This is a genomic window from Neptunicella marina, from assembly GCF_014270035.1.
GTDB classification, from domain to species: Bacteria; Pseudomonadota; Gammaproteobacteria; order Enterobacterales; family Alteromonadaceae; genus Neptunicella; species Neptunicella marina.
The window spans coordinates 1-115343 of record NZ_JACNEP010000007.1; the positions used below are offsets into that span (position 1 = coordinate 1).

At 42.9% G+C, this 115343-nt stretch carries 113 protein-coding genes and 1 pseudogene (1 of these 114 running past the window's edge); 46 read left to right on the forward strand and 68 right to left on the reverse strand.

Annotated elements, in window-relative coordinates; all coding sequences use genetic code 11:
* The first annotated feature begins 640 nt into the window (after positions 1-640).
* The 7 genes from H8B19_RS09970 (at position 641) to H8B19_RS10000 (ending at position 6075) form a co-directional block, all read left to right on the forward strand.
* Positions 641-1417 (forward strand): FRG domain-containing protein, encoded by a 777-nt coding sequence (locus H8B19_RS09970; RefSeq protein WP_186506698.1) that lies wholly within the window; start codon positions 641-643, stop codon positions 1415-1417.
* A 502-nt stretch (positions 1418-1919) separates the two neighbouring features.
* Positions 1920-2414, forward strand: a complete 495-nt coding sequence (locus H8B19_RS09975; protein WP_186506699.1) for a hypothetical protein — start codon at positions 1920-1922, stop codon at positions 2412-2414.
* Positions 2415-2660: 246 nt separating this feature from the next.
* The gene (locus tag H8B19_RS09980) at positions 2661-3557 is read left to right on the forward strand and encodes an alpha/beta fold hydrolase (RefSeq protein ID WP_186506701.1); all 897 of its coding nucleotides are present in this window, start codon (positions 2661-2663) and stop codon (positions 3555-3557) included.
* A 2-nt stretch (positions 3558-3559) separates the two neighbouring features.
* Complete coding sequence (locus H8B19_RS09985) at positions 3560-4663, forward strand: RNA polymerase sigma factor (RefSeq protein WP_186506702.1); 1104 nt, start codon at positions 3560-3562, stop codon at positions 4661-4663.
* Positions 4664-4939: 276 nt separating this feature from the next.
* The gene (locus H8B19_RS09990) at positions 4940-5347 is read left to right on the forward strand and encodes a GNAT family N-acetyltransferase (protein WP_186506704.1); all 408 of its coding nucleotides are present in this window, start codon (positions 4940-4942) and stop codon (positions 5345-5347) included.
* 133 nt (positions 5348-5480) lie between these two features.
* Positions 5481-5885 (forward strand): hypothetical protein, encoded by a 405-nt coding sequence (locus tag H8B19_RS09995; RefSeq protein ID WP_186506705.1) that lies wholly within the window; start codon positions 5481-5483, stop codon positions 5883-5885.
* A complete protein-coding gene (locus H8B19_RS10000; RefSeq protein ID WP_186506707.1) occupies positions 5875-6075 on the forward strand; it encodes a hypothetical protein in 201 nt (66 codons plus the stop codon). The genes H8B19_RS09995 and H8B19_RS10000 overlap by 11 nt, the downstream gene beginning before the upstream one ends.
* Positions 6076-6806: 731 nt before the next feature.
* Here H8B19_RS10000 and H8B19_RS10005 read toward each other — a convergent pair.
* A complete protein-coding gene (locus H8B19_RS10005) occupies positions 6807-7217 on the reverse strand; it encodes a VOC family protein (protein WP_186506708.1) in 411 nt (136 codons plus the stop codon).
* A gap of 215 nt (positions 7218-7432) precedes the next feature.
* On the opposite strand from H8B19_RS10005, the gene H8B19_RS10010 reads away from it, so the two are divergent.
* Entirely contained in the window at positions 7433-7630 is a 198-nt protein-coding gene (locus H8B19_RS10010; protein WP_186506710.1) for a hypothetical protein, read from the forward strand.
* 89 nt (positions 7631-7719) lie between these two features.
* Here H8B19_RS10010 and arsB read toward each other — a convergent pair whose 3' ends face one another.
* The 4 genes from arsB to H8B19_RS10030 all read right to left on the reverse strand — a co-directional run bounded on the left by arsB (position 7720) and on the right by H8B19_RS10030 (position 10710).
* Positions 7720-8739 carry an ACR3 family arsenite efflux transporter gene (gene arsB, locus H8B19_RS10015; RefSeq protein WP_186506711.1) on the reverse strand — a complete coding sequence of 340 codons (1020 nt, stop codon included), beginning with the start codon at positions 8737-8739 and terminating at the stop codon, positions 7720-7722.
* A 17-nt stretch (positions 8740-8756) separates the two neighbouring features.
* Positions 8757-9230: an arsenate reductase ArsC gene (locus tag H8B19_RS10020; protein ID WP_186506713.1), complete on the reverse strand. Its 474-nt coding sequence runs from the start codon at positions 9228-9230 to the stop codon at positions 8757-8759.
* 1 nt (position 9231) lies between these two features.
* A complete protein-coding gene (locus H8B19_RS10025) occupies positions 9232-9564 on the reverse strand; it encodes a metalloregulator ArsR/SmtB family transcription factor (RefSeq protein ID WP_186506715.1) in 333 nt (110 codons plus the stop codon).
* 120 nt (positions 9565-9684) lie between these two features.
* Positions 9685-10710, reverse strand: coding sequence for a proline iminopeptidase-family hydrolase (locus H8B19_RS10030; RefSeq protein WP_186506717.1), 1026 nt, complete (start codon positions 10708-10710; stop codon positions 9685-9687).
* A gap of 214 nt (positions 10711-10924) precedes the next feature.
* On the opposite strand from H8B19_RS10030, the gene H8B19_RS10035 reads away from it, so the two are divergent.
* Positions 10925-11194 carry a barstar family protein gene (locus H8B19_RS10035; protein ID WP_186506718.1) on the forward strand — a complete coding sequence of 90 codons (270 nt, stop codon included), beginning with the start codon at positions 10925-10927 and terminating at the stop codon, positions 11192-11194.
* 65 nt (positions 11195-11259) lie between these two features.
* Here the strand turns inward: H8B19_RS10035 and H8B19_RS10040 are convergent, their stop codons facing one another.
* From H8B19_RS10040 to ppk1, 6 genes are all read right to left on the reverse strand, one after another.
* Positions 11260-13014 (reverse strand): sugar phosphorylase, encoded by a 1755-nt coding sequence (locus H8B19_RS10040; protein ID WP_186506720.1) that lies wholly within the window; start codon positions 13012-13014, stop codon positions 11260-11262.
* 2 nt (positions 13015-13016) lie between these two features.
* Positions 13017-14240, reverse strand: coding sequence for a glycosyltransferase family protein (locus H8B19_RS10045; RefSeq protein ID WP_186506722.1), 1224 nt, complete (start codon positions 14238-14240; stop codon positions 13017-13019).
* An 8-nt stretch (positions 14241-14248) separates the two neighbouring features.
* Complete coding sequence (locus tag H8B19_RS10050) at positions 14249-15073, reverse strand: HAD-IIB family hydrolase (protein WP_186506723.1); 825 nt, start codon at positions 15071-15073, stop codon at positions 14249-14251.
* Positions 15066-15947: a P-loop NTPase fold protein gene (locus H8B19_RS10055; protein ID WP_186506725.1), complete on the reverse strand. Its 882-nt coding sequence runs from the start codon at positions 15945-15947 to the stop codon at positions 15066-15068. The genes H8B19_RS10050 and H8B19_RS10055 overlap by 8 nt, the downstream gene beginning before the upstream one ends.
* A 120-nt stretch (positions 15948-16067) precedes the next feature.
* Positions 16068-17600, reverse strand: a complete 1533-nt coding sequence (gene ppx, locus H8B19_RS10060) for an exopolyphosphatase (RefSeq protein ID WP_186506726.1) — start codon at positions 17598-17600, stop codon at positions 16068-16070.
* Position 17601: 1 nt separating this feature from the next.
* Positions 17602-19674, reverse strand: coding sequence for a polyphosphate kinase 1 (gene ppk1 / locus H8B19_RS10065; protein ID WP_186506735.1), 2073 nt, complete (start codon positions 19672-19674; stop codon positions 17602-17604).
* 288 nt (positions 19675-19962) lie between these two features.
* On the opposite strand from ppk1, the gene H8B19_RS10070 reads away from it, so the two are divergent.
* Positions 19963-20919 carry a glycoside hydrolase family 43 protein gene (locus H8B19_RS10070; protein ID WP_186506737.1) on the forward strand — a complete coding sequence of 319 codons (957 nt, stop codon included), beginning with the start codon at positions 19963-19965 and terminating at the stop codon, positions 20917-20919.
* Between the two features lie 43 nt (positions 20920-20962).
* On the opposite strand, the gene H8B19_RS10075 is transcribed toward H8B19_RS10070, so the two are convergent.
* The 10 genes from H8B19_RS10075 to ndk all read right to left on the reverse strand — a co-directional run bounded on the left by H8B19_RS10075 (position 20963) and on the right by ndk (position 31876).
* Positions 20963-22090 carry a phosphoglycerate mutase family protein gene (locus H8B19_RS10075; RefSeq protein WP_186506739.1) on the reverse strand — a complete coding sequence of 376 codons (1128 nt, stop codon included), beginning with the start codon at positions 22088-22090 and terminating at the stop codon, positions 20963-20965.
* A 114-nt stretch (positions 22091-22204) separates the two neighbouring features.
* Positions 22205-23653, reverse strand: coding sequence for a ribosome biogenesis GTPase Der (gene der / locus H8B19_RS10080; protein ID WP_186506741.1), 1449 nt, complete (start codon positions 23651-23653; stop codon positions 22205-22207).
* A gap of 72 nt (positions 23654-23725) precedes the next feature.
* On the reverse strand, positions 23726-24949 hold the full coding sequence (gene bamB / locus H8B19_RS10085; protein ID WP_186506743.1) for an outer membrane protein assembly factor BamB: 1224 nt from the start codon (positions 24947-24949) through the stop codon (positions 23726-23728).
* A gap of 10 nt (positions 24950-24959) precedes the next feature.
* Entirely contained in the window at positions 24960-25583 is a 624-nt protein-coding gene (locus H8B19_RS10090) for a YfgM family protein (RefSeq protein WP_186506745.1), read from the reverse strand.
* 8 nt (positions 25584-25591) lie between these two features.
* Positions 25592-26866 carry a histidine--tRNA ligase gene (hisS, locus tag H8B19_RS10095; RefSeq protein WP_186506747.1) on the reverse strand — a complete coding sequence of 425 codons (1275 nt, stop codon included), beginning with the start codon at positions 26864-26866 and terminating at the stop codon, positions 25592-25594.
* Positions 26867-26924: 58 nt separating this feature from the next.
* Entirely contained in the window at positions 26925-28046 is a 1122-nt protein-coding gene (gene ispG, locus H8B19_RS10100; protein WP_186506749.1) for a flavodoxin-dependent (E)-4-hydroxy-3-methylbut-2-enyl-diphosphate synthase, read from the reverse strand.
* 2 nt (positions 28047-28048) lie between these two features.
* Entirely contained in the window at positions 28049-29077 is a 1029-nt protein-coding gene (rodZ, locus tag H8B19_RS10105; RefSeq protein ID WP_186506751.1) for a cytoskeleton protein RodZ, read from the reverse strand.
* A gap of 19 nt (positions 29078-29096) precedes the next feature.
* Positions 29097-30167, reverse strand: a complete 1071-nt coding sequence (gene pilW, locus H8B19_RS10110) for a type IV pilus biogenesis/stability protein PilW (RefSeq protein ID WP_186506753.1) — start codon at positions 30165-30167, stop codon at positions 29097-29099.
* Positions 30168-30191: 24 nt separating this feature from the next.
* Positions 30192-31316 (reverse strand): dual-specificity RNA methyltransferase RlmN, encoded by a 1125-nt coding sequence (rlmN, locus tag H8B19_RS10115; RefSeq protein ID WP_186506755.1) that lies wholly within the window; start codon positions 31314-31316, stop codon positions 30192-30194.
* A 128-nt stretch (positions 31317-31444) separates the two neighbouring features.
* Entirely contained in the window at positions 31445-31876 is a 432-nt protein-coding gene (gene ndk / locus H8B19_RS10120) for a nucleoside-diphosphate kinase (RefSeq protein ID WP_186506757.1), read from the reverse strand.
* A 220-nt stretch (positions 31877-32096) separates the two neighbouring features.
* On the opposite strand from ndk, the gene oxyR reads away from it, so the two are divergent.
* Both oxyR and H8B19_RS10130 read left to right on the forward strand, forming a co-directional pair.
* Positions 32097-33050: a DNA-binding transcriptional regulator OxyR gene (gene oxyR, locus H8B19_RS10125; RefSeq protein ID WP_186506759.1), complete on the forward strand. Its 954-nt coding sequence runs from the start codon at positions 32097-32099 to the stop codon at positions 33048-33050.
* A 97-nt stretch (positions 33051-33147) separates the two neighbouring features.
* Entirely contained in the window at positions 33148-34128 is a 981-nt protein-coding gene (locus H8B19_RS10130; protein ID WP_186506761.1) for an LLM class flavin-dependent oxidoreductase, read from the forward strand.
* 26 nt (positions 34129-34154) lie between these two features.
* Here H8B19_RS10130 and H8B19_RS10135 read toward each other — a convergent pair whose 3' ends face one another.
* A complete protein-coding gene (locus H8B19_RS10135) occupies positions 34155-35813 on the reverse strand; it encodes an FMN-binding glutamate synthase family protein (RefSeq protein WP_186506763.1) in 1659 nt (552 codons plus the stop codon).
* Between the two features lie 172 nt (positions 35814-35985).
* Between H8B19_RS10135 and H8B19_RS10140 the strand changes: the two genes are divergently transcribed.
* The 3 genes from H8B19_RS10140 (at position 35986) to cysG (ending at position 40518) form a co-directional block, all read left to right on the forward strand.
* A complete protein-coding gene (locus tag H8B19_RS10140) occupies positions 35986-36687 on the forward strand; it encodes a hypothetical protein (RefSeq protein ID WP_186506765.1) in 702 nt (233 codons plus the stop codon).
* Between the two features lie 570 nt (positions 36688-37257).
* A complete protein-coding gene (locus H8B19_RS10145) occupies positions 37258-38988 on the forward strand; it encodes a DEAD/DEAH box helicase (protein ID WP_186506767.1) in 1731 nt (576 codons plus the stop codon).
* A gap of 144 nt (positions 38989-39132) precedes the next feature.
* Entirely contained in the window at positions 39133-40518 is a 1386-nt protein-coding gene (gene cysG / locus H8B19_RS10150) for a siroheme synthase CysG (RefSeq protein ID WP_186506769.1), read from the forward strand.
* Here the strand turns inward: cysG and H8B19_RS10155 are convergent.
* Complete coding sequence (locus H8B19_RS10155; protein ID WP_186506771.1) at positions 40515-40916, reverse strand: thioesterase family protein; 402 nt, start codon at positions 40914-40916, stop codon at positions 40515-40517. The genes cysG and H8B19_RS10155 overlap by 4 nt on opposite strands.
* A gap of 183 nt (positions 40917-41099) precedes the next feature.
* Positions 41100-42596 carry an Hsp70 family protein gene (locus tag H8B19_RS10160; RefSeq protein WP_186506773.1) on the reverse strand — a complete coding sequence of 499 codons (1497 nt, stop codon included), beginning with the start codon at positions 42594-42596 and terminating at the stop codon, positions 41100-41102.
* A gap of 182 nt (positions 42597-42778) precedes the next feature.
* Here H8B19_RS10160 and H8B19_RS10165 point away from each other — a divergent pair, with 182 nt between their 5' ends.
* The gene (locus H8B19_RS10165; protein WP_186506775.1) at positions 42779-45160 is read left to right on the forward strand and encodes a zinc-dependent metalloprotease; all 2382 of its coding nucleotides are present in this window, start codon (positions 42779-42781) and stop codon (positions 45158-45160) included.
* Positions 45161-45199: 39 nt separating this feature from the next.
* Entirely contained in the window at positions 45200-46180 is a 981-nt protein-coding gene (locus H8B19_RS10170; RefSeq protein WP_186506777.1) for a hypothetical protein, read from the forward strand.
* Here H8B19_RS10170 and H8B19_RS19150 read toward each other — a convergent pair.
* From H8B19_RS19150 to H8B19_RS10195, 5 genes are all read right to left on the reverse strand, one after another.
* Positions 46170-47648 carry a methyl-accepting chemotaxis protein gene (locus tag H8B19_RS19150; protein ID WP_186506778.1) on the reverse strand — a complete coding sequence of 493 codons (1479 nt, stop codon included), beginning with the start codon at positions 47646-47648 and terminating at the stop codon, positions 46170-46172. The genes H8B19_RS10170 and H8B19_RS19150 overlap by 11 nt on opposite strands.
* Positions 47648-48190: a PAS domain-containing protein gene (locus tag H8B19_RS10180; protein WP_338401518.1), complete on the reverse strand. Its 543-nt coding sequence runs from the start codon at positions 48188-48190 to the stop codon at positions 47648-47650. The genes H8B19_RS19150 and H8B19_RS10180 overlap by 1 nt, the downstream gene beginning before the upstream one ends.
* A gap of 94 nt (positions 48191-48284) precedes the next feature.
* Positions 48285-49514 carry an RNA polymerase sigma factor gene (locus H8B19_RS10185; protein WP_186506780.1) on the reverse strand — a complete coding sequence of 410 codons (1230 nt, stop codon included), beginning with the start codon at positions 49512-49514 and terminating at the stop codon, positions 48285-48287.
* Positions 49507-49860, reverse strand: a complete 354-nt coding sequence (locus H8B19_RS10190; protein ID WP_186506782.1) for a YciI family protein — start codon at positions 49858-49860, stop codon at positions 49507-49509. Before H8B19_RS10190 ends, H8B19_RS10185 begins: the two co-directional genes overlap by 8 nt.
* A gap of 110 nt (positions 49861-49970) precedes the next feature.
* The gene (locus H8B19_RS10195; RefSeq protein ID WP_186506783.1) at positions 49971-51368 is read right to left on the reverse strand and encodes a PhoH family protein; all 1398 of its coding nucleotides are present in this window, start codon (positions 51366-51368) and stop codon (positions 49971-49973) included.
* Between the two features lie 313 nt (positions 51369-51681).
* Between H8B19_RS10195 and rapA the strand changes: the two genes are divergently transcribed.
* The 3 genes from rapA to H8B19_RS10210 all read left to right on the forward strand — a co-directional run bounded on the left by rapA (position 51682) and on the right by H8B19_RS10210 (position 56073).
* The gene (gene rapA, locus H8B19_RS10200; RefSeq protein ID WP_186506988.1) at positions 51682-54513 is read left to right on the forward strand and encodes an RNA polymerase-associated protein RapA; all 2832 of its coding nucleotides are present in this window, start codon (positions 51682-51684) and stop codon (positions 54511-54513) included.
* Positions 54510-55172 carry a bifunctional tRNA pseudouridine(32) synthase/23S rRNA pseudouridine(746) synthase RluA gene (gene rluA / locus H8B19_RS10205; protein WP_186506784.1) on the forward strand — a complete coding sequence of 221 codons (663 nt, stop codon included), beginning with the start codon at positions 54510-54512 and terminating at the stop codon, positions 55170-55172. Before rapA ends, rluA begins: the two co-directional genes overlap by 4 nt.
* 91 nt (positions 55173-55263) lie before the next feature.
* Positions 55264-56073: a DUF3530 family protein gene (locus H8B19_RS10210; protein WP_186506785.1), complete on the forward strand. Its 810-nt coding sequence runs from the start codon at positions 55264-55266 to the stop codon at positions 56071-56073.
* Positions 56074-56111: 38 nt separating this feature from the next.
* Here H8B19_RS10210 and H8B19_RS10215 read toward each other — a convergent pair whose 3' ends face one another.
* Positions 56112-56681 carry a TetR/AcrR family transcriptional regulator gene (locus H8B19_RS10215; RefSeq protein ID WP_186506786.1) on the reverse strand — a complete coding sequence of 190 codons (570 nt, stop codon included), beginning with the start codon at positions 56679-56681 and terminating at the stop codon, positions 56112-56114.
* A gap of 129 nt (positions 56682-56810) precedes the next feature.
* On the opposite strand from H8B19_RS10215, the gene H8B19_RS10220 reads away from it, so the two are divergent.
* Positions 56811-57359, forward strand: a complete 549-nt coding sequence (locus tag H8B19_RS10220; RefSeq protein WP_186506787.1) for a carboxymuconolactone decarboxylase family protein — start codon at positions 56811-56813, stop codon at positions 57357-57359.
* 347 nt (positions 57360-57706) lie between these two features.
* On the forward strand, positions 57707-57934 hold the full coding sequence (locus H8B19_RS10225) for a hypothetical protein (RefSeq protein ID WP_194362701.1): 228 nt from the start codon (positions 57707-57709) through the stop codon (positions 57932-57934).
* 47 nt (positions 57935-57981) lie between these two features.
* On the opposite strand, the pseudogene H8B19_RS10230 reads toward H8B19_RS10225, so the two are convergent.
* A pseudogene (locus H8B19_RS10230) lies at positions 57982-58281 on the reverse strand (thymidylate synthase); the annotation flags it as partial.
* Positions 58282-58680: 399 nt separating this feature from the next.
* Between H8B19_RS10230 and H8B19_RS10235 the strand changes: the two are divergent.
* On the forward strand, positions 58681-59679 hold the full coding sequence (locus H8B19_RS10235) for a competence protein CoiA family protein (RefSeq protein WP_186506789.1): 999 nt from the start codon (positions 58681-58683) through the stop codon (positions 59677-59679).
* A gap of 373 nt (positions 59680-60052) precedes the next feature.
* Here the strand turns inward: H8B19_RS10235 and H8B19_RS10240 are convergent, their stop codons facing one another.
* From H8B19_RS10240 to H8B19_RS10330, 19 genes are all read right to left on the reverse strand, one after another.
* Positions 60053-60313, reverse strand: coding sequence for a DUF5676 family membrane protein (locus H8B19_RS10240; protein WP_186506790.1), 261 nt, complete (start codon positions 60311-60313; stop codon positions 60053-60055).
* Between the two features lie 78 nt (positions 60314-60391).
* Positions 60392-60760, reverse strand: coding sequence for a cation transporter (locus H8B19_RS10245; protein WP_186506791.1), 369 nt, complete (start codon positions 60758-60760; stop codon positions 60392-60394).
* 17 nt (positions 60761-60777) lie between these two features.
* Positions 60778-61188, reverse strand: coding sequence for a hypothetical protein (locus tag H8B19_RS10250; RefSeq protein WP_186506792.1), 411 nt, complete (start codon positions 61186-61188; stop codon positions 60778-60780).
* Positions 61172-61837 (reverse strand): methyltransferase family protein, encoded by a 666-nt coding sequence (locus H8B19_RS10255; protein ID WP_186506793.1) that lies wholly within the window; start codon positions 61835-61837, stop codon positions 61172-61174. Before H8B19_RS10255 ends, H8B19_RS10250 begins: the two co-directional genes overlap by 17 nt.
* Positions 61830-62162: a DUF2933 domain-containing protein gene (locus H8B19_RS10260; protein ID WP_186506794.1), complete on the reverse strand. Its 333-nt coding sequence runs from the start codon at positions 62160-62162 to the stop codon at positions 61830-61832. Before H8B19_RS10260 ends, H8B19_RS10255 begins: the two co-directional genes overlap by 8 nt.
* Positions 62152-62505 carry a P-II family nitrogen regulator gene (locus tag H8B19_RS10265; RefSeq protein ID WP_186506795.1) on the reverse strand — a complete coding sequence of 118 codons (354 nt, stop codon included), beginning with the start codon at positions 62503-62505 and terminating at the stop codon, positions 62152-62154. Before H8B19_RS10265 ends, H8B19_RS10260 begins: the two co-directional genes overlap by 11 nt.
* An 8-nt stretch (positions 62506-62513) precedes the next feature.
* Positions 62514-62867, reverse strand: coding sequence for a cupredoxin domain-containing protein (locus H8B19_RS10270; protein ID WP_186506796.1), 354 nt, complete (start codon positions 62865-62867; stop codon positions 62514-62516).
* 11 nt (positions 62868-62878) lie between these two features.
* The gene (locus H8B19_RS10275) at positions 62879-65122 is read right to left on the reverse strand and encodes a heavy metal translocating P-type ATPase (protein ID WP_186506797.1); all 2244 of its coding nucleotides are present in this window, start codon (positions 65120-65122) and stop codon (positions 62879-62881) included.
* Positions 65123-65211: 89 nt separating this feature from the next.
* Positions 65212-65637, reverse strand: coding sequence for a MerR family transcriptional regulator (locus tag H8B19_RS10280; RefSeq protein ID WP_186506798.1), 426 nt, complete (start codon positions 65635-65637; stop codon positions 65212-65214).
* Positions 65638-65884: 247 nt separating this feature from the next.
* Positions 65885-66301 carry a hypothetical protein gene (locus H8B19_RS10285; RefSeq protein ID WP_186506799.1) on the reverse strand — a complete coding sequence of 139 codons (417 nt, stop codon included), beginning with the start codon at positions 66299-66301 and terminating at the stop codon, positions 65885-65887.
* 84 nt (positions 66302-66385) lie between these two features.
* Positions 66386-66850: a YybH family protein gene (locus H8B19_RS10290; RefSeq protein ID WP_186506800.1), complete on the reverse strand. Its 465-nt coding sequence runs from the start codon at positions 66848-66850 to the stop codon at positions 66386-66388.
* Positions 66851-66857: 7 nt separating this feature from the next.
* Positions 66858-67757 (reverse strand): copper resistance D family protein, encoded by a 900-nt coding sequence (locus H8B19_RS10295; RefSeq protein WP_186506801.1) that lies wholly within the window; start codon positions 67755-67757, stop codon positions 66858-66860.
* Positions 67758-67776: 19 nt separating this feature from the next.
* Positions 67777-68130, reverse strand: a complete 354-nt coding sequence (locus H8B19_RS10300) for a copper resistance CopC family protein (RefSeq protein ID WP_186506802.1) — start codon at positions 68128-68130, stop codon at positions 67777-67779.
* Between the two features lie 75 nt (positions 68131-68205).
* A complete protein-coding gene (locus H8B19_RS10305) occupies positions 68206-71346 on the reverse strand; it encodes an efflux RND transporter permease subunit (protein WP_186506803.1) in 3141 nt (1046 codons plus the stop codon).
* Between the two features lie 16 nt (positions 71347-71362).
* Positions 71363-73093, reverse strand: a complete 1731-nt coding sequence (locus H8B19_RS10310) for an efflux RND transporter periplasmic adaptor subunit (RefSeq protein WP_186506804.1) — start codon at positions 73091-73093, stop codon at positions 71363-71365.
* A complete protein-coding gene (locus tag H8B19_RS10315; protein WP_186506805.1) occupies positions 73093-74478 on the reverse strand; it encodes a TolC family protein in 1386 nt (461 codons plus the stop codon). The genes H8B19_RS10310 and H8B19_RS10315 overlap by 1 nt, the downstream gene beginning before the upstream one ends.
* A complete protein-coding gene (locus H8B19_RS10320) occupies positions 74475-74966 on the reverse strand; it encodes a DUF411 domain-containing protein (RefSeq protein ID WP_186506806.1) in 492 nt (163 codons plus the stop codon). Before H8B19_RS10320 ends, H8B19_RS10315 begins: the two co-directional genes overlap by 4 nt.
* Positions 74967-75071: 105 nt before the next feature.
* On the reverse strand, positions 75072-75452 hold the full coding sequence (locus H8B19_RS10325; protein ID WP_186506807.1) for a CopL family metal-binding regulatory protein: 381 nt from the start codon (positions 75450-75452) through the stop codon (positions 75072-75074).
* 355 nt (positions 75453-75807) lie between these two features.
* Positions 75808-76353, reverse strand: a complete 546-nt coding sequence (locus H8B19_RS10330) for a recombinase family protein (RefSeq protein ID WP_186506808.1) — start codon at positions 76351-76353, stop codon at positions 75808-75810.
* Between the two features lie 660 nt (positions 76354-77013).
* Here H8B19_RS10330 and H8B19_RS10335 point away from each other — a divergent pair.
* On the forward strand, positions 77014-77448 hold the full coding sequence (locus tag H8B19_RS10335; protein WP_186506809.1) for a hypothetical protein: 435 nt from the start codon (positions 77014-77016) through the stop codon (positions 77446-77448).
* A 93-nt stretch (positions 77449-77541) separates the two neighbouring features.
* Here the strand turns inward: H8B19_RS10335 and H8B19_RS10340 are convergent, their stop codons facing one another.
* A complete protein-coding gene (locus H8B19_RS10340; protein ID WP_186506810.1) occupies positions 77542-77733 on the reverse strand; it encodes a hypothetical protein in 192 nt (63 codons plus the stop codon).
* A gap of 236 nt (positions 77734-77969) precedes the next feature.
* Between H8B19_RS10340 and H8B19_RS10345 the strand changes: the two genes are divergently transcribed.
* The 5 genes from H8B19_RS10345 to H8B19_RS10365 all read left to right on the forward strand — a co-directional run bounded on the left by H8B19_RS10345 (position 77970) and on the right by H8B19_RS10365 (position 81961).
* Positions 77970-78344, forward strand: coding sequence for a hypothetical protein (locus H8B19_RS10345; protein WP_186506811.1), 375 nt, complete (start codon positions 77970-77972; stop codon positions 78342-78344).
* Between the two features lie 176 nt (positions 78345-78520).
* Positions 78521-79663 carry a hypothetical protein gene (locus H8B19_RS10350; protein ID WP_186506812.1) on the forward strand — a complete coding sequence of 381 codons (1143 nt, stop codon included), beginning with the start codon at positions 78521-78523 and terminating at the stop codon, positions 79661-79663.
* A gap of 121 nt (positions 79664-79784) precedes the next feature.
* A complete protein-coding gene (locus H8B19_RS10355; protein WP_186506813.1) occupies positions 79785-80120 on the forward strand; it encodes a hypothetical protein in 336 nt (111 codons plus the stop codon).
* Between the two features lie 8 nt (positions 80121-80128).
* Entirely contained in the window at positions 80129-81364 is a 1236-nt protein-coding gene (locus tag H8B19_RS10360) for a PfkB family carbohydrate kinase (protein ID WP_186506814.1), read from the forward strand.
* A 9-nt stretch (positions 81365-81373) separates the two neighbouring features.
* A complete protein-coding gene (locus H8B19_RS10365) occupies positions 81374-81961 on the forward strand; it encodes a 7-cyano-7-deazaguanine synthase (RefSeq protein WP_186506989.1) in 588 nt (195 codons plus the stop codon).
* 609 nt (positions 81962-82570) lie between these two features.
* Here H8B19_RS10365 and H8B19_RS10370 read toward each other — a convergent pair.
* The 15 genes from H8B19_RS10370 to rppH form a co-directional block, all read right to left on the reverse strand.
* Positions 82571-83422, reverse strand: coding sequence for an 8-oxoguanine DNA glycosylase (locus H8B19_RS10370; protein ID WP_186506815.1), 852 nt, complete (start codon positions 83420-83422; stop codon positions 82571-82573).
* Positions 83419-84093: a DNA adenine methylase gene (locus H8B19_RS10375; protein ID WP_186506816.1), complete on the reverse strand. Its 675-nt coding sequence runs from the start codon at positions 84091-84093 to the stop codon at positions 83419-83421. Before H8B19_RS10375 ends, H8B19_RS10370 begins: the two co-directional genes overlap by 4 nt.
* Before the next feature lie 824 nt (positions 84094-84917).
* Entirely contained in the window at positions 84918-86108 is a 1191-nt protein-coding gene (locus H8B19_RS10380) for a helix-turn-helix domain-containing protein (RefSeq protein WP_186506817.1), read from the reverse strand.
* A 35-nt stretch (positions 86109-86143) separates the two neighbouring features.
* Complete coding sequence (locus H8B19_RS10385; RefSeq protein WP_186506818.1) at positions 86144-86407, reverse strand: type II toxin-antitoxin system HigB family toxin; 264 nt, start codon at positions 86405-86407, stop codon at positions 86144-86146.
* Between the two features lie 222 nt (positions 86408-86629).
* Positions 86630-86959, reverse strand: coding sequence for a hypothetical protein (locus H8B19_RS10390; protein WP_186506819.1), 330 nt, complete (start codon positions 86957-86959; stop codon positions 86630-86632).
* A 24-nt stretch (positions 86960-86983) separates the two neighbouring features.
* Complete coding sequence (locus H8B19_RS10395) at positions 86984-87817, reverse strand: thymidylate synthase (protein WP_186506820.1); 834 nt, start codon at positions 87815-87817, stop codon at positions 86984-86986.
* Entirely contained in the window at positions 87814-88290 is a 477-nt protein-coding gene (locus tag H8B19_RS10400; RefSeq protein ID WP_186506821.1) for a hypothetical protein, read from the reverse strand. Before H8B19_RS10400 ends, H8B19_RS10395 begins: the two co-directional genes overlap by 4 nt.
* Positions 88287-90356 carry a site-specific integrase gene (locus H8B19_RS10405; protein WP_186506822.1) on the reverse strand — a complete coding sequence of 690 codons (2070 nt, stop codon included), beginning with the start codon at positions 90354-90356 and terminating at the stop codon, positions 88287-88289. The genes H8B19_RS10400 and H8B19_RS10405 overlap by 4 nt, the downstream gene beginning before the upstream one ends.
* Positions 90357-90358: 2 nt before the next feature.
* On the reverse strand, positions 90359-92698 hold the full coding sequence (locus tag H8B19_RS10410) for a site-specific integrase (protein ID WP_186506823.1): 2340 nt from the start codon (positions 92696-92698) through the stop codon (positions 90359-90361).
* 5 nt (positions 92699-92703) lie between these two features.
* A complete protein-coding gene (locus H8B19_RS10415; RefSeq protein ID WP_186506824.1) occupies positions 92704-93933 on the reverse strand; it encodes a tyrosine-type recombinase/integrase in 1230 nt (409 codons plus the stop codon).
* Between the two features lie 63 nt (positions 93934-93996).
* The gene (locus H8B19_RS10420) at positions 93997-94626 is read right to left on the reverse strand and encodes a thymidylate synthase (protein ID WP_277816402.1); all 630 of its coding nucleotides are present in this window, start codon (positions 94624-94626) and stop codon (positions 93997-93999) included.
* The gene (gene lgt / locus H8B19_RS10425) at positions 94623-95417 is read right to left on the reverse strand and encodes a prolipoprotein diacylglyceryl transferase (protein ID WP_186506825.1); all 795 of its coding nucleotides are present in this window, start codon (positions 95415-95417) and stop codon (positions 94623-94625) included. Before lgt ends, H8B19_RS10420 begins: the two co-directional genes overlap by 4 nt.
* A gap of 6 nt (positions 95418-95423) precedes the next feature.
* On the reverse strand, positions 95424-96224 hold the full coding sequence (locus H8B19_RS10430) for a sulfite exporter TauE/SafE family protein (RefSeq protein WP_186506826.1): 801 nt from the start codon (positions 96222-96224) through the stop codon (positions 95424-95426).
* Positions 96225-96281: 57 nt separating this feature from the next.
* On the reverse strand, positions 96282-98561 hold the full coding sequence (ptsP, locus tag H8B19_RS10435; protein ID WP_186506827.1) for a phosphoenolpyruvate--protein phosphotransferase: 2280 nt from the start codon (positions 98559-98561) through the stop codon (positions 96282-96284).
* On the reverse strand, positions 98555-99082 hold the full coding sequence (gene rppH / locus H8B19_RS10440) for an RNA pyrophosphohydrolase (RefSeq protein WP_186506828.1): 528 nt from the start codon (positions 99080-99082) through the stop codon (positions 98555-98557). The genes ptsP and rppH overlap by 7 nt, the downstream gene beginning before the upstream one ends.
* A 166-nt stretch (positions 99083-99248) precedes the next feature.
* On the opposite strand from rppH, the gene mutH reads away from it, so the two are divergent.
* Positions 99249-99935 carry a DNA mismatch repair endonuclease MutH gene (mutH, locus tag H8B19_RS10445; RefSeq protein WP_186506829.1) on the forward strand — a complete coding sequence of 229 codons (687 nt, stop codon included), beginning with the start codon at positions 99249-99251 and terminating at the stop codon, positions 99933-99935.
* A gap of 18 nt (positions 99936-99953) precedes the next feature.
* Complete coding sequence (locus H8B19_RS10450; RefSeq protein ID WP_186506830.1) at positions 99954-100175, forward strand: hypothetical protein; 222 nt, start codon at positions 99954-99956, stop codon at positions 100173-100175.
* Between the two features lie 10 nt (positions 100176-100185).
* Here H8B19_RS10450 and H8B19_RS10455 read toward each other — a convergent pair whose 3' ends face one another.
* Entirely contained in the window at positions 100186-101694 is a 1509-nt protein-coding gene (locus H8B19_RS10455) for a CYTH domain-containing protein (RefSeq protein ID WP_186506831.1), read from the reverse strand.
* Between the two features lie 270 nt (positions 101695-101964).
* On the opposite strand from H8B19_RS10455, the gene H8B19_RS10460 reads away from it, so the two are divergent.
* The 5 genes from H8B19_RS10460 to rpsT all read left to right on the forward strand — a co-directional run bounded on the left by H8B19_RS10460 (position 101965) and on the right by rpsT (position 106013).
* Positions 101965-102579: a TIGR04211 family SH3 domain-containing protein gene (locus H8B19_RS10460; RefSeq protein WP_186506832.1), complete on the forward strand. Its 615-nt coding sequence runs from the start codon at positions 101965-101967 to the stop codon at positions 102577-102579.
* Between the two features lie 88 nt (positions 102580-102667).
* Positions 102668-103309, forward strand: a complete 642-nt coding sequence (locus H8B19_RS10465; RefSeq protein WP_186506833.1) for a LysE family translocator — start codon at positions 102668-102670, stop codon at positions 103307-103309.
* Positions 103310-103357: 48 nt separating this feature from the next.
* The gene (locus H8B19_RS10470) at positions 103358-103861 is read left to right on the forward strand and encodes a TIGR03546 family protein (protein WP_186506834.1); all 504 of its coding nucleotides are present in this window, start codon (positions 103358-103360) and stop codon (positions 103859-103861) included.
* A gap of 1 nt (position 103862) precedes the next feature.
* The gene (locus H8B19_RS10475; RefSeq protein WP_186506835.1) at positions 103863-105617 is read left to right on the forward strand and encodes a TIGR03545 family protein; all 1755 of its coding nucleotides are present in this window, start codon (positions 103863-103865) and stop codon (positions 105615-105617) included.
* Positions 105618-105749: 132 nt separating this feature from the next.
* A complete protein-coding gene (gene rpsT / locus H8B19_RS10480; RefSeq protein ID WP_186506836.1) occupies positions 105750-106013 on the forward strand; it encodes a 30S ribosomal protein S20 in 264 nt (87 codons plus the stop codon).
* Positions 106014-106065: 52 nt separating this feature from the next.
* On the opposite strand, the gene H8B19_RS10485 is transcribed toward rpsT, so the two are convergent.
* Complete coding sequence (locus H8B19_RS10485; RefSeq protein WP_186506837.1) at positions 106066-106902, reverse strand: substrate-binding periplasmic protein; 837 nt, start codon at positions 106900-106902, stop codon at positions 106066-106068.
* A 222-nt stretch (positions 106903-107124) separates the two neighbouring features.
* On the opposite strand from H8B19_RS10485, the gene ftsB reads away from it, so the two are divergent.
* The 10 genes from ftsB to H8B19_RS10535 all read left to right on the forward strand — a co-directional run.
* Complete coding sequence (gene ftsB / locus H8B19_RS10490) at positions 107125-107409, forward strand: cell division protein FtsB (RefSeq protein WP_186506838.1); 285 nt, start codon at positions 107125-107127, stop codon at positions 107407-107409.
* Positions 107410-108099: a 2-C-methyl-D-erythritol 4-phosphate cytidylyltransferase gene (gene ispD, locus H8B19_RS10495; protein WP_186506839.1), complete on the forward strand. Its 690-nt coding sequence runs from the start codon at positions 107410-107412 to the stop codon at positions 108097-108099.
* A gap of 2 nt (positions 108100-108101) precedes the next feature.
* Positions 108102-108584, forward strand: a complete 483-nt coding sequence (gene ispF, locus H8B19_RS10500) for a 2-C-methyl-D-erythritol 2,4-cyclodiphosphate synthase (protein WP_186506990.1) — start codon at positions 108102-108104, stop codon at positions 108582-108584.
* Between the two features lies 1 nt (position 108585).
* Complete coding sequence (truD, locus tag H8B19_RS10505) at positions 108586-109659, forward strand: tRNA pseudouridine(13) synthase TruD (protein WP_186506840.1); 1074 nt, start codon at positions 108586-108588, stop codon at positions 109657-109659.
* On the forward strand, positions 109640-110386 hold the full coding sequence (surE, locus tag H8B19_RS10510) for a 5'/3'-nucleotidase SurE (protein ID WP_186506841.1): 747 nt from the start codon (positions 109640-109642) through the stop codon (positions 110384-110386). The genes truD and surE overlap by 20 nt, the downstream gene beginning before the upstream one ends.
* Positions 110387-110402: 16 nt before the next feature.
* Positions 110403-111053, forward strand: coding sequence for a protein-L-isoaspartate(D-aspartate) O-methyltransferase (locus H8B19_RS10515; protein ID WP_186506842.1), 651 nt, complete (start codon positions 110403-110405; stop codon positions 111051-111053).
* A complete protein-coding gene (locus H8B19_RS10520) occupies positions 111050-111631 on the forward strand; it encodes a YqaA family protein (RefSeq protein WP_186506843.1) in 582 nt (193 codons plus the stop codon). The genes H8B19_RS10515 and H8B19_RS10520 overlap by 4 nt, the downstream gene beginning before the upstream one ends.
* Positions 111631-112467 carry a peptidoglycan DD-metalloendopeptidase family protein gene (locus H8B19_RS10525; protein ID WP_338401519.1) on the forward strand — a complete coding sequence of 279 codons (837 nt, stop codon included), beginning with the start codon at positions 111631-111633 and terminating at the stop codon, positions 112465-112467. Before H8B19_RS10520 ends, H8B19_RS10525 begins: the two co-directional genes overlap by 1 nt.
* Before the next feature lie 64 nt (positions 112468-112531).
* Positions 112532-113515 (forward strand): RNA polymerase sigma factor RpoS, encoded by a 984-nt coding sequence (rpoS, locus tag H8B19_RS10530; RefSeq protein ID WP_186506844.1) that lies wholly within the window; start codon positions 112532-112534, stop codon positions 113513-113515.
* A gap of 369 nt (positions 113516-113884) precedes the next feature.
* Positions 113885-115343: the 5' end (the start) of a TonB-dependent receptor gene (locus tag H8B19_RS10535; RefSeq protein WP_186506845.1), read on the forward strand. It continues 1529 nt past the right edge of the window; only the first 1459 of its 2988 coding nucleotides appear in the window; the start codon lies at positions 113885-113887; its stop codon lies beyond the right edge, outside the window.

The following is a 115343-nucleotide window of genomic DNA, read 5'->3' on the forward strand; positions in this document are numbered from 1 at the left end:
CTTATCCAAGATGGGTAAAACCGAAAACAAATCGATATCCCCATAAAAAGAAAAATGCCAGTCAGCTTAACTGACTGGCATTAGCCGTTGGCTCCTTTTTTGAATTTCAAATATGCATCATCCCTGATGTTTTTCACGCCCAGTCCCGTGGGCGCGAGCCTATTTGGAAAGACCCAAATAGGCAAAAGGTCTTTCACTCCACTTACTTTTTTAACGGCAAACCGGACTTGTCTTTAATTCGAACCGGCCAAAGGCAACATCCATGTAAAGCGTTGGCCTTGGCAGAACCTCCTGTTCTGCCATTCGACAGCCAAATCCGTTTTGCCTAAAAGTCAGAGTCGCGGTTAAGTCAGCCGTTGGCTGACTGGTAAGAAAGTTATTTGGGGCAGTGTAATATTAAATTTTAATTTAAACGTCACTCCCAAAAGCAAAGCGAAGCTTGGTAAATGTCACTACAGTCAAATTCTAATAGCTTAAAGGTACCTCGCCCTCTTTTTTCCGTGTGATATTTACAACAAAGATATAACACCTTGTTTTAAATCATGTTTAGCGTTAGCTTGGAAAAACAAACAAAAACTAACAGGCAAGACACTCAGTATAAAAAACGTGCATTTTAGTTGTTACGTAAAAAGGAATTTAAGTGAAACTTGAAAGAACAGAAATTTTCGGATTAGTCAGAAGGCCCGCTAGTTTTAATGATCTACTAAATTTTATTACTAGTTGTGCTCCTCCCAATAGCAGCTTCATAACTAGAATGTGGAGAGGGCAAGGAGACATTAATTGGCCAGTCCACAGTTCTGGTTATAGAAGATGTATCCCAAATAGTGATTTGGAATTAGCGAGCTATGAAAAAAGGTTATTAGATGAAGCAACACATCAAGGTTATAGATTCGTTAATGGGAGAGAATTGCCAGATTTTGAGCTACTTGCCAGACTCCAACATCATGGAGCGGCAACTAGGTTGGTTGATGCAAGTAGGAATGCTCTTGTTGCTTTGTGGTTTTGTTGCAATAGTGAACCAAATAAAACAGGTGCTCTAATTGGAATCCATACCCATCATTTATGTGGATATGAAGGTCAATTAGAAATAAGGCCTTATCGCGAAATTATTGAAGATTTAAAAGAAAATGAAAATTTGTATACATGGGAGCCGCCAGCCGTAACTAAAAGGATTGCTTCGCAAAACTCACAGTTCTTATATAGCAAAGTGATACACGAAAAAACTGGAAATTTAGTCCTGCCAAAAGAAGAAGATGTGACAATTGTTATTTCAATTAGACCTAAATTAAAAGAAGAATGTTTAACCATACTTCAAGAAGCATTTGATATACGGCAACTAACGCTGTTTCCAGACATTGATGGTTTTTGTGCATCCAATTCTGTGAATAAGGCCAAATACTACAATAACAGGTGGTAATTTTAATAAATATGGACAGAGTAACATTAAGTTTCACTGTAAAAATCATTCCCATAAGCCGTAAAAAGCTTGGAAAAATAAACAAAAACTAACAGACAGGACACTCGTTATAGAAATGAGTATTTTGCATTCTATATAAATTGTTAAATTGCATTTATGAATTCGGACGGTTTCAGACTTTACGCGGGCGATAATGTTTCATCTCATGCTACTTTCGAATTAGCAAAAGAAGCAGCCAAAACATATATGCCCAGTGAAAAATATCTTCGGATAGAAATAATTGGTAGCGTCGCTATAGGTGATGCTGATTGGTGGGCTTATGAATATGATAATAACGAGTGGGTTCCATCTTGAGCTTTGTAGTTGTTTGCCATTTTACAAGTTGCTTAATTTCGTTACGGTCATAAACAGTATGGCCTCCACAATACAGCCTACGTTACACTGAGGCAGTCAATTATCAAAGCGTCAGTTGATTATGTTCAGATTAAGCGCATTAATATTTATGTTTTTCTCACTTCAAGCTTTATCTACTGAAGAGACCTTTAAATTAAATAGTTTACGTTTTCAGCACTTAATGAATACTTCTGATAAGTTTATTATTCCAACTGAAAAGTTTGAATTTACTCGGTCTGATGAGCATGGAGCTTTAAAAGGTGTGATCACCAGTGGCGTATCAAAAGAGTCAGCGTATTACTTAATTGACGTAGACGATAAACGTTATTCGGATACATTTATTAAACTTTCAAATCATTTAACTAATGTTCAGGCCTTTAAACAAAATGTATTAGACTTTTCGCCGTCTTTAGATATTGAATCAAAATTTGTTGTCGGAAAATTTGATTTCAATGGATATTCATACAACGGATTTATGATTGCTGGAAAAAATAAAAGAAACTCACATCAATATATCTATGAATTTTATTTCCTAATTGATGGGGATTTGTATTCGTTAACCTATTTTACGACCTACGGGTTTGACGATATATTCACCCAATGATTGGGGTCAGAGTAACATTAATTTTTAATTTAAAAGCCATTCCCCAATGCCAAGCAACCGCTTGGCTTTTTCTTTTCTACAACTCTGACTTTTAGCCAAAACAAGCTACCTCCAAATAACAAAGTGACTGTTACGCCCTTTTGCCCCCTGCTTTAAAACGATACAAAAATATTTTTCAATTTTCTGTCACAGATTTCATTGCTGCTGTTTCTTGGTTATGAACATTCAATAATCAGGAACGAAATAATGAACACTAAACAGGCTTTTTTAAAATTTTTCCACCTTACCGCTGTTACAGCAATCACCGGTATTTTTTCCATTTCAGTTATCGCTCAAAAGCCGCAGGACGTTATCCATGTCGAGAGTTATGGCAAAGGTGACCCGGTTATTTTAATTCCGGGTTTGATGTCTGACGGTTCGGTATGGCAGCAAACCATTGAACAGCTGCAAGATGATCATCAGGTGCTGGTGGTCAATGTCGCGGGTTTTGGTAAAACACCTAAAGTCGCTGGTACTAACCTGCACAAGGTTGAACAGGCGATTGTTGATTATGTTAATCAGCATCACATTAAACAACCAGTTGTGATTGGCCACAGCATGGGCGGATTTTTAAGTTTAGCGCTGGCGGTTAACCCGAATATCGAGGTAAAAAAAGCGATTTCGGTGGATGGCTTACCCTACATCGGTGCCATTTTCGCCCGTACTAATCAGGTGACAGTCGATATGATGCAACCTCAGGCTAAAGGTGCACTGGCATATTTTCAGAATATGGATCAGCAACAACTGGTAGCGCAAACCAGACAGGGTTTAGCCATTCAGGCAACCTCGCAACAGGCGCAGCAAAAGATATTAGATTTTGCCGCTGAGTCTGATCCTGTAACCGTTGGGCAAATCACTTACGATTTATTAATGCGCGATATTCGTCAGGAGCTGGTTGGTGACAAGACCCCTATTCTGATGCTGGGTGCATCTGGCGGCTTTGACACCGATGAACAGCATGCCGCGGTAGAAAGCTTATATCGAGGTCAACTTGCCAACAGCCCCAATGCTCAGGTACAAATGAATACTCACTCCCGCCATTTCATTATGTTTGATGATGCAAAATGGCTGGCCACACAAATCGCGCAATTTATCGGGGAATAATCATGAGTGTATTGATTGTAGAACAGGATGTTGTTGCCGCGATGAATGGCGATAGCTCAGCCTTTACTCGGCTGATTCAGGCCAGCAAAAATACCATTAGCAGCATCGCACTGGCGGTAGTCAAAGATTTGGATGCCAGTGAAGAAGTAGCACAGCAGGTATATATCCAGTGCTGGCAAAAGCTTAACACTTTGAATAACCCGGCCAGTTTTTTACCCTGGATACGCCAGGCCACACGCTACGCTGCGTTTAATTACCTGCGTGATAATAAAGTTGCTGATCGGGTTGGCGGTGACGATGCCGACTCGTTATTTGCGCGGTTTTGTAATGAGAGTGATGATGGTGAAACCAGTCTGAGCCGCTCGCAGCAGGCAGCTATTCTGGCCCGAATCGTCGACGATTTGCCAGAAGAAACCCGTGAAATAGTATTATTGTATTATCGTGAAGAGCAATCGAGCGCTCAGGTTGCCCGGTTGCTATCAATTACAGATGCAGCGGTGCGCCAGCAACTTAGCCGTGCCCGTCAAGCGCTGAGAACTAATTTATTAGATAAATATGGCAATATGATCCTGTCCACAGCACCAACGCTGGCAATAGGATCTGCACTTTTAGCCAGCACAACGATAAGCACGCCGGCACAGGCCGCCACAGGGGCGGTCGCAAAAGGTGGATTTTTGGGCGTGGTAAAATGGTTATTAAGCGGTGCTATGTTTGCGGCATTTGTTGGTGCCATAGCGGTTTATTTTAGTGCTGAAATCCCCATTCGCCGTATGCAAAGCAGCGAGCGCAAAGCCGAGCTCAGAAAACTACGTGGTCGCTCGGTTGTCGCTATATTGATTACAGGAGGGCTGTTGGCAGCGGCTTATGAATTAACTACAGGATGGATTGCGCCAATTGTGGCTTATGAAATTCTAATGGCGATAGTTTTTGTTCAAACCCGCAAAATGCAGGATATTATCGCCATTGAACAGTGCGAAAAACAAGTACAGGGTAAGTTAATTTTTGGTCTTTGTGCGGGACGTATAGGTTTGTACGCAGGCATTTTATTTGGCAATGTGGCACTCTTGTACGGTCTGTACGCCAGTGGCAGAGCGTTTTGGGGATAGAGAAGTAATTTTTGGAGTAAATTTTCAAAGCTCAGATAAAATTTAATATCTGTAGTACCAAAGCCAGGCGGCCGCTTGGCTTTTTTCTTTTCTGCAACTCTGACTTTCAACCAAGAACAGGGACGATTTAGCGATGTTCTGTAAAGAGCCAATATACGATTTTGCATTCAACTTGTTGTTACACAAGTTAAACCGTATCTTTTGCCACTGACTATTAATCCACTTTATTATCAACAATCAGTTCACTAAAAAACCATTCAGGGAACGAACAACGCCATGTATCAATTAAAACAACAACCACCCACAGTGGAACAATTTGCATCACTACGCGATGCCGTGGGTTGGACAAATCCAAAGGAATCGGTGCTGCAATCTAGCGTTGATAATTCTTTATTTTGGGTGTGTATTTTTGAACAGGAGACTCTTGTTGCCACCGGGCGGGTTATTGGTGATGGCGCGATGTATTTTTATATTCAGGACGTGATTGTGCACCCTGCCCATCAGCAGCAAGGTTTGGGTAAACAGATCATGCAGTGCATTGAACACTACTTGTCACAAACCACAGTAACCGGCTGCACTGTTGGCTTACTTGCAGCGCAGGGCAAAGAGAAATTTTATAAACGCTTTGCTTATGTTGAACGTGATGGAAATATGCTTGGTTTAGGCATGTGCAGGTTTATTTAGATTCAAAAGCCAACAGTTAAACCATTTGCATTAAAAGTTAAGACATTGGGTTATTAAACATGTAACCTAAATTTGAAACTACCAGCGTTAGAATGATTCAGTTTTGTAACCTCATTAAATTGGATTTTTTGAAATGAAAAACGTGCTATTGATTTTATTTGCTTTCATCTCAGGCAATGCTTTTGCGTTAAATAATTGCGCGATTCCTGAAGGTAAATCGACTGGCAAGCCCGCTATTCGTGTTATTCCATCTATTCCATTAAAAAGTATTGCCAATGAAGCAATATTGGACGGTGATTGCACGTTAGTGTCTTACAAATTGAAAATTAAAAAAGACACAATGGGAAAAGGATTAGTGCCTTACGATTTTAGGATTGAAGCAACCACCAATAATACACTTACAAGACAAACCATCAGTGCACTGGAAGGCTGGTTATATTTTGCCAAATGGAACAGCACACATAAACGTTATTACTACTCTTTTACTCACAAAGAAAAAGGAATATTAAAGAAAAAGGAACTTACTGTTGGCTATTAATCCAGATTATAAAAATTACAGCTCAGACGACTTGGAAGATGTCATTAGCAATATTGACAAAGAGCGCTTCCCACAAAGATATAATGACGCAGTTACCGAGTTACACACACGCACAATTGAAAAGCCCCAAACGGTAAACAATACTGCTAAAAATGATGAATATGTTCCAAATGAAGTTCCGATTTTATAACAAATTAAAAATGTAACTTTCTCAATTATTGTCATTGCAGGTGGTGCGTTTGGTGTCATTGAAAATGACTTAGCCGTAACTGCATGCAAAAGATGTGAAACTGTCTATCACCTCAAAGATGAAGCCGCTTGGGTAATGTATGCATCGATGTTGTTTATGGCTGCTGGGTTAATTTCAGAAGTTGTTGATCACTATGACAAACGCAACAATGAGCATCTTTATCACAGAATATCTAATTTCACTATGTTGCCTGGACTAGCGCTTTTCTTATTAGCATTTTTCCTCCACTTCCGATAATAAATAGGCATCAAAGTAAATGGAACCAACATTTCAAAAGCCAGGCAAATGCTTGGCTTTTTTGTTTTTGCACCAAGCGAAGCTTGGTAAAACGTCCCATCACTGTGTCTAATTTAAAATTCAGATTAGCGAACTGCCAGACGAGGCAGGGATGCAGAGTCAGTCGTAACAGAAAGGATGTGGATTTGCGACGCTGGCAGTTTGCCTGAATTTAAAATTGAACAGGCACAGTGTGGGTGCCGGGTGAGTCCAGAGAGGTTGCGGCAGCACAACCTCTCTGGTTGCTGTCGCCAACGTGACGCCCAAACTTTACTTTTATGACATGTGGTTGGTTGCTCAGCAATATCCCTGTATTTTCAATCTAACACACATTTTTCCCTGATATTTTTCATGCGTAATTTAGCACGCGCGAAAAATATCAGGGATGATAAAACCTATGCCTGCTCTGGCATGCCCTTCTCATCCATCCAAAATGGTCCCCAAATATGCCCATCGGGATCAGCCAAATCGCGACCATACATAAAACCTAAATCCTGAGTGGGGTTAATATCGCAAGTGCCCCCATGTCCTGCGGCGGCAACGTTCATCGCATCAACCTCTTCCCGGCTGTCGCAGGAAATATTCAACGCCACTTCACTTGAGCCTTCGGGTGGAATAGGACGATCGGTAAAGCTATGCCATTTTTCATGAGTAAGGATCATTACATAAATGGATTCACTCCAGATCATGCATGCACCTTTGTCATCCGAATACTGTGGGTTGTATTCAAATCCCAGTGCTTCATAAAACGCTTTGGATACTGCTAAATCTTTAATTGGCAGGCTGATAAAAATCATTTTTGTCATTCTTTTCTCCATTGTATCAGGGCAACAACAAAATCATTGTGCGCCTATAGTCGAATGGCGAAAAGGGGAATCGACATCATCATACTAATAAATACAACTTTTGTTTTAACCACAGTTAAAACAAGAAATGATTTGACTTAATAAGGTGGCAGAAAGTACCCTTCAAATGCATTTGATAATGATTATCATATAGATTAACGGCAAAGGATGTGCCTATGAGCTTTTCTGTATTAGTAGTATTGCTACTCATCTTCTTTTCTATCTTCGTCTCAATCTGCAGTTATAACCTGGGAAAAAGGAAAACAAGTACGCCTAAAATGGCTGCGGTTATAGGATTTGTAATTGGTTTTGTGCCCATTTTAGCCATGATTTATCTGGCAATATTGCTACTGAAGAAGGATGTAAACCCGTAAGCAGCAAGCTGGTAAAAGCTAAAATGAAATAAGGACAAATGTTGACGTTAAGCGGGTAACGCTCGCCTACCCGCTTAAAAAAAAAGGAACTAACTGCTAAACCAATGTCGGGTTCGGTTGGCAAACCACACCAGAGATAACATCACAGGCACTTCCACCAACACCCCTACCACGGTAGCTAGTGCCGCGCCTGAATGCAGACCAAACAGGGAAATCGCCACAGCGACTGCCAGTTCAAAAAAGTTAGAGGTGCCAATCATGCAAGCTGGCGCCGCTATGTTATGCGGCAGTCGCCATTTTTTCGCTGCAAAATAGCTGATGGCAAAAATACCGTAGGTTTGCAGCAATAGCGGAATAGCAATCATCAGGATAACGCTAGGTTGCGCCAAAATGGTGGTGGCTTGTAAGGCAAATAACAGCAACACGGTGGCGAGTAAACCCAGTATCGACCAGGGTTTGAGTGCACTAACAAAACCGTTTAAACGCTGGTGATTATCTTCGCTGTCGAGCCATTTGCGAGTTACTATGCCTGCCACTAACGGGATCACCACATACAGCAATACCGACAATAACAAGGTTTGCCAAGGCACCTGAATATCGCTGATGCCAAGCAATAACGCGGTGAGAGGCGCAAAAGCAAACACCATAATGATGTCGTTGAGTGATACCTGCACCAGCGTATAATTCGGGTCACCTTTAGTTAGCTGGCTCCACACAAACACCATAGCAGTGCAAGGCGCTACGCCTAATAAAATCATACCAGCGATATATTCACTGGCCGATTGCGCGTCTACCCAATCGGAAAAAATCACAGTGAAAAACAACCAGCCAAGTAACGCCATGCTAAAGGGTTTGATTAGCCAGTTAACCACCAGGGTTAAAATAATGCCTTTGGGTTTTTGGCCTATGTTTTTAATTGCGCCAAAATCCACCTGAATCATCATGGGATAAATCATCAGCCAGATCAGCACCGCCACCACCAGATTCACCTGCGCATATTGCAACTCTGCCAGCGTGTTAAACACCTCTGGTGCCAAATTGCCTAACAGCACACCACCTGCGATACACAGCGCTACCCACAGCGATAAATAACGTTCAAATAATCCCATTTTTTTACCTTTTGGTTTTAAGATTGGTGGCTATCAGCCAGTTGTTGAAGTTGTGATGCCCAGTTGGCTTTGTCTGATTTCGCCACCTGCTTTAACTGCTCAACCCGCGTTCGAATAATTTCGATGCACTGTTTAAACGCGGCTGCGATTTCGGCTTCGCTACCTTCTAGTTTGGATGGATCCTGTAAACCCCAGTGCAGTTTTATCGCCTTGCCAAACCAAACCGGGCAGGTTTCTGCAGCCGCGGAATCACATACGGTAATCACCACATCGGGTTCAAACGACTCAAACTCATGCCACGACTGACTGATTAAGCCTTCGGTACTCATGCCCTCTTCGGCCAGATATTTAACCGATAGCGGATGCACCTTTCCCACCGGCTGGCTACCTGCGCTTTTGGCTATTATCAGGCCATCGGCCAAATGATTGGTGATGGCTTCGGACAAAATGCTGCGGCAGCGGTTGTGGGTGCAGATATACAAAATTTTCATGTTAGTTCTCACAGCAGGCGTTAAGGTGCTGATTTAATAAATCGAGGTTGGGCTGAATAACATCAGCATTGTGATTAAGCGTATGGCTCAGCAGTTGATTAACCCAATCAGGCATATCGCTAGCCAGTTGGTAATAGACCCATTTACCACGTCTTTCGTCTTGTAATAAGCCAGCCTTACGTAAATCGGCCAAGTGGCGTGACACTTTGGGCTGACTAATGTCCAGCGCATTTTGCAAATCACACACACAAAGTTGCCCTTTACTGGCAACAAGTAGCATGGATTTAAGCCGGGTATCGTCGGCCAGTAATTTAAATAAGTTAAGCGGTGACATAAGTTGCCTGAGCTAACCTTGCATACGGAATATCATATATATGAAATTTCGTATGTAAATAAACTTTTCACAGCTAAACAAAAAAGGAGCCGTTTTGGCTCCTTAATGACTCAACTAAGGCTATTTGGCGTTGTCTGTTTGTTTAAGAAAATTAATTAAACCTTCAAAGTAGGTTTGCTGGTCATCATACATCGCCATATGACTGCCTTTAGGGCAATACAGATAATGTCCTTGGGCAAACTCCTGGCTCATCCACTGCATATGTTTGGGATCCATGGTGTCGTATTCTGCGCCAATCACCAGCGTGGGCACCTTGATTGAATGCAAATCGGCGGTTCTATCCCAGTTAAGCAGTTTACCGCTGGCACCCAGTTCACTTGGCCCCTGCATCGGCACGTAAATATTGGGGTTTATTTTGGCAAAGGCACGATTGACCGGATCGGGCCATTGCTCAGCTGGCATGCGCAATACATGTTTGTTGTAATGATGCTGCATTAGCAAATCCATATAGCGCGGATTGGCGTAATCTTTGGCAGCTTCCAGTTGTTGCAGTTCGGCCAGTACTTCTGGTGGCATAGCCGGTTTTAGCACTTCATCAGCGTACTGGTTGTAGGCAGGAATACTGGCCATCATGTTTGAAATAATCATGCCTTTTAAATGTTGTTGATATTTAAGTGCATATTCAATCGCTAATACCCCGCCCCAGCTATGACCTAACACATAAAAATTATCTTTATTGAGTCCCAGCGCTTTGCGCACGGTTTCTACTTCTTCCACAAAACGCGGGATTTCCCACAAGCTGTCATCATTGGGCTGGTCGGAATAAGCAGAGCCTAACTGGTCATAATAATAATATTCGATTCCCGCTGCCGGTAAGTAACTGTCGGCAGCTTCAAAATATTCATGGGTGGCGCCGGGACCGCCATGTAGCAGCAACACCTTAATGCTGGGGTTATTGCCAACGCGTTTGGTCCATACCTTAAATTGCCCTTTGGGTGTATCGATAGTGATTAATTTCACCCCGCCACTTAACACATCATCGCGGGCGCTATTATCAAAATAATCAGTATTTGCTGTCTGTTGTATCGATTCACCACAACAGGCAGTAAGTAAAAACACACAACCTATCATAATAAGTTTGTTCATTTATCTGTCCTTATTGTTTTTATTGAACATGTAAAATATGCCTGTTGGAAAAGGCACACTGAATAAGCTAAACAAATTAATATTAATTGTATAGATGATGTACAAAACTGCTGATGTTGTGCATTATATGAAATCAGTTGTGTTGTTTAATGGTCAACCAAAACAAACCATTAGCCGCAGCTGAAATTTCGATGTGAATGACGAGAAAGTAAAAATGAAGATCAATTTGCAAGGGATTAGTACTAAAGAAGCACTGCACAAACATCTTGCCCATAGTTTAGATTTACCTGACTGGTGTGGACATAACTGGGACTCGTTCTGGGATGCCATTACCGATCAAATCACCCTTCCCCATCGTGTCGTATTTGTAGGTTTTAAACAACTTAGCAAAGTACTGCCCGATGATGCGGCAAAGTTACAACACAGTTTTGAACAACTGGCCGTAGAATATCCAGAAATTGAGTGTGACGTTACCTATCGGTAACCAGGGCAACCGCTCTCGCACTTTGTCATCACCGATTAGCCGCTAAGGCTAATCGGCACTGAAGTTTAATAAACGATATTAGTGATCCACACTGTTTGATAAGGCATTAATTCCAGTTCCATCAGCGCATCATTAATTTCCATTTCGCTGATTAAATCCTGCCATTTATCTGTGCCAATTAAATTAACATCGGATAACCGCAAAATTTGTATGGTATCGGTGATATTACTCACACAAAAAATACTTTGACGGCGGTCGATACTCTGACGCCAGTAACCAAACAACTGACTTCCTAGCTGCAACGTAAACTGAGTTGCATTAGGATGAAATGCCGGTTGTGCAGTACGTTTTTGTAGTAATGACGTTAAACGTTTATGCGCTTTAGCGTGCTGACTATGCTGATTCGACAGTTCAGATTCGAGCTTGTCATAATTCCAGCGATGGCGGTTAATCGAACGGTTTTGATTGGTATTGGCCAAGCGGTCATAATCATTACCGGTTGCCAGTAAACTGTGTACATATAAACCGGGAATACCTTCTAAGCCAAACATAATGGTATGCGCACACACAAAACGTTCCATGCCCCACTTATCCTGCCCGGCGGTGGTGCCTTGCAGCGCATCAAATAAGGCAATATTTATCTCATAAGGCTTTTGCTGGCCATTGTCTGCTACACGCCAGGACACACGTCCACCAAATTGTTGCATGGTGCTAAGTAAGGTATTTAACTCACGCTCTTCCAGTAAACCTTCTGCAGGGCGCAGACCAATGCCATCGTGCGAGGCAATAAAATTAAAATAGGTAGTTCCGTTTTGCGCCGGCGGCATGCTCATCATCCAGTTTTTCAGATAAGTACAATCACCGGTAATCAGGGTATTAAGCAGCAGCGGCGGTAACGAGAAGTTATAAATCGCATGTGCTTCGTTAGCATTACCAAAGTAGGCAAGGTTTTCACGATTGGGGATATTGGTTTCAGTGATAATCACGGCATCGGGCTGCGCATGTTCAATTAGCGTACGAATTAAGCGCACCGCTTCGTGGGTTTGCTCAAGGTTAATGCACGGCGTGCCAATCTGCTTCCATAAAAACGCCACGGCATCCAAACGGAATAAACGTACACCGTTATCCAGATACTGACGAATAATCGAGATAAAGGTGATCAGTACTTCCGGATTACGGAAATCAAAATCCACCTGATCATGACTAAAAGTGCACCACACATGTTGCTCGCCATTAGCGGTAACCGTTTCACGTAGCAAGGGGGATGTGCGGGGGCGCACAACCTGGGATAAATCATCCTGTGGCGAGGCAGTATAGAAAAAATCGTGCCCTTGTCCCTCTCCCTTTATAAAGTTATCAAACCAGGCACTGCGCGCCGAGCAATGGTTAATCACCAAATCCGCCATCAAACGGTAATCATCAGCAATCTGCGCAATGTGTGTCCAATTACCTAATGATTCATTTACGCTGGAATAATCGATAACCGAAAAGCCGTCATCCGAGCTGTAAGGGAAAAACGGCAAAATATGCACGCTGTTAATATAGGGTTTGCAGTACCGCTCTAAAAAACAATGCAGGGTTTGTAGTGGTTTTTCGCCTTCTTTTTCTATGCTGTCACCATAGGTGATCAGTACCACATCTTTTTCATTCCAGTGGTTCTGATGTGGCACAATCGGCCGCACATTATTTTCATCATCCAGCCCCATGGTTTGCAGCAATCGCTGCTTGATGTCATCCAGTGATTGCGTGGTTTCCACCCCGGCATAAATCACCGCCAAATGATGTAAAACAGTTTCCTGTAACAGAGTATGGGGCAACATGATTACTCCTTAAATTCCTGATAATCCAGTTCCACGGCTTCCTTAAGACGCTCAAGTACATCCGGCATGGCACTGACCACACGGTTCCAACTTGGAATAAACGGACGTTCCATTGGGTTTTCCAAAAAGCTCTGACCTGCCGTCATAATATTACTGGCAAACATTTCCACTGCTTTTTCTTCGTTATGAATATCCAGCTTAAGACCATTCATCAGGGCATCGTTGTGGTAGGTCTCAACAAAATCCAGTGCGATACGGAAATAGGTCGCTTTTAGTGAGCGGAAGGTTTCGCTGTTGAAGGTTTGCCCCTGCGTGGCCAGCTTACGCAACAGTGCTTTGGTAATATCAATCGACATTTTGGATAAACCGGCCTGCTGATCATGCAAGGATAAATCCTGATGTTTATGATCGTAAGTTTCAGCAATATCGACCTGACACAGACGGTTGCTGGAGTAGTTACGGTACATTTCCGATAACACTCCAATTTCCAGTCCCCAGTCACTGGGAATGCGAATATCGTTTAATACATCACGGCGGAATGAAAACTCCCCTGCCAGTGGATAACGGAAGCTATCCATAAACTCAAGATAAGGACTGTGTCCCACTATCGATTTAAGTGCACGCAGTAAGGGAGTAACCAGCAAACGCGATACCCGGCCATTCATTTTGCCATCAGCAACCCGTGCGTAAAAACCTTTACAGAATTCATAATTAAAATTGGGATGTGCTACCGGATAGATCAGACGTGCCAGTAATTCACGATCATAGGTAAGAATATCGCAATCATGCAGCGCCACCGATTCGGCTTTGCCTGAGGCCAGAATATACCCCATGCAATACCAGACATTACGTCCTTTGCCCAGTTCACGTGGGGCTAACTCCATTTCTGCCAGTTCAGCATCCAGTGCTTTTAAGCGTGGCCCATCATTCCATAAAATACGATGATGTTGTGGTAATGCATCGAAAAACTTAAGTGCATGTTTGTATTGCGCCTCATCAGCCCGGTCGAGGCCAATTACAATTTGTGATAAATAGGGTACATCACAAATATGCTCAATAATTTTGCCCAGTGCCGGTCCTTCAAGCTCAGAAAATAACGATGGCAATATCAGTGCCATGGGTCGTTTTTCTGAAAAGCTGACCAGTTCTTTTTCCAGTTCTTCCAGTGGACGTTTTGCCAGATTGTGCAAGGTAGTCACTACGCCATTTTGATAAAAGTCAGCCATAACATCTCCTAAAAATAATGAGCCAGAATTTGCTCAACGGTTTCACTCCAACCCTGTGGGCCGGGCAAAGTACTGGTGATTACGTTGTGTTTGCGGGTTAAGTCAGGGGGTGGTTTGTGCGGGGATAAAATACGAATGGCAACATCAGCCACTTCCAGCATCGCCACATCATTGTGGCTGTCACCAATTGCCAGTGTGTAAAACTCACCGCCGCGCTGACGTTGATATTCGGCAGTTAACCAGTTAAGTGCCCTGCCCTTATTACAATTACCAGAGACATGAATAAAACGCCCTCCGGTCAGCGGCTCAGCACCAGCATCTTCCAGTGCTTTAATAAATGCCAGACGCTGAGCATCATCACCATGCCACAGCACAGGCTCACTAAAATGACGATCGGCAGCCAGCGCAGCCTGTTCAGGAGACAAACCAGTTGACTCACAAATACGTTTAATGCTCATTTCGGCAAAATGTTCATATAAGGATTCAAACGACTGGCCGGCCTGATTTAATACCTCTATCCAGTGTGCACGTAACTGGGTGAATTCCTTTACCCAGTAACCTTCAAATTCGACCACACCAGCCGGCGCCTGATTAAAGTAACCGATGGGAATAAATACCGCCGCACCATTTTCCACAATAAAAGGAGACGTGAGTCCCAGTTCCTGATTAAGTTGTAATAACTCAGGATAGGTTTTACTGGTATTGGGAATGATGGGTACACGACGCGCCTTGAGTTCAGTCAGCGTTGCATCAGCGGGAAGATGGCTGTAAGTATCATGATCCAGCAACGAGCCATCCATATCGGTAAAAATAAGGTACTTTTTATCAGGCATAGGCATCCCGTGTGGTCACAGAAACGATGTTGCGATCTTTATCCAGTTTAAAGACCTGATCACAACGGGCAGGCAAAGTGTTTAACGCATGTTGGGTTAAACGCTGAAAATGCTGAATAAAATCACAAATTTGCTGAGTGGACATAATGTGGCGCTTTTCACCCGTAGCGCTCAACGCAAGTTTTTTCTCCTGTTCTAAACGCCACTGAAAAACATGATCGAAACTCGGCGCTTGTAACATCAGCCAGTAATCCATTTGCTCGTACAGGGGCTGATAATGCACCATTAGTTGTTGGTTAACATACTGACGCCATATTTTGCGCTGGTCCTGCTCTGCCTCCAGTGAATTAACCGCTTGATTAAGCTGATCTGCCGACTGTGCCATCACTCCCCAGCTCCAGCCTTCAAAAATAACCATATCTACCGGTGTTTTCACCACCGGCCAGTAAGCAGAGGACAAGGGATTATCGTTGGCTTTGTTAAAACGCGGGATGGCAATTTCACTGTGGCTTCCATGCAATTGTTCCAGAACGGACTTTATCAATTGCACATCATGAGTGCCCGGCACCCCACGCGTTTGCAAAAGTGGATGAATATTCATGCCCAGTTGTGCACGTTGCTGACGACTTAAATAAAAGTCATCCAGCGACAATACCACCACACGTAACTGATGTTGCTGATGCAGATATTCGCTTAAAAAATCAGCCAGCGTGGATTTGCCCGATCCCTGACAACCATTAATGCCCACATAAAAGGGCTTATTTGCACTACTCTGGTGCACTAATAATTGTTCGGCCAGAGGGATATACCACTGATTGGCTATGGTGGTGAACCTGTCATCCAGCCGGTGTTTAGTGATAAATTCTTCAAGCATGACAACCGCTCTCCCTAGTTTATTAAGACAATAACTATTGTCCCTGACATCAGACTTTCAACATCTGTGCCAGCCTCAAAACTGTATAGGAGAAATGGTTACAAAGACATGACCGCAGGATTACTGAACGGTTAAACTCAGCTCCAGCGGGCGAATAAGGTCAGACTCACGGGCTAAATCAGCTGCCAGCAAAGGTTGTTGCTCTTCCAGCCAGTTTTCGGGAAAAGTAAGCTGCAGGCTATTTTTACCGGCATCGATTGTAAAATCTGCCAGATAGTCATCTTGTCTGGCGATATTGAGCAATACCCCCAAGCGTAATAAACAAATCAGTTTATTCACCTGCTCGGCATCATACTGGTCTAACTCAATAAGATCACTTTTGCGGATTTTTTTGCGATGTAAGCCCACCAACAGCGCTAATAACAGTTGCTGTTCCTGGTTAAAGCCAGGTAATTCCACTTCAGAAATAATATAAGCGGAGTGACGTTGTACTGCGCGCGAATTAATTTGCAATCCCACTTCGTGCAACAACGCCGCCCACGACAACATGCTTTTTAACTCTGCGCCTTTTAAGCCCCAGGCTTTGTGACAAGCATCATAAAGCCGGAGCGTGGTAGCCAGTACGCGTTTGGCCTGTTCAATATCCACATCATAACGGGTAGCGAGACTTTCCGCAGTGCGCTGACGGATGTCAACCCGTTGCAGGCTATCTTCCATCTCATAAATAACCCCTTCACGCAGAGCACTGGTGGAATAAGCCATTTCATCGATTTTAAGACTTTTAAATACTGCCGTTAATACGGCTAAACCAGCAACAAACACCGGTTGTCTGTCATCACTCAAACCGGATAATTTAATTTTTTCAATACGCTCAGCTTTAAAACAAACCTCGGCTATCGCCTGCAGATCATCAAGTGTAATGGTCAGCTTATTTGGATTGTCAGCCAGAGCTGATGCCACATCCAAAATGGTGCGAATAGTGCCGGATGTGCCAATACAGCTTTGCCAGCCAGTATGACGATACTTTTTATCCAGCAGTTCCAGTTCCTGCTGTGCCGCAGTGACCGCCTTTTTAAATTGTTTGGGGGTAATCTCACCGTTGCTGAAAAACTTTTGGGTATAACTGACACAACCCATTTGCACACTGCGCAATAAAATGGGATCAAAGCCCTGCCCAATAATACATTCAGTAGAACCGCCACCTATGTCTACCACCAACTGATTGCCGGTTTGATAGTTAGTATGGGCTACGCCTGCATAAATTAAACGTGCCTCTTCCACACCAGCAATCACTTCAACCGGATACGGCATAATTTTACGCGCGGCTTTAATAAAGGTTTTGGCGTTTTTGGCTTTACGCAGGGTATGGGTTGCAACAATGCGCACATATTCCGGGTGAAACCCCTGCAGGCTTTGCGCCATTAACGACAAGGTGTCTAACCCACGATTAATCGCGTCTTCTGATAAATAATTGTCGTCGTCCAATCCTTCGGCCAGACGCACCTTTTGTTTGATGGTATGCAGAATCTGCACTGAGTCAGCGACGATGCGCGCCACCACCAGATGGAAGCTGTTTGACCCTAAATCCAGAGCGGCCACTTTAACCGCTTCACGGGCATCAATATCGTTAAAGGTGGTGTGCGGACTGGGCATACTACTCCTGTTCGAGGGATTTCAGATAATCGTAAATTTCATACTGAGAACGTATCTTACGACGATTTCCACGAACAACATAGCGGTTAGACTGCTCCTTATCAATGACACGTGCTTTGGTGGTATCACGTAATTGAATATCCAGCATATGTAATAAACGCATCTTAAGGTTGGTATCATACACAGGACACCCCACTTCAACCCGGTTATCCATATTACGAGTCATCCAGTCCGCAGAAGAAATAAATACTTTATGATCGCCACCATTTTCAAACACCATCAGCCGTGGATGTTCAAGGAAGCGATCCACCACGCTGGTAATACTGATATTGTCACTTAAACCTTTAACCCCCGGCAGCAATGAACACATGCCACGCACTATGGCTTTTACTTTTACCCCGGCCTGACCCGCTTTATACAATTCGTCGATTAATTCCTGATCCACCAGATTATTCACTTTTAAAATAATCTGCGAGAACTTACCCTCGCGGCAGTTTTGAATCTCTTCCCGAATGAGCGACAGCAATTTAGCTCGGGTATTAAGTGGTGAAACCTGCAAGTGTTTAAACTTGTGCTGACGATATGGCGCCTGAATAAAATCAAACACGTTTATCGCTTCCTGTGCCAGTTCCTGATTGCGGGTAAACAGGCTGTAATCGGTATAAATTTTGGCAGTTTTTTCGTTAAAGTTACCGGTACCAAAATGGGCGTAGTTAACTAACTGCCCTTTTTCTTCACGGGTTACCACACACAGTTTGCAATGCACTTTTAATGAAGGGATCCCCAACACCACGCGAATACCGGCGTCTGTCATGGTTTTTGACCATTCAATGTTGTTTTGTTCATCAAATCGAGCACGTAATTCCACAATAACAGTCACGGTTTTGCCGTTGTCTACCGCGTCAATTAACGAATCGATAATGCGCGACTTATTGGCAACCCGGTAAATATTCAAACGGATATGGCGTACGCTGGGGTCAAATGAGGCCTGACGCACAAATTCGGTAAAGTGTAAAAAACGATGGTAAGGATAATGCAGTAAAATATCGCGATGACTTATGGCATCAAACACAGTATCAAATTTGCTAAAGTCCTTGCTGCTGATCGCAGGCAATTTAGGGTTAACCAGATAATCACGACCTATATTGGGAAAACCAATAAAGTCTTTGAAATTACGATATGGCCCGCCACCTATCAGCCCTTCTGTTGAGCCGATATTCAGGCACTTGCGTAAATATGTCAGCATTTCCAAAGGCATAGTGGCGTCGTAATTCACCCGCACAGGTTCTGCGCTTAACCGCTGCTTCATACTGTCCGACATTTTTTCCACGAAACTCTCATCAATTTCATCATTAATTGAATACTCAGAGTCGCGGGTCATTTTAAAGGAATAAGCTTCAAGGCTATCAAAAGGCACAAAGCCCCTTAGGATATCTTCAAGACAAAGTTTGATGATGTCATCCAGCAGAATGATATGTTTACGTTTTTTACTCTGTTCCGGCGGCAACACAATAAAACGTGAAACAGCCTGTGTGGGTACTTCGATAGAAGCATAGCGTGTTACCCGCTTTTTACGGTTAATCGCCACAAACAAATAGGTGCTTGCGCCATTAATGCGTTTAGCCAGATCCACTTTGCGCTGAATCAGCACGGGTGAAATATGACGTAGTATTTTGTTTTTAAAATAATCCCTCAGCCATTCCTTATGAAAATCACTCAGCTCAGTGTGATTCACCAGTACAATGTTGTAGCGTTTTAGCTTGGCGATCACCTCTTTGTATATGCGATCGAATTCCTTGGTCAGATCCATTACTTTTTGCTGGATCTGATTCATCAGCTGTTTGGTTTTAGCCGCCTCTTCATGCTCATCACGGTTAGTCTGGATCAGAAACTTACGTTTTACCTCTGCAAAACGCACCCGATAAAATTCATCCAGATTATTGGAATAAATTCCTAAAAAACGGATACGTTCAACAATGGGGTTATTAACGTCGTTTGCTTCCTGAAGTACTCGCTGGTTAAAAGCCAGCCAGCTCAGTTCAAGAGGAAAATAAGGCGATTCCTGCTGGGTCATTCGATTACCATTAGCGACAAAGGGTTACACAGGTTCAACAGTCTGACAAAAGTCTGTGTCTTTTTAATGACAATAAGCCAAATATTGCAAAAAAATGACAATTATTAATTTAGCATATTATTGAAAAACCTAGCTAAATTACTCACTAATAAGATCAACAGCCCCTAGCCAGTCAAATATTAGTCAAAGGTATTGAACAATGGCTTACAGATATTAAACAGGCTGTTATAGAAACCGGTAAAAGGAAATGACTAAAGTAGATTAAAAGTAACCAACAGGCACAAAAAAATGATTAAACCAATTTTAATGCTCAGCACACTGATAGTCGCGGCGACTGTTCAGGCTAAAAATCCGGTATTTGACGGCTGGTACGCAGATCCGGAAGGCATTGTTTTTGATAATCAGTACTGGATATATCCCACCTACTCGGCTCCTTACGACCAACAGATTTTTTTTGATGCTTTCTCCTCCCCGGACTTAGTGCACTGGACCAAACACAGTCGAATATTAACCAACAAGCAGATTACCTGGGCCAAACGTGCCATGTGGGCACCTTCGATCATCAAACACAACAATCAATATTTTTTCTTTTTTGGCGCTAATGATATTCAAAGTAATCAAGAACACGGTGGAATTGGTGTGGCTGTGGCAGACCAGCCACAAGGTCCGTTTAAAGATTATTTAGGCAAACCGTTAATTGATCAGTTTCATAACGGTGCGCAGCCTATTGATCAGTTTGCCTTTCGTGACCAGGATGGTCAGGTTTATTTGATCTATGGTGGCTGGCGCCACTGCAATATAGCCAAACTCAAAGATGACTTTAGTGGATTTATTCCTTTTGCAGATGGTGAAACCTTCAAGGAAATGACTCCTGAAGGTTATGTGGAAGGCCCATTTATGTTTATCCGCAACGGTAAATACTATTTTATGTGGTCAGAAGGTGGCTGGACCGGTCCGGACTATAGCGTGGCCTATGCCATCGCAGACTCACCTATGGGACCATGGAAGCGCATTGGGAAAATATTAAAGCAGGACGATCAAATTGCGCGCGGTGCGGGTCATCATTCGGTGATAAAAGTACCTAATAAGGACGAGTACTATATTGTCTACCACCGCCGTCCGCTGGATGAAACCGATCGTAATTCAAGAGAAACGGCCATCGAACATATGTACTTTGATGAAAACGGCTTAATTAAACCAGTTAAGTTGACTCATGAAGGCGTGGCAGCAAATCCAATAAAATAAATTAGACACACACAAAAAAGCCGGTTTAACACCGGCTTTTTTATCATACTGTTGGGATTTTTTCGTATATCCAGTTCCAGGCAGGAATTTCTATTTTCACTACACCTTCACCATCCTTAGCAATGAAATAGCGCAATGACGGTGCACCACCTTCAACATCAACCACATCCGTTAAAAAATTGCCGGCAGGAACAGACACTTGTGCCTCGCCCGTTTTAGTAACAGAAATAAACTTAACTTCATTATCCTGTGGGTTGAACCAGTTGAAATAACTGGGTTTGCTGGTGTATTGCAGATTGGGCAATATATTTAAAATCATCTCACGTGCATAACTGTGCGCCGGTAACCAGCGATCAATACTAATATGCCCCTGTTCTTTATAGGCGCGACGCGACATATCTGAATAACCCACAACATGGTTGTCGGCAAATGTGACTTTAACATCCATTGCTTTGTTCACTGTGCCAGACATTCTGACACTCAGTGGTTTTAAACTATCGGCATCGGCCCGCACCTTAACAATGCGGTTAATATCGTTTTGTGGCAGTAACGTAAGATGTGTCACTTCCAGTCGCTGCGGCGTTTTAATCATTTCACGGATTTCATAACCCGCTTCTTTACCATCAATATAAATCGCATAGCGCTGACGTTCGGTTTTTAGTGATGATGGATCAAGCGGCAGAGGTTGTGCCACCACATTTTTTTGTGGTGCAATATCGACCAGTCTGGTGTGTGGTGTCTCTTGAGCAAACTCCACAGTGAACACGTCACCAAAACGATTAGCATCAATACTCTGTGCATCACCTCCGGTTAGATGAACCAGCAATGGAATGGTTTGCATATTACCAATAATCAGCGCGTTTTGTTCTTTCTCATTCAGCATGGCCGCTAAGTCCGGCAACTCGGAATTTTCATACACTATGATGGGTAAATCTTGCTGGTTGGCGGTGGGCTTGGCGGTTTGCTCGGTATTTTTAAGATAAGTGCAGTAAACAGCCTGAATGTTTTTATCTTTAAGAAACGCTGCCAGATTTTTTGCCCGCTGCATGCCTGTGGCAGATAAATCTCCGGACGAGGTCTGCTCAGCATGACGACTGAAGTACAGGGTGTAATCAGGTGCCGCAATCGCGCTGACACTCAGCAGCATACATAAACTAATCAGAATGCGCATAGGCTCTTCCTTTCGATAAATCTGCAGAAATCTTAGTTGAAGTCGTTAGCGGGGTAAACTGCCAGTGCAAATTACACTGGCAGTTAATATAAAAAATGACGTTTTTACAGAGGGTTACTTACGTTTGTGATAACTCATCAGGCGACGGCGTTTGCGCTGTTGCGCCAGCGTAAGCTCGTTCTTTTTCCTCTCAAATGGGTTTGAACCTTCGCGAAATTCAATTTTGATCGGTGTGCCCATAATTTTAAGTGACTGACGATAATAGTTCATCAGATAACGCTTATAAGAATCAGATAAATCTTTTACCTGATTTCCATGAATGACAATCACAGGAGGATTGTAACCACCAGCATGCGCATATTTCATTTTAACCCGACGGCCACGTACCATAGGTGGCTGATGATCCTGCTGTGCCATATCCATAATACGGGTCAGCATGGATGTACCTACGCGATTTGTTGCGCTGGCGTAGGCTTCCTGTACCGATTCAAACAAATGACCCACACCTGTACCGTGCAGGGCTGAAATAAAGTGCAAACGGGCAAAATCGATGAAACCTAAACGTCTGTCCAGTTCGCGTTTGATATTATCTTTGGCGTCCTGCTTCAAACCATCCCACTTGTTAACCGCGAGAACAATTGAACGGCCAGCATTTAATACAAATCCCAGCAAGCTGAGATCCTGATCGGTAATACCTTCACGTGCATCGATAACCAGTAATACGACGTTAGCTTCTTCAATCGCTTGCAAGGTTTTAATGATGGAAAATTTTTCTACGGCTTCGTTTATATTACGACGACGGCGCACACCCGCTGTATCGATAAGAATGTAATCCCGCTCATCACGCTGCATCGGGATAAAGACACTGTCACGTGTGGTGCCAGGCTGGTCAAATACCACCACCCTTTCCTCACCCAAAATCCGGTTAGTTAAGGTGGATTTACCTACGTTAGGTTTACCTACAATCGCCAGTTTAATCGGGGAAGCCTGCAGCTCGGCCAGCATTTGTTCAGCGTCTTTTTCTTCCTGTTCTGTGTCCTTATCATCCTGAACATACATATCAGGGAATGCTTCTGCCAGAGGCTCAAGAGTGGTGTTTAATAACTGCTGTACACCACGACCATGGGCTGCTGCAATTTGCAGTACATCACCCAGTGCCAGCGAATAAAATTCGGCGCTTTCGCTGTCACCGTCAATACCATCAACCTTATTTGCCACCAGATACACTTTTTTGTTCTGTTTGCGCAGATGATTAGCAATGCCAATATCAGCAGAGGTGACACCAGCACGCGCATCAACCAGAAACAACACCACGTTTGCTTCGTCAATGGCCAACAAAGATTGTTCCGCCATTTCAGCATCAATGCCCTGTTCATCACCGCTGATACCACCAGTATCAACCAGAATAAACTGCAGCCCCTCATATTTGGCCTGACCGTATTTACGGTCACGGGTTAGTCCGGGAAAGTCCGCCACTAACGCATCACGACTGCGGGTTAAACGGTTAAACAGTGTCGATTTACCGACATTTGGGCGCCCAACCAGGGCAACAACAGGTAACATAGTGTTTTTCCAAAAATAAAAACGGCCCGATGAATTCGAGCCGTTATTTTAACTTAGTTTTCAATAGAAGGCTTAAGGAGTTTCAACCGCAAATAATTCACCACTGCGGGTTTGAGTATAAACCGTGCGCCCCTCTACTATCGGCGTGGTATATATGCCTTCATCTTCGTCATCTCCACCAATATTGGCACGGGCAATAATTTCACCATCCGACTGATTCATCCAATGCAAAAATCCGAATTTATCGCCAACGACCACATAAGATCCAACAGGGGCAGCGCCAGTCACCAAGCGAGAACGTAACGCACTGTTACTCCAGCGCTCCACTCCGCTACGACGATCCAGAGCATAAATCACACTATCATTATCGGTAACAAACAGGTTATTACCTTCAATGCTTAAATTACGATATGATTTGTATTCACGTTTCCAGATTACACGGCCACTGCGCAACTCTACTGCTGCCAAAGTGCCATCATAAGAAACGATATAGGCAATACCACCCATGACTAATGGTTCGACATCGATGTCAGCCAGACGATCCAGTTCGGTGAAACCGGTTGGAGACGCCACAGCCTGTTCCCATGCAACCTGACCATTTTCAGACAAAACCACCGCCAGTTTCCCCATGGCAGTCCCCACCAGTACGCCACCACCAGCTAATGTTGGTGTGGAAACGCCACGCAGCGACAATGCAGGTACTTCTGATTCATAACGCCATTTTTCTTCGCCATTCTCGGCATCCAGAGCAAACATCACACCTGACGATGTATTTACTGCGACTATGCCTTCATCTACCGCTGGTGGAGCAATCACTTCTCCGTGAACATGCACTTTCCATTTGGTCTCACCGGTTTGTTGATCAAGTGCAAAGACTGTCCCGTTTTCAGTACCGAAATAAAGCTTGTCATAAGCCACTACCAAACCACCGGAAATACGCGCTGATTCGCCCTCTTTCCACATGTTAGTGATGCCAGATAACATGCCGTCATCTTTAAACTCAGATAAATTGGTTTTCCATAGCGGTTTACCAGATTGCAGTTCAAAGGCTCTGACCAGACCATGGCGATCTGCTGCAAAAATTTTATCGTATCCAATAGCCGGTTCCAGACGAGAGAAAAAATCATCCACACCGTCACCGACTTCATGTTGCCAGACAACATTAGGCTGGAAAACAGCATTAATTGGCTTTAATTCACGGATTTTAATTTCATCTTCATCAGCAAACCAGTTAGAGACTGTGGTACAGCCTCCTAAGGTTGCGATAAAGGTCAGTGCTAACAGAGCTCTTTTCACCTGCATCCCCTTATTTGCTTTCAAGTGCGGCCAGATTATCCAGCTTTAATTGCAGCAAGGGGTTATTGGCATTTTTATCCAGCGAAGCCACATAAGCCTGACGCGCTTGCTCATATTGGCCCAACTGTGAATAAGCATCACCTTTGATCTCTTCAACTGAAGCGCTATAGGCGTCCATGTTAATGCCTGACAAGGTTTTGATCGCATCGTCGGCTTTTTCCTGTGCCAGCTGGATACGTGCTAAACGTAACTGAACCAGTGATTTAATCGCGTTATCATCAGCATGCTCAGCAGCCCAGCTAAGTTGTTTTTGCGCTTCGGCAAAATCTTTACTGTCTACTGCTGATTTAGCCAGTTGTAAGGCTGTCATCATTGCATAACTGTTTTCAGGATTATTTTTAATGTAATCAGCAGCAGCACTAAAACCCTTTTCGTCTGCACCAAGAGCGCTGACCAATTGTTCATACTGAGTGGACGCTTGTTCACGCTCTGCAATTTGCGTTTCGGTGTAATAACGCCATCCCCAAAGTCCGCCCAGACCAATCACAGCACCTAAAATAATGGCGGTACCGTTTTCTTTCCAGAATCGTTTGATCGCTTCTACTTGTTGTTCTTCGGTGCTAAATGATTCCATTTTATCCTCTACTTCTTCGTCTTCAGCATTTCAATCAGTTGTGCTGTTGTCATACTGATTTGTGCTTGTTCTTCACGTAAATATTTAACAGTAACCTGCTGACTGTCGGCTTCACTTTCACCAATCAGTAATGCGATATCAGCACCACTGGCATCAGCACGTTTCATTTGTTTTTTAAAGTTACCACCACCGCAGTGGCTTAATACACGCAAATGCGGCAATTGATCACGTAATTGCTCTGCCACATTAACAGCAAATAACTCGGCGCTTTCACCCATTGCCGTAATATAAATATCTACCGGTTTAGGTACAGCTGAGGTCAGCTCCAGGGCTTCCAGCATTAACACTAAACGCTCCAGCCCCATGGCAAAACCCACTGCCGGCGTGGCTTTACCGCCTAACTGCTCTACCAGACCATCGTAACGACCACCCGCACAAACTGTGCCCTGAGCACCCAAACTATCGGTGACCCATTCAAAGACAGTGCGATTGTAATAATCTAAACCACGCACCAATCTTGAATTAACCCGGTATTTGATACCCAGGTTGTCCAAACGTTCACACAAACCTGAAAAATGTTGTGCAGATTCGTCATCCAGATAATCCAGTAAGCTTGGCGCATCGGTAATTGCCGCTTGTACATCCGGGTTCTTGCTGTCAAGTACACGCAATGGATTGCTGGTCATACGACGCTTACAATCATCATCCAGTTTATCTTCCCGTGCTTGTAAATACTCAACAAGCGCGTCTTTGTAACGCGCGCGAGCTTCGTTTGAGCCCAGTGAGTTAAGCTCCAGAATAACATGGTCGCTTAAACCTAACTGCTTCCACAAACGCGCGGTCAGCAATATGATTTCTGCGTCAATATCCGGGCCGTTTAAACCAAACACTTCCACACCAAACTGGTGGAACTGGCGATAACGGCCTTTTTGAGGTCGTTCGTGACGGAACATAGGTCCCATGTACCACAAGCGCTGCTGCTGGTTATACAATAAACCATGCTGATTACCAGCTCGCACGCAACAGGCGGTGCCTTCCGGGCGCAGCGTCAGACTATCGCCATTGCGATCGTCAAAGGTATACATTTCTTTTTCAACGATATCCGTGACTTCACCAATAGAGCGTTTGAATAAATCTGTGCTCTCTACAATTGGCATACGGATTTCCTGATAACCATATTGGCTCATCAGGTGTCTGAGGTGGTTTTCCAGGTATTGCCACAATCCACTTTGTGATGGCAGACAATCGTTCATACCGCGGATTGCCTGAATTTGCTTACTCACTACGACCTATCTCTGAAATTGTAAAGCCCGGCATTATAGGTGCTTTGGGCTTGGTTGGCTATTGATCTATGGTGTTGATTGAAATTCGGCGTGATTCGTCCAACAAACTGGCTTTGGCACGAATTCGTTTTTCCAGCTGATCCACCAAATCATCGTTGGCTAAACGTTCTTTCTGACGTTTACCATCCACATAATATCCACTCATATTACGCGCCCCGGTTAAACCTAAATCCGACACTTCGGCTTCTCCCGGACCATTGACCACGCAACCAATAATCGACACATCCATTGGCGTTAATACATCTTCCAGACGTTGCTCTAACTGATTAACGGTATTGATCACATCAAATTCCTGACGTGAACAACTTGGACAAGCAATAAAATTAATGCCACGTGAGCGAATGCGCAGTGATTTTAAAATATCAAACCCGACTTTAATTTCTTCCACCGGATCGGCTGCTAATGAAATACGCAAGGTATCACCGATACCTTCAGCCAGTAACATGCCTAAACCCACAGAACTTTTCACGGCACCGGCACGCAAACCACCGGCTTCAGTAATACCCAAATGCAGTGGCTGGTCAATTTCTTTGGCCAGTAAACGATATGCACCAACAGCTAAGAACACATCAGATGCTTTTACACTGACTTTAAACTGGTCAAAATTCAGTCTGTCGAGAATATCCACGTGGCGCATGGCTGATTCAAGCAAGGCCTCAGGTGTAGGTTCACCATATTTTTCCTGCAAATCACGTTCTAGTGAACCGCCATTTACCCCAATACGTATTGGAATATTTTTATCGCGTGCACAGTCCACTACTGAACGAATGCGTTCTTCATTACCGATATTACCAGGATTAATACGCAAACAATCCACGCCGTATTCAGCCACCTTAAGTGCGATACGATAATCAAAATGAATATCGGCAATCAGTGGAATATCCACCTGCTGGCGGATTAACTTAAAGGCTTCGGCCGCATCCATGGTTGGAACCGATACCCGAACAATTTCACCACCTACAGCCTGAATACGTTTAATTTGATTAACCGTTGCTTCAACATCAGTAGTGGGTGTATTGGTCATCGACTGCACGGCGATAGGTGCACCGTCACCAATCGGCACTTTACCCACATTAATGCGGGTCGACTTGCGCCTTTTTATCGGGGATTCAGCAAACATGATTAATCCTCTAACGGTAAGTTAAAGCGCGCGGTACGATTTTTAGGGAAGCGGGAGAGATCCACTTCTTCACCCGCATAGGAAATTTTAACCGCTTCAGGAATACCGACAGTCACTTCAAACGGCGGAATACCACTAACCGGCATAACACGTCCTTGAACTTTGATTCCATAGGCAATGGCCTCACCTGTGGCATCGACGATATTGATCCAGCAATCCTGTGAGAATTCAAAAACAAGTTGTACCGGATCAGCAAAATCATGCGCTTCAGTGGCTGTAAAATGTTGTACTCGTGGTTGTTCTTCTGCTTGTTCTACAGAATCATCAGCTACGATATTTTGTTCATTTTGCTCAACTACGCTGGCCACATCTGTTTCTTCTATACCTGAGTTATCTTCTGACGGCACTTGTGTGTCAGCAGTCGTGTTATCAGCAACAGGCTGATCACTATCTTGCAATTCAGCCACACTATCGGCCTCAGTTTGAGGGTCTTGTTCAGACAGCGTCTGCTGTTGCTCTATTGCTTGTGGCTGGGTTGCACTGCCACTGTCTTCAGCCGTTTTTTCCTCTGCTTTGGTAGTCACATTTGAGCTGGTAGCGTTTAATTTAGCTGGCGCCACATCATCTGATTGCTGGAACCACCACATCACCGACAACGCCACCAGAATAATAACAATCGCATATGTCACCAGCATCAGGCGATCATCGCTGGCCTGACGCGCAACCCGGCGTGAAAAGCTTTGTAATTTAGCCGGCTCTTTACTGGCACGATTAACCTGCTCAAAGGCATCCAGAACTTCGACTTCGGGTACTTTTACCAATTTGGCGTAGGTTTTCAGATATCCCTTAGTAAAGGTCAGAGAAATTTTACCATCATAAATGTCTGCTTCGATATCATCGATAATATGCTCACGCAGATTTAAACGCAGCGCGACCTGTGCGGTACTGAGCTGCATCGCCTCACGCGCTTGTTTTAACAGTTGACCAGGAGTGACAATAGTTGCCTGTTCTAATTCTTGTTCTTCGTTCATTCTTACGACACTTAATGGTTTATTCTGGTGCGCTAACGCGCAGTTTCATTTTGGGACGGATAGACCCGGCATCTTTGAGATGATTCCATTCAATCAATTTGTCCATGCGCACATTGTATTTCAAAGAAATACGGTAAAGATTCTCACCATCTGCCACCACGTGATAGGTTACATTGTCTCCGTCATCAGTTGACTTGGCGGATGTATCGTCACTGGCTGCCTGTTGCTCTTTACTAGGCTGTTGTTCTTCAATCACCTGACTAAAAGGTTTTGGCTGCCTTACCTGTGGCTGCTTTGGCTTAGTTGCGACAACAGCAGGTTCAGTTTTGTTCTGCAAAGATTGAATAAATTGTTTTGCATAGGGATGGCGTGGATACATTTGCACCAGCATTTTTCCATATGCTTGTGCGCGTTCAGGGTTGCCCAGCCCCGTTTCGATCTGCACCCAAAACCAGATGGTTTCAGCCGATACACTGCCAGCTTTTTCATAGTCCATCAGACGTTTTTTAGCTTCAGTCCAACGTTGTTGGTCAATCAACAACTGTATCAGCATCACAATCGATTTACTGCGGCTTGGATCATGTTTTAACGCACTTTCCAGATAACTTATCGTATCTTCCACCTGTCCATCATTTTGACTACATAAGGCAAGGTTTTCATACGTTTCTGCAGCACGAATGTAGTCGGGGGTATTAATTGCCTGCAAAAAGTACTTTTTCGCTTGCGGATATTTACCGGCCTGGCACAAAAACGCACCATAGCTATTGGCAATATCAGCATCATTTGGTTTAAGTTTTAACGCGGTTTGATAGGCTTGGTCAGCCAGGGCATTTTCACCCACATGCTGATAGTAATACCCCAGTCCCAGGTGAGTGTCGGCCAGTTTAGGCGCGAACTGCAATGCTTTATCCAGATTAAATTTGGCTTGTTTATAATTATCGTTTTTGAGGTAAGTTAACCCCAGCGAAATACGGGTTTTTGCGGCTTCAATATGATCGAAACCGTCTGATGACTTAAAAGCCGGCTCAGTTGGTTGGCTGGCACAGGCACTTAACAGGGCAATCGCAAAAACAAGTAAACACTGACGCATAACTCGAAACATCCTTTTTTATAATTAGTTTGCCATTTTTACTGAAATTGCTTCACCCTTCATCTGTTTTTTTAACATTCGTTTGGTTCGGTCAACCACATCACCCACTAACTGCCCACAAGCTGCATCTATATCATCACCGCGAGTTTTACGCACCACCACGGTTAAACCGTACTCCATCAGTACTTTAGAAAAGCGATCAATACGCGAATTACTTGAACAGGTATAAGGTGAACCCGGGTAGGGGTTAAATGGAATAAGATTAATTTTACAGGGTGTTTCTTTTAACACTTTGGCTAACTGATGAGCCTGATCCATGCTGTCATTAATGCCGTTTAGCATCACGTATTCAACCGTCACTTTACCCTGATTCGCATTTGACTTAGCTAAATAACGACGAACGCCAGCAAGAAATTCTTCAATCGGATATTTTTTATTAATTGGCACAATTTCATCGCGCAACTCATTGGTGGGTGCGTGTAACGAAATCGCCAGTGCCACATCAATTTGATCACCTAACATATCTAATGCAGGTACAACCCCCGAAGTACTTAAGGTCACGCGACGTTTCGATAAACCAAAACCAAAGTCATCCAGCATAATATCCATCGCTGGAACCACGTTTTTCATGTTAAGCAAGGGTTCGCCCATACCCATCATTACGACATTGGTAATAGGACGTTTAGAGGTATCTTTAGATAATCCAATTGCTTTGGCCACACGCCAAACCTGACCAATAATTTCTGCCACCGATAAATTACGGTTAAAGCCCTGTTGTGCGGTTGAGCAAAAAGTACATTCCAGTGCGCAACCTACTTGTGAGGACACACACAGGGTTGCGCGGTCACTTTCCGGGATCCACACTGTTTCCACTTCCTGACCACCATCAAGTCTTAATGCAAATTTAATGGTGCCGTCGGAGGCATTTTGTTGCACAGCAATCTCTGGGGCACGGATTTCACAGTTAGCCATCAACTTAGCACGCAGTGCTTTGTTGATATTGCTCATTTGTTCAAAATCATCACAGCCATGCTGATATATCCATTTCATCAGCTGATCAGCACGAAATGGCTTCTCACCGATTGAAGCGAAATAATCACGCAATCCCTGCCGATTAAAATTTAACAGGTTGACTTTTGATTCTGACATTAATGGGTCCGTTTAAAAATGAATGTGACTATTGTAGGTTTTTTAATGGTTAAAGTTAACCACGAACCTAAGGTTTAAATACACAAAAGGGGCTGAACGCCCCTTTTATTTGTTCTGCAGCGTCGGGCTTAGCGAGTGCGAGAACACACTTCTTCGTCAGAGAAGAAATATGCGATTTCGCGAGCCGCTGATTCCGGCGCATCTGAACCGTGAACAGCGTTCTCGTCGATAGACGCAGCGTAGTCAGAACGTAAAGTACCGGCTAATGCGTCAGCTGGGTTAGTTGCGCCCATGATTTCGCGGTTTTTAGCAACAGCATTTTCACCTTCTAACACCTGAACCATTACTGGGCCAGAGGTCATGAATTCAACTAAAGCGCCAAAGAAAGGACGCTCTTTGTGTTCTGCATAGAAGCCTTCAGCTTGCTGCTGGCTTAAGTGAATCATTTTTGCTGCAACAATGCGCAGACCTGCAGATTCGAAACGATTGTAAATAGCACCGATTACGTTTTTAGCTACCGCATCAGGCTTAATAATGGAAAAAGTGCGTTCTAACGCCATGTTAAATCTCTCCAAACAATTTGGTACGTGTTCAATTTCGCGCGGATTATACGTAAAAGCATGGTGAATAACTAATTTTTCCTGTGATTTTTAAAATTGTTCATAAAACGTTCACGAACAAACAGCAAAAACGCTAGAATCACAGTGATTTATGGGGTTAGACAATCTAATTTTTCGGGTGTATAACTATTATAAACTCAATCATTAATAGATTTTAACAATGATAAAAATTCGTGACCTCGAATACCTTAATGCACTGGCCACCTATAAACATTTTGGTCATGCCGCAGAAGCCTGTCATGTGAGTCAGCCAACTTTGAGTGGGCAGTTAATGAAGCTCGAAGAACAACTCGGACTGCAACTGATTGAGCGCCATCGTCGCAATGTGATGTTAACCCCTGCGGGTGAGCAATTAATCAAAGATGCGCGCCAGGTATTAAAGGCAATGAAAAATTTCGAAGAATCTGCCAAAGCACTGCTTGATCCGCTGGCCGGCGATATTCATATGGGACTGATCCCGACACTGGCCCCCTACTTATTGCCGCTCATTATGGAAAACCTCAATAAAGAGCTGCCAAGAATCAATTTCTACCTACACGAAAATAAAACCGAAGTACTGCTAAACGAGCTGAACAGTGGCAAACTGGATTTTCTGGTATTGCCGTGGCTGGATGATATGAACGCGTTTGAACGTTACGATTTGTTTGAAGAACCTTTATTGCTGGCCGTACATCCGAACCACCCTATGGCTAAAAACGACACCGTAACCATTAAGGCTTTAGAAGGACAGCAAATATTAACCCTTGAAGACGGACATTGTTTGCGTGATCAGGCGATGGACTACTGTTTTACCGCCGGCGCAAATGAAGACCATCGTTTTCAGGCCACGAGTTTAGAAACACTGCGCCATATGGTTGCCAGCAATCGCGGTATTACCTTATTACCTGAGTTGGCCACATTAAATGTCGCAGCCAGCAACAGTATTAAATACATTCGTTTTGCTGAACCACAACCTTTCAGACAAATTTCACTGGTTATTCGTCCTAATTATTCACGCATGCAAAGTATTCGTGAAATAGCAGGATCGATCAGGCAATCAGTAAAACAAATACTCACAACCCAGAGCGTGTTGAACTTTGCTGTAGAAAACCAAACACATAACAAAGGTCAATAATATATAGCTAGCCAGTATAAAATGGCAGAACCTGGGTGATTGATTCAATCTCAAACGCCCCCATCTGAAGACTACAACCTGTTTAACTTAAGTCGTTATGATCCCACTTTCTGTTTTAGACCTGGCACCAATTACTGAAAATCATTCACTGTCTGACACTATCGAACATAGTCGCCAGCTGGCGATTGCAGCCGAACAACATAATTATCAACGATTCTGGTTAGCTGAACATCACGGTATGCGCGGTGTGGCTAGCTCAGCAACGGCGCTGATGATAAGTCAGGTGGGCGCTGTGACTAAAAAGATTCGTATTGGCGCGGGTGGTATTATGCTGCCGAATCATCCTCCATTAGTTATTGCTGAACAATTCGGTACCCTGGAAGCCTTGTTTCCCGGACGGGTTGATTTGGGTTTGGGCCGCGCACCGGGTAGTGATATGGCGACAATCCGCGCGCTACGACGTGATATGCATAGTCAGGTTGACACTTATCCTGACGATATTCGTGAGTTACAGCGTTACCTGGCGGAAGAACAGGCTAACCAACAAGTCATTGCGATGCCAGGCCAAAATAGCAAGGTGCCCTTGTGGTTATTAGGTTCAAGTTTGTACAGCGCTCAACAAGCGGCCAGAATGGGTTTACCCTTTGCGTTTGCTTCTCATTTTGCTCCCGACATGCTGCAGGATGCGATTAGCCTGTATCGCTCGCAATTCGTTCCTTCAGCGCAACAGGACAAACCCTATGTGATTGGTGGTGTCATGGCTGTGGTAGCGGATTCTGATGAAGAAGCAGAATTCTTATCCAGTTCCATTAAACAACAGTTTGTTAATTTACAACGCGGAGACAATAAACCTTTCTCTGCGCCTGTTGCCGACATCAATTCAGTCGCGGCACCGCATGAATTGCACAGAGTGAATCACACACTCAAATTTTCATTGATTGGCGATAAAGCTAAAGTAAAAGATAAGTTGGAACGTTTTGTTAAAGCGACCGGTGTTGACGAAGTTATCGCGTCTTTTCCACTGTATGATATTGAAAAACGCTTAAACAGCCTGCGCTTATTGGCAGACTGTCAATAACGTTAAACCTTGGGTTAACTTGTGAATCAACTCGCCTGCTTATGCGGGTGAGATGATTCTCCCTGTTTAAGTCCGTCTTCTGTTTCTTCAACAAACTCTTTTGGGAAAAAACTATCCGCCACGGATTCTTTCATTGCCTGCTCGAACTTATGTGGTACATCGCCATTTAATAAACTGCCAGTTCGCAGATTAGTGTAGATTTCGTCATAGCGGCGCACTTCAGTCTGGGTGATACGGCGGAAAATATGTGAACGATTTAAATGTTCAGAGTGACGTAAACCAGCTGAAGCAATAATTTCCATCACGGCTTTGACTGTCTCACGCTGATAACGAGCGACCCGCTCAGCTTTATCTTCCACCACCAGCCCCCGAATTAATTTAGGATCTTGCGTTGCGATACCTGTGGGGCATTTATTGGTATTGCACACCAAGGACTGTACACAGCCCAATGCCACCATCATGCCACGCGCGCTGTTACACATATCAGCCCCCAGCGCCAGATTCTTCACTAAATGAAATCCGCTAAACACCTTGCCGCTGGCAATAATTCTAATGTCTTTACGCAAATCAAAACCAGTCAAAGCATCATGTACAAATGCCAACGCTTCGGTTAATGGCATGCCAACAGAATTGGAATATTCGAGCGGTGCCGCACCGGTTCCACCTTCTCCACCATCAACAGTAATGAAATCAGGTTTAATACCCGTTTTGACCATGGCTTTACACACTGCTACAAACTCACTCATTCGGCCAATACACAGCTTGAATCCTACTGGTTTTCCACCGGACAGCTCTCTTAACTGAGCAATAAAATGCATCATCTCAATGGGCGTACTAAATGCACTATGTCCCGGTGGTGAATTAACCTGAGTACCTTGTTCAACCAAACGAATTCGGGCAATTTCTGCGGTATTTTTATCGGCCGGCAAAATCCCCCCATGGCCAGGTTTAGCCCCCTGCGAGAGTTTGATTTCAATCATTTTAATCGAATTCTGTGACGCCACCCTGGCAAAATTATCGGGACTGAAATGACCGTCATTATCACGACAACCAAAATAGCCGGTACCAATTTGCCACACCAGATCGCCACCGTGCTCCAAATGATAAGGGCTCACGCTGCCTTCACCGGTATTATGGTAAAACTCCCCTAACATCGCGGCCTTATTTAATGCGCGGATGGCATTGTTACTTAACGCCCCAAAACTCATAGCTGAAATATTTAAAATCGCGGCGCTGTAAGGTTGTTTACAATCCGGACCACCCACGACAATGCGAGCTTCGTTATGATGTGACTCATGATGTTTAGCCGCAATAGAATGCCCTATCCATTCATACCCCACTGCATGGGTATCCAGTTTAGTACCATAAGGGTTGGAATCGAGACTGCCTTTGGCACGCTGATAAATGAGGGTACGAAACATGCGGCTGATAGGCACGCCGTCAGTTTCGGACTCAAAAAAATACTGACGCACAAACGGACGGAAAAACTCCATGACCCAACGTCCGCGACCAACAATGGGAAAATTACGCCAAAGCGTATGTGAAGACTGGACTAAATCATAAAGTCCCATCACAGACAGAGGCAATAAGATAAGTAGCGCCCACCACGCTCCCGGCCAAATGCTCATTGCCGTAACAACACTAAGCACAGTCAGCAGCAATACCACCACTAACACTCTGTACATATTTCCCCCAATGTTTTAGTTAGTTATTCGCGCCTTTCAGATAAGGTACGTTTCGCGCTTAAAAGTTTCAAATTCTGTTACGTTTGATAACAAGTTCTCACTAGTTGATCCAGTGTTACATTTAGCAAAACGCTAGGCTAGCGGTGTTAAATAACCAAAACGGGAAACAACGATGAAATACCCTCTGCTTAGCCTTGTGTGCATCAGCTTATTAAGCGCGTGTGGATCCGATATTGTGGTACTGGCCCCGGATGGACCGCAAACCATTACGTTTGACTTTGATACAGGCAAACAAGGATGGCAAGCCGCTTATTCAGATTACCCAACAGACAATGCCGACATTTATGAACTGTCATCTGGCATCCTAAGCCTGCCAGACGACACAACGCATAACGGATTTTTTATGTCGGGCATGAATCGCAGCGACGATTTGTTCATGTATTTAAAAGCACGATTCACTGGTTTTGAACCTCTTACCCGATACACTGCCAATGTTGATATGACAATTTACTCCAACGCAGGTGACGATTGCTTTGGCGTAGGTGGCGCTCCGGGCAGTTCTGTTTATCTAAAATTTGGTTATGCCGAGACTGAACCGAAACAGGACGATTACTATCTTAACGTTGATAAAGGTAATCAAAGTAATGGAGGTGCAAACGCCAACGTTATAGGTGATATGGTAATTGAAGGATTGCCATGTGAAGGCACAGAGTTTTCCAGTAAAACGATCAAAACCACTGAAGAAAACCAGCTAGAATTCACCTCTGCTGCGGACGGTAGCATCTGGTTTTTTATTGGTACTGACTCAGGTTACGAAGGTCGTACTGATGTGTATTACGATAAAATATCCATCACGGTACAACCTGCAATTTAGCTACTTTCTATCACTTGACATATAAAAAGGGTTTTAATGGATAAAACCCTTTTTTTGTATCTCTAACCTATTAATAATTAAGATTATTTAACTGTCAAAAAATTGACTAACCATGAAATTTAATCGACATTCCAGCACATTTAACTCTCATTTTCATATACAGAATTAATTTACGCATTTTATACGGTAAAACACCTTGGTCGGTGTGCACATTTCAACCATCACCCCATTTAATCCTATATATAAACCAACTATTTCAAGCACTTTATAGCTAAAACACAAAACAGCAGACAAAAGTCTAACTTTTATAATCAAGTCAAATTCACCACATCTTCGTATCGTTTGTTTTTACTGGATTGAACAAGATTTATTCTTAATCAAATAAAGCCGAACATTACTATTAAATTTGATAAAAACAGCTTACACAGCCAGCTTTTAGCAAGTTAATCATTAAAATTTAACGGTTACATTGGTGTAAAGCGCCAAATTCTTATATAATTGCACTTTATGTTCGTATACGAGCAAGCGTGTCCATCGAGTTTAGCGCCTGCTCGCCACCAGGTAACCTTGATGACAAGTAATACAGATATCACTTTTAAAGACTTTAACCTTCCTGAATCCTTGCTTAAAGCTCTGGAAAAAGTAGGTTATGAAAAACCCTCTCCTATTCAGGCCGAGAGTATCCCTCTAATTATGGAAGGCCATGATTTATTAGGTCAGGCACAAACCGGTACCGGTAAAACGGCCGCGTTTGCTTTACCAATATTGGCTAAAATCGATGATACAGCAACCTTGCCGCAATTATTGGTATTAGCGCCAACTCGCGAACTGGCGATTCAGGTAGCGGAAGCGTTTCAGGCTTATTCCAGTTTTAATAAAGCCATTAAAGTTCTGCCTATTTATGGCGGTCAGTCTTATGAAAACCAAATCCGTACATTAAAACGTGGTGTACAGGTTGTAGTGGGAACCCCCGGTCGTGTTATCGATCACATCAAAAAAGGCACACTTAAATTACACGATTTAAAAAATCTGGTTCTGGATGAAGCCGACGAAATGTTACGCATGGGCTTTATCGACGATGTTGAGTGGATTTTAAGTCATGCTCCGGCTGAACGTCAGACGGCACTGTTTTCTGCTACTATGCCTGATCGTATTCGTGCGATTACCAAAAAGTACTTAAACAATCCTAAAACGGTAAAAATTGCCTCTAAGGTAAGTACTGCCAGCACCATTACTCAGCGTTACTGTCAGGTTGCTGGTCACCACAAACTGGAAGCACTTACCCGTATTCTGGAAGTGGAAGACTTTGACGGCGTTATTGTATTCGTGCGCACTAAAACTGCAACACTGGAACTGGCCGAAAAATTATCAGCCCGTGGTTACGATGTGGAACCATTAAATGGTGACATTCCGCAAAATGCCCGTGAACGCACCGTAGAACGTCTAAAACGTGGTGATATCGACATCCTGATTGCCACTGACGTTGTGGCGCGTGGTTTGGATGTTGAACGTGTTAGTCATGTTATTAACTACGATATTCCTTACGATACTGAATCTTACGTTCACCGTATCGGCCGTACTGGCCGTGCCGGACGTCAGGGTGACGCCATCCTGTTTATTTCACATCGTGAAAAACGGTTGTTATTTGCAATTGAAAAAGCCACTAAACAACCGATTGAATTGATGCCAATTCCTTCAATCAACGAATTAAACGAAACCCGTTTAAACCGTTTTAAACAAAACGTGATTGAAGCAATGAATGACAAATCAATCGAAGCCATGATGCCAGTGATTGAAGCCATTCAACAAGAAACGGAAGCGGCTCCAGAAGTATTATTAGCTGCTTTAGCAAAAATGGCACAAGGCGACGAACCTTTAATCCTTAAAGAAAGCGACCGCCCAAATCTGGATGCCCGCCCACCACGTGACCGTGATAACCGTTCGCGTGATCGCGACAGAGGTGGACGTGATAATCGTGACGGACGCGATGGTCGTCAACGTCGTCGCTCATCCAGTGCACCTGAAGCAGGCATGCAGCGTTTCCGTATCGGCGTAGGCCACAGCCATGGCGCTAAACCGGGCAATATCGTAGGTGCCATTGCTAACGAAGCGAATATTAGCAGCAAGCACATTGGCGCAATTGAAATCTATGACAACTACAGCACAGTAGATTTACCAGAAGGTATGCCTGCTGAAGTGCGTAAAACGCTGGAAAAAACCCGTGTGGCTGGCCAGCAGTTAAATTTACGCGAATGGTCAGACAGAGCACCGGCCAAAGGCAACAAACGCCGCTCGTCTTAAATGACTGATTCATAAAAAAGGAACTTCGGTTCCTTTTTTATTATCCAAATATATTACAATCTGGAATATATTTCTTTAAATTAGTATTTATAGGTTATATGAAGTTAGGCTAAAGTAAAGCCGGTTCTGACTACTTTATTTGTTATGCGATTTTTCCCAATATTTCTAAATGCCGATCATCTCCACTGTCTGGTTGTAGGCGGTGGTGAAGTGGCTGCACGCAAAATTGAGCTACTGCTTAAAACCAATGCCAAAGTTACAGTGGTGACTAAGCAGGCGTGCGACACCGTTAGCGGATTCGCTGAGCAAGGTAAAATTTCTCTTGATTTACGTGCGTTCAGCGACAGCGATATACAACAAAAACAACTCATTTTTGTTGCAACAGATGATCATCAGTTAAATCGTGATATTGCCACTTTAGCCAAACATCACAATATTCCGGTCAATGTGGTAGATAGCACTGAGCTTTGTGGGTTTATTACCCCGTCTATTATCGACCGTGACCCGCTGTTAGTGGCGCTTAGTAGTAGCGGTACAGCCCCGGTTTTACTGCGTTATTTGCGTCAGAAACTCGAATCCTGGATCCCAACGCACTTTAGCCGTCTTGCACGTTTTTCTGACCGTTTTCGTGACAAAGTCAAAACCCGGTTTGAATCGGTTAATCAGCGCCGTGCATTTTGGGAACAAGTGATTGAAGGCCCGATTGGCGAAAATGTATTAGCCGGTCGTGAGCAACAGGCCGAAGTACTGTTAAACAAATTACTTCAGGCACCGAATGACAACCAGGGTTGTGTGTATTTGGTCGGAGCTGGCCCGGGTGATGCAGATTTACTTACCTTTAAAGCGCTGCGTTTAATGCAACAAGCCGATTTGGTGGTTTACGACCGACTGGTATCGCAGGAAATCCTTGAACTGGTGCGTCGCGACGCCGAAAAAATCTATGTGGGCAAAAAAGCCAGTCTACATTCCGTTCCACAGGATGAAATTAATCAATTGCTGGTCGATGCCGCCAAACAAGGTAAACGTGTGGTTCGCCTAAAAGGTGGTGACCCCTATATTTTTGGTCGTGGTGGTGAGGAAGTACAAACCCTAGTTGAACAGAGTATTGCCTTTGAGGTCGTGCCTGGAATTACTGCCGCTACCGGTGCCAGTTGTTATGCCGGCATTCCTCTTACTCACAGAGACCACGCGCAATCCGTGGTATTTGCTACCGGCCATCTAAAAGACAATACCATCGATTTAGACTGGCAGGCCCTAGTGCAAAACCAGCAAACGCTGGTATTTTATATGGGATTAACCGGATTAAATGTGATCAGTCAAAAACTGATTGAACACGGTATGCCAGCGTCGATGCCAATTGCGTTAGTTCAATCGGCCACCACCGCGCAGCAAAAAGTGGTCACCGGCACCTTAGAGACTATCGTTCAGCGTGTTGAAGAAGCCGGTATTACTCCACCAGCACTTATTATTGTGGGCACCGTCGTTAGCCTGCACGACACCCTGGCTCCTGCTTTACCTTCAAACAATTAGCTTTTACTGGCGCGTTTTTGCGCGCCATCTTCTAATCTCGAACTGTCGATAATCGCGCGGGTGTGAGTGCCCTCGCCTGCTAAACCGCCTGAATCATACAAATAAACATTAAAGCCATGTAATTTACCTTGTGGCCCAGTATATTCCGCACGAGCAGTCACCGTATCATCCACTGCTGTTGCTGCCATATGTTTAACATTTACATCAATACCAACCGACAATTCCCCTGCTTGCAATTGAGGTTTTAATACCCTTGCCGCAGCCAGTTCCATCAACGCCACCATGCGCGCGGTAGCCAGTACTGATGGAAAATTATCTTGCGGGTCAAAAGACAGCGCCTTAGCGGTATCCGCGTGTGTGACCTGATAAACAATCTCTGCTTTATCGCCTGTTCGCATTAGTTTTCCCCCCAAATTGAGACAAACCCAGAGTAACGACAAGTGGTCATTTTAATCAATCAAATTTGCTGATACCGACCATACAGCCTCTTTATACTGCGAGTGAAAATAGTTTAACGCCTTTTTCAACAGGCATTAAAAAAGGCCGCCTAAGCGACCTTTTTTATTAATAGACGAAACAAATTAAAGCTTAGCTGCCTGAATGCTTAAACCCTGACACACAGAATTAAAGGCATCGCCTTGCATTAAAGGTAAGCCGGGTAACATATCCATCACTTCCTGCTGCACTATGGGGGATAAACTCATGCCACCGGTGATAAACAGCATTTCTGGTGCTTCGCTGCTGTTATCCAGACATTCACGGATCAGCTTTTTCACTTTTGCCAGCCAGCTATTCATCGAGCGCTTCAAATCATCGGTGGTGATATCCACATCATAGTCATCCTGAATATATTTAAGTGGCAACGTCACCCCTTGTTTATTGGATAACATCTCTTTAGCTAAACGTGCTGAATTAACCAGCCTTGCTGATAACTTTTCGGTTTGCACTATTAACAAACGCTGCAATAACTCAGGATGACTGGACACCGATTTAGTCTGAGCGATTTCAAGCCCGTATTCATCAGAGAAAAACTCATTTAAACGCGGGATGTTATCTACCGCACACATATCGGAAAAATAGGTTGGCGGCACTGGTAAATTATTACCAAAGGTGGTGCCAAGTCCCATACTAGGTGCAATCGCCTTGGTGATAAGATTTTTATCACACTCCATGCCGCCGATACGGGTACCGGTTACCGACAAAACATCTTGTTGCCTGTCGAGTGCCAGCAAACGCTCCGGCGATAATTTAATGCAGCAAATATCCGTGGTACCGCCGCCAATATCCACCACCAGTACGTTGGTGGCTTTAGGTAGCTGACTCTCAATATTGTATGCCGCAGCAATGGGCTCTTCCAAAAACTCGACACGCTCAAACCCGGCCAGTTTTGCCGCCGCGCGCATAATGGTAATCGCCTGAATATTGCCCTGCTCGCCTCGGGTACCATGGAATTTAACCGGGCGACCGATAACAGCCGTGGTGACTTTTTTATCCAGTTGTTGTTCGGCACATTGCTTAAAATAGGCAAGCTGTTTGGCTATCATGCCTTCAAAAGCCTGCTGCTGACCGTCCAGCAAACTCGCGCCCAAAAAGTTTTTCGGAGAATAAATTAAACGCCCTTTTTCGGGACTTTTGAGATAACGACGGAAGCCAGCCTCGCCAAATAAAAATTCACCGGTTTCCACCAGTTTGGCTAAGGGCAAATCCTGAACCGTCATATCTTCCATTAACAAATGAATAGCCTGCTGTTGCAGCTTTGGACGGTTATGGAAATCGCCGCGCAAACTATCGATACGGTTTGAATAGATTTGCTGCTCTTTGGGATCACTGGCTGAATAGTAGCCGTCTTTAGCTTTTTCCAGCTTGTCCCCTATCGCGCGCTGTAACTGAGCTACCTTAGCTTCTACCAGTTCGGCAGGCGGCAATGGCAATTCATCTTCGTAATAGACAAACACGGATGAACGGATTTTCAGCGGTGTACTGGATAAGGGGTCAAGCTTGATTAACTGATGTTGTTTTCCATCAAAATACACCACTTCTGAGTTCGAAGTGCCGTAATCAATTCCTATGGCGGTCAAACTGTCTTTCTTCCTGCTTGGCTAATCAAAATAGGATGCCGGAGTGTAAAACAAATTATGTGCAAAGCCAAAAATAAGGCGAGTTAATTGTGTCTGACTTTGCAAAGTTAATCATCAGTTTACGCTGTTTTTTTAAGCGCCAAATGGGTAAGGTGTAAACATCATTTTCAAGGATAGTCATTATGTTACGCCTGATAGTTTGTTGTGTTTGTTTTGTCTCATCGTTTTCGTCACTGGCGGCCTTTTCCGATCTCAGCCGTTTTACTCAGGGCTTTAATCATCAGCAAGGTTATTTTGATCTTTATTACGACAATAACTCCGGCAAGGTCTATCTGGCGGTAGATAAGTTACATCTGCCCTTTTTGTTTCAAAGCAGCTTGCCACAGGGTGTAGGCTCCAATGACATTGGTCTGGACCGCGGACAGTTAGGCGATACGCGTCTGGTGCAGTTTGAACGTTTTGGCAATAAGGTGTTGTTACGTCAGCTTAATACCACTTATCGTGCCGATTCCAACAACCTGTCAGAACAACAAAGTGTCGATGAGGCCTTTGCCGATTCGGTACTGGCCGGATTTATGATTGTGGCGGCAGATAACCGTGCGTTATTGATTGATTACACCGATTTTTTATTATCGGATATTCATGGCATTGCTCAGCGTCTGGAACAACAGCAACAGGGAAAATTTAAACCTGATGCTAATCGCAGCGGTGTATATGTTCCGCGCACTAAAGCCTTTATACAAAACACCGAACTGGAATCCCTGGTTACCTTTAGCGCAAAAACGGGCGGTAAGCTGTTGGCCAGCGTCACACCTGATGCCAGCTCAGTCACGGTTCATCTGCATCATTCATTGATCCGATTGCCTGATGCCGGATACACACCACGTGAATTCGACCCGTTTTCCGGCTATCAGCTGGTTGATTATTATGATTATGCAGCCGCACTGAATGAGCCCATGCATAAAAAACTGATCCCGCGATATCGGCTGCAAAAAAAGAACCCGGCAGCCAATCACAGTGACGTCGTGAAGCCCATTATCTATTATCTTGATCCCGGCATTCCTGAGCCGATTAGAAGCGCGCTGCGCGACGGTGCCATGTGGTGGGCACAGGCCTTTAATGCACTGGGCTACGATAATGCATTTGATGTGCGTGATTTACCCCAAAACGCTGATCCGATGGATGTGCGTTATAACGTCATTCAATGGGTGCACAGGGCAACGCGGGGCTGGTCCTATGGTTCATCTGTGGTCGACCCGCGCACCGGCGAAATAATAAAAGGCCATGTTACCCTCGGTTCTTTGCGTGTGCGTCAGGATTATTTAATTGCACTTGGTCTCACCAGTCCGTTTAAACAAGGCAATGCCGACACTGAGGCGCAACAACAAATGGCTCTGGCACGAATTCGCCAACTGGCTGCACATGAAGTGGGTCATACACTTGGTCTGGCGCATAATTTTGCCGCCAGTGAACATCAAATGGCGTCAGTAATGGATTATCCACATCCATATTTGTATGTTAAAAACCAGCAGGTACAAATCGATCAGGCTTATCCCAGTGGATTAGGCATGTGGGATATGTACAGCATCGCCTATGGCTATAAAACCTTTGATTCGTCGCAGGATCCTAAACAGGCTTTAACAGCGTTATCGGCCAGTGCACGCGCTAATGGACTGACATTTATCACTGACAGAGATGCACGCCCCTCAGACTCTGTCAGTGCATCCGGCAGTTTATGGGACAATGGCAGTGATCCTGTGGCAGAGCTACAACGCATTATTGAGGTGCGTAAGCTCGCCTTAAGCCAGTTTGGGATTAATGCCATCGCCGAAAACATGCCCTTATCCTCCTTGCAAACCTCACTGGTACCCATTTATTTATTACATCGATATCAACTGGCGGCAGCGGCTAAACTGATTGGTGGCATTAACTATAGTTATGAATTAAAGGGACAATCATCGGCTGCCATTGGCACGCAACCCGTGGATTTTGCCAGACAACAGGCGGCAGTAAAAACCATATTATCCACGCTAAATAGTGAGTTTTTGCAGTTATCACCACAGCTGATAAAACTTATCCCGCCTTTTGCCTTTGGTGATAGCAGAACACGAGAAGATTTTAGCAGCCGTAACGGCCTGGCGTTTGATCCACTCACTGCCGCTGAAGCAGCAAGTGGTTATGCTGTATCGCAGTTATTAGCCCCGCAGCGCTTAAATCACCTTGCGGTGCAACAGGGTAATCCACTCACCATCAATAAACTTGTACAACAGTTATTTGCTGCGAGCATTCAGGCTAAAACAACTGAGCAGCCCGATAAACTTCAAAGCAGGGTTAATTTTGTGGTGTTAGAACAGCTAATGAAAGTGATTGATGATCAACAATTAGCACCGGCAGTGCGAGCGCAACTGGTTGCCAGTACCAAAGCGTTGCAAAGCTGGCTGCAACAACAAGCGGATAATGCAGATGCGCAACTCATGGCCAGTCAGCTAACTCGCTATTTTAAGACTGGTAAATGGCAGTCGAATTTTAATGTAACCCCCATGCCACCGGGTTCACCCATATAAATAACCTTGACAATGATGGTGCTGGCAACAGATGAAAGCATGACAAAAATAGTGATGAGAACAACACTGAAGAATATTGCAGGCATTGCGCTGGGATTTATCCTGATAAGCCCGGCGGCTAATGCTGAACAGCTGAGTTTTACGCGCAAACAAGAATCCAGCACCATCAATTTTTATTATCAGTGGCAGGATCAGTATCGAAAGCAACATGAGCTGCAAGTCAGTTTTGATAAGCCCACCTTTTTAAGCGCGTTTCGTACCTTTAAATTGTACAAACCCGATGTGGCGGCCAAACATACCCTAATGGCGATGCGCAAAGAGGCTGCGCAAGTTGATCCTAAACAAGCCACCATTCGTGTACGCAAACGTAATGATGAAATCAGCGTACAAGTGCGCTCGCAGGATAAAAATCAAATTGATAAATGGCTGGCTCGTTTTAAAACACTTCAACAACAAAGCTTTGAGCAATATCTTAATGACAATTATTACATTGAGTTTACTAATACCTTGCGCCAACAAGGCGTAAAACCGAATCATGTAAAGTTTGCGCGCGATTCGGTGGCATTACTGCAACCACTGGTTAAAGCGTTTCAACAACTGATAGAGCAAAACAAACTTAATCAGCGCAGCGGTATAGAGCTGGTCGCCAGCTGGGTGCAGTCTATTCCTTACGACACACTGGAAAACCGCTTAACCTCCAACGGTGCAGGGTTTGCACCACCGAATCGATTAATGTTGGACAATAAAGGGGATTGCGACAGTAAAACTGTGCTTGCTGCGGCGCTATTACATGGCCTGTATCCGGATATGCCAATGACCTATATTTTCCTGCCGAATCACGCGCTCATGGCAGTGAGTATTCCACATAAGCGCAAAGAGCAATTTATTACATATCAGGGTAATGATTATTTTTATCTTGAACCGGTGGGCCCAGCACCAACTAAGCTACATGAATTATCACCGCTTAGTCAGCGCGCCATAGGCAACCAACAACAGCAATTTGAAACCATTACCTTTTAGCGTATTTCTGACGTACTAAATCATTAATACAGCCAATGACATCTTTGCTGGAGTCTTCCGCTTTACCAATATTATCGACAATGCTTTGCAGAACATCATCACTGCCCATCCAGTCACCTTTAACTAATTCTATGGCGCGGTGCGTATGGTTATGAACTTTAGCATGATGAGACTCAAGTTCTTTATAGGCCGGCAGACCTTCGAAGCGATTTTTGCCCTCGCCTTCGTAATACCATTTACCCAAACGACAGGAAAAATGATTCACTTTAACGGCATTGCTTTCTTCACCTTCGCCGCCCTTTTCTAATGCGATATAGCCGTTTTGTTTGTAGATAACATGATCCAGGTTCACTAACGATGAGAAGGCCCGATCTTTGGTTTCATTCATTAAATCGATGGTGGATTGCGATGCCTCTGCAAAATGGTCGAAGTTTTGCTGGAAACTAATCACGTCTTCACCAATTTGCTGACTTTGACCACTGACTGCGAGAGTTTGGCTAACCATGCTATCGATGCTTTCTCGCAGATTATTAATAATGTTACTGATCTCTGCTGTTGAGTTACGGGTGCGATCAGCAAGGCTACGTACCTCATCGGCAACAACGGCAAAGCCCCTTCCTGCCTCCCCTGCACGTGCCGCTTCTATCGAGGCATTGAGTGCCAGCAAGTTAATTTGCTCGGCAATTTCGGTAATGATTTTGATGGTTTCTGAAATACGCACACTTTCATCACCTAAATGTCGCGCTGCACTTTCCACACTTGTCATTCTGTCGTTAACATCAACCAGCGAATTTTTGAGTCCTGCCACCGTGGTTTGACTTTTTTGTGCGCCTTCACGGCTGGTATTGGCGATTTCCAGCACGTCTTCCATGCAATCGGATAGTTCGGTTAACTCTTTTTGGCTGTTTTTCAGATTAAAAATCAATTTACCGGTATTTAAATGATGCAATTCACTCATTAAACGGTTCTGGCGGGAAAAGTTGTAAGCGTTTTCCATAGCATTAATAGCTTTGTTTACATTAACCATAGAAGCCGCGAATTCGGCCGGTAAACCTTGCTCAAAGCCTTTACGGAAAAACTCATGATTACTGGCACGTTGAAATGAACTGGATAACTCTTTTATGGTGACTTCAACAATATCCAGTAAATCATTAACTGCCCAGGCGACTTGCCCAATTTCTCCCATTCCGCGGGTATCGGTAATGCGTGCTTGTGTATCTCCTTCTCTGGCCGCATTCAATGTATCTTTAATTTTATCCACCACAGCTAATGTGCGGTTGTTATGAAAGTTAGCGTAGTATGCAAAGCCAATGGTAATCAGCGGGATCAAAAACGTATGCAAACTGAAACCATGATCAAAAAGCTGAATCGCCACAGCAAGCAACACAAAAAATACAAAAATAAAACACACTATCAGGAATTTTTGTTTTAGAAACGGGATGTTACGGCTGATATTATTAGTCGTCATCAGGAAGCATCCTTTAAATGTTTTAAATACAACCCCATTGCATACTGCTCATAAGTCATATCAAAATTTGATTGAATATGTTGCTCAACCCAGCTCCAGGATGCCTCCGCCGCACCACTACGGTTGGCGCCTTTTTCCAGTTCCTTCATCTGTGCATAAATAGCTTCCATTGTGTTAATAGTTTCAACCGGAGCACAGCGCCTAACTGAAAAATAGCCGGTCACCTGACCATGTAAGATATCGGGGGTGATATTGGCAAATACCCAGTAATAACCATTAGATGAGGTACGATTTTTTACAAAACCAAAAAATTCTTTTCCCGACTTTAAGGTTTTCCATAATCCATAAAATACCCCTCTGGGCATATCGGGATGGCGAATAACGTTATGATCTTTTCCCAGCAACTCTTTTTCAGAAAAATCGGACACGCGCATAAAGGTACGATTTGCATATTTAATTTTTCCCTGCAAATCGGTTTTACTAATAATCAATTCGTTTTGCGCAAACCTGACTTCCTGCCCACTTCCATATTTTCCGGACACATATCCCCCTGATAACTTACTAATATTGTTTTATTTTCAATCAATTAAATATATATCGACAATAAGTAAGGTCAAATGAGGTGTTAATGATGAATTAGTGACAACGACCGCTAAATTGCTCGTCATTTCGCAGCAGCAACTGTTGAATAAATTCACGCTCACTTTGATTTTGTGTGAGTTGATAGGCAAGTTGCAGATCATCTCCTACTCTGCTTTTATCACCAAGTTGATGGTAATATTCAGCTCGTACCAAATAAAAAGGATGATAGTGTTTCAAAGGCTCAACTAATTGTTCTAATTCTCTTTTTGCAGCGTTAAATGCATTTAGTTTAATTAGTACTACAACCCGATTGACCGCGACAACATGACTTTTGCTTAATTGCCATAGCTTGTCATATAACATCAGAATTTCTGGCCAGTGAATGCCAGACTGATTATCACATTGCAATGATGCAATGGCCGCTTGTAACTGAAACGGACCAGGGCATTGTTTTAATGCCAGTGATGAATCGAGGATTGTCTGGCCTGCCTGGATTTGTTCGAGAACCCATAAACTCCGTTGCTGTTCATAAAGTGGCACTATTGCACCATCCAATTTGACTCTGGCTTGTGCTCTGCCATCCAGAATCAGCATGAGTGACCAAAGGCCTAGCACTTCCGCATTGTTTGCATAGTGATTTGCAATAAGTTCTGTCAGTGACATAGCCAGTTTACACAGTTCACGAGACATGAGTTCCGATTGTGCGGTAGCAACATAACCTTCGTTAAATAACAGGTATAAACAGGTCAAGACGCTGTTTAAACGCTGATAAAGGTGCTTATCGTGTGGGATGCTATACGCAATTCCTGCCTGACTAATTTTTTGCCGTGCCCGTAATAAGCGCTGTTCCATCGCTTTAGGTTTAACCAATAATGCTCGCGCAGTTTGTTCAAGAGAGAAGTTGAGCACCAAACGTAACGTCAGTGCCACTTGTGCAGCGGGATCTAACGAAGGGTGGCAACAAATGAAAATAAGCTTGAGTAATTCATCATCCAGCAAAGAACTAAGCTGTTCATCGTCAATATCGCTAAACTGTTGTTCTTCAATATACTCAACAGGCTGTCGACACTGACGTAAAAAATCTATCGCCTTATTGCGAGCCACTTTATATAACCATGCTTGTGGCGCCGCTGGGATCTCCGATTGCCAGTGATACCAAGCCTTAATTTTTACCTCCTGCAATAAGTCTTCAGCGTCATCAATATTAGAAACGAGACGAATAAGATAGGCTCTTATCCGTCCCGAATATTGCTGCAGAATTTGCTCGATAATGCGTTTATGCATCGACGTCTAATATGGGTCGGATTTCAATACTGCCTGTTTTTGCGGCAGGAATTTGGGCAGCGTAAGACATGGCTTCATCCAGGTTCTGGCACTCAAGAATATAATAGCCGCCGAGTTGTTCACGGGTTTCAGCAAAAGGTCCGTCTGTGCTGAGCATTTGGCCATCTTTCACTCTGACAGTCGTTGCTGTTGCCACTTCTTTAAGTGGATCCCCTGCAATCAATACACCTTTAGCCTGCATCTCCTCGGTAAACCCCATATATTCGCCAAACAGCGCATGTTGTTCATGTTCTGGCAAGCTCGCGAATTTTGCTTCATTCTCGTAAATCAAAAACATGTATTTCATTGCAATTTTCCCTATATTCAATAAGTTATAAAAAAAGCACGAAGCGAAATGACTACGTGCTTTTGTATAACGAATAACAAGTGCAAATTCCTACACTTTAATCATCTTTTTTACATATTCACTTCTGCATATTCTGCCAGGCGACTGCGTACTACCCCATCCAGATTGACCGTCGCACTACCAGAGAAGTCTTTAAACTTCTCGACTAAATAGGTTAATCCGGAGGTAACCGGACTTAAATAGTTGCTATCAATTTGCGCCAAATTACCACTACAAACCAGTTTGGTGCCCTGACCACAACGGGTAATAATGGTTTTTAGCTGAGATGCGGTAAGGTTTTGACATTCATCCAGCAATACCACTGCATTTTGAATACTACGTCCACGCATAAAGTTAATCGATTTAAACTGGATATTGGCTTTATCCATGATGTAGTTCATTGAACTGTGGGAATGTTCATCATTTTTATGCAGCACTTCCAGCGAATCGGTGATAGCAGCCAACCATGGTGCCATTTTTTCCTCTTCGGTTCCGGGCAAAAAGCCGATGGATTCAGCGATTTCCGGCGTACTGCGTGTGACGATAATTTTATCGTACATTTTGGTTTCTATGGTGGTTTCAAGGGCTGCCGCCAGCGCCAGCAGAGTTTTACCACTTCCCGCAGGGCCGGTTAAAATGACTAAATCGATATGCGGGTCAAGTAAGGCATGTAATGCCATCGCCTGACCAATATTTTTAGGTGTAATGCCCCAGGCGTTGCGCCCCATCATGCGCTCATAACCTAAATCGAGCACCTCTAAATGCTCTTCTGTGGCGGATTCCACAATACCAGCAAAATGCTGGGTATCATCAATTAAAAACTCATTGATATACGCTTCCGGCAAAACGCTGCGCTCTATGGTATGAATGGTGTCGCGACCTTCCGTGCGGCTTTCTACCGATTTGACTTTCTGCCAGAAATCTCCTTCAAAATGATGGAAACCTTTACTTAGATATTTGATATCAGAAATCAGCTGATCGGTACGGTAATCTTCAACATATTTCATGCCCGCGCCTTTTGCTTTAAGGCGCATATTGATGTCTTTGGTGACCAGAATCACCTGTCGGTTGGTTTTATGGCGTTGCAAATACAAAGCGGCATTGATTATGCGATTGTCGTTTTCATTGCTGGTAAACACACTTTGTGTTTCGCTGAGGTTGTAATCAGCAAAAATAGATAAAGTGCCCGTGGGAGCGGTTGTACCAGATCCCAAACCAGCCAAAGGTACCCCAGCAACAATGTCCTCGGGTGATGCATTGTGCATCACATCTTCCATCGCCCTGATCGACACCCTTGCATCACGTGATACATCTTTTTTACTGTCTTTGATGTAATCAAGTTCTTCAAGTACTGTCATGGGAATGACAACGTCGTTTTCTTTAAAGGATAAAAAGGCAAAGGGTTCGTGCAGAAGGATGTTGGTATCTAAAACGTAGATTTTACTTTTAATGACTTCTTTTTCGGGCATTAGCAACTCCGGCTGAACTAGGGTAATTCGTCCATGCAGGCCTCAAAGATGGAAGGCACTTAGCCAAAGCAGACTACCTGATTTTGAGGTCTGCGTTTTTCGTTGTTTACATTGACACCTTAGAACACTTTTTCATCGCGATCACTCATTTTGTGCATTATTTGGCAGGTTAATTTTCTGTTTGGATTTCAACGCTTATAGATATGAACAAATAAGAAACAATTGAAACCAAAACGTCACAAAAACTTACTCAAAAGCAGGCTAAATCTGACAAATTAGCTAAATTGCATATATAATCCCGCTCCATTTTTTGATGAGGGTCATTATGAGTTTTTCACCGGGACAGCGCTGGTTAAGCGATACAGAAGTAGATTTAGGTTTAGGAACGGTTATCGACGTTAATCATCGCAACGTGACTATCTTGTTCCCCGCTACTGGTGAAAGTCGGGTCTATGCAACCCAAACGGCTCCCCTCACCCGCCTGGCATTAGAGCCCGGCGAGAGTGTAAAATCTCATGAAGGCTGGCAAATGCAAATTGCGTCAGTTTCCGAAAAGCAAGGTTATCTGACCTACCACGGTCAACGCGAAGATACCGGTGAAACGGTCGAGTTAGTTGAAACCTTTGTTGACCACCATATGCAATTGAACCAGCCGCATAAGCGTCTATTTAACGCTCAGTTTGATGGTCCAAAATGGTTCGATTTACGCAGCGACTGCTGGCAAGCACAACACCAATATCAACGCTCAGAATTACGTGGATTCTTAGGCGCACGTGTTGATCTCATTCCCCATCAATTACATATTGCCAGCCAGGTTGGTCAACGTTATGCGCCTCGCGTATTGTTATCTGATGAAGTTGGATTAGGTAAAACCATTGAAGCGGCGATGATTATTCATCAACAAATTCAAAGTGGCCGTGCCAGTCGCGTGTTAATTATTGTGCCATCCAGCTTAATGCACCAGTGGCTGGTGGAAATGTTGCGCCGGGTTAATTTGTCATTTTCTATTTTTGATGAAGAGCGCTGTCAGTCCATGCTGGAAGAAGGCGGCAACCCCTTTGACAGTGAACAGTTAGTATTATGTAGTTTAGAATTTTTGGCTGAAAACAACGGCTATTTTCAGCAAGCGCTCGAAAGTGAATGGGACTTAATGGTAGTGGATGAAGCGCACCATTTAAGCTGGTCGGTTGATGCGCCATCCGATGAATATGTGTTAATAGAACAACTGGCCCAAAAGATTAAAGGGGTATTGCTTTTAACCGCCACACCTGAGCAACTTGGTCATGAAAGCCATTTTGCGCGTTTACGTTTGCTTGATGCTGATCGTTTTCACGATTATCAGCAATTTTTACAACAAGAAGAGCAATATGCCGCGCTGGCACAAGCGATTACGCCATTATTAAATGGTGAACAACTAAGCGAACAGGACAAACAAGCCATTGCCCCATTTGTTAGCACGGAGCCAGAGTTGCTGGATACGCTCGATAGCAGCAATCAGGCGCAATGTGACAAACTCATTGCTCACTTGTTGGATTGTCATGGCACCGGGCGTTTATTGTTCCGTAATTCACGTGCGGGGATTAGTGGCTTTCCCAAGCGTCAGCTGATTACCCATGCATTAACCTTACCCGATTTTTATCGAGACCGTTATGAGGGCATGCCAGAAAATCTGCTCGTGCCAGAAAGACATCCTCTTTTATTAGATACCTGGCACAAATTTGATCCGCGTGTTGACTGGTTTATCGAGTTTTTACAACAACACAAAGGGCAAAAAATACTGACGATCTGTACCCATGCAGCCACCGCAATTAAACTGGCTGAAGCAGTACGTGTCAACTCAGGTATTCGTACGTCTGTTTTTCATGAAGGCATGAGCATAGTCGAACGCGATAAAGGCGCGGCTTACTTTGCGCAGCAGGAAGACGGAGCCCAGGTTCTGATTTGTAGTGAAATTGGTAGTGAAGGCCGTAATTTCCAGTTCGCGCACCATTTGGTGTTATTTGATTTGCCAGAAGTGCCCGACTTATTAGAGCAACGAATTGGTCGTCTGGATCGTATTGGTCAGAAATCAGATATCGAAATACACGTGCCTTATTTTGCTGATACCGCGCAGCAAGTATTGCTCAACTGGTACCATCAGGGTTTACATGCCTTTGAGCATACATGCCCGACAGGCAGTGCCGTATTAGAACAGGTGCGCACTCAGTTAACACAAGCGCTGCAAGCACCAGACGATAGTGAGATTCAGCAACAGCTAATTTCAAGCACTGCAGAATTACACCAGTCATTTAAACAACAACTGGAACAAGGCCGCGACAAACTTCTGGAGATCAACTCATCAGGTAAAGGTCGCATCGAAAGTTTTATTGAAAAGTTACGCGATGCCGATGAATCCGTAGAACTTGAAAAGTTCATGACCAACCTGCTGGATGTGATTGGTGTGTTGCAAGATGAAAACGATGAAACCAGTTACATATTAAAGCCAACAGAAGCCATGCATCACAGTTTGCCAGGCGTCGATGAAGAAGGCACCATGGTCACCTATGAGCGTGAAACTGCGCTTAAGTTTGAGCAAATTCAGTTTTTAAACTGGGACCATCCCATGGTGCAATACGCACAGGACAGCGTATTAGCCGATGTGAAAGGTAAAGCCAGTATTGCAGTACACCAAAATACCCAATTACCTGTGGGTTATTTCTGGCTCGAAGGTGTGTTTGTGGTGTCAGCCAAAGCGCCAAAAAGCATGCAGTTACAGCGCTTTTTACCCGCAACACCAATTCGTATTTGTGTTGATGCAAAAGGTCAGGCTTGTGAACCCGCGTTTAAAGATTTAATTAAACTTAAGTTCAAAACCGCCAAGGCGCTGGTAAGTGCTTTAGCACCGCAAGTTGAAAAGCAACTGCCGGTATTAGAGGCATTAGCCCAAAAATCAGCAGACAAAGTAATAAAACAAGCACAAAAAAGTATGCAAGAATTACTCAGCGAAGAATTACATCGGATGCGTACATTACAAAAGCAAAATCCGAGTATTCGCGACGAAGAAATTGAGCACCTTGAAACGCAAATTAAGGCTCTTAGCCAAAGTATCAGTGGTGCAGACTTGCAGTTTGAAGCCGTACGGTTAGTGGTAAATACCCATCAATGACATTATTGCATTATCAGCCGCCGCTCTATCCTTATCTGAATATTTTGTATCGGGACGATGATTTTATCGTCCTGAACAAACCGAGTGGTTTATTAAGCGTACCGGGTAAAGCAACTGAACATAAAGACAGTCTGCAACTCAGAGTACAGCGCGTATTCCCCACAGCGACCATTGTGCATCGCCTGGATATGGCAACATCGGGCGTGATGGTAATGGCGTTGAATAAAGCGGCACATCGCCATATTTCACTGCAGTTTGAAAAGCGCCTGACCAAAAAACGTTATTTTGCACGGGTATTTGGCAAGGTGGCTGATTCTGAGGGGTTGGTCGATTTACCGTTAATTTGTGACTGGCCAAACCGGCCAAAACAGATGGTGGATTTTGAACGAGGTAAACCCGCGCAAACCAACTGGAAGCGTGTGCAACAATTTGACGGCTATGCCGTTATGGAGCTCACTCCCATAACCGGACGTTCTCATCAACTCAGAGTGCATATGTTAAGTCTGGGGCATCCCATTTTGGGGGATCGTCTGTATGCCCATGAGCAGGCCAAAAGCATGGCACCACGTTTACAATTGCATGCGCAATTACTCACGTTTACCCATCCAACTAACAACACTCAATTAAGCTTTGAAGCTCCATGTGAGTTTTTAGCTTAATTCGCGATTTAAGTTGCAGAATCTGCTTCTTTTTCCGATATAGAGAAATATGAAGCCTCAATTTTTCTATTCCTTAGCATGTGTAGTCCTGATGCAATTTGCGTCAGGGCAATCTTATGCGCAACAAAATAATCAACATTTGTATTCGCAGGATCTGTCTTATTATGCCCCCACTGCTCAGGTGGAAACGCTGGAGGTAAATGGGCAGCAACTATCGCTGTTGCGCCACGATGCGGATACCGCTTCAGTGAAAGGTTTAGCGTTATTAATCAGTGACTTTAGTCGCCCTTCAGCCAGTAATTTGCATCAGCTAAGTAAACGGTTAAATCGTGCAGGTTGGCAAACGCTCATTATTCCGGCTCCTGTCACGTTAGAGCTGACTAATCTGGATTTAAGCCAGGAACAAGCAGACAGACAGCAGCAATTAGCCAACTCATTTCGTAAAGGTGAATTTGTTGACCAACAAGCCGCCGAGCAATTAGAACAGACGTTTTTGTCACAGATGCAAACGATTAATCAGTCAGTAAATCAGCCATCAGGATTCAGATTGGTCATCGCACAAGGCATGTCTGCCGCCTGGTTGGCAAAAATCTATCAGGAGAAAAAACTGCCGGCACCCGATGCGTTAGTTGCTATTGGGCCGTATTTTCCACAGTGGCAATTAAATCAGCAACTTGGGGAGATGTTGGCAGGCATGACAGCACCAGTGCTTGATTTATATTCAAACTCCGACAATAACTGGGTGACCAGTACCAGTGAACGACGTCGTATCGAAGCGCAAAAAGCCTTTAAGGTACATTATCGACAAAGGCTGGTTGCCGGATTTGCATCCAATGCAACAGAACCAAGTGGCTTTATCAGCCGGGAAATAACTGGCTGGGTAAAATCAATGGGATGGTAGGCAGATATGCTGCCTTTAATATCGATGATCTGAACCGATTAATTAAGATGTGAAAAGATGTCATCGATCATATCCAGTACTTCCTGTCGCTGCGGTTTATTTTTAGCATAAAGCCTCAATCCCATCAGCTGCATTTGTAACCATTTTGCTAATCTGGCAGGGTTTGCATCAGTCCTCAGCTCACCGCATTCTTTACATTGGTTCAAACATTCCGAAAATGTCTCTGCAATACTTTGCAGTCCACACTGAGCGTAGTGAGCCAGTTCTGGCTGACTTTCCTCAAGTTCGGTCACTGTTTTAACCAACAAACACAATGGTTTTTTAGAAAAGTCATCACCATCAATAATCTGACTTTCAAAAAAACGTTTTAACCCTTGTAAAGGACTGTCACTGCTATCGACAAACTCCTGTATCGCTAGCTGAAACTCTTGCACGTATTGTGTTAACGCTTCTTTAAACAAGCCCTCTTTACTTCCAAATCCGGCATAAATACTTCCAGGTCTCATATTCATGCGTAACTGTAAGTCACGCATTTTACTGCCCTGAAAACCAAGCTGCCAAAAAACCTCTTTCGCATTTTCAACTGCCTGAGTGCGGTCATATTTCATTTTTATAACTTATCTGGATTAAATTGAACATTTGTTCAAAATTAACTTGAACGATTGTTCAAGTCAAGTTATCGTTTAAGAAATGCGCATTTACTTACCTATTAAATTTGACTAACTGAGGACAAAACGATGAACGACTTTACGATCTACAATATTCAATCTGCCCCTGAAGCAGCCAAACCATTATTAGAAGGTTCAGTGAAAGATTTTGGCATGGTGCCCAATTTACATGGCGTAATGGCGGCCAGCCCGGCACTGTTGGAAGGCTATAAAAAACTGCATGAACTGGCACAACAAACGTCATTTGATGCTGATGAGCTCACCGTGGTTTGGATGGCAATCAATGTAGAACATGAATGCCACTATTGTGTACCAGCTCATACTGCAATAGCCAAAAGCATGGGTGTCAGCGATGATTTAATTGAAGATTTGCGAAACCAAACTCCAATTAGTGATCTAAAACTTGAAGCCTTACGTGAAGCAACTCTGGCTCTGCTGCGTCAAAGAGGTGTAGTAAACGATACTGATCTTACAAACTTTTTTAATGCCGGTTACGGGCAGCAGCAATTACTGGATATTATTTTAATTCTGTCGCAAAAAGTAATGAGTAACTATGTGAATCATTTAGCTCATACTCCGGTTGATGCCCCTTTCAATAAATTTGCCTGGAATAAGTAATAATACGGCCGGGGTAAGCGTAACACTCCGGTCTATTACGTTTGCAGGGCAGACAATACGCACACTTTCATATTTAAATTTTATTACAAATCAACTAGCTAACAGTAAAAGTGTCGCAAATTGGCGACTTGTTTATTATTTGAGCTATACTATTCGCCAGCAAGATACCGGTAGCAGACTTTCTGCGCTATTGCTCCGGATACCACTATCTGCTGAAGCTAACTATAACAATCATATGAGTATAAAAATTAGTGATAATTCGAAACTTTATTAACGATAGAGCAGGACAGCTTGCATATTATGTCCGTGCTTTCTGGGATTTTAGGATCCCCTATAGCGAGCTAGAATTGTACTTTTGGGATGTGTTAGAAGAATGGTTGAACATTGATTCTAACCCGTCGTCACCCTATAGCAATAAAGAGCGGGTATTCTGGTTTGTATTGCATCAAACTCAGGATTGTAAAGCATCTGAATTGCTAAGCAATCCTGAGATAAGAGCTGAATTGGAAGTATGTTTAGCTTCGCTCGAGGGAAACTGTCCGGTTCCACTCGACTATGTTGGCATTCGCCCTTAATCATCATGCTTTAGATTAAGGGCTGTTTGCCCTATCGTACCGCAGTCCTAAACTGCAAAAGGATATTTAATCGCTTCGTGGTGTTGGTAACCTTCCAACTCAAAATCATCTGTACTTACCCAGCTTTCGATGTCTTCCAGAGATTTAATATCGGGATTGATATGTAATTTAGGTGATGGATAGGGCTCACGTTTCAACTGTACCTCTTTCATCAATTCCAGTTGGTTTTCATATATATGTGCATTAACAATTTTATGGTACGCGCGTCCAGCCTTTAATCCGCTAATTTGTGCCATTAGCGCGAGTAACACAAACACCTGAATTTGATTAAAGTTAAGCCCAAGTGGTTTTATTACCCCAATATAATGCACAATTCGTCTCCATGTAAGCTAAAAATCAACCATGCGGCATTGTGCATTTTCAATTTAAAGGCACTAAAGCTCATAATAGCAACATTCTCTCCTTCACCAAAGGTAGAATTTGGAACGGAAATATATTGTGGCTGAATATCTTACTGCTATAGAACTTCTTTGGCATTCTTAAAGCTAATTAGATCAACATTACTTATTTCCATTTAACTACCTTACCATCCTAATAAATATCGAAAGCCATTCAGGAACAAGCCTTTGTCCAGATATAAGACCATGTATATCAGTTGTGGTTTATTTTACAAGCTTATGCCGTTAGCCTTACCTTAACGACTTCAAAGGTAAGGTTACTTGCCAAGCTAAATTTTTGGACGAAACATGGAAAGCCTAAAAGTACCATATGGACTTGATGACAAAGATAAACTCATTGCTGCGAATCAAGCACTCAAAGGCGAGAGTTATCGCTGTCCGCAGTGTAAGACCTCACTAGTGTTCAGATCTGGTGAACACCGAGCGACTCATTTTGCACATGCGCCTGAGTCACACTGTAGCCTTGAGTCCATTTTACACATAACAGCGAAAGGCTTAATCCTCGAAGCGATGTCAGCTAACGCTTCCGGCAACGCAGTAATTTGTTTGGAAAATCATTGCGAATGCTGTGGTGTTGTCTTCGCAACTGATTTGCCATCAAAAACGTTCACTGATGCAAAGGTAGAGGTTAGAGTCGGCGACTTTATCTGTGATGTTGTTGGCTATCGTGGTACGAACGTAGCTTTGGCTGTAGAAATTTTAAATACACATTCTGTCGATGCTAAAAAGGCAACTAGTTTAGAGGCCTACTGGGTAGAATTAAAAGCCGAGGATGTTTTGCGAGATCCATTCAAATGGGTTCCAACCCAAGCTCGACTGAAGAACACCTACTGCACTGATTGCAAGACACATTTAAAGAATGTTGTAAACCTGTGTGAACACTTCAATATCAACAGATCATTATATTCAGCAATCAAAGATCCAAGGCAAGCTCACTATATTGCCGACATAGAAAAGTGCTTTCGGTGTCACGAGAAAACACCTGTTTTTTGGTGGCATGGCGTACCGTTCTGCGAAAATGAACCGCCTTCACCTAGACCGACTACGATTCAGTACCGCCACTCAAAAAAATACGGTGGATCATATTGGGCAAACACTTGTGCATACTGCAACGCGTTACAGGGAGATAATTTCTTGTTCCTATTTGACAATGCTCCGTTCAAAGGTTTACCTCTATCTCACGAGTCGTCAGGCAACAGTCACCAAACAGGTAATGTTAAGATAGTCACTGGAAACAATGCTGCGATGTCGGAGATGATGAAAGTGATTAAACGTAACTTTGGGTAAGAGAAAAACGAGATGACAGTACCCAACGTGACAGATATGGAATTGAACCTTTGGTGAATGAATCTGAAATCTACCAGCGCGTCGGCGAATTCGTTGTTCCGTTTCAATGGATTGAGAACAAACTCCGGGAGATGCTGTCACGTTCACTCTTGGCAATGTGCACACTACATATAATCACGGCTTAGACTTAGATAGAAAGTCAGCGGAACGACTTTTAGAGCAGCAATCATAACTTGCAAGATAATATTGGTTGTACACCATGCAATTTCCGAAATGAATACACTAACTAATATCGCCATTTTAATATTTATTACATATTCGCATGTGAGTAAAACAACATGCGTTAGTTGACTACTATTTGTATTATTAGCAATCAACTTTGAAGTTGCATATTGTAAATTTTCGCAATTAGCCAACCCAGTATACCGGCCAGAAACGCCCACAGAATTCCCGCTATCAGCGCACCAAATATAGACATGTGCCATCCCATGCCTTTCCAGTCTGTGTGCAACATATTGCCCGTCATATCTGACATCATGTCTGGCAAAGCAATTACGAGTAGGGAACAGATAATCCATATAAGGCCAAACGCTGTCGCACAAGCGACGGCAAAGGCATTTTCACGAATTTTCATATTACATCTCCTTTGGCTATAGAATAGCCTCACTCAGAGTTAATTCTGAGTGAGATTGCACAATGTCTTAAGCTAATTTTACTTCTTCTTGTGAGACCCTTGCGGCACCGTGTGGCAACTCCACGCTTTGTGTGTTGCATTGTCCTTCACATTCTGATCGACAAATTGATAGTAACCTTCCTTCGTATGAGTCCACCAATCGTTATGAAGGTCAGCCCCATGTTTGCGAATGACTTCTTCAATACCATCCAGATTGATATGTGTCGCATCATATGCCAAGTGAATAGCACCTTCTTTGATGTTATAGCTGACGTCATCAATTCCAAAAAGCTTATCAATATCTTCAATTAGGGCATCACAATTACTCTCGTTTACATTGCTGAGCCTTAAGTTTCGAACTACTAAATTAGCTTCTCGTACACCAACTCTGTGATCTAAATCACTCATGTTTGCCTCCAGTAATTTTAGTTTGAATGTTTCTCAGACATGGATGAATGTTCGCCATCCATTTGTGACATCATCATTTCCATCATTTTGAGATGTTTATCTGCCATCTCAATTTGGCTACGCATAGATTGCCCTTCCATTTTCTCGTGCATCATTTGCATCATACCCATCATGGTTTGCATGTGGCTTTTCATCATTTCGTGCTGCTTCTGCGGGTCTTTCTCCGCTTTTATCGCTTCAATCTCCTCCTTCATTGCCATCATTTTTGCATTCATCATATGCATATCATTTCCAGACTTGTTCATTCCCATTTTCATATCAGATTTATCTGAATGTTGGTGTTCATGTCCTTCTATACTTTGGGCTGAAGCTGTTGCCGCCATTAGTATAGACGTTGAAAAAATGAGTGATTTAATGAGTGTTTTCATTATTTTTACCTTCAAAATTAACGTTCAGGTTTGGAATCCAGCTTGGTGTAGTTTTGATATAATTCATATACAGCTCGCCAAATTCAGAAATAGCTAAAGCTTCTTCGCGCTTAGCCAGTTTTACGTACACAACAACTAAAATTGGAAACATGACTAATGTAGGGATGGTCGGCCACTGCAACAAAAAACCGAACATGATCAGAATAAATGCTAGATATTGAGGATGGCGACAACGTGCATACCATCCTGTAGTCGCCAATTGTCGGTTTTTCTGGGCATGGTGCAGTACATTCCACGCTGAAGACAAAATAAAGAAACCTGCAACAATAAACACCATACTGGCGACATGAAATGGGTCCCAATGTGCATCGCCCTTAAGCCCGAAAAAAGTATGAAGCAAATGTCCGTTTTCGTGCGAGTAAAAATTAATGTTTGGGTAATGTTCTGTCAGCCAACCGGACAGCAAATATATCGTCAATGGGAATCCATACATTTCAGTAAACAGAGCTACAATGAATGCAGAAAAAACGCCCAGACTTCGCCAATCCGTCTTCGTCTTTGGCTTTACAAAGCTAAATGCAAAAAAGATGAAAATAGCTGAATTAAGAAATACGAGGGACCAAAGTCCATAATCAGAGGCTTCATTCATGATCTTTCTCCTTTCCATGCGCTTCTTTTCGCCCTTCCTCTAATCCCTGAATGTATCCATCACGATAAGCAGCATTTTTATCGCTCAATTCCTGAAAACTCTCCTGCTTAGTTTCACCGTCAGGAGAGTGGTCGTGTCCGTGTTTACCGTGGCTGCCATGCATGAACATATGCATGAAAGGGCACATCAGTAATATCAGATAAGGGAGAAACTGGAGAACATGATGACCATGTTCAAAGATTAAGAAATAAGTTGCAGCAGCTATAATTGCCAATGCTGCCCAGCCAGTGGGGGTTGACCAAAATTTGGGATGACTATTCTTCATAGCTCCTCCCGGTAGATCTTAAATCGTCACTGGAAACTTCTGCTTTTGAGTTAATCCAATAGAGCTTCTCTACTGGTGAGATACTTACAATCCCTTCACCTTCAACATTCGTATGTGCTGCGTTGAGTAAGATGTCTGCGACATATTCAACATCTCTTTTATCCACATAAATTGTCATCACAATATGTTCGGACAGATGATTGCGATTGTATGTATCTGCATAAGCACCACGCCCGGCAGCTTTATATAAGGTAAACCCCTTGTAGCCGTTCGACAGCAATGCTTCTTCTACTTGGGGTAGCACCAATTCATCAAACGTGGCTGTAATTTGTCTAATATTCATAATGCCTCCTACACCACCTTGAGAACACCGCGATACATCTGCATTTGGCAGTGAAAGACATGTTCGCCCTGTGGAATATCTGAGAGGTGAATTTGCGTCACATCATTAAGTTTCAATTGCTCACTGATATCTAATGTGGGAATAAGTAGCGTCTCAGAACATGGCGATTGATCTTTCCGCAAAAACTTCAATGTTATGGGTTGGCTTGCGTTTACTTGAATTGCTGACGGTGAATACACGCCATCTTTTACTTCTATTAGCACTTCATTATTATTAGCCAACGTTTGATTAGGTTTGTACAGCCAAAACCACCAAATAATCAGTGCTATAATGGCAATACCAAAAATATTAAAAATCATCATAAAATTTCTCCTTAATGGTCCTGAGCCTTGAATAAGCGAAGCCGATTTGCATTCGACACAACAGTCAACGAAGAAAATGCCATAGCGGCCCCAGCAATGACCGGGCTTAATAGCAAACCAAAAAATGGATAGAGCACGCCAGCAGCGAAAGGAATACCAGCCACGTTATAAACAAACGCACCAAACAGATTTTGTTTAATATTGCGCAATGTTGCTTTACTAACAGCAATTGCATCTGCCAAGCCATGTAGAGAGCCGCGCATAAGGGTGATATCTGCACTTTCAATCGCAACATCTGTACCTGTTCCTATGGCAAAGCCAACGTCTGCCAACGCAAGCGCCGGGGCATCATTAATCCCATCCCCCGTCATGCCTACTATTTCTCCCTGCTCCTGAAGTTCCTGCACTTTGTTGGCTTTGTCTTCGGGCAATACTTCAGCAAAAAATTCGCTTATCCCCGCTTTATTTGCCACCGCTGCGGCAGTTTCTTTATTGTCACCTGTTAACATGATGACTCGGATACCATTGGCTTGCAGGCGTTTGATGGCAGAAATGGAGTCTGATTTTATCGGATCGGCCACTGCAATGATGGCTGCCAGTTGTCCATCTACTGCGAAATACATCGGGGTTTTGGCTTCTTTGGCCAGAGCTTGTGCTTTATCGGTGTACTTGCCTAAGTCCACCTGTTTTTTTGCCATGAGCTTGCTGTTACCAAACAACAAGGCTTTTCCATCACAACTGGCTTCGACTCCCATACCCGTAATGGCATTAAATGCCTCAATCTTAAGCAGCTCGATATCTTGCTCTAAGGCACTTTCCACTATCGCCATAGCCAAAGGGTGTTCGGAACCACTTTCCAGACTGGCAGCCAGTTGCAGCACCGTATTTTCATCACTGGCATTAGCTAAAATAATGTCAGTGACTTTGGGTGTACCTTCCGTAATCGTCCCGGTTTTATCCAGTATCATCGCAGTGATTTTTGATGCAGTTTGTAGCGCTTCGCCATTGCGAATAAGCACGCCCGCTTCAGCGGCCTTGCCAACCCCCACCATCACTGACATCGGCGTGGCCAAGCCTAATGCACATGGGCAGGCAATTATCAGTACTGTGGTTGCTGAAACGATAGCAAATGCCAGTGCTGGCTCTGGCCCAAAGTTCAACCATGCTAACGCACTGAGCACAGAAACAATCATGACAACAGGAACAAAATAGGCAGATATCACGTCCGCTAAGCGACCGATAGGCGGTTTTGAATTCTGTGCTCGTTTGACCATCGAGATGATTTGGGCCAGCGCGGTATCTTTACCCACTCGTGTCACTTTGAATAAAATCATGCCTGACTTGTTGAGGGTCCCCGCGACTACTTCATCTTCTAACGTTTTTTCAACGGGCATGGGTTCACCCGTGAGCATTGACTCATCAATCGAGGTATGACCTTCAATAACGACACCATCAACGGGAATTTTCTCGCCGGGTCTGACTTTGATAACATCATTGAGCAGGACTTGATCAATTGCGATCTGAACCTCTTTATTATCCCGAATGATCGTTGCAGTTTTCGCCTGTAATCCAATTAAGCGCTTGATGGCTTCCGATGTTTTTCCTCTGGCCTTCAGTTCCAGTGCCAGCCCCAGATCGATTAAGCCAATAATCATGGCTGTCGCTTCAAAATAAACGTGCCTTGCCATTAACGGCACGGCGTCAGGTATAAATACAACCAACATCGAATAGAGCCACGCGGTGCCCGTACCAAGAGCAATCAGAGTATCCATATTGGCAGAATGATTTTTAAAGCTCTTCCACGCACCAATATAAAAATGCCTGCCGGAAAAGAACATGACACCAAGCGTTAGCAGGCCAACGACTAACCATGACAATCTCTCTGTATTGGTCTCAACCGTCATTTCACCGACAACAATGCTATAGATCATTAGGGGTACACCTAGCAGAAGCGCAATGAAAGTATCCCGCATCAACTTTTTGTAATAGACCCAATCTGCGGCTTCTTTTTCATCAACAGCATCAGTGTAAGGATTATCTTCAAGTGGCTTGGCGTTGTAACCAACAGACTCTACGGCTTTAACCAATGACTGAGTATCCGTTGTACCCGATACAAGCACGGTTCTGTCCGCAAAATTCATCTCTGCACTCTGCACCCCCGGTGTCTGCTTCAAGGCTGCTTCTATTTTGCCGACGCAACTGGCACATCCTGCGCCTTCTATTACTAATTGTTGCTCTGTTACTGCTGCGCTCATTGTGTTCTCCTTTTTCTCACATTCCGAAGATTTCTTTGTAGACTGACAACAACAACTTTTTTGAGAAAAAACATCTGCGTTAAACTCTGTCATTTCCTGTCTTCCTCTAAAGCTGTATGTTCAAACCCTTCTATCAAATGACATACCATGTGTGGGGTTGGGGCTTTATCTTCCATTAATTCCCATTTACTTACTGCCAACGTCATTTTTTCGCGGAGTAATAGCATTGCTTTAAACTGTCTTTCTGTTTCTGCCAGTCTTTCTATAATTAAGGTTCTAACCAGAGGACAAGCCGTTTTGCCATGATCTGCTTCACCAAGAATTTGTTTGATATCATCAACCGAAAAACCTAATTGTCTTGCGCTTAATATGAACTTCAATCTGGAAACGTCTTTCGTTGAGTAAAACTTATAGCCATTGTCAGATTTGCCCGGATTGATAAACTTTAAGCGTGTGTAATAGCGCACAGTGTCTGGCGTAGTAGCCAACGCTTTTGCAATCTCTTTTACCTTCATAGTTACTCCGCTGTCTTTCACCTAGGTTTATACTCTCACCTTGAGCATAGACCTGTGCCTAAGACACAGGTCAAGCAGCATTTTATAGTTTCAGTTAATCTTCTGAACTCGAAATCAATGTATTCATCCCCCGCTAACGCGAAGCGACCATTGATTTGCGGCTTGTTTGCTAATCAATTCTTTTAATTAATAATTTTTGTATTTTTCAACCCGGAATTGGCGTAAAAAAGACGCACCAATCCTGTGATTAGCTAATTTTGGGGGGATGATAGGGAGGTGAATGGATACCAGCCAATGGATTAATTTTCAATTCAAAAAATGAATCCAGATTAGCGTTCTTGTTTTGTAGCCAATAACTTTCTGTCGTCAGGAAATTCTGCAAATGGAAAGCCGTACAAAATCCACCTTTACAACAAGAGCACTGTCCTGATTGACATTTCTGGCAATCCATTTCCGTTTGTTCGTGTTCTGAAATCAGATCAGAGATATCCATATGGGGAGAGTGCGTTTTATGAGTAGAAAGTGTTGTTGCTTTATCAACTTGTGTCGTAGCGGTTGATTCAACATGACCTTCACATTTCACAAGCTTTGCAATAGCAAAACTGTGCTGTGTTAGCAGCACGGTTATTAACGCTATATTTAACCACCGAAAAATGTGAAACATGCAAAATCCACCACTTATCATAAGGATATACTAGCAAATACCCAGACACTCTTCTTGATATGGATCAAGTTTTACTCAGCCGTCTTAATTTGACCAATGAATATGAATGATTTTCCAACTTCCTTTTTGCAATTCCAGTATCATGGTTTCCATACTTTCATAGTCACGTTCTTTGCCTTTATAAACACCTTTTGTATGACTTCTTGAAATCGAAATGGCAGTTGTTCCAACAACCTCTACCTGATGCTCTAGCGTTTGACTATCCACTGCGCTTAAATACGCCATATCAGCTAACATATGGTGCTGAGCGTATTCGAGCGCACTTCTCTCTACGCCACCGCCTTCAAAAATTGTTACATCATCAGCAAGTAAATCTTGTGCTTGTTGCTTACCTCCTGATTTCAATGCTTCATGAAAGGCAACTACAACTTTTGCAGCAGGAGAGTCTAATCCCTTGAATAGCGCATCATTTTGATGTTTATCACCATGCGCAAATACAATGGAACTAAATGTAGCAACGGAAAAAAATAAGGCCGTTATAATTTTCATTTTTATCTCATTTTAAGGACGCTGGACCAACAACTGAGGTTAGCGCAGCAGTTACCAACAATATGGCAAAAGCAATCATCATTTCTTTTGTGATAGATTTTGACAATAACTGTCTGCCGGTTCTATTTTTAAGTTCTGGAACAAGTTTTAATTTGTGTCTGGCCGCGATAGCCAAAATGCAAATGACCAAACTTAATTTCAAGAGTAAGACTTGGCCATAGCTTGACTTGAGCAAGTCATCGAAACTATTGACGAGTTGAGTCACCAGAATCAAGCCCGCTATGAATAACAAGCTCACCAGCACAGATGCTTGTCTTCCAAAGCTTTCCATGACATTCAACAATTTGTCGTCGCTTAAATAATTGCAGGCAAGTTTTAGCGGATACAATGCGCCAAACCACCACGCCATTACGAGTACATGAAACATTAATAGTAACTGTTTAATGAAATTAAGCTCGGAGACATGCCCTAATAAGATAAAGGAGTACGCCAACACCAAGACAATTGCCATCATCAATGCGTACTCAATATAATGCTTATGCTTGGCTGATTGAGAGGTAGAAGATACTGAAATGATTGCTAAGGCAGCAAGCAGTCCAAGTCCCCGCATTAAAGTAGTATCGCCTATAGCCATACTCCACATAATACTGACCATGTCAGGATCAAATGCGCCTTGTATTCCATCTTCTGCCATTGCACCTGTCGTAGCAAAAAACCAAACGAAAGTTGCAACAATAGCGAGTATCACAAATGCAGTCGTCAATTTCCGATAATTGACATTAACTGCTGATTTAGACTCGGTAAGGTTGCTATACGCAAAAAATGTATATCCAGCCACTGCCGCAAACCCCATATAAAACATCAATTTGGATATCACTATCACAGTATTCCAGATATACATTTCCATTATCATTTTCCCTCTTAAATTAATGCACCATGAAGCTGAAGCTTTCTTTCATTTTATGCCCATCAGCACCCAGCATGATTAATTCGACTTGGTAGTGAGCAGGACTCAGTTTTGGCAAGCTCCATGAAAAATGAGCAGCGGCTTCCTTTGGTGGTGTAAAATCAAAGTCTACTTCATCCCCTTGCTGGTTTTTTAAGACCACTTTAATCAGTCTGACTTCCTTACTGAAACTGACTGCTAGCTCACTTGGACTTTCCATTAGCATCGCATTATCAGCAGGTACACTGGATTCAATCTCAATACCTTCATGAGCCATAGCGATACTGCTGAACAGCAACCCCAAAACTGCAACCGACTTAATTAATGTTTTCATTTTTACCTCTTTTGTATATGAACCTATCGTATAGAAAAATCTTGTTTCGCTTTGTTTACGTTAAAGTATGACCACTTAATCTCCTTTTTGTGGAAGTGCCTTGATGGAAGGCAAGCGCATTAGAAAATAAATAGCAGGCAGTACAAGCAGCGTCAGTACAACGGCACTTGCCATTCCACCAACCATTGGCGCTGCAATACGACTCATAACCTCAGAGCCGGTGCCGGTGCCATATAAAATAGGTAGAAGACCAACGATAATGGCGGCAGCGGTCATCATAACCGGGCGCACGCGCATGCCTGCCCCATCCAGAACCGCCTTTCGCAATTCCTCAATGTCAGGCGACCGATTTTCTGCCAAGCAACGAGCTTTGAGTGCGTTAATAGACTGATTGAGATAGACCAACATAATGACGCCTATCTCTACCGCCACACCTGCCAGTGCAATAAAACCGACTCCAACAGCAACCGAGAAATTGAATTCTTGCAGATACATCAACCAAATGCTGCCAACCATTGCTAATGGAAGCGTCCCCATAATGACAGCGACTTCGGCGACATTTCTGAAGTTCAGATACAGCAAGACAATAATGATGGCGAGAGTCAGAGGCACAACGTAGGTTAGTTTCGCTTTTGCCCGAAGCATATATTCATACTGACCTGACCAGTTTAATGAGTATCCGGCAGGCAATACTAATTTGTCGGTTACGGCTTGTTGCGCTTGTTGTACATAACTGCCGATATCGACACCATCAATATCGACAAATACCCAACCATTAATCCGGGCATTCTCACTTTTGATCCCCGGAGGACCGTCTTCTACGTACACTGACGCGACGTCCGCTAAGGCAATGCGCATACCATTGGGTGTCACTATGGGTAATCGGGATAATTGTTTGGGTGAATCCCGGTAGTCTTGCGGATACCTCAGGTTGACCGGATAGCGTTCCTGCCCTTCGACGGTTTGAGTCACATTCATCCCACCTATCGCAGAGGCAACTACCTGCTGGACATCAGCAATATTCAGTCCGTATCGGGCGGCGTTTTCACGGTTAATATCGACTTTTAAATAGCGCCCTCCGGCAACCCGCTCAGAGTAAACCGATGCCGTCCCCGGCACATCTGCTAGTATGGTTTCAAGTTGTTTACCAATATCCTGAATCGTACCGAGATTAGCTCCTGCTATTTTTATGCCCACAGGGGTTTTAATTCCCGTTGCCAGCATATCAATGCGCGTTTTGATGGGCATCACCCATGCATTAGTGACACCGGGGAATTTAACTAATTGATCAAACTCTTTTTTAAGACTTTCCGTTGTAACGCCATCTCGCCATTCAGATCGAGGCTTAAGTTGAATGAAGGTCTCGATCATAGTTAGTGGTGCCGGATCGGTGGCTGTTTCAGCGCGGCCTACTTTACCAAACACAGTTTCAACTTCAGGAACAGTTTTAATCAGTTTGTCGGTTTGCTGTAATAGCTCTCTCGCTTTGCCAATCGAAATACCCGGATATGTCGTTGGCATATACATCAGATCCCCCTCATCCAGTGGCGGGATAAATTCGCTGCCAATTTTATTGATGGGCCAAAACCCGATCACAGTGACCCCAATTGCAACCAGAATGGTTGATTTGGGAAATCTGAGCACAAAGTTCAATAGCGGCACATAAGCAGCAATGAGCAGCCGATTAATAGGATTTTTATGTTCGGGCAGGACTTTACCTCTGATGAAATAGCCCATTAACACTGGCACAAGCGTAACGGCCAATGCCGCAGATGCAGCCATAGCGTAGGTTTTTGTAAAGGCTAAGGGGGAAAACATCCGACCTTCTTGTGCCTCCAGTGTGAAAACCGGAATAAAGGACACCGTAATAATCAGTAGCGAGAAAAACAAAGCAGGTCCGACTTCGCTGGCGGATTCTGCGACAATTTGCCAACGGTTTTCTTTAGTAAGAGGGGTTTTCTCCATATGCTTGTGCATGTTTTCAATCATAACAATTGCGCCATCGATCATGGCCCCGATGGCAATAGCAATACCGCCCAGAGACATAATATTGGCGTTAATGCCCTGTAGGTGCATGATGATAAATGCCGCCAATATGCCAACCGGTAAGCTGAATATAGCCACAAGTGAAGACCGCACATGAAAAAGGAACACCACACAAACCAAGGCAACGACTACAAACTCTTCCAGTAGTTTATGCCAGAGGTTTTCTACTGCTTCTCCAATCAAACCTGAACGATCATAGACAGTGACAACTTCAACCCCTTCAGGCAAACCTTTTTGCAACTCTTTGAGCTTGGCTTTGACACCATCAATGGTCTTTTGCGCATTTTCACCAAAACGCATTACCACCACACCACCAACGACTTCACCCTCACCGTTTAGCTCGGCAACGCCTCTGCGCATTTGTGGTCCAAGGGTAATTTGCGCCACATCACCAATGGTTAGTGGTGTACCTTGTGAATTGATTCCCAATGGAATGGATTCAATGTCTGAAATATTCTTGATATAACCAGAGGCGGTTACCATGTATTCGGCTTCTGCCATTTCAACTACTGATGCACCAGTTTCCTGATTACCGCGCTTTAATGCCATCTGGATGTGACTTAGCGGTATGCCGTAGGCTCGCAATTTATCAGGATCGACCTGAACCTGATACTGCTTAACCATGCCTCCCACCGCAGCTACCTCAGATACACCGGGTACAGTCTGCAATTCGTATTTGAGGAACCAATCCTGAATGCTACGTAATTGACTTATATCGAGCTGGCCGGTTCTGTCCACTAAGGAATATAGGTACACCCAGCCCACCCCCGTCGCATCAGGACCTAACTGGGGTCTGGCATTTTCTGGCAGAGAAGGTGCAACCTGACTAAGGTATTCCAATACCCGGCTTCGTGCCCAATAGAGATCTGTGCTCTCATCAAAGATCACATAAACAAAAGAATCGCCAAAAAATGAATAGCCCCTGACCGTAACGGCACCGGGTACGGATAACATTGCTGTCGTCAGAGGGTACGTCACTTGATCCTGCACCACCTGTGGTGCTTGACCGGGATAGTTGGTTTTTATGATGACCTGAACGTCAGACAGATCGGGAATGGCATCGACAGGGGTGTTCTTTAACGAAAACAGACCCACACCAATTAAAATCAATGTGGCCAGAAGGACAAAGAAGCGATTACCTATCGACCATCTAATGATTGATTCGATCATAGTTGTCTCCCATTAATTAATGTGACGAATGATCAACAGAGCTATGCTGTTGAACGTCGTTGTCATGGGAGATATTGGTGATAGTCAGATCATCTCTTACTTCAAAAGTAAAGGTCACCTTATCACTCGCTGCGATGTTGGATAGGTCAATATCATCCGCAACGTGGAAATCCATCGTTGCAGCCTCTCTATTCCACTTATCAATAGGGCCGCGACTTATATTCAAAATACGGCTTCTTCTATCAATAGCGTTAACCACACCCGATACAGTAGCAGAGGGGATTTCAGGCTTATCCATAATATGAACGCCAGTTATCTCAAACCCGTTACCATTTTTTTTACTCACTTCAAAATGTAAGGATTGTCCGGCTTCAAGTGCCTTGATATCGACACTTTCAGCAACGTCAAAATCCATTGTCATTGCAGGCCAATCCCAAGCTTCAGCAGCTTGGTGGGTGATATTGACCATACGGTGAGCTGCCATGACACTATTGATTTCACCTTGCATCCAAATAGAATTGGGTACTTCATCGTGAGTCATACGTTTAAAATCGGAGCTTTTACTCGATTCTGAGTCAATTAGGAATTGTGCAGAGGTGACAACCTTATCGTCTTGATTGAGTCCGCTCAGAATTTCGATATTATCTGCACCTTCTCGTCCTAAGGTCACTGCAATAGACTTGAACTGGCCTTCACCCAACGCCAGCACTACACGATCCTGTTTACCCGTTCTGATAACCGCCTCTTTGGGCACGAGCAGAGCATTACCGCCCTGACTGGTATGAATTGTGATTTGTGCAAACATGTTTGGTTTAAGTTGATAATCTGCGTTGTCAAATTTAAGCCGAACACGTAAGGTTCGATTTTTACTGTCGAGTGTTGGATAGATGTAATCAACAGCTCCTGTCCACTGTTTCCCCGGCAAATAGTCGAGTTTCATTGATACTGGCAGACCTTGTTGAACTAACCCGGCATCACGCTCAAAAACTTCAGCTTCAACCCACACTTGATCCAGCACTCCGATACTCAATAAAGTTGTACCCGGTTTAACATAGAAGCCTTCCCTGATGTTTAAGCCATCAACAACGCCAGCTTGTGGGGAGTTAAAGGTGATGTTCTGTTGTACTTTTCGTGACCTCTCCAGTTCGGCGATAAATTGAGAGGATAATTGCAGTGCTTTCAAGCGCTCTTTTGCCGCAGCGATCAAAGAAGTTTCATTGCGTTTTAGTGCTATCAGTAACTCTTCCTGCGCATTGACTAACTGAGGTGAGTAAAGCGTGTATAAGGGTTGATTTTTTTCTACCGGATCTCCAGCCGCTTTCACATACAATCTCTCTATCCAACCTTCTACACGAGGATGAATGTGAATTAATTTATCCTCGTCGTACTGAACATAACCGACTGTTGATATCTCAGTCTGCATTGGCTTCATCTCAACCTTTGCAGTGCGAACACCAAGATTGTTTACCACATTCGGGGATATTTTTATTGCACCGGGGCCAGCATCATCACTGGATGTTGCATCTTCATAAACCGGGATTAAGTCCATACCCATAGGCGATTTACCGGGTTTATCACGACGGTAATTGGAATCCATTGGCGCGACCCAATATAATGGCTTTTTTTGCTCCGAATCATTCGCAGAATTCTGATTGGTGTCATCATAACTTTTGAAAAAGCTAAGCCCTCCTGCACCTAATACCGCGCCAATAATCGTTGCAACAATAAGTTTTTTATTTAAGAACATTACTCTTCTCCAAATTGGTGGTTGCGCCCAACATGGTTATTGCCGGTGGATTGGGTCAGGAAATAATTAATGCGGGTAATCGCTTTGAGTGTGTCCACTTCAATTTGAAGTGATGATATTTTGGCATTCAATTCGGCGATTCTGGATCTCACTACTTCGGCAAAATCGCCATCATCGTTGGTATAGGCTGTTAAAGCTGCCTCTGCTTGGTCATGAGTTTGCTTGAGCAACAGATCGTTATAAATGGATTGCCTTTGTGAAAGGCGCTTAAGCTGTTGCAACTCCTTATCAATTGCACTTAGCATCTTTTTAACTAGTAGCAATTTTTCGGTTTTAACCGCTTCAGACTCCGCTATTGATGCAGCCACTTCTTTATCTTGCTTATTCTCGGTAAATAGTGGTAAATCAAATGTGACACCAACTGAAAATAAATCGGCCCTCCCTTCACCACTTTGCATATTGTCCCGATAACCGTAACTCGCATTAACTCCCCATTGGGGCTTGTACTGCTGTTTAGTCAGAGATATTCCTTTATCCGCTACTTCTTGCTCCACATCGATTGCGAGTATTGCAGGGTGTGCTAATAACTCATTAGCTAATGCATTGCGCGAGTAATTATTAGCTTCAACAAGTGCAGGGGTTGTCAGTTTTACGTGTGGCAACTGTTCAGAAACGCTAAAGGCCGATGTCTGACGATCAAAGTCGTAGGTCTGATTCAAATCGTCACTGTTGTAGATCACCAGCCATTCATTTAATCGAGCAATTGCAGATTCAAATTTCTGCTTTTCTGCGGTCAATCTGTCATCAAGCTGAACGATTTCTAATTGAGCACGGATCACATCCTGTTGCCTTATCTTACCGATGACGTTTGAGTAACTTGCCTTAACCACGTCAGCCATTTGCTCAAATAACCCGCGCTCTTTCTCAATCAGCCTGATTGTTTGCTGTGCAAGATATGCATCAAACCAAAGCTCAGAAACTGATTGTTTGATTTTTGCGCGTCTGTCTTCACGTAGAAGGGGAAACTTAGTTGATGCCGTTTTTAGTCTGTCCTGCTTAATTTCCAGACTGTCTCCTCTGGGGAACATCTGCGATATACCGACTTTGAACTGAGTCATACCCTCTTGGTTGAAGTTCCATGTATCTGTCGGTAAATTAGCTAAGCCAAGGGATATCTGAGGGTCGGGTAACGATCCAGACGCAATACTGCGCTCCTCTAAAGCAGTTTGCTTAAGTTTATTGCCGTGCTGCCAAGGATCATTTTGCTGTGCAATAGCAATGGCCTGCTCCAGCGATATAACTTGCTCTGCTCTTACGTTTAAGGATAAGAGGCCACAAGCTACAGCAATTGATAGTTTCGACAAAATGGCTAATTGTTGCTTCATTCAAACTGCTCCTCAAAAGTATTTACTTCTGCATACGCTTTGCTCGATCCATCTTTAAACAGGATGAGAACGGTATACGGCTTGAATTGATCCCCCATTTCCATACCGGGGGAACCAACTGGCATAGCAGGAACAGATAATCCTATAGCGTCAGGATGTTCCTCTGACATGAACTGTTTTATAAATTTCGCTGGAACGTGCCCCTCGAATGCAAAACCATCTCTCGTAACTGCCGTATGACAGGAACGATATTTAGCAGCTATCCCGTATTCGCTTTTGATGTTGCTGATAATTTGAAAATCCTTTGAATATGCACGGATTCCCTCATTCGCAATGTGTGATATCCATTTTTTACAACACCCACAGGTAGGTGTTTTATAAACCAATAGTTCTAAAACTTGGTTTGTCTCAACTTGCTCATTAGAACTTGCAAACAAAGGAAAAAGCAGCAACATCAATGCAGCTTTATGAAGTCGTTTTTTAAACATTTTTTGCCCCCAGACATTGCTGGAAAATATAGGTGTTAATGCACCTATTTAATAAACAGGAAGTAATATTGGTAGTGCGTGAATTGAGGACGCACTAATCCCGTGTCAGGCAAAAATTGGTGGGCGATATAGTGAAGAAATAATTGAGACTGGTTGTTGGTGGTATTGAACAACGGCTTTTGCGTTTGTTGTAATGACATCGGCTATATTAATTGATGTAAACAACATGGGAGCAGATGTGCAACCACTGGCTGGGCACACACAACCCGTTGCGTTACAGCAATCATCAGATTTGGAATCGCCTGTTTTGCTCATATTCTGCTCCATCGAACCGTGCTCCGTCATAGAGCAGTGCTCCTTCGAAACATGAGTTTTGTGCAGACTAACCATCATTTCACAAGACATAGCACTAGAAGCCCATGCCTGCCCTACAAAGGCAACAAGCATAGCTAAAATAACTACGAATCTTGAAATGGGTTTATGCATCTAACAAACCTTTAATTGCTCACTGACCACTATAAAACATTTTAAACAGCAGGTAAACAGTAAAGACTAGATTGGCACTATAGAATAACGACTTCACTTTTTGTGTTGGAAGATTTCTTCGAGATTTGACCTAGCCTTCAAACGTGACTGTTTAAAATTAACAGCTAATGAATTAACTATTGCTGTATCTTCATCATTATATATTAAAGAAGCTTTTATTTAACTTAAATGATAGTGTTCTTTTACCGATAAAAGTGGCATTTTGACTAAAGTCATTTAGTTTGCCTATGAATTAAACTTTTCTATATTGAAGAGCTTCCGATTTATAGCTACAACTCGGTGCTCATTTATTCTACTAATCTAAATATTTATAAATTGTTGTTCGACTTACATTAAAGTGCTCAGCAATTTCACTAATACTAATTTCATTGCTTGCTGCTAGTGCTTTAGCTTTCTTAACATCTTCTTTTGACAACAAGGGTTTCCTTCCGCCGACTCGGCCTCTGGCACGAGCGGCAGTTAGTCCACTTTTAGTTCGTTCGATGATGAGTGAGCGTTCGAATTGAGCTACGGAAGCAAAAATGTGGAAGATAAGTTCCCCGGATGGACTGCTTGTATCAATATTTTCCGTTAGAGAAACAAATTGAACGCCACGTTCTTTGAATAACTCAACTAGTGCGATCAGATCTTTTATTGAGCGGCCTAGTCGGTCTAATCGCCAGACAACGACTTTATCTCCCTCTCTCATGCTGTCCACCAATCTATCTAATTGTGGGCGCACTTTTGATGTTGCCGAAACTTTCTCTTCAAACACTCGTTCACAACCGAATTGTTTCAACGCATCAATTTGAAGTGCCGGGTTTTGATCATTTGTACTTACTCTTGCATAACCTATAATCATCGCAAAACGTACCTTAAATTTACATAGATAAGTTAACAAGTTTGTGAACAATTTGTCGAGCGAAATCTGAACAAGATGAGATATACATGAAGATGTACAGAAAACGGAGGTTTTATGGACACAACAGCGAAAAATAATTTGTACCAATTTTCAAATAAATTGATACATGTCTGTTGCGAAACGTATTTGGGAAATATTGGATAGAGGACTGTATTCTTGAGGGGTAGATTTACCTGTCATACTTTGCGATATGGAGCACTGGCGGGTTTTAGTTTGTCTTTACAAATGCCTTCGAATCGGGATTCTGAGGAACTGCGTCTTACTCCTAAGCCTTCTTTCACAAGCTGTTTGTGGCATTCTTGCCCAAACTTTTTACTCTTTTCAATATCTTCATAGCTAATGCTCATTATTGTCTACTTAATTTAGGGGTTAACTTCCAGTTTTTAAAGTTACGGTGTAACCAAGTGCAAAGCTTGAAGATTTTAATTAAAAGTTACTTCTACTTTACTTATTACTGTCACACTAAATCAAGTCCCCATCTAAGTTACATTGTAACCAACATCATTAGATATCAACTTTGAGTGATTTATTTCACCACATTCATTGTCGGGTCATTCATTCTTACTAAAATAGTTACATGGTAACCATCTAGGTGATTCAATGAGCGAAGACTTTCAACAAGCAAGGGCAAGAATAGTTGATAAGCATAAATATGAGCTTTATAGGCAGTATTTTTCTCAGGGAAATCGTTTTTTACGGGATCTCGATAGTCATGATGCGATGTGTGGCTTTTTTAAAGACAGCAGTAGTGCAGACAACACTCAGGAGCAGAGATACAAGTTGCATTTGATTGTTATTGAATTATCCCTTGAAGATTACAATCGAATCCAAAGCTGGATGAAGACTAAGCGATATCGTGAACGAAAAGCTAAACTCGGAGCAAAGCAGGTATCTATAACTTTAGATCGCGACCGTTTCGAAGAACTAAAGCGGTTACAAGCTAGACTGGATTGCGAAACTTATAACGATTTAGTCAAAGAGCTAGCTAGGCGTTACAATGTAACCAATAAGCAGGCACGCAGATGGAACAGGTGAAAACATGCTGTCCCTTTCGAATCAAGTGACACTAGGGCTAGTGAGTGATTAATAATGGAAATTAAACAAAGTTTATAGTTACAGTGTTACCTATCAATCGTCATTCATCTCAACATCCGAATAATCAGCAATTTGAGAATAAAATGGATGCGTCTCGAATGTGTAAACTTTATCAGAAACTTGTTTGGCAGCAATTTCATGCTCTATCTTAAAACTAACACCAAACTCTTCAAGTTCTGCGAGAACTTCGGATAAGTGTGGGTATTTTTCATTGGCTTGAGTCATAAGACCCCCTTTATGCTTCAACTTAAATAGTAGCTACTCCCTGTCTGTACTGCAATTTAGTTGGCTTTTGATACTAATTCCTAGCAATAGTGAGTCAGGAATTTATAATACCCGCGTGTAGCGACGAGCTGCACGTTACCATCTAAACGAAGTCGATTCACTCGTCAGACAAACTGAATGGCAATCTGTAATCAGCCGACTAGCGCGATGGGCTATCTGCTGACAGCAGGATACCTATGTCTGTTACCTTTGATAAAACAAAGCTTCTTTCAAATATAAAAAGGCAAACTCTACGGTTAGAACGAAGACTGAACCTTCCAAAAAATCAAGCGCACGAATTGCTTGCCAATCACTTTTACAATGAAATTGCTATTGCAGACGTAAGACGGAAAATTTCTAACGGAAACTATGAAGGCAGAATATTCTTAGCCGCTGTATCTCCAGATGCCAGCAAAGAAATTCTTGAAAAGTTTGTTGAGTCATTCGGTGAAATTGTCGTTTCTTTATCACAAAGTTCGATCTGTGAAACCGGTGAAATTGGAATAAATGATTTAGTGCTTGAAGTGTTTTCATTAGATAGTGAAGTAATAACTGGCATTGGGAAAAATTAAAATTTAAATTTTCGGATACGATTGCTATTATTCATCAGGGTTGACTAGACAGCCCGGACCTGCCCTTCTAGTAAGCTGGCCGAAGTCGATGCATCTAGACAATTTATTTACGTTAGTAGCTCAAGCTCAGGCAGGTGTTTTTGTTACGTCTTTCAAAAAATGAGAGTAGCGTAAGTATGTCTGACAATAATTTATCAAAAAATATATTCCTCCAGAGCAAACGTGCTTCAAAGCTGTTGGATCTCCCTCTAAGCAAATCTAAAGACCTCATTGCCAAAGCAATTTATCAGTCTCACGACTGGGAGGACTTAAATAAAAAGTTAAAAAGCAACAGTCTTAAGTCAACAGTATTCCCCTTTGCAAAGATCCATCCAAACTCAGATAAAAAACTGATTTGCTTTCTTGAGAACAATATCGGAAATCTGTTGGAGCGGTTTTCTAAGTTCTTGTTGACGCCGGTAAGTCCTCTTCCTCTGTTAGATCTAATTTGGAAAATTTTTGGTTTTTCGAAACGAGGCAACCTGTCCCAGTGCGAACCACATATAGTACTAAATAAATGGCGACAGGTTGCCGACATTTGTGACCAGCATGATACTGTGATCTACAGCACTTGTAAGATCAATAACGTGACCTACAAGGTCGTACTTGCCAGAGCGGTTTCAGCTTGTTCATTTGCAAACAACACAGTGAATGAAGTACGAGAGTTGAAGGAAGAGTTCTCTAAAGCAAAATTAGCGCCGCTAATGTGGGCGGGATTTGATAATTGGCAACATGCTGTAGATGTCTATTTTAAATCCGTTGATTCATCACCTGACGCTTTCCAAGCAGCATTTAAGCCGGTTTTTAGCCAGAGGAACCGAATTCAGAAGAAGTTTGAAGATCAGTTCAGCGCGTGTTTGGAAATTGTTCTTGATGAAAATCTGATGTCGCCGCTTGAGCTAATAGAAGCCAACGAATGTATGTATTACGCCATTGGATACCCAATAAACGATAGCACTGAAAAGGTTCCGGCTGGTGAGCTTTATTTAACCGACGACCATATCATAAACGGAAAATGTGTCATTGGATTGGCAGACAACATCTTGTGTATTGAACTTATTGAACTCAACGAGCGCTTCGAGAGGGTTGACACTCAAGATGAATATTACTCTTCACTGTCAGACGCCATGAGAGAATTTGAAGATTCAATCTATAGCCCAATAATCATTGCCGGAAAGCATTTTGAGGCCTATATACGGCCTTGCACAGCGATAGAGTATGATAACTACTTCAGATACCCATTGTTTCGTAGTTCTGAGAAGGATGCTGTTTCAGGCTAACGATTAACACCTCTTCAAGATAACACTTCTCCCAGATTTATCGGGTAAGAATATTTGACAAAAATCAGCTAGATGCGTTCAATGGGGTGTGGGTATTTAAATATAATAAAAGGGAGTGATTATGTCTGGAGATAGCGGTAGATATACTCCGCCAAGCAATGGTGGTGGTGTGGTAAATGATGATGTTTGCAGTAAATTGAGATTTGAAACACAAGTATCCAATGTAGATCCAGATGTTTTGGAAGACATTGACGTAGACTTTGTTGTTGATATCGGTCTTATCCAAGAAAACGGTGTAGAGACTGTGGCAGTTTTCTACGGAGAGAGGATTTTAGGCGGAATCGGTAGGGAAGGTGCTCGTCTCAAGGCTTGCTTAGAAAAAGGGTTTTCTTTTGTCGGCTTAGTTCGGTCTATCGAGTTCGGTGTTGTTCGTATTTTTGTTCAACCAAATGAATAAGGACGCTCATGAATATCACAGTCATGGGCGGTGTATATCGTGAGTACTGTGCGTGGCCGAAGCAAGTAAGTTTACTCGGTTCCGCTGGTCGTGCTGCACTTTGTATCGTCCAATTATCAAAGCAAACTTCAGTAGAATTGATATCATCATTTGCTCAGAGCGATGAAAGTAGAATTGCGGAGTCTTTCGCATTTACTGGTTGTAAGGTAACTAACCATCCGGCAGAACATACCACTGAGTTTCTGTACGACCATCCGCTGGCGACACCGATTATTTACCCCAATGCTGCGCATTTCACGGAACTCCCACTGTTCGAAGTAGACAGCCCAAATATTGAGCATGCACTACTCTTTGGTATGTATGAAAAAACACCTGTTTTGTCGGCGAAAAATGTTATTTATGACCCACAGAATACGCATTGCCCTCATCTGTATACCGAAAAAGGTGCGAAAGCTGAGAACCTAATATACGTACTCAATCGCCGAGAACTCACTCTCTTGTTCAAGCGGCATAATGCAGAAGGTGAAGAAAGCATTGAGGAGATGGTTAATTGGCTATCAAACTATGAGGCAACCCGCGCTGTTATTGTAAAATGTGGTCCCAAAGGGGCCTTTGTTTACTGTGATCATGAACACTCAGAATGGGTGCCTGCTTACCAAACCCATAAAGTCAGCCCTATCGGCTCAGGGGATTCGTTTGTAGCTGCGTTCACCCACTACCACTATGCACGTGGACTAGATGTTATTGAATCAACCAAAATGGCGAGTGCTGCCACAGCTTTTTACGTAGAAAAAGGCACAATGACAGCAGACAGCAACATAGCCAGCTTTGTCGATACTCTTTTACCACATCAATTCGATGGCGAAATTAAACGGAAGAAAGTTTACTTAGCGGGGCCGTTTTTCAACATGGGGCAAATGTGGTTAATCAACCAGTGTAAAGCCTGCCTAGAAGCGGCTGGAATGGACGTCTTCAGCCCATATCATGAGCTAGGCATAGGTCCTGCTGAAGAAGTTGCACCAGAGGACGTTAAAGCAATCGAAGAGTGTGATGTGCTGTACGCATTGTTTGATGACCACGATCCCGGCACATTGTTCGAAATAGGCTATGCGATAAAAGCCAATAAGCCAGTCGTTATTTACAGTGAAAAAAGCTCTGATGAACACCTCAAAATGTACGAAGGCACCGGCTGTTTGATTGAGAGAGATTTCGCAACGTCTATCTACAGAGTTTCATGGATGTGAGTGTTTAAAATGAAAGGAATACTATTATCTGGCGGGATGGATTCAACAACATTGGCCTATTTAGAGCAACCCGATATTGCTTTCAACATCAATTACGGACAATTGCCAGCAAAAGCCGAACGAGAAGCGTCACGTAAAGTCTGCCGCGAACTAAACATACAACTTGTCGAGATTGATATTGATTGCTCATCTTTGGGAAGCGGAGATCTAGCAGGCAAAGGCAAGCTAGATGTTGGCGCAGAAAGCGATTGGTGGCCATACCGCAACCAGCTTCTGATAACACTTTCTGCAACAAAGGCTCTAACTCTTGGTTGCAAAGAACTCATAATTGGAACAGTTGCTTCAGACAGCTATCACAAAGACGGATCACCGGAGTTTATAGACAGGATCAATGCTTTGATCTCGTTTCAGGAGGGTGGCTTGATAATCACCGCACCCGGTATCAAATACAGTGCGTCAGATTTAATTAAGATTGCCAAACTACCGCCTCATTTGCTCGCCATGACTCACTCATGCCACAAAGCTAATTTGCCCTGCTTCGAATGCAGGGGTTGTAACAAACATCAAAACACACTTGATGATTTAGGGGTTTTGTAAGTGTATATCGGCGAGCCGTCACTGAAAAAGCATATGCTTCCCAGTGTACCCTTCAGATTTACTGCAACCGAACCAATCAAACTTGAAGCAGCAAAATATGTCACAAAAAGCTTTTTAGATGTCTTGGAATCTCGCAGATCTTCCAGAGAGTTTGCTCCTCTTGATTTGGCGAAACTCGGAGCATTTCTTTATCTGTCGAACAGAATTAAGAGAACGGACTGTAACGAGCTGGGCCAAGAAATCACTTATACGAATTGTTCATCACCCGGCGCTATGAATGCCCTGCACCTGCTGCTAAGACGGCCCTCTGATCGCAGATGGTACTCCTATGATCCTCTCAAACATGAACTAGGCTTTCTGGGAGATGACATTGATTGTGATGGCTTTATCGCACATATGTGCCATGAATTAATACCTGCTACAGACACTGCATGGATTATTTGGAATGTTGCAGACCTCGAATCATTGAAGTGCAAATACCAGAACCCACAGTCACTGGCATACCGCCACTCAGGTGGAATAAGTGCAACGCATGCGCTTGTCGCGCAGGCGTTGGGGCTTAGTTACTGTCAGCTTGGAATAATGGGTGAATCTGAAGCCTCGAAGCTATCAGATAAGCGCGAGTTGCTCGGTGTCGGCCTTGCGTTTCTTGGGGACTCTCCTGATAACAGTACCACTATCGACTAGGCCATTCTTAAGCTGCTCTCTGTATTCAAGTAATCTCTTAACAGATGTACTTTGCTGCATTTCATACCACATGACAGCATCAAGCTCAGAAGTACGAACCTCCATCGCTTGGGCAAGCTCAATAAACCTTTGCTCTAAAGCAAGGTAGTCTTTCTCGACAGTGAAATTATCATCAAAAAATCCACCGAGCAGTCCTGCGCGATATATATGGATATCCAAGATAGCTACATCATCAGCATCTAACCAATTTCTAGCTATCCATGAGGCAGTCTTGAGGCCGATACCTTTGATTTCAGTAAGCCAGTTACGCAGCGCCATTCCACTCTCTGTTGGAGGTGTTTCTTCACTCAGTCTCTTAAGGGCATGGTGTAGGTATGTAGCTTTTTGCTTTGCAAAACGATATTTAATGTCCTTCCCATTTAAATGAATTGGTTGCGATAACCATTCAAGTAACTGCTCTTCTGAATGAGCAACGCCAGAAAAGGCACCGTGAGACTTTAACTGTTCGTAAGCGGCAAGCCCAACCGCAGCGGGTATCCCGTGGCCGCCGAGCAAACATGCACCGACTTCTTCATGGAGTGACCGCCCCAGTTTGTATTGGATATTGGTGTTATCTAATCGTTTCGAGAGTACGGTATATAGCCAGTAGGCAACGGTAGGAAACGCTACTATTTTGCCCCATTTCACACCCGGTACGACCTCTGAATGCTCATGAGGAATATCAAAATGGATCAGGCTTTTCCCAACTGTAAGATATGCGCGTTGATGGTTCATAAATTTTGTTCACCTTCGTTTAAAGGGAACTCACTGTTCAGCCATTCCATCATCGCAGACCGTTCTATTGGGTTCATTTGACGAAACTTTTGCTTAAGTCGATCTTGCCTTCTTTTGATCGTCTGCCTTTCGCGAAAGCTATGTCCCATGAACCTTGGATCATGAAGTATTGTCGGTTTTTCATAGTTAAACCAAGCACATTCTTCACGTATCCCAGCTTGGGTCTGACTACTGAAACTATGGAAGTTCCAACTATTCAAATAGTCTTTATAAAGGTCACTTAAATATCCGCTAATCATGACCTTACAATTCTGTTTTGTAAGAAAGTCGAGCAATGCTTCGTGCTGTGAGTCAGAATATTCGAAGCGATAGATCTTTTTCTTGCGACGCGTTTGGTGCAGATATGGGGGATCGCAATAAACGAGAGTGTTCTCGCATAAACTTTGCCCTTGCAATAATTCCAACGCATCTATGTTAAAAAAAGCGGCGTAATGTAGATGTTTTACCCCCTCGATGCAAGTTGCATCGAGGTCATTGCCTATGTTGAGCATGGCCGGGCGTTTGTTTCTTAGAACGGCCCCCGCGCCTAGAAATGGCTCAATATATGTTTTGTGTACCGGCATGAGATTGATTAACTGCTGATACGACTTACCTTTTCCACCCGGATACATGAACGCTGATGTTTGCTTTTATTAACTGGTACAAGTTTTAGTATCGTCAAAAGTGACGATGATTGCAAGAAATCAAAGATAGGAAGTGGAATTAAATTCGGAACAACTAATGAAAATAAGCATGCAGCTAGTCAATCGGCATGCAGTATGAATTAATTGAAAATAGAAGGGCAGAAAATACTGCCCTTACAGTTATCGCGCCTTGTTGGACTGTGATAAAACAGATGCTGCTAAAGACTTCGTCTCCGCACTATACTTATCACTTTGCAAGACACTCGATGCCTTAGATTCCATTGCCGCTCCAGTTTGATGTGTAGTCTTGGTTTGGCTCAAAACGGAAGCGGCAAGTGATTTCTGGATCTGAGAAGAACTTTTGTCAGACAGAATGGATGAGGCTTGAGAAGCCATTTTTGATGATGATTGTTTACGGTTAGTCATGTTATTAATCTCGAAATAATGCTGATTAAAATGTTGGGTCTCATAGAGACCCAACTCTATTACTGATTTTTAATCTGTCTCTATAGGCACAAGGATCGGCCAAGCCTTAAGGCCATGATTTCTCGCGTAGAGCATCTGGCCAGACTTAGGATCTTTGCGATAGGGTCTAAAAATCAGCTTCATTCCTTTCGGAACTTTCAACTTGTTCTTAGAAGCCATTAGCGCACTCCTTATTGTTATCTAGGAGGCGATGGTTGAAAGTTTTCGAGATTTCGACTAAATTAGCCGTGCTTTTCAAGGAAACTTCCTGAGTCCACCTCGCTGGGTTTTGGGCAACTTTCCGCCCAAACAGTGTTGGCGCACTGTTTGGGCAGCACCATACCCGCCTACGGAAATACCATTTTCCTAACTTCTTTACTTCCTATAAGTCTGTTGTAAATTCTGTAGTCACCTACTTCTTTTCTGTATCTACCTGCTATAACCGCAGGACTTACCATTAATTTCTTAGCCAGATTTACGACGCTCTCAGGCGTAGTAAGCAACGCACAGTATTTTTCCCACTCGGATTTTTCGACAAGTGCATCTAACGCCATCTCGTCAGCTTCATCCTCTTTGTTATCTTTATCACCATCAATGTCATCAAAATAGGCTTCCTTTGAATCCTTAAGGTGGCGAGAAACGTGAGCAAGCTCGTGCATCAAAACAAACCAGAAATTATCCAGTCGGTCATACCGGATTGTCATCCCGATCACCGGATTTCCATCCACACCCCACATCGCCGCACCATCAAGATACGTTTTAGGGAGATGCTCTTGGAATACAAGGTGAATACCATTGTTGGCTAGTTCTTCTTTTGCTAACAACGGACCATTCTCTAAACGAGAAAGCTTTAAAGTCTCTCTCAAGAAAGGTAAATCGATGGAATCCAATTGGCACTTTGGCAATTTGTGATTAAGTGTCTGGTGAAGCACCTTCGCTTGCCATGCTTGAAGTGCAAGGTCATCCATGCGCTTATTCGTTGTATGAACAGCGCTTCGTAGATGAGGTGCCCCAGCCATTGCAAATGGCGTAAGTTTAACCGTCTCAAACATGTCACGAATTAGCTCTTCAGCCTTCGATTTTGCATCTGAAGCTGATTTTATCGCTTTGGGGAAAAAGCCCTTTTTGAACATGGCTGTGATTGGGTAATCTTCGTAGTTCACCTTACGCTGATCAGGCTCACGCTTTTGATCCTGCATCAGCACTTCGTACGAAATACCAAGCCCCTCATAAAGATTCTTGATCATTGATAGGCTCAGAGCTGCCTTACCATTCATAACTTCTGAGACGCGGCTCTGACTACCCAGATATTGGATCAGGTCCTTTTTCGTTAAACCCTGCTGCTCCATACGGTGCTCTATAGCAGATACAGGATCAGGCAAACCAATATCAAAATGCTCTTTCTCATAGTTGGAGATAAGCAAGGTCATGACGTCAATCAAGTCGTCAACCTCTTGATCACCCGACGCTAACAATTCGTCCAGATAATCTGTTGCTTTTTTATACTCTTCACTATTTCTGATAATTTTAATATTCATGTTTCATCCGCCAGCCCTGTGAGTTCCATCTCTGGTTAAACCGACAATCCAACCTCGTCAATTCGTAAAATATTCTTTCTAAAAATGGCTTTGGTAACCACCTTGACCGTCCCGCGCCCAATAACGAAAGTGACTTCATCAGCGTCCGAGACTTTTGCCCCCTTATAATCATTCAAAATGTCATCGGCACACCGCCAGCTAGCTTTCTTGGCTTCCGCCAGCCAGCACTGTAAAGCCATGCGCTTTTCTGCATACCTTTCAGTGAAATCAGCTAATCTGTCCTGCCTTATGACTTGCAATACGAACTACCTCTAACATACATATTTGCATTATTGATCCAAAATACAGATATTCCAAATTATTTTTAAAATTACTTTAAACAAAAAATCAAAAAGTATTTGGAACCGGCTGATGGCACAGGAATTATCACCTCAAAGTGCTGAGTTCATGTCACTGCTTTTTCAACACAAAGAGGCGAAACAACGGGAAGAAGGTATGTAATTAACGACGATGCAGCTTAGCTATTCTATAAGGCCAATTTCAGCAGCTCTGGTTTTGCCACTATTCGGCTGCTCTGTCTCATAGACATCTCGCCAGATATCAAAAAAGTGCGGCAATACTATGTTAAAAGGATCATCAGTAGGCTCGAAACTCGCGTAAAATAAGACCTTCTGCTCCTCACACTCTGTTAACCAAGTGTGGACACCATCGTTTAATGAAACTTCCTCAATGACACTCCAATCATTGCCTTGGTTTGCTATGTAAGCTGAAGCTCCCATAGGCTCAACCACAAGGGCTTTAAACGGGTCTTTAAGTATTGATATTACATCTTCAAGAGTTAACTTTTTCATCTATTATTCTTCTTCGTATGAGGACTAAACTGCCACAGGTGCTTTGATGTTTGGTAAAGCATCGTAGTTATTGATTACGAAGTCTTCAAATCGATAGTCATAAACACTGTCTGGCTTTCTTGTGAACTCCAGCGTTGGCAAACCACGAGGCTCACGAGTTAGTTGCTCGCGAATTTGCGACATATGATTCGAATAGGCATGCAAATCACCAAAACTTACGATCACTTCACCCGGTTGAAGATCGCATTGCTGGCAAAGCATATGAACCAAAAGTGATAGGCTTGCGATGTTATAGGGTAATCCCAAGAAAATGTCTGAGCTTCTAATATAAAGCTGTCCTGAAAGCCTGCCATTTGCTACATAAAACTGGTACAGCAAGTGACATGGCGGCAAAGCCATTTTACCTTTCCGTACATTTTCTTGTGGGCTAACTGTTTCGTCTGGAAGAAACTCAACATTCCAACCATGAAACAGGATTCTGCGACTGTTTGGATTATTTTTTAAAGTATCCACTACATAGTCGATTTGATTTATTGTCCCACCGTCTTTCGTCGGCCATGCTGTCCATTGCTCGCCGTATATTGGACCAAGGGAACCATCTTCAAGCGCCCATTCATCCCAGATTTTTACACCGTTCTCATTGAGCCAGTTGTTGTTGGTATTTCCGTTTAAGAACCAAATTAGCTCGTTGGCGATACTCTTGAAGTGAAGTTTTTTAGTTGTTAGCAGAGGGAAACCATGCTTGAGGTCATGTCTGATCTGACGACCAAAAACAGATTTAGTCCCTGTACCTGTTCGATCCCCTTTGTCTACACCATTTTCTAATACATCTTTTAGTAGTTCTAAATATACTTTCATTTACTATCTCTCATTAATTCTTTCAATAATTCATTTTTGGCTTCCAAGTCGCGTACTTTATCTTTCTCTTTTTCATAAGCTGACTTGTAAAAAGTGGCGCTCTCTTTATTTAGTTTTACTTGCCTTTCGTAATCTTCTCGATCTCGATTAGCTTTCTTGTATTCAGTAAACCAATAAACTAATTCGGCAGATAGTTGGTCAATCGTCTCTGTAAGTTCTGATATTTTATCTGCCTTGAGCTTAGTTTCCTCAGCAGCCTTTTCTTTCCTTAGCTTTTTAATATCCGCCAGCCGTTTGGCTGGAAACTCTCTATTTCTGACAGTGTTTCTGTGTATACCTGTTAGTTCAGATACTTGGGTTTGAGTTGCAGGAAGCTTTGGATTACTTTCTATCTTATTTAACGCATCATTTAACAACAGTGTTATTTGGTCGTAATCTTCCTTGTTTTTGTCATCATACGCTTGGTCACTCATAAGATTATTTCCTCGCCAAGCCACCTAAGTACTTCTTCTGCTTCTCTGATAGTCGATAAAAGTTGATCTTGCCTATCTTCATAGCCTTCTTTTTTCAATAGAGCGCGATTTGTAATCACAATTTCTCTCCATTTTGGAGCATGAATCTGTGAAACTATTGCATTAGAACATCGAATCGGATTACATCTCAATGAACCGATGCAAGGTAACGATTCATCGAAGTCCTCGACACCACCAAAGCAAAAGCCGCCACCTACATTAATAACAGCCATGCCTTGCTCCGCCATCGCATCGAACACTTCCTCAGGGGTATAGCCTGCCGCTATATAGCCCCTGAATACTGCTGTTATTCTAGCTTTATGTTCCTTAGCCTTTGGGCCAACATAAGTGCCATTCGGGTCCATTAAACTTTTAATACGCTCTACTTCAGCTAAATGTCTGATTTCTCTATTATGTGCTTTGTCTTGTGTAATTCTTTCTGCGATTTCGCCATAACCTAAGGTTGTACCAGAGGTCGAGCCAAAACTTGTATACTTTCCAACAACGTCTACAACATGTTTCAGTTGGAAAGATATGAAAGGAAGGCCAAGCTCAGCTCTGTGTAACTGATAGGCTAGTGTGTGCCTCAACATGTAGGCATTGAATTTAATTTCTTTCGCTTTTTCTTCACCATATATAATTGAAAAGTAATTGTTGAAGAAATTAGCGATTCCGCCCGGAGCCATATTCTTACTTTTAGCATCTGGATTGACTGTATCTACATTGCTAAAAAGATAATCATTGTTTTTGAGTTGTGAAATAAGAAGTGCTGCTCTTAGAGCATCTTTCATAATAGGTATTGCTACCCATTTGTCATCAAACAGTTTTAAATTTTCGAGCTTATTTTTCTTTACATTAGAACAAATCACGTCAAAACCATTATCTACTACTAAGCACGATGAAATTTTCACTTCCGCAGATTCACTGGGCCTCATCCCGCTAAACTGGCCGATGATGTATGCACATGCATAGTAAACCTCATTAACTTCCTTTCTGAGATCATCAAAGTGTTCTATACCATACTTAGCCTTAGCGATTTTTCTGATTTCTTCGTTAAATTTTAATTTTCCGTTTGGATTAAGGTAGTCTTTAGAAAAATCACAGAACTGGGAAATGAATTCGTCGGAATATCCTTTTGTCAAAAGTCTGATTAACACATAGTCATTGAAAATATCTTTTGTAAAATCAAAGGTATTCCGCTTATTTTTAGACAGGTACTCATAGTGACTAAGTGCAACCTTATCTTGAACTTCTTCTTCTAGAGAGAGTAGAAAGCCAACAATTTTTTGTGTTGAATGGTAAACGTTTTGCTCAAAAACGTCATTCTCAAATACCAAGCGCTCCTTCCGCTTTTTTGGGTTTTGTTCAGGCCATTGTAAAGTAGTAAAATCCACCTTCATCTGCTCACCAAGTACCCTTGCAGCAAAAGGATGGGACAAGTACTTCAAAAACTGATGAATTTGATCATCCACCCGATATGTAAATAATTGCGCAGCCTTCCTGAAGTCTGCATCCATTATGTCTGTGACAGATCTATACCGATCTTGTATGAACTCAACTCCGTGTTTATTAAGCCTTTTAAACACAAAGTTCAGATATCGAAGCCCACCTTCAAACTGCGCGATTACTGTGTTCGGTTTCAATGATTTTTTCGCTGACTTTTTCGAACCTTGGTCTTTAGTGAACGATGCAGGGGCCATTAATACGTAATGAAATAGGCACTTCATTTCTGTCATAACATATGGAGGAATGTTCGAATACTGAACAAAATTCATTCTTAACTTTGCGCCGACAACTGACCTTGCAGGATTTATGACATCTTCATTGTAATCCCAGATATCATCACCAAATCGACTCAAGTTGGTAACCTTCATAAGCATTAGGCTGGCAACAAGTTCAACTGGATAGTTTGACGTTGTATCGAGGTTATTCTCTGAAACATTTGATTTGAGGAACAGGGGGATTAAGAATGCCTTGTTCTTGCCTAACTCGTTTAAAAGGCCAATGTTGGTTTCTACTAAATTCATAATTATGCGGCCATCCAGTCTACGTACGCTGTTTGTTCAAACTGGGATAGTCTCTCCCCTTTATCCAACTCTTCTTCACTAAAGTCTGACTTTTTCGGATTCAATATTTCATCAAGCACTGCTAAATTCTCTTCAATTACGATTCCGTAGGGCGTTTCCATGATGCGATTACGTTGCATCAGGATCATGTAGTCGCGCTTCATTGCAAAAAGCATCGGGAGATGTTCTGCGATTAACATGACGTTATCGCAAGTTAGACACTTGTTATACTGAGAGCATGGTTGTCCTGCTACATATAATGAGGAGTTCTTGATAAAGTCGGGTGGAGAGAACAAATTTGAACAACCTCCAAGCGGTGTTGAAAATATAATCAACTCACGTTCTTTTGAATGTTTATTCGCACCTTTCTGGGTTGGCGTTATGACTTTCTTGTGAATATTTTCAAGTGTCTCCTTCAACTTTTGTCTAGCAATTCGATTAAAATCTAAACGATCTAAATAATTCATCGTTGTTTCGATATTCGAATGTCCCAACAGCAGTTGAATCTCTCGAATGCTTACCCCAGCTTCGACCAATTCACTTACAAAAGTTGGACGAAAACGAGAAATGCTGAAGCTCATGGTCTCGCCATTATCATCCTGTAACTGGTGTTTAGAAACGAAGTTGCTGTATACATGACTCAGTTTTGCAGAACATATCGTTTTCACCACACCATAGGAGTTCTGACCACTACTTTTATATATGAACAGCACGTTTTTTAATTCTTCTGGAGCATCATCTCGTAGCGACGCAGTCAGCAACTTAACGGTTTCAAATATGTCTTGAACTTCTTTACTTTGTTTTCGCGTAAGCCACTGTAATTTAGCCTGAAAAAGATCTAGATGTAGCTCCTTTTCGCCAGTACTTCTTTCTTTCCAATAACGCAAACATGGCTTACCTGTCGCGGGATGCTCCAATAGAAAATCGTCAAGAGTTAGATCACACAGCGGATCTGCATTCATGCCGGTTATTTGTGCTAGTCGCAGTAAGAAAGGAGCCAATACATTGATATCAACAATGGGTAGAATTCCCCAAGTCTTGTATAGGTCGTGCAACCCCGTATCACTTCCGTGAACTATAGACAAAAAAGCCTTTTCTGGAGCCGACTTAGCAGTATGATAAAACACAGGTTGGCAATTCAATTCGTTTTCAAACAGGTATCTGGCATTATCCAACGTACTCATGCCAAGCTTGATGTACCCATTGTTATCAATAGGATTTTGACCCAAGCCTGTTTTGCGGTAAGGAGTAAGCATTTGTTTTGTCGCGTTAATATCAGACATTATTGCCGCACTAATCGCTTCCCTTTCTTTTGGTGAATACGGTTTATAGTAATTACCAGTCCTGCCTCTAGTAGTCATCTCGACATCATAAAATCCATGAAAGCCCAACCCCTTAATTGATTTCGCCCGTCGCAGGCATCCGCGTATCACACTTATGATGGTAGGGGCTGAGCTAGGTGACATTTCAGATGAGTCAAGGGCTGGTAGTACGTAGTCTTCTTTGAATCTCTTTAAACTGAACTCATCAAGTATATTTTGAAGAAGTTCATTTTCATTGATCCTATTCTTCTTCAAAAAATTGCAGAAGTGATTGAAGCCATCTCGAAAGTTGTCTTTAGCTGATTTGGAGGAAACTGTTTGCTGAAGTGCTGCTGCAAGTTGTTTGAGTTGTACAAATGGCTCAGTATCTTCAGTTGGAACTACTAAATCAACTACAGACTCTAACGGTAATTGCCCAAGCTCTTCCCAACGTTTCTTACTTTCTTGTTGGTTAGGTAAGAATGATTTATCTCTTAAGGCATCTCTGTCTTTAACCTTTACGTAATCATTTTTCAATAGACCTAGCTCTACCATCTCTTGATTTAGCTGGTCTTTCACCTCGTTTAATATCTCGTAGTTTTCACCACCTCTCCAGTTTTTGATATATCGGGTAAAACTTATCGAATTTCCAAAAGTTGTCAGGTTTTTCTTATCTTCAAGAGTTAATGACTTCCACCAATTTATCGCATTTCTGCGAACTTCGAGAGCAGAAGCTATTTGATGCTTTACTAAAACACCTTCCTTTTTGAGCAAATCATTGAGCTTTTTCATTAGCGGGTTGTATAGGTCAGCAGCCGCTGTTAACCCTTGCAAGACTTGTGTTGAAACACCAAGCTGCTTGCTTAGTTGAGAATATGATGCTGTTGCGTAGTAATCATCCTTAATGACTTTGTTCCCAATAGGAACATCCCAAGCTTTGCTTGGGTTTTCGATGATACTTCTTACGTAGTCTTCTACTAGCTTGAATTGTTTGGTCGTCATAAAATTTACCTCAATGGAACTTTTTTCTTCGTTTTTGTTGCCACAAGTTCCATCAAGTTGGCTCTAGTTAATACCTCACCACTATTGTCGGCATACTGCCCATATATGTCGTATGGCAAGGCTGTATAAATTTGAGTCGTAGTCAAATGTGCATGTCCCAAACAATGTTGCAGTACAACCAACTTATCTACACTGTGACTCCCAAGGTCTGGAGAACGCAGCAGTGATCCGGCAAATCCATGTCGCAACATGTGTGGATGAATCGGGCGATCAATTAAGCCACTTTTCAATGCGCGTCGAGAGAGCTTTTCGAGGAGTTTATTGATCGATGAAGGAGTGTAAGGTCTTCCTTCAGAGTTAATAAAAGCAGGCGAGTCGCTACCATATTTTTTGGCCAGCCGCCGGTACTCTGGAGTAGAAAAATACCGCTTAAGTCTTGCCAGCGTCGCAACACTTGGCAGAGTAAATCTGTGCTTGATTTCTCGTTTCCGACCTTTTGATCCCGCTATTGGAAGAGCTTTGTAGTGAGAAGGGTAAGCCACTGTGTCATGATCAATAATGAGTGCTGATTTGTCTGTATTTATCGCTAAGTCAATTTCCGATTTTTTAACCCTAGTTACTTCAGTACGTCGAATACCAGTGTCGTAAATAAACTGGAGCAATGCTCTCTCTCTTTCCGAATGAGAGCACCAGATAAGAGCCTTCAGCTCGTTCAGGCTACACATCTCTACAACTTTTGATTTCGCAGAATTAGACAACAATCCTTCAACATATGGGTTGTCTTCTCTTATAGCCTTTCCATCACGACGCGGAATGCAAAGATAATTATTGAAGAAGCTCTGATATGTAGCATCTCTGTTGCGGATAGTCTTAGAAGACAATAGAGATTCATTTTTAAGATACGAGAAATATTCTTGAAGAGTGTGTGACTGTATAACGAGAAACGCGTCATCAAGTCGCATGTTTTTATAAAGTTTTTGATTTCTTAGGTAATCAAGTAGGTAAGAAATGTTTTTAGCGTACGTATCAATTGTGGTGGGAGGGGTCTGTTTTAAACTTAGTTCTTCAGTCAACCAGTCAGAAACTAACGGAAGTGCTCTATGGCAATTATCGAAGACAACAACACCTTGAGTCTTCTTCTGTTCTTCAATGAAATCGTATTGAATTGCACCACTACTAATAAGTAGTGACCCACTTAAATCAATTAATTCATTATCAACTACCTTTACTCTCATTATGGACTCTTGTTCTTATTATGAGAGCTATCGTACACCATATTGTGCAAATTTTCAATATCACTAAATAATTGAAAAAAGGTCTAAAAAAAGATAGTTATTTTCGTACTGTGCATAATCATAGTGGGGTAATAAAAGTGGTACATCACAGGAACGCTGATAACTGGTTAAATACAATGTATCACCCAGTAATGAAAACGTATGGGTATGCATGCAAGGTCTTAAACAACCGAGTTCAAACTCACCAGGATTATAAAAGGTAATAATTTCACCGCGGTCATCAATACCTTGTTTAAGATTGTGTACCACCTTCTTTAACTGATCGAGCGTCGTACCATCAGGACGTAACCAACGACGTCCTTGCACCCCATAGACCCGCCCCATATCATCCTCACCTTTGCGATGTGGGTTGTCCAGCCACGCCTGGTTTTCATTGGCATTGGCGTTCCAGGTATTACAACCTATAGAACGAAACTGTTCTGCACTGTCATATCCGCGTAAATAACCTAGCAACTCTGCAATAGCAGCTTTATAAAAACTTTTGCGCGTCGTAATTAAAGGAAACTGATTGCCTCCGACATCGTATTCAAGATCAGCATTAACAACAGTCAGACAACGTAGTCCCGTACGCTTATTTTCGACCCATACGCCTTCATCAACGATTCGCTGACAGAGGTCTAAATACTGTTTCATTTATTCTTCCCTTCTACTGGAGCAGAACGCAACATCAAATACAATCCAGCCACTATCATTGGGACAGACAACATCTGACCTTGAGTCAGTAACCCCGCATATATGCCCTGCATTTGTGCATCTGGTTCACGGAAAAATTCGATAATGACACGGAAACAGCCATAACCTAACAGGAATAAACCGCCTACAGCGCCTCGTTTACGAGGCGTTGCAGAAAACCACCACAGCAAGCTAAATAAGACGACGCCTTCTAATAAAAACTCATACAGTTGTGATGGATGCCGAGGTACACCACCGGCATTTGGAAAAACCATAGCCCATGGCACATCTGTAGCCCGTCCCCACAGTTCACCATTAATAAAATTACCAATACGACCCGCACCTAAACCAATAGGAATTAACGGCGCAACAAAATCTCCCACTTGCAAAAATGACGATTGCGTTTTTCGGGCAAAATAAACCAGGGCCACAAGCACACCGATCAAACCGCCGTGGAATGACATTCCCCCTGTCCAAATCTTAAATAAATACAGTGGATCCTGTATAAAATAATCAAGTTGGTAGAAAAACACATATCCGATGCGACCACCCAAAATCACACCAAGAAAACCGTAAAATAATAAATCACTTAACTGATCCTGATTCCATTGAGTACGTGGCAGCCTTTTCTTGGCTAAAAACCAGGCTGCAACAAAACCGATAAGGTACATCAATCCATACCACCTAAGGCTTATTGGCCCCAAATGAACAATAACAGGATCAATCTGTGGGAAAACAAAATACTGTTGCATATAACGCTATCCTAAAATCATCCGTATCCCCACCAACAGCAGAAATACAGCAAAATATTTTTTTAATTTTTTGGTCGGTAATGAATAAGCGAGCTTCACCCCGAAACGAGTGGTAAAAACTGATGTGCATACGATGCACAATGTTGCTGGCCAGTATACAAAACCAATACTGGCTGATGGCAGCCCTGTCACCCCCAAACCGTGCACAATATATCCCAGGGTACCAAATATTGCGATGACCATGCCACATAAGGCAGCACAAGCAATAGCAGTGGTCATTTTGACTTGATACCACACTAACGAAGGCACCATTATTGCGCCCCCTCCTATGCCCATAATCGATGAAATGGTGCCTGTCAGGGTTCCAACTCCAAATAACTTATAAGGGCTATGAGTGGAATTAGAAGAACGATTGGAATAAAACGCCATCTGCAGTGCAATTAATACCAACAAACTACCAAAGCTTGCCTTTAGTACATACCCGGGAATACTGGTCGCAATACTTGAACCGAGTAACGCCCCAAGTGCCACACCCAATGCCACACTGAATAACAATGTTTTATCCAACTGGCCACGTTTATAGTGATTTAATGCTGATGAACTGGAAGTTAAAATAATGGTGGATAATGATGTACCGATCGCTAATGGCATGACCAACTGCGGATCCATTTCCACAAAGTGTGGGATGATATAAACAAGTGCGGGCACAATAACCACACCCCCACCAATACCTAATAATCCAGCTAACACACCCACAACCGCACCAATTGCGGCACAAATAATGATAAAATGACTTAATTCAAACAACGCATTATCCCGTTTATCTAGCTGCACATATCATCGGAAATATGCGTCCCCACAACACTATTTACCAGCCCGGACCAATCCACCTAATCCCAATATTTCGAGTTTGAGATTAAGCGCCTCACGTACTTCTTCCGGTGTATTCATTTGTAATAACTCATCCACCAAAGCCTCAGCTTCACTGCTGGTCACAGAGCGGATTACCCATTTTATTTTTAACAAACTATGACGGTTCATACTCAACTGGCGGTAACCCATGCCAAAAAGCAATAATGCCCCACCCGGTTCACCAGCCATTTCGCCACACAGAGTGACGGGCTTTTCCAGTCGACTGGCCTGATCGATAATAAACTTCAGTGCACGCAACACCGCCGGGTGATAACTGTCGTACAGTGCAGATACGCGAGCGTTGTTGCGATCTATTGCTAACAGGTACTGAGTTAAATCGTTACTGCCGATAGAAAAGAAATCTACCCGACTGGCCAATTGTGGAATTTGATACAACACAGCAGGTACTTCCAGCATGACCCCCAGCTGCGGCATCGCCAGAGTCTGACCAGAGTCACGGGTTTCCTCTGACACTTCAAAAAATGCCTGACGTACTAAGCGAAATGCTTCGTCCACCTCATTAACTGAACTCACCATGGGCAACATAATTTTAAGATTAGTCAGCCCAAGACTGGCTTTAAGCATCGCACGAACCTGCACCAGAAAAATTTCCGGATGATCAAGCGTCAAACGAATACCACGCCAGCCAAGAAACGGATTTTCTTCCGTTATTGGTAAATAAGGCAAGGGTTTATCCCCACCAACATCAAGTGTGCGCATAGTAATGGTTTTATTGGGATCAACCATCAACATGCTACGATAAAGCTCTACCTGTTCCTTTTCTGATGGAAATCGTTCACGCATCATAAAAGGCACTTCTGTACGATATAACCCTACACCGTCATCATCTGAACTATGAGTATTTTCCAGCTCTATCGACAAACCTGCGTTAATTAATAATTTGACATCACATTCATCAAGACTGGCATTAGGCAGTTCAGATAACCCCTGCAAATGCTCAAACAGTTCCAATTCTTCATCTGCAAGCTGCTGATATTCAGATAAAATATTTTCATCCGGCGATACAATAATCGCTCCGGAATACCCATCCAGAATTAAGTCCTGCTCACTTAACATAGAAACCGGCACATCGGTTAATCCCATGACTGAGGGCAATCCCATTGCTCTTGCCATTATCGCTGCATGAGAGTTTTGTGAACCACGCATTGACACAATGCCAGCGAGCACCTGAGGAGGATATTCAGCCAACATAGAAGCGGTTATTTCTTCGGCTATTAGAATGGTACGTTCGGGCAAACGTTGCTCAGTTTCCTGAGACTGCAGCATTTGTCCAAGGATTTTATTACCCAGGTCCTCTACATCAACCGCCCGTTCGCGCATGTAACTATCCTGCATATTACGAAACGTATTAACATAGTGTTCTACCACCATTTTCAACCCGGATATGGCACTCCAACCAGCGCGAATTTTATCTTCAACCTCCAGTCCAAGACTGGCTGCATCAAGCAAATGCATATACATATCAAATATCGCATGTACATCTTCTGGTAAATTACCAAGCATTCGATCAGCCATATCCTGCACTTCGGCACGAGTTTGAATAACCGCATCCCGATACCTTTCGATTTCAGGTTCAGGATTGTGCACTTGTTTTAATGCCTGATTTGCCAACGTTGTAGTACGGTTAGCAACATATCCGGTTCCGATTGCGATACCTTCAGAACCAGGAACACCATGAAGTGTAGATTGCCATTTGCTGCGATGTGCATCATCACGCACATCCATGGCACCACGTGCCTGTGCATGAACTATTTCAAGTGCAATTTGCGCTGCGATCGTGACGAGAAGGGCTTCTTCGTCTTCATTAAATAAACGGGTGGCTTTTTGCTGTAGCGTAATAACGCCAAGCACCTTGCGCTGATGAATAATCGGTGTACCCAAAAAGGCATGATATTTTTCTTCTTTTACCTCAGGGTATTGTTTAAAGCGCGGATGTAAATGCGCATCTTCGATATTTATCGGTTCTTCACGCTGACCTATTAATCCAATCAAACCTTCCGAAAAACCAATAGTGACTTTACCAATTGCACTTTTAGATAACCCTTCAGTGGCCTTTAACTGAAAATGCTGAAGCTGATGATTCGCCAGATAAACCGAGCAACAGTCAACCCCTGTTACTTCCTTAAGGCGAACCACCAGTAATGATAAAGCATCATCAAAGTCGACCACCTGGTTCATTTCCTGAACCAGATTTTTCAATGTACTTAACATGAAGTTTTACGCCGGCGCTTTGGGGTATGATGAGAACGCTTATATTGTGTTGCCAGCGCAACGGTGGCAAATTCCTTCATAACACGACGATATACATCGCGTTTAAAAGACACAACATTACGCACCGGGTACCAGTAGCTAACCCATCGCCAGCCATCAAACTCAGGATGATTTGTATGCAACACATTGACCTCTTCATCCGGGCATTTGAGTTGCAATAAAAACCAGCGCTGCTTCTGGCCAATACATACTGGATTTGTGCCTTTGCGAATAAGGCGTTTTGGTAATTTATACCGCACCCAGTTTTTACTTACCGCGAGAATATCTACGTCTTCCGGCTTTAAGCCAACCTCTTCGTTGAGCTCTCGGTACATAGTTTGTTCTGCAGTTTCCCCTTGATCAATTCCGCCTTGTGGAAACTGCCATGAATGTTGGCCGTATCGCTTAGCCCAAAAAACCTGGCCCTGCCGATTGCAAATTACTATCCCAACATTCGCGCGGAATCCTTCAGCATCAATCACTTAGACTCCCGGCACACTAATTCTAATTTTGTCCATTGTTCCACAGAATGCCCACCCTTACCAGTAGCTTTTATTGCAGCTTTGTGACCAAATTTTTCCGGTTAAGGCTAATGCTTTTGAACTATTTCTGGCACAATAACAGCATCGATATTGTTTTAATTCAGATATGCATCCACCATCCTCTCCACCTGCAAGCTTAAATGAACTGCTAGACCGTGCTCAGGCTCTGGCAGGTTTTACTTTGGGTGAATTGGCAGAACTTGCCAATATTGCGATTCCTTCAAGCTTTCAGCGTCATAAAGGTTGGAGCGGACAGTTACTCGAATTATGGTTGGGTGCAGAGGCTGGCTCTAAACCACAGCAAGATTTTCCAGACCTTGGAGTAGAACTTAAAAGTATCCCTGTCGATAATACCGGCTTTCCTTTAGAAACCACCTATGTGTGTTATACCCATCTGACAGGTATTTCTCAGCTCGACTGGGAATCCAGCAATATTCGCAACAAATTATCGCAGGTTTTGTGGGTGCCTATTCAGGGTGACCGCGCCATTCCACCTGCAGCACGACAAATTGGTAGTGCATTTTTATGGCAACCATCTTCTGAACAACTAGCTATATTGCGTCAGGACTGGGAAGAAATTATGGAAAAAATTGCACTGGGACAAATTGAATCTATTACAGCCAGACAAGGAGAAGCGCTGCAACTCAGACCCAAAGCAGCGAATGGCAGCGCCTTAACTGACGCGATTGGACAACAGGGAAAAATAATAAAAACCCGACCACGTGGTTTTTATCTGAAAAAGAATTTCACCCACCAAATAATACAACAGGCATTTAATCCTGAGCATTTTTAACTGGAATCTGCTTTATCTATGAATAACCAAATCGCCTTCGAATTTCCCACGGCTCAAATAGCCAACCGTTTTATCAACACGCTACGCGGTAGTAAGTTAGAGTTGGCAAGCGTAAAATTATATCGAGGAAACACCAGTGTGCTTATTAGTTACACTTACCAACAACTTGATTTTGACAGAACAGCGTCAGAACTGGATGAAATTGCAGCCTCATTTGACGGCAATGAGGTAAATCCATAACTGGCTCTATTCAATCTTCCCAGTAGGGCTGCATATCAAGAGCAGCTCCACGACTTTGTTCCATTATAGATAACAGGCGTGCAGTTTTATCCTGCACCCAGGTCACAAGTTCATCTTTTTCTTCCAGATCACTGCGACGAATTTCATGTTGTAGCTGCGATAACATCTGCAACTCTTCAATACCATCCAGAATATCTAACCACGGGGCACGGAACTGTTCGCGTCCATTATCGGCAAATAAATTGGCAAAAAACACGCCATTGAACAGCACGTTACGCAATAATGCCTCGGACTCTTTATACTGTTCTGCATCAAATGGACTCCCTCCTGTCATTAGCTGACTAACCTGATAGAGGCCATCTGATAACACCTGACGACATACCGCTTTAATCGGCTGATGCCATTGGTCTGAGGTTTGTAACCATGGTTTACTGGTCAACAGTTTCAACAAGGCCAGCTGAAGTCTGGCGGCATTTTCATTATCAATCAAACACATAGGTTGATGTGACAAAAGCATCCCTTGGGCACGTCCATTGAGAAAGCTTAACAACTGGTCATTTTTTTCATGAAGTTTACGGAAAGAGCCTCGCTCAGAAGAGAGGGTTACCAGACCGTAAAACTCAGTCACCCACTGCCATTTTTTTTCAATTGCATCTGATTTATGAATCAAACTTTGCAATTCTGACAAACCCAACAACGGCTGATACATGCGTAGCACCTGCCCCAGCATGCGAATGGCGGTTTGAATGCCCAATAGCGCAGCTTCATTTTTGGTGCTGACATAACATTGTTCATGATGTTGCCACCAATTAAGCACAAAGCTGACAGACTTAATAAACGCCTGCTCTACATTATCCTGCTGCGATAAATTGACACTTTTGGAATTATCCAGCGGGTTCAATTCCAGACCTTTAGCCAACATGTAGCCTCTGGCCGCTTTACTTTGAAAACCTAACCGGCAAGGCATTAATTGAAATAACTGCTCAGCAATATCAAATAGACACTGCGCATCACCGGCTTTTAACTCCAGTTCAATTTCACAAATGCTTTGTTCATGACTGCCGGCGCTGACTTTGCCAAGATCAAACACCAGCTCAATCTGATTGCCATTTTCAAATCCAATCAGATAGGCCTCACGCTGGAAATGCGTGGTAAACACAACTTCCAGTTCTTCCTGTAACTGTTCAACATTCATGTCACCGGGCCACAATGCAGGATCAAATAAATGAAGTTGAGGTTGGTTATCAGGTAAATTTACATTGTATTCAGGGCGCTGATGTAAACCAGCAACAGACTGACCTGCAGTTTTAATTGTCTGTTCAAACTCGCCATTGCAGCCACGTACCCGAAAGCCCATATCAAGTTTCCGCAGCGCATTATCGGCAGTGTCGTAATAGCTGTTATACAACGTCAGACTTTTATGTTCGATGTTGGCTTGAAGTGTCGGTAGGTATGAAGAAACGATAATCTGATTGGCATCGGCTGGAACTAATATTTTTAGTTCTATTTCTGTGTCCATGCTTATTTTTTATGCAGTTGTAACCCGTAAAGCCACACCTTAACCCGATGATAATCTGCACGCAATCAATATCTTGGCGCAAATTTGCCGAAATTAACTGCCTATATAAGTACAGATTGTTTTTTATTCAATCAATTGAACACTCATCCACTATCATCCCTTTTGTTAGTGTGTATGATAAAAGAGAGGTTTACTGCTGATTTTCACTTGTCATTCAATTGCAGACTCCCTACCATCAAAAATAAAGAACATGAGGTCACAACATTCACCATGCTAAAACGAATTTTACTCCTGAGTTTATGTGTATTCAGCCTGCCACTTTTTGCACAGGATTCCACACCTCCTAATGACGCTAATGGATTGCAAGGTGAATCAAAGTATATAAAAGATGACCTGACTATTTTTATGCATGCTGGCCCCGGGCGTGAATTCAGAATCATTGGCACTATTGATGCTGGTAGTAAGGTCATTTTGTTGCAAACCGATGACGAAAAAGGCTTTGCCGAAATACAGGATGAACGTAATCGAACCGGCTGGGTTGTTGATAGTAACGTAACCGATAAACGCAGCATGCGCGAAATACTGCCGGAAACCGTAAAACAGCTCAACGAAGCACAATTAGCATTACAAAACACCGACCAGCGCATCACGGATTTAAATCAGCAGATCAGTGATTTAACCATGAGCAATCAGCAGCTTCAGCAACGCTATGACACCCTGAATGACACGTATAAACTGTTGCAGAAGCAACAGCAAGTGCAAGACCAGTCATCGCAAAAAGAGTGGTTTACACGTGGTGGTATCGTGGCTTTTGGTGGTGTTATTCTGGGTATCATTCTCACCTATATACCTAAACGCAAACGCCGCAGCGATAACTGGATGTAACCCGGTCGATTATCAAAATAGTTGAGGGATAGAAAATTAAATAAATCAATTAACACAATAGCGTGGTCAGAATAAGAAGGAGCGAAAAATGGTTGGACTGGACACATTACTGGCATTTTCACTGGCTGCACTATTGCTGAGTTTATCCCCTGGACCATCTAACCTGTACATTATGGCACGTAGTATCAATCAGGGGCGCAGTTCTGGTTACGCTGCGGCATCGGGTTTAGCGATTGGCTCGATTATATATGTTATCGCTACTGCATTAGGGATGGCCGCACTGTTTAAGTATTTCCCTATCGCTTACGTAATTTTAAAGCTAGGTGGCGCCATCTACCTGGTTTATCTGGGTATTCAATATTGGCGCACACCAGCATCTACAACAACGTCACCGGTTACAAAATATAAGTCACATGCCGCGGTTTTTCGCCAGAGTATTATCGTGGAACTGACCAACCCCAAGACCGCCTTATTTTTTATTGCTTTTCTGCCCCAATTTGTTGAGCCAGCTAATGGCTCTGTAACTATGCAACTGATGATTTTAGGCTCAGTTTATGCCTTGCTCGCTTTTGTTAGTGACCTGCTGGTGGCCACATTATCCGGAGAACTCGGACGTTATCTGAATCGTCATCGACAGGTGGGAAGTAAACTGGACAAAACATCAGGATTGATATTACTGGGATTAGGTGGATACATAGGTTCTAATGAAGTACTCGAACAAATAACTTAAGCTCTAATTAAATATGTTGAGCATGCATCTGAATTTGAAGGAGTTAACGTGAATTTACTGGCAAAGTTTTTAAAATTACTTAATTCAGAAGCCAGCCCCTGGCAAATTGCTATCGCGATCACGTTAGGCTTAATTGTTGGTTTAACCCCTTTCTGGCGACTACATAATCTGCTCATACTGTTAATTGTTTTAATGTTACGTATCAATCTCAGTGGATTTATCGTTAGTGTGTCTTTTTTCTCACTTATTGGCTGGATATTTGGCGGGTTATTCGACAAAGTGGGCTCGGAATTATTATCGAACCCGGACCTTGCAACCTTCTGGAGTAGTTTGTTTAACCTGCCGTTGGGGCTTTTATCACAGCTTAACCACTCCATTACATTGGGCAGTTTATTAATCTCGTTGTTACTTACCCCTGTGTGTTTATTGCTCTCAAAACAACTGGTTATTCAATACAGAGAGCGGTTTATGCGCTGGGTTCACAAGCTAAAAATTATGCAGGTCTTCAAGGCCAGTAAAGTTTATCGGTTATATCAGGCGTTAGGAGACTAAAATGATTCGTTTTCTGAGATGGCAGGGCCTGATTATATTTATCGCTATCTGTGCATTAATCGCAGCAGTAACAGAACTGTTTCTTGATAGCTGGATAAGCTGGTCAGTGAGTAAAAGCGTCAGTAACATCACAGGTGCGGAAGTCAATATTGCCAATGTTGAACACTCCTTTTCCCCTCTGGGGATAAGCTTATCCGATATTCAGTTGACTGATGCAGCCCAACCCGAAAATAACAGTGTGCAAATTGCGCAGTTGGGCGCCCATATATCCTTCACCGACCTATTGTATAACCGTATCATTATTGATGATTTAACCGCTACCGGCGTCATGTTCAATCAGAACAGAGATAAAAAAGGTGAGGTATATCGTTCTGCCAAAACCAGTCATAATGAGCTGCCTCCCGATGAAGATAACCGCAGCAAAGAGATGGATGCAGCTGCACTCCTGGCTAAAGCTCCACTAAAAACAGATGATGCTGTTAAGACGCTTCAACAACGTTTTGAACAAAATCAGACTGAGTTAAAACAGCAATATAAAACGCTGCCAGACAAAGAAAAACTCAAACAGTACCAGCAACGTATTAAATCCCTGAGTGAAACTGATTTTAAAAATACGCAGGAGCTTGCTAAAGCGACTGCAGAATTTAATCAGTTAAAAACGGAGATTAAGCAAGATAAACAAAAATTCTCAGATTTCCGTAATCAGGTTGAACAAACTAAAGCTCAGCTTAATCAAGATATTAATCAGTTAAAACAAGCAAAAGATCAGGATTATGCCCTGATAAAAGGAATGGTAACAGGCAACCTTGACGCCTATGCCGATGCGACAGAAATGATCTTTGGTGATACGGCCCACCGTTGGCGCAAACCAGTAATGACAGCGATCGAATTAGTCGGCCCGTTACTGGAAAAAAAACAGCAGGAACAAAAGCAGCAACGTGAAGATCAAGGACGCTGGTTTGCTTTTGACGGTAGCAGTGACATGCCGCAGTTTTTAATTAAAAAGTCAGATATCGATATCACTTTTAAAAATCAACGCGTTAAAGTCAATGTTACTGATATAACAACGGACCACGCTAGATTAGGCCGTCCCACACTCTTTGACGCAACGGCCTCTCACTCTGATTTGTGGGAAAACTTATCTGTTCATGGTCAATTTAAATTGCTCGGTGGTGAATTAGATGCCTGGCAAAATTGGCAAATAACGCAATTATCATTGCCAGCAGAAACGCTTTCATCCCAAGAAAAGCTAACCGCCCTGTTGAATAAGGGAAAATTAACCTCCAATGGTCAGTTAAATGTTACTAAAGGTAAGCTGGATGGTAATACCACCATTAAACTTGACCAGCTTTCGATAGAGGCGAGCGGACAGAATAACATTACCAATATTATTGCCAATGCCCTCAACTCACTTAATACGCTAACGATCAATGCAACACTACGGGGTGATGTTATAAATCCGGATGTATCGCTGACGTCAGATCTGGATAAACAACTTGCGGCCAACACCGCCAGCATTTTACCTGACAACATTAAACAAAAATTAAATAAAGTATCTGCGTTACTGGATGATAAATCTCAGCAAGGACAGGCATCCCAGCAACAAGACTGGCAACAATGGCTGTCACGGGACAGTGATGCCGAGTCAGCGGAATCACAACTGGAACAATTATTAAAAACCAAACTAAACAACTTATTAGATAAAGAAAAAGATAAGTTAAAGGAAAAACTTAAAAACAAATTGTTTGGCAATTAATTCCAACATAAAGAAATTTCAAATGAAGGTAAACAATTGCCGACATACTGGTAAAAGAATTTGACAACTGGTGACGAAGCAGGCAAACTTCGCGTCCTTAATTTTGACTAGAATTTTTTTGGGAGTTCCACCTTGGCTAACATCAAGTCTGCTAAGAAACGCGCGATTCAAGCGGAAAAGCGTCGCCAGCACAATGCAAGCCGTCGTTCTATGATGCGTACTTACCTGAAAAAGGTATTTGCTGCAATCAAAGCGGGCGACAAAGCGACTGCTCAAGAAGCGTTTAACACTGTTCAAGCGATTCTTGACCGCTATGCTAACAAAGGTTTGATCCATAAAAACAAAGCTGCTCGTCACAAGAGCCGTTTGTCTGCACAGATCAAAGCTATTGCTTAAGCAAAAAGTTTCCAGAAAAAGCGCCTGTATGGCGCTTTTTTTGTGTCTGGGCTTAAGGGGAATTGGTGTTTTTTGATATGGGTTGGTGAGGATCCGGCCAGATATTAATTGCACCATTATCCAAATAAAGCTGCATATTTTTGTCACGGCGATATTGTTCTACCCACCTTTTGCTCATTAACACAAACTGTCTGTCATGTTTAAACTGTGCAGCCGCCTCTCGCCATTGCTCTACCGTACTGATATCTGTACCGTTTTTTGACATGGCAATATAAGTAGTAACAACCTTATAAATATAAATATTTTCAACTGCCTTACACTCAAACCGGGTTGGGGGACACAGATAATGGATACCGGAAGACGACGTAAAAATGGCATTGACCCGGCCTTTTAGCAGTGCTTCCACCACTTGTTGCCAATTATTATATAAAACGAGTTCGGTAGCTCCGGCCTGACGCAAAATAGTTTCACGGAAGTCCCCTCGTAATACCCCTATCGGGCCAATATTCTTAACCTGTGACATGTCCTCAAGTAATACGTGATTCTGTTTCAACGCATACAAGCCATGAATGCTGCGGGCAACCGGCGTTATCCAGTAAAAATTTTCTTCACGCTCAGGTGTACGAGCCACCGCTAAACCAACAACATCAGGCTCCTCACTTAATACTTTAATTAATCTTGCCCACGGGTAGCTATCTACTGGCACATCCTGACCGGGTATGCGTTTTTGTATTTGCTGCGCTAATGCCACCGCAAAACCATCAATCTGTCCTTGCTCATTTATAAATGTAAAGGGGTACTCTGGCGTAGCGATAACTTTCACTGCTCCGGCCTGCGTCAAAAACGCGCACAACATCAGTAAAATAAAGACAATTTGGCGTAAGTACATCAGCACCTTATCAAAAGTGTATTTCTACAAATAACGGTGATTTTGACAACATTGTCGCACAAATAGCAATCGTTCAGCTCTAAAATCACTGACAAATGAGCCAAATTACAGACTTTTAACACCCAGTAAGCATTTTTATTGGCAAGAATCGGTTGCCTAACGCTATACACACGGCATAATTACTCTCATCTTTTACCGACAGATTTAAGGAGCGCAACTGCAATGAAATGGTTATCAGCCGTTTTGCTTATTCTGCTGTGTGCGCTCCAATACCGCTTATGGTTTGGCAAAAACAGTATATTGGATTACCGCCAGATGCGGCAGGAAGTTGAGCAACAAATGCAACAAAATGCCAATATGAAACAGCGCAACAGTTTACTAAAAGCCGATATCCATGATTTAAAAATTGGTCTGGAAGCCATAGAAGAACGTGCACGCAATGAGCTGGGCCTGATAAAAAAAGATGAAACTTTTTACCGCATCTTACCAATGGAAAATAACAACTAAATGTCATCAATTGCTGTTGTAGTGCCTGCGGCCGGCATTGGCAAACGCATGCAATCTGAGATTCCCAAGCAATATCTTAAATTACATGGTCAAACTGTACTTGAACACACTCTCAATCAACTCATCAGCCATAGCAATATTGCCCATATTTATGTGGTGCTGCATCCTGATGATATGCTGTTTTCAACACTAGATATTGCTGATGCTGACTGGATAACCACAGTGCCAGGAGGGGACGAGCGAAGTGATTCTGTCATGGCTGGGATTCTGGCCACTAATCATGCTGACTGGATATTAGTGCATGATGCAGCCCGGCCGTGCGTTAAGCTGGATGATATAACTAACTTATTAAAATTAAGTAAAGATAATACTGGTGGCATTCTGGCCGCCCCGGTTCGTGACACGATGAAACGGGGAGATAGTCAACATGTTATTAAGCAGACAGTTTGTCGTGAAAACTTATGGCATGCACAAACGCCACAGTTTTTCCCAAAACAGCAGCTGTTAACAGCGTTACATAGCTGTCAGCAAGCAGGTATAGCAGTAACAGATGAAGCTTCTGCCATTGAACAAATGGGTGGAACAGTCAAATTAGTTGAAGGTTGCTATTCCAATATAAAAATCACCCATCCGGAAGATTTAGCTTTGGCAGAGTTTTATATTAACCAGCAAAACAGGACCTATTTGTGAATATTCGCATTGGACATGGTTATGACGTGCACAAGTTTGGAGGCCCAGGTCCAATTACTATGGGTGGCGTTAAAATTGATTACGAGCACGGTTTGCTTGCTCATTCAGATGGTGATGTGGCGTTACATGCAATTTGTGATGCTTTATTAGGAGCATTAGCTTTAGGTGATATTGGTCATCACTTTCCCGATACAGATAGCGCATATTCAGGTGCCGACAGCCGTAAATTATTGCAGCATGTTTATTCTCTGGTAAAAGAGCGACAATACAAGCTGGGAAATCTGGATGTCACCATTATTGCCCAGGCTCCCAAAATGGCTCTGCATATAAATCAAATGCGCGATGTCATCAGCCAGACCCTGCAATCAGAGATCGGCCAAATAAATGTAAAAGCAACAACAACTGAAAAGCTTGGTTTTACCGGACGCAAGGAAGGCATAGCCTGTCACGCAGTTGTGTTATTAGAAAAGCAGTTGACCCAATAATATGCAGGCATTTACCACTAACCATTGGTGCTATTTGCGTGGACATCCGCCCCACTGCTCAGCAGTACTTAAATCGACTCCATCAGATTTCCAGGTAACCGAGATCCCAAGCTATGAACTAAGCGGCGAAGGGGAACATATCTATTTATGGCTTGAAAAAGAAAATTTAAATACAGCCTTTGTTGCGGAACAACTTGCCAGGTTTTGCAAGCTTCCTTTACGTGCAGTTACCTATGCCGGTCGCAAAGATAAATTCGCCCTTACCTACCAGTACTTTGGTATTCATTCACCAGGTAATAAACAATACGAATGGCAGAAATTCTCCCTTGAGGGAGTGAAAATTTTATCGGCAAGACGCCACAATAAAAAACTGCGTACAGGCTCATTAAAAGGCAATCGATTTACGATTACTTTAAGAAACATAAGCGCACCGGAAGAACTTGAGTCCGCATTAAAATACGTTAAGCAACACGGGGTTCCAAACTATTTTGGTGAGCAACGTTTTGGAAATAACAATAGCAATTTGTCGTTAGCACAAAAAATGATCGAAGGTGAAACGATACGCAACCGTAATAAACGGTCTATGTGCATTTCAGCAATGCGCAGCTGGTTATTTAATGAATTTGTAAGCCAGCGTATCGCAAAAGAGTTATACAATAGCCCGGTTGAGGGTGATCTTATGATTCTAAGCGGCAATAACAGTTTTTTTAAATATAAACATGAAGATGTCACGATCAAAAACAGACTGTTGTGTAATGACATTCAGATTTCGGCCCCCATGTGGGGAACCGGAACCTTAGCGTCTGCGGGTGAGATATACGAACTTGAATCGAACTTAGCACGACAATTTCAATCTGTATCAAGTCAACTTGAAGCTCTGGGTTTAAAACAGGAACGCAGAGCGATCCATCTGCAACCACAGAATATGAGTTGGTCGATTAATAATGAGCAGGCGAAAATAGAATTTGAGCTTTCATCTGGTTGCTACGCCACATCAGTATTGCGAGAATGTGTAATTACAACGCCAATAAGCACACAATCAAGGAATGAACATAATGAAAATACTGCTGAGTAATGATGATGGTGTGCATGCTGAGGGTTTGCATACTCTCTATCACGCATTAAAAGAGTTTAGCGATGTTACTGTTATAGCACCCGACAGAAACTGTAGCGGTTTCAGCAATGCATTATCCCTGACGAATCCGTTGCGAATGAGCAAAATGGACAATGGATTTTATGCCATTAATGGTACGCCCTCAGATTGCGTGCATTTGGGGATAAATAGTTTTTTGCAAGAAGACCCGCAGTTAGTGGTGTCCGGAATTAATCACGGCGCCAATCTGGGGGATGATGTGGTGTATTCTGGTACGGTAGCCGCAGCGACAGAAGGACGTTATATGGGATTACCTGCAGTCGCGGTTTCACTTGCCGCCAGAAATGGCACGCACTACAAAACCGCTGCCAGAGTAGCGAGTGAAATAATTCAACATTTGTCTGCCCACCCCTTGCCTGCTGATCAGATACTGAATATAAATGTACCTGATGTACCGTACGAACAATTGCAGGGAATCGAAGTTACCCGACAAGGCCGCCGCCATCGCGCAGAATCTATGATAAAAAGTCAGGATCCTCATGGTCGTGACATTTACTGGTACGGACCACCGGGACAAGAGCAGGATGCAGGCCCAGGCACTGATTTTCATGCAATTGCCAATCAGCGGTGTTCTGTTACACCATTGTCTGTTGATATGACTGCTTACCAGGGTATGGATACGTTAAAACAATGGGTTACTAAGCTTTAAAGATAATAATAATTTTATGAATACAACTCACCGTACTTACGCCAGAAAAGGGGATGCTTTGGCTCAGCTCTTGCTGACCGAAGGAATTAAAAATGCAGCGGTACTCAAAGCGATTGCCGCCGTGCCAAGAGAACGTTTTTTACCTGATGCCTTGCAACACAAAGCTTATCAGAATACAGCTCTTCCGATTGGTCAGGGACAAACCATTTCTCAGCCATACATTGTTGCTCGCATGACCGAATTGTTACTCGATACGCCTAACAGCCCCAATAAAATCCTCGAAATTGGCACAGGTTCAGGTTATCAAACAGCAGTACTGGCACAATTATTTACTCAGGTTTTTAGCGTAGAACGTATTAAAGCATTGCAGTTTCAGGCAAAACGACGCATGAACCAGTTGGATCTTCACAATATATCCATGAAACACGGTGATGGTTGGCAAGGCTGGCCATCAAAAGGACCATTTGATGCCATATTGGTCACCGCTGCCGCAGCACATATGCCACAAAAACTGTTGGAACAGCTGAATGATGGTGGTCGTTTAATCATTCCTGTCGGAGAAAATACCCAACATTTACATTGTATTACTCGTCATGGCGACGAACTGGAAACTCAGATAATCGAGCCTGTCAGGTTTGTACCACTGGTCGCAGGCGACATTATATGAAGATATTTCAGCGCTGTTATGACTGGACAATTCGATGGGCACAACATCCTAAAGCCACTTACCTACTTGGAACCATGAGTGTTGCAGAATCAGTAATATTCCCTGTTCCGGTCGATGTGATGTTAGCTCCTATGGCGCTGGCTAAACCAAGCAATGCCTGGCGTTATGCTCTTATTGCCAGCATTGGCTCAGTGTTAGGCGGTATCCTTGGATATTTGCTGGGGTTATTCGCTTTTGAAAGTCTTATACAGCCTATTGTGATTGATATGGGTTATCAAGCCAAGCTCGACGAAGCAATTCACTGGTTTAAAGACTATGGTGTCTGGGTAGTATTTCTAGCTGGCTTTTCACCGATTCCATATAAAGTATTCACCATTAGTGCAGGTTTTCTGCAACTGGCTATTATACCCTTTATTATAGCTTCACTGGTTGGCCGCAGTTTGCGCTTTTATCTGGTCGCGGGATTAATGCGTTGGGGTGGTCAGCCAATGCAGGACAAACTGCGTCAACATGTTGAAATTGTAGGCTGGGCGACGGTTGTGTTAGCTGTACTGGCTTATTTCTACTGGAGTTACTAGTGGGTAATAAAGGTTGGCTGTTATTTACAACCTTTATTCTGTTATTAGGGGGCTGCTCTGGACGACCTGCCCCTGCCCCGGTCATATCCGCATCAAATCCGATTGTCATTAATGACTATAAAGCCCCACTTGTTACACCCAAATCGGTCACTGTAAAAAACGGTGATACTTTATATTCAATAGCATGGTATTACGGACTGGATTTCCAAACTATTGCGCAAAACAACAAATTATCATCCCCTTATAACATTTTTCCAGGTCAAAAATTAATCTTACTCAACTCGCCAGCTCGCGCTAACAAAGGTGAGCGTAAAAACACCGTAAAAAATAAAATAAAACAAAAGAAAATTAACGTAAAACAAGATGTTGACCATGACAAAAAGCAGGCGTATGGTGAATCCAGTGGTACAAAAAACACTCATCCTACTGGCAAACGGAATTATGCCGATAATGTAGGTAAGTGGGTTTGGCCCGCTGCCGGTAAAGTGATAGCCACTTTTTCCGTATCCGAACAAGGCAATAAAGGAATCGATATTGCGAACCGAGTTGGCTCAAAGGTTGTAGCCGCAGCTTCTGGCAAAGTCGTATACTGTGGAGATGCACTTCGAGGATATGGAAATCTTGTCATCATTAAACACACTGATGAATATTTAACCGCATACGCACACAACAGTAAAATATTGGTTAAAGAACAGCAGTGGGTAAAATCCGGACAAAAAATTGCGCTAATGGGTAGTAGTGATTCAGATCGTGTGAAGCTTCACTTTGAAGTGAGATTCAAGGGTAGTTCGGTTGACCCTTTGCACTATCTGCCCACAAAAAATAACAATAAATAAACATAAGTCATTAACGGAGGCCTGAAATAGGTATAGAAATTATTTAGTAATTTGGAGATGTGTCATGGGTCAAAATAAATCCGATTTAATCGACCTTGAAAATAATCTTGATGATGATTCAACAGAATTGGACATGATTGAGAATGAAGATGATGACAATGCAATTGCCGATATCTTAAGTTCCTCGGACGATTATCAAAAAAATCTCGACGCTACCCAGTTGTATCTGGGTGAAATTGGTTTTTCTCCTCTATTGACAGCACAAGAAGAAGTTTACTTCTCTCGACGAGCGCTACAAGGTGACGAATCTTCCCGCAAACGCATGATTGTCAGCAATTTACGATTGGTCGTTAAAATTGCCAGACGATATAACAACCGCGGTTTAGCACTACTTGACCTGATTGAAGAAGGTAATTTAGGTCTAATCCGTGCCGTGGAAAAATTTGATCCCGAGCGTGGTTTCAGATTTTCAACTTACGCAACCTGGTGGATCCGCCAAACCATTGAACGCGCAATAATGAACCAAACGCGTACCATCCGTTTACCCATTCATGTTGTAAAAGAATTAAATGTTTATTTACGTACAGCCCGCGAGTTGGCGCAAAAGCTGGATCATGAACCTACTGCTGAAGAAATTGCTGAAGAGCTTGATCGTCCGGTGGAAGATGTAACCAAAATGTTGCGTTTAAATGAACGCATTAGCTCTGTAGATACCCCTATTGGGAGTGATAATGACAAAGCTTTGCTAGACATTATTGCCGATGAAAAAAGCACCGGACCTGAAAATGACCTTCAGGATGAAGATATCCGGCATAGTATTGTCGATTGGTTAAGCGAATTAAATCCCAAACAGCGGGAAGTGCTGGCAAGACGTTTTGGTTTACTGGGATATGAGCCATCCACCTTAGAAGACGTCGGAACTGAAATTGGCCTGACACGAGAGAGAGTGCGCCAAATTCAGGTGGAAGCGCTTAGGCGTCTGAAAGATATCTTAGGACATCAGGGACTCAATCTTGAAGCCCTGTTTAGTGCAGAAACTAACTTGTAAACTGTCATACAGCAAGTCATAAAAAGGGAGAGCATAAATCTCCCTTTTTATTGCCTGCTTCATGGCTACTAGTCTCCGCTAGTGGTGAAGCCCCACCTTTTCATAGTACAAATTTTTATCAGTTAGCATTCCTCACAATTTTACCAATAGTTCAATCACTTAGTTATGCGTGTTGTGTTGCATTGAAATAATGCATGCTTTCAACAAGTTACTAATTGTTAACTTTTTGTTGACGTTTAATTGCAATTGATTTAACGTTCATGAAAGCGCTTACATTATCCAAATGACTGTGAAACAAATAAAAATGTAAGCGCTTACGTGAATCGTGACAGACGGTTTTGTTACGACAATTTACACTAGGGGACACACATGAAATTCAATAAGACTCATTTGGCAACCAGTATTTCACTGGTTCTCAGTGCTGCTACTATTGCTCCGGTAATGGCACAAGAAGCCCAAAAAGATGAAGTAGAAGTCATTAACGTCACAGGCATCCGTGGCAGTATGATTAAATCAATGGACGTTAAACGTTCATCAAGCGGTATCGTTGATGCCATCACTGCAGAAGATATCGGTAAATTTCCAGATACCAACCTTGCAGAATCATTACAACGTATTACTGGTGTAGCCATAGACCGTTCAAATGGTGAAGGTAGTGAGGTAAGCGTTCGTGGTTTTGCTGGTGCGCGAAACATGGTGACACTAAACGGTCGTCAAATGCCAACGACGACTGGTTCACGTTCATTTGATTTCTCTAATATTGCTGCCGAAAGCGTTAGTGGTGTAGAAGTTTATAAAACATCAAATGCGAAAGTACCAACCGGTGGTATTGGTGCAACCATTAATATTCAAACATCTCGCCCTCTTAGCAATCCAGGTGAACATACTGTTGTTAGTGCACAGGTATTGGATGACAGCTCAACTAACGAAGGTGGCATGACACCAGAATTGTCTGGTATCTACTCAAACACCACTGATGACGGCAAATTTGGCGTAGCAATTTCTGCCAGTTACTCAGAGCGTGAGAGCGGAAATCAACAAGCGAATGTTGGTACAGGTTGGCGTAGTTTTAATGGTCTGGCTGACCAAGACTGGAGCGGGCCTTATGCTGAATGGGGTGGCGTGCCTAAAAATGAATTCCAGACTAACCGTCCTGGTGAAGGCGATATTTATTCTGTTCCGCAAACCACTATTTATCGTTTTGAAGAACATCAACGTGTACGTACCAACGCTCAATTAGTTCTTCAGTACAAACCTATGGATAATCTAACTGCAACTCTAGATTATACCTACGTCAGAAAAGATGAAGATACACAGTTTAACGACGTATCAGCATGGTATGGTTTTTCACCCTCTAAAAACGTTTGGACAGACGGGCCAATTTCTTCTCCATTATTGTATTCAGAAGATTACATTGAAAATGGTGTAGGCTTACAAGATGTTGCTATGGGTGGAGGTGATTACGGCACCCGTGATGAAACCAAATCTGTCGGTTTAAATATAGAGTGGCAGGTTAATGACAGCTTAAATCTTGAATTGGATTACCACAATTCTACGGCAGAAAATAAACCAAATAATGAGTTCGGTTCATCAAATAACTTAGCTATGGCTGGTTTTGTGCGTCAGGCCGCTGCAACTGATTTCACTGGTGATTTGCCTATTTTAGCGGTGCGTGGGGGTAACGATATTCAACCCTCTGACATGATTGTAACCGGTAGTATTTTCACCAATAACCGTAATAAAGCAGATATAGAACAAACTCAATTACGTGGTGAGTATGTATTTGATCAAGCAGGTAGTATCGATTTTGGCCTGTCACTAACCACAG

Coding starts and splice junctions, on each gene's coding strand:
- H8B19_RS09975 (WP_186506699.1), top strand. CDS start 1,920: ATGTTTTTCTCACTTCAAGCTTTATCTACTGAAGAGACCTTTAAATTA.
- H8B19_RS09980 (WP_186506701.1), top strand. CDS start 2,661: ATGAACACTAAACAGGCTTTTTTAAAATTTTTCCACCTTACCGCTGTT.
- H8B19_RS09985 (WP_186506702.1), top strand. CDS start 3,560: ATGAGTGTATTGATTGTAGAACAGGATGTTGTTGCCGCGATGAATGGC.
- H8B19_RS09990 (WP_186506704.1), top strand. CDS start 4,940: ATGTATCAATTAAAACAACAACCACCCACAGTGGAACAATTTGCATCA.
- H8B19_RS09995 (WP_186506705.1), top strand. CDS start 5,481: ATGAAAAACGTGCTATTGATTTTATTTGCTTTCATCTCAGGCAATGCT.
- H8B19_RS10005 (WP_186506708.1), bottom strand. CDS start 7,217: ATGACAAAAATGATTTTTATCAGCCTGCCAATTAAAGATTTAGCAGTA.
- H8B19_RS10010 (WP_186506710.1), top strand. CDS start 7,433: ATGAGCTTTTCTGTATTAGTAGTATTGCTACTCATCTTCTTTTCTATC.
- arsB (WP_186506711.1), bottom strand. CDS start 8,739: ATGGGATTATTTGAACGTTATTTATCGCTGTGGGTAGCGCTGTGTATC.
- H8B19_RS10020 (WP_186506713.1), bottom strand. CDS start 9,230: ATGAAAATTTTGTATATCTGCACCCACAACCGCTGCCGCAGCATTTTG.
- H8B19_RS10025 (WP_186506715.1), bottom strand. CDS start 9,564: ATGTCACCGCTTAACTTATTTAAATTACTGGCCGACGATACCCGGCTT.
- H8B19_RS10030 (WP_186506717.1), bottom strand. CDS start 10,710: ATGAACAAACTTATTATGATAGGTTGTGTGTTTTTACTTACTGCCTGT.
- H8B19_RS10035 (WP_186506718.1), top strand. CDS start 10,925: ATGAAGATCAATTTGCAAGGGATTAGTACTAAAGAAGCACTGCACAAA.
- H8B19_RS10040 (WP_186506720.1), bottom strand. CDS start 13,014: ATGTTGCCCCATACTCTGTTACAGGAAACTGTTTTACATCATTTGGCG.
- H8B19_RS10045 (WP_186506722.1), bottom strand. CDS start 14,240: ATGGCTGACTTTTATCAAAATGGCGTAGTGACTACCTTGCACAATCTG.
- H8B19_RS10050 (WP_186506723.1), bottom strand. CDS start 15,073: ATGCCTGATAAAAAGTACCTTATTTTTACCGATATGGATGGCTCGTTG.
- H8B19_RS10055 (WP_186506725.1), bottom strand. CDS start 15,947: ATGCTTGAAGAATTTATCACTAAACACCGGCTGGATGACAGGTTCACC.
- ppx (WP_186506726.1), bottom strand. CDS start 17,600: ATGCCCAGTCCGCACACCACCTTTAACGATATTGATGCCCGTGAAGCG.
- ppk1 (WP_186506735.1), bottom strand. CDS start 19,674: ATGACCCAGCAGGAATCGCCTTATTTTCCTCTTGAACTGAGCTGGCTG.
- H8B19_RS10070 (WP_186506737.1), top strand. CDS start 19,963: ATGATTAAACCAATTTTAATGCTCAGCACACTGATAGTCGCGGCGACT.
- H8B19_RS10075 (WP_186506739.1), bottom strand. CDS start 22,090: ATGCGCATTCTGATTAGTTTATGTATGCTGCTGAGTGTCAGCGCGATT.
- der (WP_186506741.1), bottom strand. CDS start 23,653: ATGTTACCTGTTGTTGCCCTGGTTGGGCGCCCAAATGTCGGTAAATCG.
- H8B19_RS10090 (WP_186506745.1), bottom strand. CDS start 25,583: ATGGAATCATTTAGCACCGAAGAACAACAAGTAGAAGCGATCAAACGA.
- ispG (WP_186506749.1), bottom strand. CDS start 28,046: ATGTTTGCTGAATCCCCGATAAAAAGGCGCAAGTCGACCCGCATTAAT.
- rodZ (WP_186506751.1), bottom strand. CDS start 29,077: ATGAACGAAGAACAAGAATTAGAACAGGCAACTATTGTCACTCCTGGT.
- pilW (WP_186506753.1), bottom strand. CDS start 30,167: ATGCGTCAGTGTTTACTTGTTTTTGCGATTGCCCTGTTAAGTGCCTGT.
- rlmN (WP_186506755.1), bottom strand. CDS start 31,316: ATGTCAGAATCAAAAGTCAACCTGTTAAATTTTAATCGGCAGGGATTG.
- ndk (WP_186506757.1), bottom strand. CDS start 31,876: ATGGCGTTAGAACGCACTTTTTCCATTATTAAGCCTGATGCGGTAGCT.
- oxyR (WP_186506759.1), top strand. CDS start 32,097: ATGATAAAAATTCGTGACCTCGAATACCTTAATGCACTGGCCACCTAT.
- H8B19_RS10130 (WP_186506761.1), top strand. CDS start 33,148: ATGATCCCACTTTCTGTTTTAGACCTGGCACCAATTACTGAAAATCAT.
- H8B19_RS10135 (WP_186506763.1), bottom strand. CDS start 35,813: ATGTACAGAGTGTTAGTGGTGGTATTGCTGCTGACTGTGCTTAGTGTT.
- H8B19_RS10140 (WP_186506765.1), top strand. CDS start 35,986: ATGAAATACCCTCTGCTTAGCCTTGTGTGCATCAGCTTATTAAGCGCG.
- H8B19_RS10145 (WP_186506767.1), top strand. CDS start 37,258: ATGACAAGTAATACAGATATCACTTTTAAAGACTTTAACCTTCCTGAA.
- cysG (WP_186506769.1), top strand. CDS start 39,133: ATGCGATTTTTCCCAATATTTCTAAATGCCGATCATCTCCACTGTCTG.
- H8B19_RS10155 (WP_186506771.1), bottom strand. CDS start 40,916: ATGCGAACAGGCGATAAAGCAGAGATTGTTTATCAGGTCACACACGCG.
- H8B19_RS10165 (WP_186506775.1), top strand. CDS start 42,779: ATGTTACGCCTGATAGTTTGTTGTGTTTGTTTTGTCTCATCGTTTTCG.
- H8B19_RS10170 (WP_186506777.1), top strand. CDS start 45,200: ATGACAAAAATAGTGATGAGAACAACACTGAAGAATATTGCAGGCATT.
- H8B19_RS19150 (WP_186506778.1), bottom strand. CDS start 47,648: ATGACGACTAATAATATCAGCCGTAACATCCCGTTTCTAAAACAAAAA.
- H8B19_RS10185 (WP_186506780.1), bottom strand. CDS start 49,514: ATGCATAAACGCATTATCGAGCAAATTCTGCAGCAATATTCGGGACGG.
- H8B19_RS10190 (WP_186506782.1), bottom strand. CDS start 49,860: ATGAAATACATGTTTTTGATTTACGAGAATGAAGCAAAATTCGCGAGC.
- H8B19_RS10195 (WP_186506783.1), bottom strand. CDS start 51,368: ATGCCCGAAAAAGAAGTCATTAAAAGTAAAATCTACGTTTTAGATACC.
- rapA (WP_186506988.1), top strand. CDS start 51,682: ATGAGGGTCATTATGAGTTTTTCACCGGGACAGCGCTGGTTAAGCGAT.
- rluA (WP_186506784.1), top strand. CDS start 54,510: ATGACATTATTGCATTATCAGCCGCCGCTCTATCCTTATCTGAATATT.
- H8B19_RS10210 (WP_186506785.1), top strand. CDS start 55,264: ATGCAATTTGCGTCAGGGCAATCTTATGCGCAACAAAATAATCAACAT.
- H8B19_RS10215 (WP_186506786.1), bottom strand. CDS start 56,681: ATGAAATATGACCGCACTCAGGCAGTTGAAAATGCGAAAGAGGTTTTT.
- H8B19_RS10220 (WP_186506787.1), top strand. CDS start 56,811: ATGAACGACTTTACGATCTACAATATTCAATCTGCCCCTGAAGCAGCC.
- H8B19_RS10235 (WP_186506789.1), top strand. CDS start 58,681: ATGGAAAGCCTAAAAGTACCATATGGACTTGATGACAAAGATAAACTC.
- H8B19_RS10240 (WP_186506790.1), bottom strand. CDS start 60,313: ATGAAAATTCGTGAAAATGCCTTTGCCGTCGCTTGTGCGACAGCGTTT.
- H8B19_RS10245 (WP_186506791.1), bottom strand. CDS start 60,760: ATGAGTGATTTAGATCACAGAGTTGGTGTACGAGAAGCTAATTTAGTA.
- H8B19_RS10250 (WP_186506792.1), bottom strand. CDS start 61,188: ATGAAAACACTCATTAAATCACTCATTTTTTCAACGTCTATACTAATG.
- H8B19_RS10255 (WP_186506793.1), bottom strand. CDS start 61,837: ATGAATGAAGCCTCTGATTATGGACTTTGGTCCCTCGTATTTCTTAAT.
- H8B19_RS10260 (WP_186506794.1), bottom strand. CDS start 62,162: ATGAAGAATAGTCATCCCAAATTTTGGTCAACCCCCACTGGCTGGGCA.
- H8B19_RS10265 (WP_186506795.1), bottom strand. CDS start 62,505: ATGAATATTAGACAAATTACAGCCACGTTTGATGAATTGGTGCTACCC.
- H8B19_RS10270 (WP_186506796.1), bottom strand. CDS start 62,867: ATGATGATTTTTAATATTTTTGGTATTGCCATTATAGCACTGATTATT.
- H8B19_RS10275 (WP_186506797.1), bottom strand. CDS start 65,122: ATGAGCGCAGCAGTAACAGAGCAACAATTAGTAATAGAAGGCGCAGGA.
- H8B19_RS10280 (WP_186506798.1), bottom strand. CDS start 65,637: ATGAAGGTAAAAGAGATTGCAAAAGCGTTGGCTACTACGCCAGACACT.
- H8B19_RS10285 (WP_186506799.1), bottom strand. CDS start 66,301: ATGTTTCACATTTTTCGGTGGTTAAATATAGCGTTAATAACCGTGCTG.
- H8B19_RS10290 (WP_186506800.1), bottom strand. CDS start 66,850: ATGAAAATTATAACGGCCTTATTTTTTTCCGTTGCTACATTTAGTTCC.
- H8B19_RS10295 (WP_186506801.1), bottom strand. CDS start 67,757: ATGGAAATGTATATCTGGAATACTGTGATAGTGATATCCAAATTGATG.
- H8B19_RS10300 (WP_186506802.1), bottom strand. CDS start 68,130: ATGAAAACATTAATTAAGTCGGTTGCAGTTTTGGGGTTGCTGTTCAGC.
- H8B19_RS10305 (WP_186506803.1), bottom strand. CDS start 71,346: ATGATCGAATCAATCATTAGATGGTCGATAGGTAATCGCTTCTTTGTC.
- H8B19_RS10310 (WP_186506804.1), bottom strand. CDS start 73,093: ATGTTCTTAAATAAAAAACTTATTGTTGCAACGATTATTGGCGCGGTA.
- H8B19_RS10315 (WP_186506805.1), bottom strand. CDS start 74,478: ATGAAGCAACAATTAGCCATTTTGTCGAAACTATCAATTGCTGTAGCT.
- H8B19_RS10320 (WP_186506806.1), bottom strand. CDS start 74,966: ATGTTTAAAAAACGACTTCATAAAGCTGCATTGATGTTGCTGCTTTTT.
- H8B19_RS10325 (WP_186506807.1), bottom strand. CDS start 75,452: ATGCATAAACCCATTTCAAGATTCGTAGTTATTTTAGCTATGCTTGTT.
- H8B19_RS10330 (WP_186506808.1), bottom strand. CDS start 76,353: ATGATTATAGGTTATGCAAGAGTAAGTACAAATGATCAAAACCCGGCA.
- H8B19_RS10335 (WP_186506809.1), top strand. CDS start 77,014: ATGAGCGAAGACTTTCAACAAGCAAGGGCAAGAATAGTTGATAAGCAT.
- H8B19_RS10340 (WP_186506810.1), bottom strand. CDS start 77,733: ATGACTCAAGCCAATGAAAAATACCCACACTTATCCGAAGTTCTCGCA.
- H8B19_RS10345 (WP_186506811.1), top strand. CDS start 77,970: ATGTCTGTTACCTTTGATAAAACAAAGCTTCTTTCAAATATAAAAAGG.
- H8B19_RS10350 (WP_186506812.1), top strand. CDS start 78,521: ATGTCTGACAATAATTTATCAAAAAATATATTCCTCCAGAGCAAACGT.
- H8B19_RS10355 (WP_186506813.1), top strand. CDS start 79,785: ATGTCTGGAGATAGCGGTAGATATACTCCGCCAAGCAATGGTGGTGGT.
- H8B19_RS10360 (WP_186506814.1), top strand. CDS start 80,129: ATGAATATCACAGTCATGGGCGGTGTATATCGTGAGTACTGTGCGTGG.
- H8B19_RS10365 (WP_186506989.1), top strand. CDS start 81,374: ATGAAAGGAATACTATTATCTGGCGGGATGGATTCAACAACATTGGCC.
- H8B19_RS10370 (WP_186506815.1), bottom strand. CDS start 83,422: ATGAACCATCAACGCGCATATCTTACAGTTGGGAAAAGCCTGATCCAT.
- H8B19_RS10375 (WP_186506816.1), bottom strand. CDS start 84,093: ATGTATCCGGGTGGAAAAGGTAAGTCGTATCAGCAGTTAATCAATCTC.
- H8B19_RS10380 (WP_186506817.1), bottom strand. CDS start 86,108: ATGAATATTAAAATTATCAGAAATAGTGAAGAGTATAAAAAAGCAACA.
- H8B19_RS10390 (WP_186506819.1), bottom strand. CDS start 86,959: ATGAAAAAGTTAACTCTTGAAGATGTAATATCAATACTTAAAGACCCG.
- H8B19_RS10395 (WP_186506820.1), bottom strand. CDS start 87,817: ATGAAAGTATATTTAGAACTACTAAAAGATGTATTAGAAAATGGTGTA.
- H8B19_RS10400 (WP_186506821.1), bottom strand. CDS start 88,290: ATGAGTGACCAAGCGTATGATGACAAAAACAAGGAAGATTACGACCAA.
- H8B19_RS10405 (WP_186506822.1), bottom strand. CDS start 90,356: ATGAATTTAGTAGAAACCAACATTGGCCTTTTAAACGAGTTAGGCAAG.
- H8B19_RS10410 (WP_186506823.1), bottom strand. CDS start 92,698: ATGACGACCAAACAATTCAAGCTAGTAGAAGACTACGTAAGAAGTATC.
- H8B19_RS10415 (WP_186506824.1), bottom strand. CDS start 93,933: ATGAGAGTAAAGGTAGTTGATAATGAATTAATTGATTTAAGTGGGTCA.
- H8B19_RS10420 (WP_277816402.1), bottom strand. CDS start 94,626: ATGAAACAGTATTTAGACCTCTGTCAGCGAATCGTTGATGAAGGCGTA.
- lgt (WP_186506825.1), bottom strand. CDS start 95,417: ATGCAACAGTATTTTGTTTTCCCACAGATTGATCCTGTTATTGTTCAT.
- ptsP (WP_186506827.1), bottom strand. CDS start 98,561: ATGTTAAGTACATTGAAAAATCTGGTTCAGGAAATGAACCAGGTGGTC.
- mutH (WP_186506829.1), top strand. CDS start 99,249: ATGCATCCACCATCCTCTCCACCTGCAAGCTTAAATGAACTGCTAGAC.
- H8B19_RS10450 (WP_186506830.1), top strand. CDS start 99,954: ATGAATAACCAAATCGCCTTCGAATTTCCCACGGCTCAAATAGCCAAC.
- H8B19_RS10455 (WP_186506831.1), bottom strand. CDS start 101,694: ATGGACACAGAAATAGAACTAAAAATATTAGTTCCAGCCGATGCCAAT.
- H8B19_RS10460 (WP_186506832.1), top strand. CDS start 101,965: ATGCTAAAACGAATTTTACTCCTGAGTTTATGTGTATTCAGCCTGCCA.
- H8B19_RS10465 (WP_186506833.1), top strand. CDS start 102,668: ATGGTTGGACTGGACACATTACTGGCATTTTCACTGGCTGCACTATTG.
- H8B19_RS10475 (WP_186506835.1), top strand. CDS start 103,863: ATGATTCGTTTTCTGAGATGGCAGGGCCTGATTATATTTATCGCTATC.
- H8B19_RS10485 (WP_186506837.1), bottom strand. CDS start 106,902: ATGTACTTACGCCAAATTGTCTTTATTTTACTGATGTTGTGCGCGTTT.
- ftsB (WP_186506838.1), top strand. CDS start 107,125: ATGAAATGGTTATCAGCCGTTTTGCTTATTCTGCTGTGTGCGCTCCAA.
- ispD (WP_186506839.1), top strand. CDS start 107,410: ATGTCATCAATTGCTGTTGTAGTGCCTGCGGCCGGCATTGGCAAACGC.
- truD (WP_186506840.1), top strand. CDS start 108,586: ATGCAGGCATTTACCACTAACCATTGGTGCTATTTGCGTGGACATCCG.
- surE (WP_186506841.1), top strand. CDS start 109,640: ATGAAAATACTGCTGAGTAATGATGATGGTGTGCATGCTGAGGGTTTG.
- H8B19_RS10515 (WP_186506842.1), top strand. CDS start 110,403: ATGAATACAACTCACCGTACTTACGCCAGAAAAGGGGATGCTTTGGCT.
- H8B19_RS10520 (WP_186506843.1), top strand. CDS start 111,050: ATGAAGATATTTCAGCGCTGTTATGACTGGACAATTCGATGGGCACAA.
- rpoS (WP_186506844.1), top strand. CDS start 112,532: ATGGGTCAAAATAAATCCGATTTAATCGACCTTGAAAATAATCTTGAT.